Origin of the sequence: Acinetobacter sp. YH12231 (assembly GCF_013417755.1) — a bacterium.
Lineage (GTDB): Bacteria > Pseudomonadota > Gammaproteobacteria > Pseudomonadales > Moraxellaceae > Acinetobacter > Acinetobacter amyesii.
Map to the genome: position 1 here is coordinate 1 of NZ_VPDJ01000007.1, position 115,343 is coordinate 115,343.

General features: G+C 39.8%; 97 protein-coding genes, 2 rRNA genes and 1 pseudogene (1 of these 100 running past the window's edge). 62 read left to right on the top strand and 38 right to left on the bottom strand.

Annotated features, from left to right (window positions below):
- The 7 genes from FTV11_RS04660 to FTV11_RS04690 form a co-directional block, all read left to right on the top strand.
- Positions 1–116, top strand: a 23S ribosomal RNA gene (locus FTV11_RS04660); the annotation flags it as partial.
- 184 nt (positions 117–300) lie between these two features.
- Positions 301–415, top strand: a 5S ribosomal RNA gene (gene rrf / locus FTV11_RS04665).
- Positions 416–1,038: 623 nt separating this feature from the next.
- Positions 1,039–2,412, top strand: coding sequence for an MFS transporter (locus tag FTV11_RS04670; protein ID WP_180035039.1), 1,374 nt, complete (start codon positions 1,039–1,041; stop codon positions 2,410–2,412).
- A gap of 362 nt (positions 2,413–2,774) precedes the next feature.
- Positions 2,775–4,220, top strand: a complete 1,446-nt coding sequence (locus FTV11_RS04675) for an aldehyde dehydrogenase family protein (protein WP_180073480.1) — start codon at positions 2,775–2,777, stop codon at positions 4,218–4,220.
- A gap of 117 nt (positions 4,221–4,337) precedes the next feature.
- On the top strand, positions 4,338–4,868 hold the full coding sequence (locus FTV11_RS04680) for a DUF1287 domain-containing protein (RefSeq protein ID WP_373685409.1): 531 nt from the start codon (positions 4,338–4,340) through the stop codon (positions 4,866–4,868).
- A gap of 367 nt (positions 4,869–5,235) precedes the next feature.
- Entirely contained in the window at positions 5,236–6,720 is a 1,485-nt protein-coding gene (locus tag FTV11_RS04685; RefSeq protein WP_180073482.1) for a sodium-dependent transporter, read from the top strand.
- 1 nt (position 6,721) lies between these two features.
- Positions 6,722–6,829, top strand: coding sequence for a methionine/alanine import family NSS transporter small subunit (locus FTV11_RS04690; protein WP_078194501.1), 108 nt, complete (start codon positions 6,722–6,724; stop codon positions 6,827–6,829).
- A gap of 74 nt (positions 6,830–6,903) precedes the next feature.
- On the opposite strand, the gene rsmB is transcribed toward FTV11_RS04690, so the two are convergent.
- Positions 6,904–8,211 carry a 16S rRNA (cytosine(967)-C(5))-methyltransferase RsmB gene (gene rsmB / locus FTV11_RS04695; protein WP_180073483.1) on the bottom strand — a complete coding sequence of 436 codons (1,308 nt, stop codon included), beginning with the start codon at positions 8,209–8,211 and terminating at the stop codon, positions 6,904–6,906.
- A complete protein-coding gene (fmt, locus tag FTV11_RS04700; RefSeq protein ID WP_180073484.1) occupies positions 8,211–9,170 on the bottom strand; it encodes a methionyl-tRNA formyltransferase in 960 nt (319 codons plus the stop codon). The genes rsmB and fmt overlap by 1 nt, the downstream gene beginning before the upstream one ends.
- Positions 9,171–9,608: 438 nt before the next feature.
- Here fmt and ilvD (FTV11_RS04705) point away from each other — a divergent pair, with 438 nt between their 5' ends.
- From ilvD (FTV11_RS04705) to FTV11_RS04720, 4 genes are all read left to right on the top strand, one after another.
- A complete protein-coding gene (gene ilvD, locus FTV11_RS04705) occupies positions 9,609–11,438 on the top strand; it encodes a dihydroxy-acid dehydratase (protein ID WP_078191651.1) in 1,830 nt (609 codons plus the stop codon).
- A gap of 865 nt (positions 11,439–12,303) precedes the next feature.
- Positions 12,304–13,989, top strand: a complete 1,686-nt coding sequence (gene ilvD / locus FTV11_RS04710; protein ID WP_180073485.1) for a dihydroxy-acid dehydratase — start codon at positions 12,304–12,306, stop codon at positions 13,987–13,989.
- 151 nt (positions 13,990–14,140) lie between these two features.
- Positions 14,141–15,463 carry a hypothetical protein gene (locus FTV11_RS04715; protein ID WP_180073486.1) on the top strand — a complete coding sequence of 441 codons (1,323 nt, stop codon included), beginning with the start codon at positions 14,141–14,143 and terminating at the stop codon, positions 15,461–15,463.
- The gene (locus tag FTV11_RS04720) at positions 15,444–15,731 is read left to right on the top strand and encodes a chorismate mutase (RefSeq protein ID WP_078191648.1); all 288 of its coding nucleotides are present in this window, start codon (positions 15,444–15,446) and stop codon (positions 15,729–15,731) included. Before FTV11_RS04715 ends, FTV11_RS04720 begins: the two co-directional genes overlap by 20 nt.
- Before the next feature lie 69 nt (positions 15,732–15,800).
- Here the strand turns inward: FTV11_RS04720 and FTV11_RS04725 are convergent.
- A pseudogene (locus FTV11_RS04725) lies at positions 15,801–17,120 on the bottom strand (ISNCY family transposase).
- 623 nt (positions 17,121–17,743) lie between these two features.
- Here FTV11_RS04725 and FTV11_RS04730 point away from each other — a divergent pair.
- From FTV11_RS04730 to FTV11_RS04750, 5 genes are all read left to right on the top strand, one after another.
- Entirely contained in the window at positions 17,744–18,022 is a 279-nt protein-coding gene (locus tag FTV11_RS04730; RefSeq protein WP_004871185.1) for a metalloregulator ArsR/SmtB family transcription factor, read from the top strand.
- A 10-nt stretch (positions 18,023–18,032) separates the two neighbouring features.
- A complete protein-coding gene (locus FTV11_RS04735) occupies positions 18,033–19,052 on the top strand; it encodes a permease (protein ID WP_180073487.1) in 1,020 nt (339 codons plus the stop codon).
- Positions 19,053–19,076: 24 nt separating this feature from the next.
- Positions 19,077–19,316 carry a thioredoxin family protein gene (locus FTV11_RS04740; protein WP_004871187.1) on the top strand — a complete coding sequence of 80 codons (240 nt, stop codon included), beginning with the start codon at positions 19,077–19,079 and terminating at the stop codon, positions 19,314–19,316.
- A gap of 86 nt (positions 19,317–19,402) precedes the next feature.
- A complete protein-coding gene (locus tag FTV11_RS04745; RefSeq protein ID WP_020846547.1) occupies positions 19,403–20,464 on the top strand; it encodes an ArsO family NAD(P)H-dependent flavin-containing monooxygenase in 1,062 nt (353 codons plus the stop codon).
- A 619-nt stretch (positions 20,465–21,083) separates the two neighbouring features.
- Positions 21,084–21,821: a sulfite exporter TauE/SafE family protein gene (locus tag FTV11_RS04750; RefSeq protein WP_168379429.1), complete on the top strand. Its 738-nt coding sequence runs from the start codon at positions 21,084–21,086 to the stop codon at positions 21,819–21,821.
- 9 nt (positions 21,822–21,830) lie between these two features.
- Here the strand turns inward: FTV11_RS04750 and FTV11_RS04755 are convergent, their stop codons facing one another.
- From FTV11_RS04755 to FTV11_RS04770, 4 genes are all read right to left on the bottom strand, one after another.
- Positions 21,831–22,733, bottom strand: coding sequence for a LysR family transcriptional regulator (locus tag FTV11_RS04755; RefSeq protein ID WP_180073488.1), 903 nt, complete (start codon positions 22,731–22,733; stop codon positions 21,831–21,833).
- 116 nt (positions 22,734–22,849) lie between these two features.
- The gene (locus FTV11_RS04760; RefSeq protein WP_180073489.1) at positions 22,850–24,154 is read right to left on the bottom strand and encodes a solute carrier family 23 protein; all 1,305 of its coding nucleotides are present in this window, start codon (positions 24,152–24,154) and stop codon (positions 22,850–22,852) included.
- Between the two features lie 297 nt (positions 24,155–24,451).
- The gene (ppc, locus tag FTV11_RS04765; protein WP_180073490.1) at positions 24,452–27,136 is read right to left on the bottom strand and encodes a phosphoenolpyruvate carboxylase; all 2,685 of its coding nucleotides are present in this window, start codon (positions 27,134–27,136) and stop codon (positions 24,452–24,454) included.
- Between the two features lie 153 nt (positions 27,137–27,289).
- Positions 27,290–27,913, bottom strand: a complete 624-nt coding sequence (locus FTV11_RS04770; protein ID WP_143221706.1) for a TetR/AcrR family transcriptional regulator — start codon at positions 27,911–27,913, stop codon at positions 27,290–27,292.
- 151 nt (positions 27,914–28,064) lie between these two features.
- Between FTV11_RS04770 and FTV11_RS04775 the strand changes: the two genes are divergently transcribed.
- From FTV11_RS04775 to dnaJ, 4 genes are all read left to right on the top strand, one after another.
- Positions 28,065–29,171, top strand: coding sequence for an efflux RND transporter periplasmic adaptor subunit (locus FTV11_RS04775; RefSeq protein ID WP_180049569.1), 1,107 nt, complete (start codon positions 28,065–28,067; stop codon positions 29,169–29,171).
- On the top strand, positions 29,171–32,308 hold the full coding sequence (locus FTV11_RS04780; RefSeq protein ID WP_180049567.1) for an efflux RND transporter permease subunit: 3,138 nt from the start codon (positions 29,171–29,173) through the stop codon (positions 32,306–32,308). Before FTV11_RS04775 ends, FTV11_RS04780 begins: the two co-directional genes overlap by 1 nt.
- Before the next feature lie 133 nt (positions 32,309–32,441).
- Entirely contained in the window at positions 32,442–32,819 is a 378-nt protein-coding gene (locus FTV11_RS04785) for a hypothetical protein (protein WP_180011060.1), read from the top strand.
- 106 nt (positions 32,820–32,925) lie between these two features.
- A complete protein-coding gene (gene dnaJ / locus FTV11_RS04790) occupies positions 32,926–34,044 on the top strand; it encodes a molecular chaperone DnaJ (protein ID WP_111885156.1) in 1,119 nt (372 codons plus the stop codon).
- An 84-nt stretch (positions 34,045–34,128) separates the two neighbouring features.
- Here dnaJ and FTV11_RS04795 read toward each other — a convergent pair whose 3' ends face one another.
- Positions 34,129–35,772, bottom strand: a complete 1,644-nt coding sequence (locus FTV11_RS04795; RefSeq protein WP_180049565.1) for a PglL family O-oligosaccharyltransferase — start codon at positions 35,770–35,772, stop codon at positions 34,129–34,131.
- 198 nt (positions 35,773–35,970) lie between these two features.
- On the opposite strand from FTV11_RS04795, the gene dapB reads away from it, so the two are divergent.
- A complete protein-coding gene (dapB, locus tag FTV11_RS04800; RefSeq protein WP_078194102.1) occupies positions 35,971–36,792 on the top strand; it encodes a 4-hydroxy-tetrahydrodipicolinate reductase in 822 nt (273 codons plus the stop codon).
- Between the two features lie 58 nt (positions 36,793–36,850).
- Positions 36,851–37,495, top strand: a complete 645-nt coding sequence (locus tag FTV11_RS04805; RefSeq protein ID WP_180022907.1) for an START domain-containing protein — start codon at positions 36,851–36,853, stop codon at positions 37,493–37,495.
- 41 nt (positions 37,496–37,536) lie between these two features.
- On the opposite strand, the gene FTV11_RS04810 is transcribed toward FTV11_RS04805, so the two are convergent.
- A complete protein-coding gene (locus tag FTV11_RS04810; protein WP_257223180.1) occupies positions 37,537–37,956 on the bottom strand; it encodes a hypothetical protein in 420 nt (139 codons plus the stop codon).
- A gap of 107 nt (positions 37,957–38,063) precedes the next feature.
- On the opposite strand from FTV11_RS04810, the gene FTV11_RS04815 reads away from it, so the two are divergent.
- Positions 38,064–39,500 (top strand): PLP-dependent aminotransferase family protein, encoded by a 1,437-nt coding sequence (locus tag FTV11_RS04815; protein ID WP_180073491.1) that lies wholly within the window; start codon positions 38,064–38,066, stop codon positions 39,498–39,500.
- A 70-nt stretch (positions 39,501–39,570) separates the two neighbouring features.
- Here FTV11_RS04815 and FTV11_RS04820 read toward each other — a convergent pair whose 3' ends face one another.
- The 12 genes from FTV11_RS04820 to FTV11_RS04875 all read right to left on the bottom strand — a co-directional run bounded on the left by FTV11_RS04820 (position 39,571) and on the right by FTV11_RS04875 (position 50,021).
- A complete protein-coding gene (locus FTV11_RS04820; RefSeq protein WP_180073492.1) occupies positions 39,571–40,593 on the bottom strand; it encodes an NAD(P)-dependent alcohol dehydrogenase in 1,023 nt (340 codons plus the stop codon).
- A 24-nt stretch (positions 40,594–40,617) separates the two neighbouring features.
- Complete coding sequence (locus FTV11_RS04825; protein WP_180073493.1) at positions 40,618–41,187, bottom strand: DNA-3-methyladenine glycosylase I; 570 nt, start codon at positions 41,185–41,187, stop codon at positions 40,618–40,620.
- 19 nt (positions 41,188–41,206) lie between these two features.
- Positions 41,207–41,452: a hypothetical protein gene (locus tag FTV11_RS04830; protein ID WP_078191630.1), complete on the bottom strand. Its 246-nt coding sequence runs from the start codon at positions 41,450–41,452 to the stop codon at positions 41,207–41,209.
- Positions 41,453–41,467: 15 nt separating this feature from the next.
- Positions 41,468–41,995, bottom strand: coding sequence for a M23 family metallopeptidase (locus tag FTV11_RS04835; RefSeq protein WP_168379469.1), 528 nt, complete (start codon positions 41,993–41,995; stop codon positions 41,468–41,470).
- Between the two features lie 67 nt (positions 41,996–42,062).
- On the bottom strand, positions 42,063–43,109 hold the full coding sequence (gene mutY, locus FTV11_RS04840) for an A/G-specific adenine glycosylase (RefSeq protein ID WP_180073494.1): 1,047 nt from the start codon (positions 43,107–43,109) through the stop codon (positions 42,063–42,065).
- Positions 43,110–43,262: 153 nt separating this feature from the next.
- Entirely contained in the window at positions 43,263–43,622 is a 360-nt protein-coding gene (locus tag FTV11_RS04845) for an HIT family protein (RefSeq protein WP_078191628.1), read from the bottom strand.
- Between the two features lie 51 nt (positions 43,623–43,673).
- Positions 43,674–44,414: a dienelactone hydrolase family protein gene (locus FTV11_RS04850; protein WP_180073495.1), complete on the bottom strand. Its 741-nt coding sequence runs from the start codon at positions 44,412–44,414 to the stop codon at positions 43,674–43,676.
- A gap of 192 nt (positions 44,415–44,606) precedes the next feature.
- On the bottom strand, positions 44,607–45,299 hold the full coding sequence (locus FTV11_RS04855; RefSeq protein WP_180073496.1) for an FKBP-type peptidyl-prolyl cis-trans isomerase: 693 nt from the start codon (positions 45,297–45,299) through the stop codon (positions 44,607–44,609).
- Positions 45,300–45,353: 54 nt separating this feature from the next.
- A complete protein-coding gene (locus FTV11_RS04860; RefSeq protein WP_078191625.1) occupies positions 45,354–46,067 on the bottom strand; it encodes an FKBP-type peptidyl-prolyl cis-trans isomerase in 714 nt (237 codons plus the stop codon).
- A gap of 246 nt (positions 46,068–46,313) precedes the next feature.
- Positions 46,314–48,500: a polysaccharide biosynthesis tyrosine autokinase gene (locus tag FTV11_RS04865; protein ID WP_180073497.1), complete on the bottom strand. Its 2,187-nt coding sequence runs from the start codon at positions 48,498–48,500 to the stop codon at positions 46,314–46,316.
- Between the two features lie 16 nt (positions 48,501–48,516).
- The gene (locus FTV11_RS04870) at positions 48,517–48,945 is read right to left on the bottom strand and encodes a low molecular weight protein-tyrosine-phosphatase (RefSeq protein ID WP_180073498.1); all 429 of its coding nucleotides are present in this window, start codon (positions 48,943–48,945) and stop codon (positions 48,517–48,519) included.
- Complete coding sequence (locus FTV11_RS04875; protein WP_218950466.1) at positions 48,945–50,021, bottom strand: polysaccharide biosynthesis/export family protein; 1,077 nt, start codon at positions 50,019–50,021, stop codon at positions 48,945–48,947. Before FTV11_RS04875 ends, FTV11_RS04870 begins: the two co-directional genes overlap by 1 nt.
- 404 nt (positions 50,022–50,425) lie before the next feature.
- On the opposite strand from FTV11_RS04875, the gene tviB reads away from it, so the two are divergent.
- From tviB to galE, 25 genes are all read left to right on the top strand, one after another.
- Positions 50,426–51,703, top strand: coding sequence for a Vi polysaccharide biosynthesis UDP-N-acetylglucosamine C-6 dehydrogenase TviB (gene tviB, locus FTV11_RS04880; protein ID WP_180073499.1), 1,278 nt, complete (start codon positions 50,426–50,428; stop codon positions 51,701–51,703).
- Between the two features lie 15 nt (positions 51,704–51,718).
- On the top strand, positions 51,719–52,741 hold the full coding sequence (locus FTV11_RS04885; protein WP_180073500.1) for an NAD-dependent epimerase/dehydratase family protein: 1,023 nt from the start codon (positions 51,719–51,721) through the stop codon (positions 52,739–52,741).
- A 10-nt stretch (positions 52,742–52,751) separates the two neighbouring features.
- On the top strand, positions 52,752–53,924 hold the full coding sequence (locus FTV11_RS04890; RefSeq protein WP_180073501.1) for an oligosaccharide flippase family protein: 1,173 nt from the start codon (positions 52,752–52,754) through the stop codon (positions 53,922–53,924).
- Positions 53,924–54,517, top strand: coding sequence for a DapH/DapD/GlmU-related protein (locus FTV11_RS04895; protein WP_180073502.1), 594 nt, complete (start codon positions 53,924–53,926; stop codon positions 54,515–54,517). Before FTV11_RS04890 ends, FTV11_RS04895 begins: the two co-directional genes overlap by 1 nt.
- Positions 54,518–54,636: 119 nt before the next feature.
- Positions 54,637–55,185: a DapH/DapD/GlmU-related protein gene (locus FTV11_RS04900; protein ID WP_180073503.1), complete on the top strand. Its 549-nt coding sequence runs from the start codon at positions 54,637–54,639 to the stop codon at positions 55,183–55,185.
- A 31-nt stretch (positions 55,186–55,216) separates the two neighbouring features.
- Positions 55,217–56,335: a glycosyltransferase gene (locus FTV11_RS04905; protein WP_180073504.1), complete on the top strand. Its 1,119-nt coding sequence runs from the start codon at positions 55,217–55,219 to the stop codon at positions 56,333–56,335.
- Positions 56,332–57,426: a glycosyltransferase gene (locus FTV11_RS04910; protein ID WP_180073505.1), complete on the top strand. Its 1,095-nt coding sequence runs from the start codon at positions 56,332–56,334 to the stop codon at positions 57,424–57,426. The genes FTV11_RS04905 and FTV11_RS04910 overlap by 4 nt, the downstream gene beginning before the upstream one ends.
- Positions 57,423–58,562, top strand: coding sequence for a glycosyltransferase family 4 protein (locus tag FTV11_RS04915; protein WP_180073506.1), 1,140 nt, complete (start codon positions 57,423–57,425; stop codon positions 58,560–58,562). Before FTV11_RS04910 ends, FTV11_RS04915 begins: the two co-directional genes overlap by 4 nt.
- A gap of 31 nt (positions 58,563–58,593) precedes the next feature.
- On the top strand, positions 58,594–59,133 hold the full coding sequence (locus FTV11_RS04920; protein ID WP_168379453.1) for a serine O-acetyltransferase: 540 nt from the start codon (positions 58,594–58,596) through the stop codon (positions 59,131–59,133).
- A gap of 153 nt (positions 59,134–59,286) precedes the next feature.
- A complete protein-coding gene (locus tag FTV11_RS04925) occupies positions 59,287–59,889 on the top strand; it encodes a sugar transferase (RefSeq protein WP_180073507.1) in 603 nt (200 codons plus the stop codon).
- Positions 59,889–60,545: a NeuD/PglB/VioB family sugar acetyltransferase gene (locus tag FTV11_RS04930; RefSeq protein WP_180073508.1), complete on the top strand. Its 657-nt coding sequence runs from the start codon at positions 59,889–59,891 to the stop codon at positions 60,543–60,545. The genes FTV11_RS04925 and FTV11_RS04930 overlap by 1 nt, the downstream gene beginning before the upstream one ends.
- 35 nt (positions 60,546–60,580) lie before the next feature.
- Positions 60,581–61,750: a DegT/DnrJ/EryC1/StrS aminotransferase family protein gene (locus FTV11_RS04935; protein WP_180063329.1), complete on the top strand. Its 1,170-nt coding sequence runs from the start codon at positions 60,581–60,583 to the stop codon at positions 61,748–61,750.
- 60 nt (positions 61,751–61,810) lie between these two features.
- Positions 61,811–63,667: a nucleoside-diphosphate sugar epimerase/dehydratase gene (locus FTV11_RS04940; RefSeq protein WP_180073509.1), complete on the top strand. Its 1,857-nt coding sequence runs from the start codon at positions 61,811–61,813 to the stop codon at positions 63,665–63,667.
- Between the two features lie 103 nt (positions 63,668–63,770).
- The gene (wecB, locus tag FTV11_RS04945) at positions 63,771–64,895 is read left to right on the top strand and encodes a non-hydrolyzing UDP-N-acetylglucosamine 2-epimerase (RefSeq protein ID WP_180073510.1); all 1,125 of its coding nucleotides are present in this window, start codon (positions 63,771–63,773) and stop codon (positions 64,893–64,895) included.
- An 18-nt stretch (positions 64,896–64,913) separates the two neighbouring features.
- Positions 64,914–66,161, top strand: coding sequence for a UDP-N-acetyl-D-mannosamine dehydrogenase (gene wecC / locus FTV11_RS04950; protein ID WP_180073511.1), 1,248 nt, complete (start codon positions 64,914–64,916; stop codon positions 66,159–66,161).
- A 2-nt stretch (positions 66,162–66,163) separates the two neighbouring features.
- Positions 66,164–67,255: an O-antigen ligase family protein gene (locus FTV11_RS04955; protein ID WP_180073512.1), complete on the top strand. Its 1,092-nt coding sequence runs from the start codon at positions 66,164–66,166 to the stop codon at positions 67,253–67,255.
- Between the two features lie 3 nt (positions 67,256–67,258).
- Positions 67,259–68,428 (top strand): hypothetical protein, encoded by a 1,170-nt coding sequence (locus tag FTV11_RS04960; protein ID WP_180073513.1) that lies wholly within the window; start codon positions 67,259–67,261, stop codon positions 68,426–68,428.
- A gap of 18 nt (positions 68,429–68,446) precedes the next feature.
- Positions 68,447–68,932 (top strand): DapH/DapD/GlmU-related protein, encoded by a 486-nt coding sequence (locus tag FTV11_RS17300; RefSeq protein WP_373685408.1) that lies wholly within the window; start codon positions 68,447–68,449, stop codon positions 68,930–68,932.
- A gap of 10 nt (positions 68,933–68,942) precedes the next feature.
- Positions 68,943–69,992: a glycosyltransferase gene (locus FTV11_RS04970; protein WP_180073514.1), complete on the top strand. Its 1,050-nt coding sequence runs from the start codon at positions 68,943–68,945 to the stop codon at positions 69,990–69,992.
- Positions 69,986–70,993 carry a glycosyltransferase gene (locus FTV11_RS04975; RefSeq protein WP_180073515.1) on the top strand — a complete coding sequence of 336 codons (1,008 nt, stop codon included), beginning with the start codon at positions 69,986–69,988 and terminating at the stop codon, positions 70,991–70,993. Before FTV11_RS04970 ends, FTV11_RS04975 begins: the two co-directional genes overlap by 7 nt.
- On the top strand, positions 70,990–73,131 hold the full coding sequence (locus FTV11_RS04980) for a bi-domain-containing oxidoreductase (RefSeq protein ID WP_180073516.1): 2,142 nt from the start codon (positions 70,990–70,992) through the stop codon (positions 73,129–73,131). The genes FTV11_RS04975 and FTV11_RS04980 overlap by 4 nt, the downstream gene beginning before the upstream one ends.
- Positions 73,132–73,139: 8 nt before the next feature.
- Positions 73,140–74,780 (top strand): heparinase II/III family protein, encoded by a 1,641-nt coding sequence (locus FTV11_RS04985; RefSeq protein WP_180073517.1) that lies wholly within the window; start codon positions 73,140–73,142, stop codon positions 74,778–74,780.
- Positions 74,773–75,891, top strand: coding sequence for a glycosyltransferase (locus FTV11_RS04990; RefSeq protein WP_180073518.1), 1,119 nt, complete (start codon positions 74,773–74,775; stop codon positions 75,889–75,891). Before FTV11_RS04985 ends, FTV11_RS04990 begins: the two co-directional genes overlap by 8 nt.
- Before the next feature lie 141 nt (positions 75,892–76,032).
- A complete protein-coding gene (locus tag FTV11_RS04995) occupies positions 76,033–76,638 on the top strand; it encodes a sugar transferase (protein WP_180073519.1) in 606 nt (201 codons plus the stop codon).
- A 22-nt stretch (positions 76,639–76,660) separates the two neighbouring features.
- On the top strand, positions 76,661–77,680 hold the full coding sequence (galE, locus tag FTV11_RS05000; RefSeq protein WP_168379467.1) for a UDP-glucose 4-epimerase GalE: 1,020 nt from the start codon (positions 76,661–76,663) through the stop codon (positions 77,678–77,680).
- Positions 77,681–77,884: 204 nt separating this feature from the next.
- Here galE and FTV11_RS05005 read toward each other — a convergent pair whose 3' ends face one another.
- On the bottom strand, positions 77,885–78,367 hold the full coding sequence (locus FTV11_RS05005) for a hypothetical protein (protein ID WP_180073520.1): 483 nt from the start codon (positions 78,365–78,367) through the stop codon (positions 77,885–77,887).
- 89 nt (positions 78,368–78,456) lie between these two features.
- Between FTV11_RS05005 and FTV11_RS05010 the strand changes: the two genes are divergently transcribed.
- The 6 genes from FTV11_RS05010 (at position 78,457) to FTV11_RS05035 (ending at position 84,317) form a co-directional block, all read left to right on the top strand.
- Entirely contained in the window at positions 78,457–78,669 is a 213-nt protein-coding gene (locus FTV11_RS05010; RefSeq protein WP_180073521.1) for a helix-turn-helix domain-containing protein, read from the top strand.
- Between the two features lie 72 nt (positions 78,670–78,741).
- On the top strand, positions 78,742–79,404 hold the full coding sequence (locus tag FTV11_RS05015; protein WP_180073522.1) for a dUTP diphosphatase: 663 nt from the start codon (positions 78,742–78,744) through the stop codon (positions 79,402–79,404).
- A 15-nt stretch (positions 79,405–79,419) separates the two neighbouring features.
- Positions 79,420–80,340: a hypothetical protein gene (locus FTV11_RS05020; protein WP_180073523.1), complete on the top strand. Its 921-nt coding sequence runs from the start codon at positions 79,420–79,422 to the stop codon at positions 80,338–80,340.
- Positions 80,337–82,253 carry a hypothetical protein gene (locus FTV11_RS05025; RefSeq protein ID WP_180073524.1) on the top strand — a complete coding sequence of 639 codons (1,917 nt, stop codon included), beginning with the start codon at positions 80,337–80,339 and terminating at the stop codon, positions 82,251–82,253. The genes FTV11_RS05020 and FTV11_RS05025 overlap by 4 nt, the downstream gene beginning before the upstream one ends.
- The gene (locus tag FTV11_RS05030; RefSeq protein WP_180073525.1) at positions 82,246–83,241 is read left to right on the top strand and encodes a hypothetical protein; all 996 of its coding nucleotides are present in this window, start codon (positions 82,246–82,248) and stop codon (positions 83,239–83,241) included. Before FTV11_RS05025 ends, FTV11_RS05030 begins: the two co-directional genes overlap by 8 nt.
- Positions 83,241–84,317: an N-6 DNA methylase gene (locus FTV11_RS05035; RefSeq protein WP_180073526.1), complete on the top strand. Its 1,077-nt coding sequence runs from the start codon at positions 83,241–83,243 to the stop codon at positions 84,315–84,317. The genes FTV11_RS05030 and FTV11_RS05035 overlap by 1 nt, the downstream gene beginning before the upstream one ends.
- Here the strand turns inward: FTV11_RS05035 and FTV11_RS05040 are convergent.
- The 13 genes from FTV11_RS05040 to FTV11_RS05100 form a co-directional block, all read right to left on the bottom strand.
- On the bottom strand, positions 84,314–85,921 hold the full coding sequence (locus FTV11_RS05040) for a Tn7-like element transposition protein TnsE (RefSeq protein ID WP_180073527.1): 1,608 nt from the start codon (positions 85,919–85,921) through the stop codon (positions 84,314–84,316). The genes FTV11_RS05035 and FTV11_RS05040 overlap by 4 nt on opposite strands.
- Complete coding sequence (locus FTV11_RS05045; RefSeq protein ID WP_180073528.1) at positions 85,914–87,437, bottom strand: TnsD family Tn7-like transposition protein; 1,524 nt, start codon at positions 87,435–87,437, stop codon at positions 85,914–85,916. Before FTV11_RS05045 ends, FTV11_RS05040 begins: the two co-directional genes overlap by 8 nt.
- Positions 87,438–87,450: 13 nt before the next feature.
- The gene (locus FTV11_RS05050) at positions 87,451–89,097 is read right to left on the bottom strand and encodes an AAA family ATPase (RefSeq protein ID WP_180073529.1); all 1,647 of its coding nucleotides are present in this window, start codon (positions 89,095–89,097) and stop codon (positions 87,451–87,453) included.
- A complete protein-coding gene (locus tag FTV11_RS05055) occupies positions 89,098–91,185 on the bottom strand; it encodes a DDE-type integrase/transposase/recombinase (protein ID WP_180073530.1) in 2,088 nt (695 codons plus the stop codon). It lies immediately after the preceding gene.
- A complete protein-coding gene (locus FTV11_RS05060) occupies positions 91,169–92,002 on the bottom strand; it encodes a TnsA endonuclease N-terminal domain-containing protein (RefSeq protein WP_180073531.1) in 834 nt (277 codons plus the stop codon). Before FTV11_RS05060 ends, FTV11_RS05055 begins: the two co-directional genes overlap by 17 nt.
- Before the next feature lie 152 nt (positions 92,003–92,154).
- Positions 92,155–93,993 (bottom strand): glutamine--fructose-6-phosphate transaminase (isomerizing), encoded by a 1,839-nt coding sequence (gene glmS / locus FTV11_RS05065; protein ID WP_168378860.1) that lies wholly within the window; start codon positions 93,991–93,993, stop codon positions 92,155–92,157.
- Positions 93,994–94,005: 12 nt separating this feature from the next.
- Positions 94,006–95,370 (bottom strand): bifunctional UDP-N-acetylglucosamine diphosphorylase/glucosamine-1-phosphate N-acetyltransferase GlmU, encoded by a 1,365-nt coding sequence (gene glmU / locus FTV11_RS05070; protein ID WP_180073532.1) that lies wholly within the window; start codon positions 95,368–95,370, stop codon positions 94,006–94,008.
- Between the two features lie 21 nt (positions 95,371–95,391).
- Positions 95,392–95,868: a phosphatidylglycerophosphatase A gene (locus FTV11_RS05075; RefSeq protein ID WP_180003656.1), complete on the bottom strand. Its 477-nt coding sequence runs from the start codon at positions 95,866–95,868 to the stop codon at positions 95,392–95,394.
- A 22-nt stretch (positions 95,869–95,890) separates the two neighbouring features.
- On the bottom strand, positions 95,891–96,808 hold the full coding sequence (thiL, locus tag FTV11_RS05080) for a thiamine-phosphate kinase (RefSeq protein WP_180073533.1): 918 nt from the start codon (positions 96,806–96,808) through the stop codon (positions 95,891–95,893).
- A 20-nt stretch (positions 96,809–96,828) separates the two neighbouring features.
- Positions 96,829–97,278 (bottom strand): transcription antitermination factor NusB, encoded by a 450-nt coding sequence (gene nusB, locus FTV11_RS05085; protein ID WP_078191534.1) that lies wholly within the window; start codon positions 97,276–97,278, stop codon positions 96,829–96,831.
- A 4-nt stretch (positions 97,279–97,282) separates the two neighbouring features.
- Positions 97,283–97,753, bottom strand: coding sequence for a 6,7-dimethyl-8-ribityllumazine synthase (ribE, locus tag FTV11_RS05090; protein WP_180073534.1), 471 nt, complete (start codon positions 97,751–97,753; stop codon positions 97,283–97,285).
- Positions 97,754–97,764: 11 nt separating this feature from the next.
- Positions 97,765–98,886: a bifunctional 3,4-dihydroxy-2-butanone-4-phosphate synthase/GTP cyclohydrolase II gene (gene ribBA, locus FTV11_RS05095; RefSeq protein ID WP_078191533.1), complete on the bottom strand. Its 1,122-nt coding sequence runs from the start codon at positions 98,884–98,886 to the stop codon at positions 97,765–97,767.
- A 314-nt stretch (positions 98,887–99,200) separates the two neighbouring features.
- A complete protein-coding gene (locus FTV11_RS05100; protein ID WP_180073535.1) occupies positions 99,201–99,773 on the bottom strand; it encodes a TetR/AcrR family transcriptional regulator in 573 nt (190 codons plus the stop codon).
- A 131-nt stretch (positions 99,774–99,904) separates the two neighbouring features.
- Between FTV11_RS05100 and FTV11_RS05105 the strand changes: the two genes are divergently transcribed.
- Positions 99,905–100,654: an SDR family oxidoreductase gene (locus tag FTV11_RS05105; protein WP_180073536.1), complete on the top strand. Its 750-nt coding sequence runs from the start codon at positions 99,905–99,907 to the stop codon at positions 100,652–100,654.
- A 314-nt stretch (positions 100,655–100,968) separates the two neighbouring features.
- Positions 100,969–101,562, top strand: a complete 594-nt coding sequence (locus FTV11_RS05110; protein WP_180073537.1) for a 2-hydroxychromene-2-carboxylate isomerase — start codon at positions 100,969–100,971, stop codon at positions 101,560–101,562.
- 88 nt (positions 101,563–101,650) lie between these two features.
- On the opposite strand, the gene FTV11_RS05115 is transcribed toward FTV11_RS05110, so the two are convergent.
- Positions 101,651–103,162, bottom strand: coding sequence for an aldehyde dehydrogenase family protein (locus tag FTV11_RS05115; RefSeq protein ID WP_180073538.1), 1,512 nt, complete (start codon positions 103,160–103,162; stop codon positions 101,651–101,653).
- Positions 103,163–103,383: 221 nt separating this feature from the next.
- Here FTV11_RS05115 and FTV11_RS05120 point away from each other — a divergent pair, with 221 nt between their 5' ends.
- Entirely contained in the window at positions 103,384–104,565 is a 1,182-nt protein-coding gene (locus tag FTV11_RS05120; RefSeq protein WP_180073539.1) for a transcriptional regulator, read from the top strand.
- A 21-nt stretch (positions 104,566–104,586) separates the two neighbouring features.
- On the opposite strand, the gene FTV11_RS05125 is transcribed toward FTV11_RS05120, so the two are convergent.
- Entirely contained in the window at positions 104,587–105,549 is a 963-nt protein-coding gene (locus tag FTV11_RS05125; protein WP_180026161.1) for an alpha/beta hydrolase, read from the bottom strand.
- Between the two features lie 246 nt (positions 105,550–105,795).
- Entirely contained in the window at positions 105,796–107,007 is a 1,212-nt protein-coding gene (locus FTV11_RS05130; protein ID WP_168378850.1) for an iron-containing alcohol dehydrogenase, read from the bottom strand.
- Positions 107,008–107,407: 400 nt separating this feature from the next.
- On the opposite strand from FTV11_RS05130, the gene FTV11_RS05135 reads away from it, so the two are divergent.
- The 5 genes from FTV11_RS05135 to FTV11_RS05155 all read left to right on the top strand — a co-directional run.
- Positions 107,408–109,108 carry an NAD-dependent malic enzyme gene (locus FTV11_RS05135; protein ID WP_180003556.1) on the top strand — a complete coding sequence of 567 codons (1,701 nt, stop codon included), beginning with the start codon at positions 107,408–107,410 and terminating at the stop codon, positions 109,106–109,108.
- Between the two features lie 607 nt (positions 109,109–109,715).
- The gene (locus tag FTV11_RS05140; protein WP_004974297.1) at positions 109,716–110,939 is read left to right on the top strand and encodes an efflux RND transporter periplasmic adaptor subunit; all 1,224 of its coding nucleotides are present in this window, start codon (positions 109,716–109,718) and stop codon (positions 110,937–110,939) included.
- Between the two features lie 10 nt (positions 110,940–110,949).
- A complete protein-coding gene (locus FTV11_RS05145; RefSeq protein ID WP_004974298.1) occupies positions 110,950–114,033 on the top strand; it encodes an efflux RND transporter permease subunit in 3,084 nt (1,027 codons plus the stop codon).
- A complete protein-coding gene (locus tag FTV11_RS05150) occupies positions 114,026–114,349 on the top strand; it encodes a DUF3240 family protein (RefSeq protein ID WP_004974301.1) in 324 nt (107 codons plus the stop codon). Before FTV11_RS05145 ends, FTV11_RS05150 begins: the two co-directional genes overlap by 8 nt.
- On the top strand, positions 114,349–115,343 hold the 5' portion of the coding sequence (locus FTV11_RS05155) for a TolC family protein (RefSeq protein ID WP_004974304.1). Its footprint extends 313 nt past the window's final position; 995 of the gene's 1,308 nt are visible here — the first part of the coding sequence; it begins with the start codon at positions 114,349–114,351; its stop codon lies beyond the right edge, outside the window. The genes FTV11_RS05150 and FTV11_RS05155 overlap by 1 nt, the downstream gene beginning before the upstream one ends.

Genomic DNA, 115,343 nt, shown 5'->3' on the forward strand with positions numbered 1-115,343 from the left:
CTTGGACTTTATGTCCACTAAAGAGCCGTTGAAGACTACGACGTTGATAGGTTGGATGTGGAAGTGCGGTGACGCATGAAGCTGACCAATACTAATTGCTCGTGAGGCTTGACTATACAACACCCAAACAGTTGTATGTAAAGCATCAATTGATTCACATATAATCAATCAAACTTGATTTAGTTGAAAAGCTAGATAAAATGAACACCTTAAATTAACTCAAGTACTTCTGTTAATAACTCATTTGACCAAGCAACGGCACTGAAAAGATAAGACCAAATGCAAAGTCATAACAGTTGTGCTGGCGACAATAGCAAGAGTGAACCACCTGATCCCTTCCCGAACTCAGAAGTGAAACCTCTTAGCGCTGATGGTAGTGTGGGGTTACCCATGTGAGAGTAAGTCATCGCCAGCTCTTTATTCGAAACACCCCCTGATACGTCAGGGGGTGTTTTTTTATGTGTGGAGAAAAGGGGAAAAGAAGATAAGCAGAAGCATAAAACAGGGAGATGATAAAAATATTGATAGATTGTGGCTTGAATTATTTAAACATGGATGATTATTAGACAATAAACGCATTTAAAAATCATCAATTGAAGGAATTCTCAGCTTAAAAATGTCGGAAAACCTGAATGTAAGTCAGCTAAAACAACAGTTTAAATGCCTAATTATCGACTTAAGTGATGGCTGATGCCTTATGATTTAGAAATCTACGACCTAGATCGTAGAGTCTGGTTTTTTTCTATAAAATTTGAGTTTTATTCTGACAATTTTCATATCAAATAATCTATCGTCTGATTGTGATTTAGCTTCTAGTAACACATTGAAAATTAATCATTATAAAAACTAGACCCACAGTCCATCGACTTTTTTATGTATAAATATTTCAAAAATATCCGAGTTTTTATGACATTTTATTCCCAAACAACATGGATATATCTGAAAGGTATGGGTCTATACCTTTGTAATTTTGGACAATTTACAGTCAAAAACGGCATTGTAGCGAAAAATAAAACTCACAATTGGAGGTGAGGTTCAATGTCTACAAGCACAATGAATGTGAATAGCGTTGTCGATAACGCTAAGTTCACAAAATCGCATTTCAGCATCATGATGTGGTGTCTAATTCTTATTTTATTTGATGGTTACGACTTAGCGATCAATGGTGTTGCGCTGCCTTTATTGATGAAAGATTGGGGATTAACAGCTGTTCAGGCAGGTATGCTAGCGAGTACAGCACTTGCAGGGATGATGTTTGGTGCCATGATGTTTGGTACTTTGGCTGATAGGATTGGCCGTAAAAAAGTTATCATGATTTGTGTATTTTTATTCAGTACATTCACATTTTTAGGCGGTTTTGCATCAAATCCAACGGAATTTGGCGCGTTACGTTTTATTGCTGGACTTGGCATTGGTGGGGTATTACCGAACCTTGTGGCATTGACATCTGAATATGCACCTAAGCATCTACGCAGTACTTTAGTGACCACCATGTTCAGTGGTTATGCAATGGGTGGCATCATGGCGGCTCTCTTTGGTTCATGGTTTACTGCGGATTATGGTTGGCAAATCATGTTCTTCATTGCGGGTATTCCACTGTTACTGTTGCCATTTGCTTGGAAATTTTTACCTGAATCGCTCACATTTTTGGTGAAGGTGAATCGTCATGATGAAGCACGTCGTATGATTCAAACCATTGCACCTGAACAAACCGTGACTGCAAATACTCAACTGGAACTGACTGAAGTTGCGGTTCCGGGTGGAACGTCTGTTAAAGCGTTGTATAAGCAAGGTCGTGGCGTAAGTACGATGTTGTTTTGGCTGTGTTTCTTTATGTGTCTATTAACCCTTTATGCATTAGGCAGTTGGTTACCAAAACTAATGATGGCCGCAGGTTATTCATTAGGTAGCAGTTTGACGTTCCTATTGGCGATGAATATTGGTGCGGTGATTGGTACGATTGGCGGCGGTATTTTAGCTGACAAATTCCATTTAAAACCGGTGATCATTACATTATGTCTCGCAGGTGCTGTGGCACTATCGTTACTCGGCTTTAATTCACCACAGCCTGTGATCTATCTTTTGGTTGCAGTCGCAGGTGCATCGGCAATTGGTTCACAAATCTTGCTGTATAGCTATGTTGCACAGTACTATCCGTTGTCTGTACGTTCGACAGGTATTGGTTGGGCTTCTGCAGTTGGTCGTACAGGTGCGATTGTTGGCCCGATTCTGATCGGCTATTTATTATCACAAGAATTGCCACATCAAATTAACTTTATGGCCGTAGGAATTCCAGTAGTCATCGCAGCGATTGCAGTGTTCTTTATTCGCAAAGCGCAAACGGATGAAGAGGTTGCCGCTTTAGAAAATGTGAATAAGGCTTCAGTGAAAACACAGCGTTCGTATAGCTAAAACATAGATTTAAAAAGCCCGTCATTTGATGGGCTTTTTTTATGTTGTACTCATAATTCTTATCATTGAATTGGGGCTGAATGATTTATTAAAACATATTGATAAATAATGAGATTTAATATTTTAAATAGCTTTTCTAATTTAATTTCATCGTTATATAGAGACTCGATCATACGTTTTTCAGTACAAGCAGAGGTCTGAAAATAGGGGATGAAGTTCAGGGCGTATAAGTAATCAAGTTTGAGGCTTGAGGTTCATTTTGTTACTTAAATATAGTGAACTCTGTGCTCAGTCAGCGCATGATAGAGGCATAGATTTATTCACATTTATCAATAATGTCTCAAGATCATGGAAATATCGTCATGTCCAAAGCCGTACAAGATATAAAAGATTATCCGCTCTATGTTGCAGGTAAAGCAGCGACCACAGAGCAGTGGTTAGAAGTGAATCATAAATATACCCAAGACGTATATGCACGCGTTGCACTCGCAGATGCTGCAACCATTGAAAAAGCCATTGATTCAGCGGTTAAATCTAGCGCTGCAATGGCGGCATTGGAACCTTTTCAAAAACAAAAAATCTTACTGCACTGTGTTAAACGTTTTAATGAAATGCGTGCAGAATTGACTGAAATTTTAATTGCGGAAGGTGGAAAACCGCATAAAGCCGCAGCTGCTGAAGTTGAACGTTTAATTAATACCTTTCAAATTGCTGCCGATGCTGTCACACAGATGGATGATGGTCGCATGATCCCATTGGCGGTTACTGCAGCGGCATCTGGCTATCAAGGCATGGTCAAACATGTGCCGATAGGCCCTGTATCCTTGATCAGCCCGTTTAATTTTCCGATCAATCTGACTGCGCATAAAATTGCACCTGCCATTGCCGCAGGCTGTCCATTTGTTTTGAAGCCTGCAAGTTTGACGCCTATTTCAGCTTTAAAAATTGCGGAAGTTTTGGCAGAAACGGATTTACCTAAAGGTGCTTTTTCAGTTTTACCTTGTCCACGTGAACATGCAGATGTCTTGGTAACAGATGACCGATTTAAACTGCTCAGCTTTACCGGTTCCGATGTTGTCGGCTGGGATATGAAAGCGCGTGCGGGGCGTAAAAAAGTGACTTTGGAACTCGGTGGCAACGCTGCTGTATTGGTTGAGCCTGATACTGAAATTTCAGCGGCATTTATTGAACGCTTAGTCGGTGGGGCGTATAACCATGCAGGGCAGGTGTGTATTAGTGTTCAACGCATCTTGGTGCATGCCGATATCTATGCCGATGTGAAGAAAAAACTCGTGGCGAGAATGAAGCAGCTTAAAGCGGATGATCCACAGTTGGAAAGCACCATGGTCGGTCCAATGATTAAGGAAGCAGAAGCAACACGCGTGCATAAATGGGTCGATAAAGCAGTCAAAAAAGGAGCTAAAGCTTTGGTTCGTGGTGAACATCAGGGGGCTTTGCTCGATCCAATTTTATTAGAAAATGTCGATGAATCGCTAGAAGTGTATAAAGATGAAATCTTTGGCCCTGTAGCGATTTTAGAGAAATACAAAAACTTTGAAAAAGGTATTGCCAAAATTAATAGCAGCCGTTTTGGTTTACAAGCGGGTGTCTATACGCAAAATTTGAATAAAATGTTGTATGCGTGGAATCACTTAGAGGTTGGTGGAGTGATTATTAATGATATTCCATCTTTCCGTGTCGATAACATGCCATATGGTGGCGTAAAAGATTCTGGCTTAGGCCGTGAAGGAATTCAGTCCGCCATTCGAGATATGCAAGAAGAACGGGTATTGGCGATAAAACTGTAGCTGTTTAAACATGGGCTTGGTTCAGTATGGATCTGTTCGAAGCCCAGTTTTTGAATCATTTGAAAAATCTAAAGTGAATAAGAAAAAATGAAACGAATTTTATTATTGGTCAGTTTGATGACCGTGAATATGGTTGTCTTTGCTTTTAATGCCACTCAAATGGTGACGGATGCACGCAGTCAAATTGGGAAAACCTTATATTATGATCCTGCATATACTGCACTGCGTTATCCGATGGGAGATGTCCCTTTAATCAAGGGTGTTTGTACCGATGTGATAATTCGTGCATTACGACAGCAAGGGATTGATTTACAACAAGCCATTCATGAAGATATGAAAGCCAATTTTAAGCAGTATCCACAAAAATGGGGCTTAAAAAGTACTGATAAAAATATTGATCATCGACGTGTTCCCAATATTCAAACCTGGATGCAACGTCAGGGCTATGTAGTCAAAGATAAGCAGTATTTGGCAGGTGATATTGTCACTTGGGACTTAGGGCGTGGTTTAGTGCATATCGGTGTGGTTTCAGATCGTAAAATGAAAGGTAGCCGGGTTCCGCTGATTATCCATAATATAGGAGAGGGCACACAGGAAGAAGATCTTTTGCATGCCTATCAAATTACCGGACATTATCGAGTGAAATAACTTTAAAAATTTAATTGGAAATAAAATATTCCTAAAAGTTATATTATTGATAACTTAAATTGTATGAAAAATAAGCTGATTAAATGAACATTTAAGCCTAAACACATTATAAAAATGGAATATTTGCCGTAGAAATTACAGAAAAACTTAAAAAAAGTGAGTATTGTTAATTCATACAAAGGGAAAGTTATTTGTGGTGTTTTTAACCAAAATGCGCATGTGATTTTTCTGTTTGCAATTTGGTATAGACGCTCACAAGGTATCTCACCAGATCAAACACCCAGAATTTTATTTTTATGGTTCTTTTTTTGCTCGCGATATAACCATAACAAGCAGCAGTTAAAGATGCCTGAGGTTTAGGTGTTCTATGTCAGATAATCGTGAAAACTGGTCGGCACGATCAGGATTTATCATTGCCGCTATTGGTTCCGCTGTAGGTTTGGGAAATATTTGGCGTTTCCCTTACGTAGCATATGAAAATGGTGGCGGTGCATTTTTAATTCCCTATTTAATTGCAATTTTTGCAGCGGGTTTGCCTTTATTATTCTTAGATTATGCAGTGGGGCATAAATTCCGAAAAGCTCCGCCAACTGCATATAAAAAACTTATGAACAGTGAGGCATTAGGTTGGTGGCAAGTGATGGTGACACTCATCATCGGGATCTACTATGCCAGTGTATTGTCATGGGCCGGCAGTTATATTTTCTACTCAATCGGTCAAAAATGGGGTGAAGATACTCAAGGCTTTTTCTTTAATACTTACTTGCAAAATGCCGATGGAATTGCCTTTGGTTTTGTACCGACCTTATTTTTTGGATTGGTGATTGTTTGGGCGATTACCATGTTCATTTTATATGGTGGTGTGAAGAAGGGTGTAGAGCTTTCGAATAAAATCTTTATTCCATTGTTGGTGATTTTGTTCTCGATTTTGGTGATTCAAGCGGTACGTTTACCTGGTGCTACAGAAGGTTTAAATGCATTCTTTACGCCAAACTGGGATGCGATGACTGACTATAAAGTATGGTTAGCAGCCTTTGGTCATATCTTCTTCTCGTTATCGATTGGTTTCGGGATCATGTTGACCTATGCGTCTTACTTAAAAGCAAAAACCAACTTAACCGGTTCAGGCGTAGTGGTTGCATTAGCCAACTCATCATTTGAAATCTTAGCGGGTATTGGTATTTTTGCGGCATTGGGCTTTATGGCGCATAGTGCGGGCGTACCTGTAAATGAAGTGGTTTCAGGCGGTATTGGCTTGGCCTTCATTGCCTTCCCGAAAATCATTTCGAGCTTAGGTGCGGGCGGTGATTTATTTGGTTTCTTGTTCTTCTCATCACTTGCTGTTGCGGGTATCACGTCAATGGTGAGTATTTTGGAAGTGCCAATTGCGTCGTTCCAAGATAAATTCGGCTGGTCACGTAAAAAAGCTGTAACGATTGTTGCGGGTGGTTCTGCCATTTTATCGACTTTAATTTTCTCAACCCACAGTGCGATTACTTTCGTTGACATCATTGACTACTTTGCCAATAACATTGGTATCGTGGCGGGTGGTTTGTTCTCGATTATCTTGGTGTCGTGGTTCCGTCGTCCATTGCTTGCGCAATTACGCGATCATGTAAATCAATATTCAAGTATTAAATTAGGCTTTGGTTGGAACTTCTTATTAACGGTTGTTACTCCGCTTTCATTATTGGTGGCTTTAGGCTTAACCATTAAAGACGTTGCATCTAAAGGCTATGGCGGTTATCCAGTTGACGTGTTATTGCCTGTAGCCGGTTTAGTCATTGCGATCTTTGTGCTTGGTGCGATTGTATTTAGTTGCATGAAAGACCAAAAACCTGAGGAGAAATAACATGAATACATCTGCATTAATCATGATGATCATTTCAATGGTTTTACTTTGGGGCGGCTTGATCTTAGCGTCGATCCATTTAGCAAAACATCCAGATGAAGAAGATTAAGCTTCATCGTTGATAAAAAAGGAACCCGAGGGTTCCTTTTTTATGTGGTACTAAAAAGCAAATTCTATTGTAGATTAAGCTGTTTTTTGAATGAGGCAGTAGAAGAAGCCATCGCCATAACCCACTTTCGGGAACAATTGACGACCATGAATTTGTTCAACACCCCAATCCGCTTCAATTTTAATTTCTTGGGCATCGGCATGATTGGCAAAGAACTCAACCATTTGCTGTTCATTTTCAGCTTTTAAAATCGAGCATGTGATATAAAGCAGCTTGCCGCCGACTTTAAGCTGCTTCCACATGTTTTCCAAAATTTGTTTTTGTAACACTACAGTTTTTGCAATGTCGCCCGATTGACGTAGTAAACGAATATCAGGATGACGACGCATTACACCGACAGCAGTACATGGCGCATCGAGCACGATACAATCAGCAAGTTCAGGAGCAGTATAGGTGATGGCATCGGCAGTTTGAATTTCAACATGTTTACCATCGAGATCCAAACGATCAAGGTTTTCAACCACACGTTTCAGACGCTTTTCATCTTGATCCAGTGCAATGAGTTTCTTCGGTTGGAAGGTTTCTAAAATATGTGCGGTTTTACCACCCGGCGCAGCACAAGCATCAATCACAAATTTACCATCGAGATTTGGTAATAGTGTTGCACACAGTTGAGCATGTTCATCTTGTACCGAAAAACCACCTGCTTCAAAGCCCGGCAAACTTGGAATATGTAGACTTTCATCCATCACGATACCGACATTAGAGAGTTCACAGCGATGTGCATCGATGCCTTCATCTTCCAAAATATCAAGGTATTCGTCACGGCTGACTTGGCGTGTATTAACACGTAAAGTCAGTGGTGCAATTTGCTTAAGCTCATAACTAAGTTCATCAAATTGTTCGCCCCAGTCTTTTTTCAGACGTTTGGTTAACCAACTTGGTAAATTGGTGGCTTGTTCAAGTACGTCGTAGAACTGTTCTGTTTCACGTGTTGCACGGCGCAAAATTGCGTTGATTAAGCCACTTAGACTTCCCATACCCAATTGTTTTGCAGCTTCCACCGTTTCAGAAATTGCAGCATGAGCCGCGACACGGGTACACAATAATTGGTACAAACCAAGGTATAAACAGGTTTCAACCACTTGGTTATCTACCGGTTTAGACAGAAGCGGTAAAGTCAGTTGTTTCAATGCATACCATTGACGTAAACAACCGAGCACCAATTCATGGAATAACGCACGGTCTTTATCTGACACGATATTCATTTGCTGCGCGAGTACCGATTGCAGCGATTGACCATTTTGGACAGCCAATAACGTCTTCACTACCTGAGCACGTAAATTAAGGTCTCGGGTCGAGGCGTTGGGAGATTGCTTCATTATAAAATTTGTCCAATAGTCAATTTTTGGGTTTGTAAAATTTGTACAGGGTTGAGTGGTTTAGCACCCGGCCATTGCAAAGAAGTCAAAATAATCACGCTGCCATTGGCACAGGCAACGTGTATGCCTTTTTTATCGATGGCAATGATTTCACCTGCTTGAGCGTTCGGTGCAGACACAGCAGAAAGTTCAGAATGCCAAACACGTAAGTTGTTTTGTTCATCCAACTGAATAAATGCTACCGGCCATGGATTAAAGGCACGAATGTTACGATCAATTTGTACAGCATCGATGGACCAATCAATTTTTGCTTCGGCTTTTGAAAGCTTATGTGCATAAACCGTTAACGCTTCGTCTTGGACTTCACGGCTGTCTAAATATTGCTGCAATGTTTGTTCAGTGTCTAAAACGGCAGCAATTGCAGTTGCACCTTGCTCTGCAAGTTTGTCATGCAAAGTTGCAGAGGTATCCGTTACTTCAATCGGGCAGATGGTTTTATACATCATGTCGCCTGTATCGAGTCCGGCTGCCATTTTCATAATGGTGACACCTGTTTCAATATCACCTGTAGCGATGGCACGTTGAATCGGTGCGGCACCACGCCAACGTGGCAGCAATGAACCATGAATGTTCAGGCAGCCATATTTCGGGGTATCTAACACGACTTGCGGCAAGATCAAACCATAGGCTGCAACCACCATAACATCGGCATTTAAGGCCTTTAATTCCGCTTGTGCGGCTAAACCTTCTTCAGTCGATGATTTGAAATGAAGCGGTTGGTAAACCGGAATATGGTGCTCCAAAGCCAATTGCTTTACGGCAGAAGCTGTGAGTTTTTGTCCACGTCCAGCTTTGCGGTCAGGTTGAGTGTATACCGCAACAATTTCATGTTGTGTGTTGAGCAAAGCAGCTAGTGCTGTTGCGGCAAATTCTGGCGTACCGGCAAAGATGATTTTCAAAATGAATGAACCGAATCTGTGTTGAATATGTGGATTATAGCAAATGATTAATGCGTAATTTAGAACATTAGAAATTGATTTTTGCAACTTTGAAGCTGTCCAAGCTCAATGATTTCATAACCCAAAATCGCAAATTTGCAATTTTTTAAATAAATTATATTTATATAAAATTTAAAAATTATTCATGAAAGTTTTGTATTGTGCAGCCATTGATGGCGGTATAGTAGATTTCAGTTAAAAGATTTTTGTCGTCAAATCACTCGGTTTTATTTATAGACCCATCTGCCCAAATCTCAGCTTAAAAAGCCATCTTTAAAAACAATGGCTTGGTGTATGATAGGTTTAAAATTCGACTGATTTTACATCATTGTCAGTATGATTTAGCCAGAGTGAATCTGCAGGGTTCATTTCAAGCTCAAACTTTGTTGGAAATATAAAATGCCTGACTATCGTTCAAAAACATCGACACACGGAAGAAATATGGCGGGTGCGCGCGGCTTATGGCGTGCAACTGGTATGAAAGATGAAGACTTCGGTAAACCAATTATTGCTGTCGTGAACTCATTTACCCAATTTGTACCGGGTCACGTTCATCTTAAAGACCTTGGTCAACTTGTGGCGCGTCAAATTGAGCAAGCAGGCGGTGTTGCTAAAGAATTTAACACCATCGCAGTCGATGACGGTATTGCGATGGGCCATGACGGCATGCTGTATTCATTGCCTTCACGTGACTTGATTGCAGACTCAGTAGAATACATGGTGAGCGCGCACTGTGCTGACGCCATGGTATGTATTTCCAACTGTGACAAAATTACCCCAGGGATGTTGATGGCGGCAATGCGCTTGAACATTCCAGTGGTATTTGTTTCTGGCGGCCCAATGGAAGCGGGTAAAGTCAAAATCCGCGGCAATGACAAAGCGATCGACTTGATTGATGCCATGATTGTGGCTGCAGATGACAACTATACTGATGAAGAAGTTGCTGAATACGAACGCTCTGCATGCCCAACTTGTGGTTCATGCTCAGGTATGTTCACAGCAAACTCAATGAACTGCTTAACAGAAGCATTGGGTCTGTCCTTACCGGGTAATGGTTCTACGCTTGCAACCCATGCCAACCGTAAAAAATTATTTGAAAAAGCTGGTCAATTGATCGTAGAAATTACCAAACGTCACTACGAACAAGATGATTACAGTGTATTGCCACGTGAAATGGTAACCAAAGCATCGTATGAAAATGCCATGACTTTGGACATCGCAATGGGTGGGTCAACCAACACCGTTCTGCATTTATTAGCAGCTGCCAATGAAGCTGGTGTTGATTTCACGATGGACGACATTGACCGTTTGTCTCGCAAAGTGCCTGTACTCTGTAAAGTTGCACCTGCGAAAAACGACGTGCATATGGAAGATGTACACCGTGCAGGCGGCATCATGTCGATTTTGGGTGAATTAGACCGTGCAGGCTTGCTCGATACTTCGGTTGGTACCGTTCATGAAGCTTCACTAAAAGATGCTTTGGATAAATGGGACATCATCCGTACTGAAAATGAAGACGTATATCAATTCTTCCGTTCAGCACCGGGCGGTGTACCAACGCAAACTGCATTCTCTCAAGATCGTTATTACCAACGTCTTGATGGTGACCGTGAAGCGGGTGTAATCCGTAATGCAGAACATGCATTCTCTAAAGATGGTGGTTTGGCTGTGCTTTATGGCAACATCGCGCTCGATGGTTGTATTGTAAAAACAGCAGGTGTGGATGATTCCATCCTGAAATTCAACGGGACTGCACGTGTATTTGAAAGCCAAGATTCTGCTGTAGAGTCGATCTTGGGCAATGAAATCAAAGCAGGCGATGTGGTTGTCATTCGTTACGAAGGTCCACGAGGTGGTCCGGGCATGCAAGAAATGCTGTACCCAACCAGCTACCTAAAATCGAAAGGTTTAGGTAAAGAATGTGCTCTATTAACGGATGGTCGTTTCTCTGGCGGTTCATCAGGCCTTTCTATTGGTCACGTGTCTCCAGAAGCAGCAGAAGGCGGTGCAATTGGTTTGGTGGAAGATGGCGATTTAATTGAAATCGATATTCCAAACCGTACCATCAACTTAGCTGTTGATGAAGCAACCATGGCGGCTCGCCGTGCAGCGCAAGAAGCAAAAGGCTGGCATCCTGTGGAAGAGCGTCCGCGTAAAATTTCGAAAGCATTGAAAGCGTATGCAATGCATACTACAAGTGCGGCGAAAGGCGCAGTACGTGAAATCTAAGCTCTAGATTTTTAAATAAAAAAGCACTCCGAATGGGGTGCTTTTTTTATGCAAGTAATATTTTATAAATCCCCAACTTTTGCTATGGAGAGGTGCGACAGGAAGTTGCACGTTTGCCAGTATAGCAGGGATGCTATATCGGGTAGATAAAGGCTTTTGTTTACTTTTGGCCTGTCAAAAGTAAGGAGTGCCTACGAGATAGCATTAGAGTTTTATTGTTTAGTATGAGGCTGTATGGGAAAGAATATAAAACCTAAACTCATACTTTCTGCGGTGATTTTTTTATTTTGATTTTCACTAAATTGAATATTGTGGAAGCTTATTTTTATAGTCTCTAAATTTAAAAAAATGACACGACGGAGTCTTATGTTTTTAAAGCAAATTTTAGGAGCTCTTATGTTACTTTTGTTTTGGCAAAAGTAATCAAAACCATTTGTCATCTGCAAAACCTGTCCACTTAAGATTCTAAAATTTTTTTTTGCAAAAACAGTTCATTCAAATGCTTCGCAGGTTGCGGATGACATTCCCGCGTATCAGAGATTTGATAAAATTTAATTCATTATAAATCTTTACTTAAGTCGTTTTGTGTACTGTATTCAAAAATAAAGTGACGTTCCCTCTCCTTTTTAAAGGAGAGGGCTAGGGAGAGGATTTCGATGGAAAATTCCTCTCGTACAAACCTTCTCTTACGTCATGTAGAGCTCATGGAGAAGGGACTTTCAATATTAATTTGATTGGTAATGTAGGGATCACCTTTTGACTTTTGCAAGAGGTCTACTGTATTACGCCGTTTTAATTCTATACAATAATTTTAAAAGAATCCGCCAAGGCTGAAGCCAAAATCAGCCATCGCCAAGGAAGAACAATGAGTAAAAATAATATTCGCGAACATTCTGCGCCTGTTTATGAAGGTATCGAAAATGCGCCTGCACGTTCCATGATGCGTGCCACGGGCTTTCAAGATGCAGATTTTAAGCGCCCATTTATAGGCATTGCCTCAACTTGGGCCAACGTCACGCCGTGTAATATGCATATTGATGGCTTGGCGCGTGATGCTGAGAACGGGGTCAATGCTGCAGGCGGTAAAGGCATTATTTTTAATACCATCACCATTTCTGACGGCATTTCCAACGGTACAGAAGGTATGAAGTATTCCTTGCTGTCGCGGGAAATCATTGCCGATTCCATTGAAGCTGTGGTGGGCTGTCAGGCCTATGATGGCGTAATTGCCATAGGCGGCTGCGACAAGAATATGCCAGGCTGTATCATGGGTTTGGCGCGATTAAACCGTCCGAGCCTGTTTATTTATGGTGGCACCATCAAACCCGGAGCAGGGCATACCGATATGATTTCGGTATTTGAAGCAGTCGGTCAGCACGCCAAAGGCGAAATCAATGAAATTCAAGTGAAGCAGATTGAAGAAGTCGCGCTGCCGGGGCCGGGTTCGTGCGGCGGTATGTATACGGCCAATTCGATGGCTTCAGCGATTGAAGCCTTAGGCATGAGCTTGCCAGGTTCATCGGCGCAGGAAGCAGTTTCAGCAGATAAAATTGAAGATTGCCAACGCGCAGGTGAAGCCGTGATGAACCTGCTGCGTCTCGATATTAAGCCGCGCGACATTATGACCAAAGCCGCTTTTGAAAACTCGATTAAAGTGCTGATTGCTTTAGGCGGTTCAACCAATGGCGTACTGCATTTGATTGCCATGGCGCATACCGCAGGCGTGGAACTGTCTTTGGATGATTTTGTGCGTATTGGCAAAGATATTCCTGTGGTGGCCGATGTGCGCCCATCGGGTAAATATTTAATGTCGGAACTGATTGCCATTGGCGGCATTCAGCCGCTCATGAAACGCATGCTGGATGCCGGCATGCTCGACGGTTCTTGCCTCACCGTTACGGGCAAAACTTTGGCGGAAAACTTAGCCGATGTAGAGGATTATCCTGAAGGACAGCAAATTATTTTGCCGTTTGATACGCCAATTAAAAAGGATTCACATTTGGTGGTACTCAAAGGAAATTTGTCGCCGACGGGTGCAGTGGCTAAAATTACCGGTAAAGAAGGGCTGTATTTTGAGGGGCCTGCGCGGGTATTTGAGGGTGAGCAGGGTGCCATGCGCGGTATTTTAGATGGCGAAGTACAAGAAGGTGAAGTGGTGGTGATCCGCGGTGTTGGGCCAAAAGGCGGGCCGGGTATGCCGGAAATGTTAAAACCGACTTCAGCGATTATTGGTAAAGGTCTAGGCCAATCTGTTGCACTGTTGACTGATGGGCGTTTCTCGGGCGGCAGCCATGGTTTTGTGATTGGGCATGTGACACCAGAAGCCTATGAAGGAGGCCCAATTGGCTTGGTTAAAAACGGCGATAAAATTTCAATTAACGCTGAAACCAGTGAAATGACTTGGCATGTGGCTGAGGATGAAATTGCTGCACGTCGCGCGGCCTGGGTCAAACCGAAACCAAACTATACCCACGGCGCTTTGGCTAAATTTGCCAAGTTGACCTCTGGTGCGGAAAAAGGTGCGGTGACTGACCTAAATCTAGACGTCTAATCCATTGTTAAACATTGAACATTCAGCCCTGACTTGATATAAGTTTTGCACAAGGCTTATATCTCATTTAAAACAGCTTCATAATAGAAGTTGAATTTTAAGCATGTGCTGGCAGGTTCGGCACAATTCATCATTTTGAGGCAAAAAACGCATGTCACTGTTACGCCGTTGGTTCGATCCAATCCGATCGAGTTGGTTTTATCAGAAACCGACCCGACAAGCGGTGTTACCCACGGAACAAGGTCTGAGTGTTTATCTTCGACTGGATGATGTTTATAGCTATTTGGCTGCGCAGCAACTGCCTCAATTAGAAGAAATTCTCAGTGATGAAATTAAACCACTGAAAGTGATTATTTGTCGTCAGAGTGCTGAACCTCCTAATCAAATGTCATCGATAGAATGGCAACAATATTGTCTGAATGATGCCCAAATTTTAGCGCGGCAGCATCGTTTTAGTTTTCATGAAACACCTGAACAACCGACCGCCGAAGCTTTAGAACAAGCCGAAATTATTCTAAAAAATACGCCATTACGCGGCCAAGATTTTCTTTATTTACTTGAAGATGTGTTCCACATGCTGTGGCAAAAGCAGTATGGCAAGCTGAGAACACTGTATGCGATGGCCAGCCGTCATCATAAAGCTCAAGATTTTCCTGAACGTATCTTTACCGATACCCTGATTTTATCGGGCTATTTTGAGTTTGGTGAACGTAAGTACCATGCTGTAGATGATTTACTGCGTTTAACGCGCCGTTTAAAACAACAAAAACTCCTGACAGATAACCCGATCTTTATGATCAATCATATTGAATGGCGTGAGCACCTGATCAGTGATGCAGAAGAGTTGAATGAAATTCAGGGACTCGATCCTGAGCTTGATCTCTACATCGCGATGGAAGATCCGATTTCATGGTTACTGTTGGCTTATATTCGTGAGGAATTGGCGGACTATTATAATATTCAGTTGAATGTGTATCCATTGTCGTATCACGGTCGTGATTTGTTTGACTGGAGTTTGGCAACACGTCTGTCTAAACGGACCGAAGTTAAGTTCACGCCATTTTGCCGGCCTACAGAAGCAGCGACATTAGCTATGTCACAGCTTTACTACAGTGCGCCCGAAGAGCAGCGTATTGATGTGATGTATCGCATTTTGGAGGCCGTATGGATCAAAGGGCGTGATTTATCCTTCAAAGCACATTTTCAGGCTTTACAGTATGAGTTAGAGATTTCTGAACTGACTACTAACGATATTGCTGAAAAATTAAAAGAAAATGATATGCACTGTGAGATGAAGTCACAGCCCGATTTTCCTGTTTTAGAATTACGTATTGCAGGTCAAAGCTATGTATTTAATAGCTTATACCGCGTATGGATGATTGAAAGTATTTTCAGTAATGTGTTAGAAGAGAAGTATAAAAGTGAAAACACCGCTGAAAGTGAAGCCAGAGAAGATGAAGAAAGAAAAAGTTGAGTCATTAGAGCAAGCCCGCGCACAGATTGATGTGATTGATCAGGGAATTATTGAGCTCATTGCTGCACGTCAGTTTTATGTTGATCAAGCGGTGCGTTTTAAGCGTTCAGTACAGGATGTTCAATCACCAGAACGTGTCGAAGCGGTGATTAGTAAAATTCGTCTACAAGCCACAGAGCACGGTGTAAATGCAGATATTGTGGAACGTTTATACCGCGATATGATTCAGCATTTTATTCAACGTGAGTTGAAAGAGATTCGACCATAGTTAGGGCGGATTTGATGTTATTCCCCAATTAAAATGTCTATGCGATAAACCATTTAAAATGTCCTGTTTTTAACTACAAGAGTCAAGCACAGGATTCAGATTTCGTTGTTGAATCGCTGTTTTCTGTGCTTGTCTACGTGGCATCTTTTGAGAACGATTGCGTTTGTTTTGGTGTTCCAGTTGTTCATGCTGTTGTTGAATATGTGCCAGCACAGAACCCAAACGTTTATTCTCAACGATCTCTCTCTGGTTGAGCTGACTTAATTTATCAAAGATGCTGTAATTGATTTTTCTTCCCTGATATTCAATGGCTACAGTACCATCCGGATATTCCAGGAACTCAAGATACTTGCCGACCCATCTTTGATTTTCTTCGCTGTTTTCCAAGATATATACGCATTTATCATAAGTAATCGTCAAGCTGTTCGTGACCCTGCGGGGTTCACGCCAGGTAAAAACATCATCTAATTCTTCGGCTGTTTCAGCGATAGGCCGATGTAGATCCTTGGAATTAAAAGCCATCTTGGCGAATTTACGATTAAATTGCTCAATAAAGCACGGCAGCCACTTATTGGCATCTGCAATTGAACTTGATGCCTTCTAGACGCATCTCCTTAATCAGACGATCCTGAAGTGTTCTATTCGCTCGTTCTACACGACCTTTGGCTTGAGGGGAGTTAGCAAAAATGATATCGATATTGAGAGTGCTCAGAACACGTCCAAACTGGGTAATCTTGGTGTCTTTCTTGCTACTTTGATTCACCCTAAAAACTGAATGTTTGTCACTGTAAAATGCCAATGGCTTACCATGCTGTTCGATATATAAACGTGTCGAAATCATATAGTCAAAGGCTGACTCTGACGCACAGAAGCGTAAATGCTGCAATTTTCCTGTGGCATCATCGATAAATACCAGTAGGCAGCACTTGGCAGAACGGCCTTCAAACCAATCATGGTGTGAGCCATCAATTTGGATCAATTCACCATAACAATCTCGGTTATAACGAGGCTGATATGGTCGTTTCAGGCGCTTGCAGCGAGGGATCCATAAATCGGCTGCAATCATCCAAGAACGCAGGGTTTCTACTGAAAGATCGAGTCCATGTACGGTGGTGAGCTTTTCATGCGCTAAAGTGGGTCCGAAACCATAAAGTTGATCTGAAACAATATTGAGACACTTAAGTCTGAGTTCTTCAGGAAGTTTAGAATTGCTGATTTGGCCACGAGCGGCATGGGCTAATGCAGCGGACCTTGAGCTTTGTATTTCTGCAGTAAGCGTCTGATCTGACGTTCTGAGATATGAAGTAGCTGAGCAGCCTGAGGTTGAGTTATGCGTTGATCGCAGATTTCTTGCAAGACCGACAATCGTTTAAGTTCTTTATCCGACATAGACACCAACATATCAAACCGTCCGCTTCGATAATCGCAAAAGCGCATATTCTAAAAGCGGACATTTTTATTGGTGAGAATATAGACACTTTAAATGGGTTCTAACAAAAGCATTTCGTATAACCTCTATTATGTTAAATAGAATCCTCTTTAGTTGAATATTCATGCTTATAAGTGGTGTGTAAATCTTAAGTGAGAAAATCACTTTTATTTCAGCACACGTCAGATGCCGTGATCGCAGAAATTACCGAATTTTTGCATCATCATTTTGATCTCAATCATGTGACTGTACAGCTAGAATCAATCGATTATGCTGAACATTGTGAGATGAACCATAAATATCATGTTTCATAGACATCTGACATTTAGTAGTACGTGAAGAAACCCTATATTTTGTATCGTCCATCCTAAGTGGTTTTAGATATTCCTTTGGCACAGTTAGGTACTTTTTTTAAAGAAGATGGAAAATTCATTATTGGGGAAAATGGTAAGTATTTAAAATAAAAACATAATTTATTGTGAAGGCCCTGAAAAATGGTTTTTTTTATTTCCCATGTCACATTGACAATAATCAATATGATTTACATACTGGTTACATTAGAGCCATTTAAGGATAGTGTAGATTGAACAATCTTCAGGCCTGTAATTTATATAAAGCTTTAACCGATGAAACGCGGGTTAAAATTTTACAAACACTGCATTCAGGTGAATGTTGTGCCTGTGAACTATTGAAAAATTTATCAATTACGCAATCTACGCTCTCCCATCATATGAAGTGTCTGACTGAATTAGGTCTAGTCAAGGGAAGAAAAGATGGACGCTGGATGCGTTATTCACTAAATATCCCTTGTACCGAACAGCTCTATTCATTCACTAAAACACTTTTAGTCGGCCAAGGTTAGGGGGATTTAAATGGACAGTATTATTGCAATCTTTGCATGGTTAAATAGCGTCCTGTTGAAAATGACATGGCTATCAGATGGAGTTGCCTGGTTCGTTGAAAATATCTTAGGTTTATCGATTGCCACGCAAGTCGGTGGCAGCGTGCATTTTTTTATCTATGATGTCATTAAAATTTTTATACTTTTAAGTGTCCTGATCTATTCACTGTCGTATATCCAGAGCTATTTCCCTCCAGAACGAACCCGACAAATTCTGGGACGCATGAAAGGGATTAAAGCCAATATCATGGGTGCCTTACTGGGAACCATTACCCCATTTTGTTCATGTTCATCTATTCCTATCTTTATTGGTTTTACTCGGGCCGGTTTACCTGTCGGCGTAACATTCTCTTTTTTGATTTCCTCTCCTTTGGTCGATTTAGCTTCCATTATTTTACTCGCGAGTATCTTCAACTGGAAAATTGCCATGATCTACGTGGTACTTGGTCTGATTCTGGCAGTCCTAGGTGGTTCACTCATCAGCTTTTTCAAAATGGAAAGGTATGTCGCTGAATTTGTAACGCACAATAATGCGGTGCAAGATGATGAAAATTTTAAAATGTCCGCGAAAGAGCGTCGCGAATTTGCCTGGGAGCAGGTGGTCAAAATCTTCCGGAAAGTTTGGATCTATGTCTTGATCGGTGTCGGTATTGGTGCTGCGATTCATAACTGGATTCCAACGCAGTGGATTACTGCCTTATTAGGGCAAGACCATTGGTATTCAGTGCTTGTTGCGACTGTGGTCAGCATGCCGATGTACGCAGATATATTTGGATCTTTACCTATCGCAGAAGCATTGGTAGCTAAAGGTGTGGGCTTAGGTACAGTTTTGGCCTTTATGATGGCGGTGACAGCGCTTTCTCTGCCATCGTTAATTTTGTTAAAACAGGTCGTGAAGAAACAATTGCTCAGCCTTTTTGTCGCGATTGTTTTTGTTGGTGTTTTAATCATTGGATATAGTCTAAATTTAGTTGGTCAGTTCTTTATATAAAAAAGCAGTCTCAGGAGATTAGAAATGCAGATTAAAGTTATGGGTACAGGTTGTCATAAATGTAAGGCTTTACTAGCAGCGACAGAAGAAGCAGTGAAAAGCAGTGGGGTACAAGCTGAAATTGAGTATGTCACGGACATAATTAAGATTGCTGAAACAGGTTTGATGAGTACGCCTGGTCTAGTCATTAATGATAAAATTGTCTCAAGCGGTAAAGTATTAGAAGCTCCAGCAATAGCTGAGTTAATTGAAAAAAATAAGTAAATTGAGTTATTGAAATTTAATATAAAAAACCAGTTGCTCCGGCAACTGGTTTTTTATATTAAAGAAAAATGAAAGGGGAAAGGGCTTTGAATCATAAACAGAATGAAACGGATGTGATCATTATCGGTGGTGGGCAGGCTGCTTTATCTACGGCTTATTTTTTAAAGCGAAAAAAAATACCATTCATTATTTTAGATGATCAAAATCAAGCAGGTGGAGCCTGGTTACATGCCTGGAATTCTTTGCGTCTATTTTCACCGAATAGCTGGAGTTCCTTACCAGGTTGGGTTATGCCGAATACAGAACAAACGTATCCGACCAAGAAAGAAGTTATTGAATACTTGCAGCAATATGAGCAGCGTTACCACTTTCCGATTATTCGTCCTATATATGTTGATCACGTCAAAAGCGAAGGAGAGGCATTGAGTGTGCATGCAGGTGAACAGTTATGGAAAGCCAAGGCTGTAGTCAGTGCAACGGGCACCTGGAGTCATCCTTATATCCCATCTTACCCGGGCCAAGAAAATTTTAAAGGGCTGAAATTACACTCCGCCCATTATCAAAATGCAGAACCGTTTAAAGATAAGCACGTCATGATTATCGGTGGTGGAAATTCCGGAGCACAAATTTTGGCTGAAGTTTCCCAAGTGGCAGACACTCTTTGGATCACGCCAACACCTCCTCAATTTTTAGCAGATGATGTTGATGGCCGTATACTATTTTTACGTGCGACAGAGCGTTTAAAGGCAAAATTAGAAGGCGGCACAATAGATCAGCCTGTTGGCGGTCTAGGTGATATTGTCATGATTGATTCAGTCAAAGATGCACGTTCACGAGGAGTTTTACATAGTGAGCGCCCGTTTTCGGCTTTTACAGAAGATGGCGTGATTTGGGAAGATGGATCTTTTCAACAGGTTGATGCAGTGATTTGGTGTACTGGATTTAAAGCGACTTTAGACCATTTAAAGCCACTTGGAATAGTAGAGGAAAATAATACGATACTGGTTGAAGGAACAAGATCAGTAAAACAACCCAACCTATGGTTAGTAGGATATGGTGAATGGACTGGACCTGGTTCAGCAACGCTGGTGGGTGTTTCAAGGACCGCGAGAACAACTGCTGAGGAAATTTCCGAATTTCTGGATTAAAATTTTGACCTATTTGTCTTGAGCAAGAAATAGCACAACAAATGGCAAATAAAACTCGTTATTTGGGTGCTATTTTTGTGGGCAAAATAAAAAGTTAAAAAATCAGTAGAAACCCGGCTTGGAAACAAGTCGGTTTTTTGGGTTTTCGCTACCGATTTTTTATAACATAACCTTTTGAAATATAACACTATTTATTTTGATGCGAAGTATGATTTTAATTTCCTGTTGGAAAGCCATGAAACATCCATTGTATGCCCCATAAAATAATTAGAATTAAAATTACGAAAAAGATAATTTCTAATTTTTTCATTTTTAAAGTTCTACTAAAATTAACATAATACACGTTATACGAAATGATTGAAATTTTCCTATAAGTATCAATATTTTATTAAAAACCGTTCCAGTAAACAGCATATTGGAACGGCTTTTACATAACTATTCCACCAATACGCTTATAACTTATTCAAAATAAAAAGAGTTTGTTTAGCCCATCTACGCTATCTGTTTTAGACGCTATAACCTAGCCTCAACTTTTTATTGAGGCTCTATTCCAAAAACACTGATTTTTCAAAGCGCCTGAATTGCATAGCATAGAACCAATTCTTCAGCGAGTTTCGCCATGATTTGGTTCGTCATCACAGTTTTTGCAATTGCAGGTCTGATTAAAGGCACGATTGGGTTAGGCCTGCCTGCGGTATCGATGGGCTTACTCACCATGGTGATCAGTCCATTTCAGGCAGCGACGTTATTAATCATTCCATCTATGGTCACCAACTTTTGGCAATTATTTGCCGAAGGGCAGGTGCTGCGACTAATTCAACGCTTTTGGCCCTTGTTACTTGGGATTATCGTCGGTTCAATTTGGAGTATTTTTCCAACTTTAGGACATGGTGAATTTAAAAGTGAAGCTTTACTGGGGGGCATGTTGGCACTATACGGACTGTATGGGCTTTGTGCCAAAAGCTTGCCGAACTTTGCACCGCATGAAAAATGGCTATCTCCAATGATCGGTTATCTTGGTGGAGCGCTGACTGTTGCGACCGGTGTGGTGGTGATCCCTGTGGTGCCATATTTGCAAGGTTTGCAGCTCAAACGCGATGACCTCGTTCAGTCACTCGGTTTGGCCTTTACTACGTCAACCATTTGTTTGGCAGTGTTCTTACAGCAAAATCCTGTGGAAGATCTTCCGATTGATTATGCCATGTCAGCCATGGCACTGGTTCCTGCGCTCATTGGTATGTGGGCAGGGAAAAAAATCCGTTACCGCATTCCAGAACAAAAATTCCGTAAGGTGTTTTTTATCGGGTTGATTGCCCTCGGTGGCTATATGATGCTGCACCAGTTTGGCGTGATTTAAAGCCTAGATTTAGCCATCTAAAGTAGATTTTTGTGACAGTAGAAACTGACTAAAATGCTGATAATTTAAGGGTAAATCATCAAAATTACGTGCGGTGAGGAGCAATTTTCGATTGGCCCAGTCCCCGCTGAGCTCAACTTGGGCAAAGGCATACAAATTGAGTAATCGTTGGGCCGCACGTTTTGGCATGATGGCAATGCCCACACCATTCGCCACCACTTGCGCGATCGCGGCAAAGTTTGGCAAACGCAGCCGATACTGAATTTCACAGCCGAATAATTTGGCTTGAGCCTCGATCGATTGTTGCAAGGAATGATATTGCATCAAACCGACAAAGGGATAATTTAAAATCTCTGCGGGTTTGACGCTAGATAACGAGGCCAATTCATGAGTTATAGGACAAATCAGTACCAACGGATCATTTGCAAATTCAAGTGTTTGTAACTTTTCGGATTTAAAGAAACCCGAAATTAGACCTAGTTGTGCATTGCCTTGTTCAATCGCTGCAATGATGTCTTTAGACTCAGCTTCATGCAGCTCAATTTGTGTATTGGGATTTTCTAGCAAATAACGTGGTAGCAAGACCGGTAAATATTCACTTTGTGCAGATGAATTACACCATAAGGTCATATTGGAACTCAGCCCGTGAGCAAAGGGCAGCATAGCGTGTTCTAATTGTTGCCCCTCACCTAAGATGCGCTGTGCATGTTCAACCAAGGTTTGACCGGCAAGAGTCAGTTTGACCCCTTTGGCTTGGCGAGTGAACAGGGCTGTGCGGTAATGCTGTTCGAGTTTTTTAATCCGTTCACTGGCTGCTTGTAGCGAGATGGCAGAACGAGCAGCGCCTTTGGTCAGACTGCCGCTGTCTACAATGTGCAGCACCAATTGAAGGTCGAACAAATCCAGTCGCATACGGTGCATTCCTTGGCTAATGCCTTATCTTACCGAAAGAGTAGCTATAAAAAAAAGCGACCTTTCGGCCGCTTTTCAAATGAATATTGTATTCTTTTTTTTAATGCTTTGGAGGCTTATTCTGATTTATCGCCTAAGCTAAAGAACCAGTTCAAAATCAAGGCTGCAAAGGTTGCGGTACCAATACCACCTAGATTGAAGTTACCGAATTGTAATGCAAAGTCACCCGTACCTAAAATAATCGTGACTGCTGCCACCATCAGGTTTTTATTTTTTGAGAAATCGACTTTGTTTTCAATCCAAATTTTCGCACCTGCAATGGTAATTAGACCAAATACAACAATCGATGCACCTGTCAAAATGGCTTGCGGAATGGTATGAATAATCGCACCAAACTTTGGAGAAAGACCAAGGAAGATGGCGAATACCCCTGCAAATACAAACACGATGGTCGAGTAAACACGCGTTACTGCCATCACACCAATATTTTCGCCATAAGTGGTCATACCCGGACCGCCGACACCGCCTGAAAGTGTGGTTGCAACACCATCTGCAACGAAGGCTTTACCAATGTGCGGATCGAGATTTTCACCTGTCATCGCGCCCACAGCTTTGATATGACCAAGGTTTTCTGCAACTAAAATCAACGCAATCGGTGCAATGATAAGCATGGCATTGAAATCAAAAACAGGTGAATGGAAGTGCGGAACACCAAACCAAGCGGCTTCTTGTACGGGAACGAAATTGATTGGCGTGCCATGACCCATGACATTGGAAATGATGTAATACACCAAATATGCCAGTAATAGACCGACCAACAGTAATAAGCGTTGTAACAAGCCCTTCGTGAACACTGCAATTGAACCCATACACAGTACAGTGACTAATGCCATCCACATATTAAAGTTATTACCGGCAACCCCTTTAATGGTCACTGGGGCTAGGTTCAGACCAATAATCATCACCACTGCACCTGTAACGACAGGCGGCATGAGTTTTTCAATCCAACGTGTACCCGTTGCCATCACGATAAAACCAAAAATGGCATATAAGATACCGCAGGCCATGATCCCGCCAGCAGCCAATGCGATATTGGCATTTGGCGCGCCAGTACCTGACGCTGCATAACCGGTTGCCGCGATCACCACACCAATAAAGGCAAAACTAGAGCCTAAATAACTTGGTACACGACCACCTGTCATAAAGAAGAACAGGATGGTACAGATCCCCGACATTAAAATCGCAAGGTTGGCATCAAAGCCCATCAAAAATGGCGCAAGGACAGTTGCCCCAAACATTGCAAAGGCATGTTGTATCCCCAATACAACACTTTGCACCGGAGGTAGGTACTCATTTGTACCTACAGGACGTGCATCAATATTGCCTTCGTACGGGCGCCATTTGGGAAACCAATTGGACATAAAATGAGCACTCAATAGATAAATTGTGCACATCATACTCTTGTTTTTTAGAAGATTTAATCTCTTTTAAAAATATTTTGTTCAAACTAATTACATGACTTTACATATAAATTTACCAAATGGTAAAAGTTTTAAGGGTATAAAAAAGGCATTAAATCATGCAATTAATCAAATAGGCTTGGAGCCAATTCTTCATAAATTTTTCTTATTTTATATATTCCAAAATAAATTAAAACCAATATGACTGGTCAAAAAAAAAGCACACAGTTCTGTGTGCTTTTTGAAAACTTGGAAGATTTAGCCAGTGTTACGCAAACCTGCCGCAATACCCGCGATGCTAACCATCAACGCATGGTCGACTGGGGTATTTTCAGCTTGACGCTCGGCAAGGTATGCACGGCGGCGTTTCATCAGTTCGGCTTGTAGTAAATGTAGCGGCAATAAATAAGGCTTACGCACCTTCATGGATTGGTCGAGCACATCGTTACTGCTGAGTAATTTCGATTCACCTTTGAGTGCTAATAGCGTTTGTACCGCATCACGTAAACGCTGACGTAACTCTTCGCCCAACTGTTTGAGGTCTGCGTCATCAGTCAGATGAGACTCATAATACAGCGCCACATGACCATCGGCTTTGGACAAGACCATTTCCAACATATCAATCAGGGTTTGGAAATACGGCCATTGCTCTAACATTTCTTCGAGTGTCTGCTTTTGACCTTGATCAATCACTTGATTAATCGCAGCACCAGTACCGAGCCAAGCAGGAAGCATCAAACGGATTTGCGTCCATGCGAACACCCAAGGAATCGCACGTAATGACTCAATCCCACCGCTAACTTTACGTTTGGCTGGGCGTGAGCCGAGCGGTAACATTTGTAGTTCCAGTTCTGGCGTTACAGTCCGTAGGTATTTTACAAAATGCGGATTTTCACGCACGGTTTGACGATACACCTGTACCGACAGATCCGTCATGCTGTGCATGAGCTGACGCCATTCCTGTTTCGGTTCAGGCGGTGGCAATAAGGTCGCTTCTAAGGTCGCAGCGGTGTAAATTTCCAAGTTTTGTAAGGCAATGCCTTCTAATCCAAACTTGAAGCGAATCATTTCCCCTTGTTCTGTGACACGGATCGCCCCTGAAATCGAGCCTGGTGGCTGTGAAAACAGCGCTTGCTGTGTCGGCGCACCACCACGGCTGATTGAACCGCCACGGCCATGGAATAATGTCAGTTGTACATCATGTTTTTTCGCAACTGCGGTTAATTCTTCCTGTGCACGATACTGCGCCCAGTTTGCCGACATAAAGCCCGCATCTTTGGCTGAGTCTGAATAGCCAATCATCACCTCGTGTTTACCCTGAATATGCTGCTTATACCAATGCATATTAAATAGGGTATTCATGGTACGGGCTGCACCATCCAAATCTTTTAAGGTTTCAAACAGTGGCACGACACGTAGCGCTTGTTTGATGCCGGCTTCTTTTTGCAGTAACAATACAGCCAAGACATCACTTGGATGTTCGGCCATGGAAATAATATAAGCCCCTAAACTTTCAGGTGGCTGTTCTGCCAAAGTGCGCATGGTCGCAAAGACTTCTTGTACATCTGGATGTTCAATCAGGCTTTGTTTTGGCTCATTTAAAAACTTCGGTAACAGTGGGCGTTTGCTTTGCAGTTCCTGAATCAAGAAGTTTTGACGGGCTTGCTCCGTCCATGTTTCAAAATTACCTAAACCTAAATATTCCGTAATAGCAGAAATCGCTTGGCGATGACGTGTGGATTCCTGACGAATATCTAATTTGAGTAATTCGATACCGAAACAATTCACTCGATGAATAAAGTCGAGTAACTGACCATTGGCAATTTCAGGTAAACCGCTGTCAATCAGTGAACGGTAGCAAACCAATAGTGGATCAAGCAAATCATGGCGGCTTTTAATGACTTGGCTATCGTCAGCCTCTTCACCACGGAGTTTTAGTGCCAACCAGTGACGAGTGGCTTTAAGGCGTTCCCGCGCATCACGCAGGTATTCACGATACGGTTCAGGGTGGAAATGGCCCAAAGCATCACTAAGTTCTTTACTGCATTCTTGAATCGAAAGTTCCCAACGTAGGTCTTCGATATCGCGTAAATACAGGTCGGCAGCTTTCCAACGTGAAAGCCAAAGCACTTCTTGAGTAATATTATGGGTGACGTTTGGGTTACCATCACGGTCTCCGCCCATCCATGATGCAAAGCGCACAGGAGCAACATTTAAAGGCAACGTCTTGCCACAATGATCTTGGACCATGCCATCCAATTCACGCATGAATTTGGGTACAGCATTCCACAAGGTCTGTTCGATGGTCGTAAAGCCCCATTTTGCTTCGTCGACAGGCGTCGGGCGATGTTGACGAATTTCATCTGTTTGCCATGCCGAGCAAATCAGTTGTTTTAAATCATCCAGTACGGCTTTGCGTTCGCGTGGCGTAAGTTTTTGTTGATCCATTTTAAACAGGCAATCATTAATCCCATCATATTTCTGGATCAAGGTACGGCGGCTGACTTCGGTTGGATGTGCAGTCAGGACCAGTTCAATTTTTAATTCACAAATTTGTTGGAACAGTTGTTCCGCACTGATGTTATTGCTTTTAAATTTTTCAAATAAATGATCGAGTGGATTCGGTGAAGGTGCTTGCTCATCAAACTCACTTTGGCGACGGCTACGTACCACATTGTATTGTTCGGCAATATTGGCAAAGTTGAGAAAGTGCGTAAATGCACGGGTCAGTGGCAGAATTTCTTCATCTTTTAAATTTAAAAATAATTGTTCTAACTGTTTTTCGGCTTCAACTTGTCCATCGCGTGCGCCTTTAGACAAAGCACGAATTTGCTCTACCTGATTAAACAAATCTTGTCCTGCATGCTGCTTTAGGGTTTCACCTAATAAATTGCCCAGTAAGCGCACGTCTTCACGTAATGGAGCATCAATTTGTTGAATCATTTGTTATTTCTCCGCGTATTCCTGTCTCGACTATACCCCGAAAGTGCTGTGGCAAAAGGGGGGTACAGACAAAAGTCGGATGACTTTTCTAGGTAAATGAGCAATAGCTATGCCATTTGTTTCAGTTTAGCCTTGAAATATTTCAGAAAATGCTTAGCTCTGTGTGCCGAGTTGATATTTCAGCATAAAGATGTCGATGGCAGAGTGAATAATGGCCTGTCGCTCTGCTGTTTCAGGTACTGGGCGCATGCCCAATAAGACTTCTTGATGGCGTAGTCCCATCAGTAGCGACACAATCAGTTCAGTTTGTCGGGCAGGATTATCCTGCTGAATGAAATTTAAAGCTGCTGCGTCTTGAAAGAAATTCTCCCAGACTTGGCGCATTTTCAAATGTGAGGCACGGAAAAACTGTTCCACCAAGGGACTGTGTTCGGCAGCCAACTCCAAAAGTAATAAGTCCAGTTTAATGGCTTCTGGCAAATTCATGATGTTCAGCCCCAACTCACAAATTTCTACGAAAGCCTGCATAAAATGACTTTCGCTGTGCAGATGTCGCGGGCGAGTATTTAAAATATATTCACAGGTATCTTCAATTGCACTGGTAAATAAAGTGGCTTTGTCCTGAAAATGGTTATAGACCGTCAGTTTGGTGACCCCTGCATGTTGCGCAATCTGATTCATGCTGCAACCGTGATAGCCCATTTCTAAAAATAATTGTTTTGCAGACTCTAAAATCCGTTGTCGTTTTTCTAAGTCTTTCGGGCGGCCGACATTCATTTGCTGAAAAAATTCCAAAAAAGGCGAAAAGGTCATTGATTTCGGATAATTAATCTAATTAATGTACCGCATGGTTTATTAATTAAAAAATAACCAAATTAATTGAATAATATTCTGCCCTAAAAAAGACTTTTTATTAAGAGCGAACTTCATGAGTACGATTAAGACCACAGTTGTCAGCATGATTATCGTTTGCAGTGTGACCTTATGGGGATGCAGCAAGGATAAAGCCCAAACGGAACAGGAAGTGCCATTTGTGATGGTGACTCAGCCGGGCGCCACACATTTTGAACAAAAAAGTTATGCGGGTGATGTACAAGCCCGCCAGCAAACAGCTTTAGCTTTTCGGGTTGGCGGTCAAATCACTGAGCGCTATGTCGATGTTGGAGACCAAGTCCGAGTCGGGCAAGTTTTGGCAAAATTAGACGTCAAAGATGCACAGTTGCAACTGAATGCAGCACAAGCACAGCTTGAAAGTGCGCGTTCCGCTGCACAGATTGCTGAAGATGAACTAAAACGCTTTAAGCAATTATTGCCAGTCAATGCTGTGAGTCGCTCGCAGTACGATGCGGTGGAAAACCAATATAAAGCGGCACAGTCGAACTTAAAGCAAGCTCAATCAAATTATGATGTGAGTCGTAATCAGACCGGTTATAACCAATTAATTGCCAATAAAAATGGGGTCATTACTGAACGTAATATTGAGATTGGTCAAGTGATTGCAGCAGGACAACCAGCTTTTCAATTGGCGATTGCAGGTGAACGTGACGTGGTCATTGGTGTGCCTGAACAGGCTGTTGCTGAAATTAAAACAGGGCAGGATGCATGGGTTACCTTGTGGTCGAAACCACAGGAAAAATTTGCAGGCTATGTACGTGAAATTAGTCCTGCTGCCGATCAGTCTCGTACTTATAGTGTCAAAGTGGCATTACGTGAAGGCAATAGCGCCATTCAACTGGGGCAAAGTGCACGGGTATTTTTAACCAAAGCACAGCAGAATGTTTTGCATGTGCCGTTATCGAGTGTGTCTGCGAGTGGTCAGCAGGCGTATGTGATGGTGGTCAATGCAGACAATACGGTACGTAAAGTTCCAGTAACTTTAGGCGAATACGGACGTGATAGCGTGCCCGTACTCAGTGGTTTGCAAGCAGGGGATTTTGTGGTGGTTGGCGGCGTGCATTTACTCCGCGAAAAACAAAAAATACAACCCGTTGATCGTGAAAATCGTGCGGTACACATTCAGACAGGAGTTAAATAATGAATTTTAACTTGTCTGAGTGGGCACTGAAAAATAAAGGTTTAATCCTTTATTTTATGATTCTGCTGGGCATCGTTGGGATATTTTCCTATTCCAAATTGTCGCAGAGTGAAGACCCGCCATTTACCTTTAAAGTCATGGTGATTCAAACCTATTGGCCTGGTGCAACAGCCAAAGAAGTTTCGCTACAGGTCACCGATCGAATTGAAAAAGAACTGATGACTACGGGGCAGTATGAACGCATCATGGCGTATTCACGTCCGGGTGAATCCATGGTGACCTTTGTGGCCAAGGACAGTCTACGTTCGCAGCAAGTCCCCGATGTTTGGTACACCGTGCGTAAAAAGGTCAATGATGTTCGCCATCAATTACCATCTGGGGTGCAAGGTCCTTTCTTTAATGATGAGTTTGGTGACACCTTCGGTAATATCTATGTGCTCACCGGCAAAGACTTTGACTATGCCACCATGAAGGAATATGCCGACCGTTTACAGCTCCAGTTACAACGAGTCAAAGACGTTGCGAAAGTGGATTTGATTGGTCTACAAGATCAAAAAGTTTGGATTGAAATTTCCAACACCAAAGCCACGCAAATGGGCATACCCGTGACGGCGATTCAACAAGCCTTGCAGCAGCAAAACACGGTTGCCAGTGCTGGCTTTTTTGAAACCAATTCAGACCGGATTCAAGTGCGTGTCAGCGGCAATTTACAAAACATTGATGAACTGCGTCAGATGCCCTTATTGGTGAATGGTCGAACGATTCAATTGGGTGATGTGGCAGATGTACATCGGGGCTTTAGTGATCCACCGCAGCCTCGTATGCGTTTTATGGGTGAAAATGGTTTAGGCATTGCCGTGTCGATGCGTAAAGGAGGCGACATTCTGGCTTTGGGTAAAAACCTTGAAACAGAATTTGCCCGCCTGCAAAAAACCTTGCCCTTGGGTATGGAACTAAAAAAAGTTTCTGATCAGCCTGTAGCCGTGAAGCGCAGCGTCAATGAGTTTATGAAAGTCCTCGCTGAGGCCGTGATTATCGTCCTATTGGTGAGCTTCTTCTCCTTGGGTTTCCGTACAGGATTGGTTGTGGCATTTTCCATTCCCTTAGTCTTGGCCATGACTTTTGCAGGCATGCAGATGTTTGATGTCGGTTTGCACAAGATTTCTTTGGGGGCCTTGATTCTCGCACTCGGTTTATTGGTGGATGATGCGATTATTGCTGTCGAAATGATGGCGATCAAAATGGAGCAGGGCTATAGCCGGTTACAAGCCGCCGGACATGCATGGCGGACGACTGCATTTCCAATGCTAACAGGCACGCTAATTACGGCTGCAGGATTTTTGCCGATTGCCACAGCCGCATCGAGCACAGGGGAATACACTCGCTCGATTTTCCAAGTGGTCACTATTGCATTGGTGGTGTCATGGTTTGCAGCGGTGCTGTTTGTTCCCTATCTAGGGGATAAATTACTGCCAGATTTCAACAAAGATTTAGTACAAAAAGCCCCGTGGTATCAGCGCCTCTGGGCACGTTTGCGCAAACAACCTGAACCTCAGCCGATGGTGCATCATGCCGGCGAACATCACGATCCTTATCAGTCTCCGTTTTATCAACGTTTCCGTGGTTGGGTCGACACTTGTGTGACCTATCGTAAGACGGTGATTGCAGCGACGGTTGGCATCTTTGTGTTATCGATTTTAATGTTTAAAACTGTACCACAGCAGTTCTTCCCACCGTCAAACCGTGCTGAAATTTTAGTGGATTTAAAGCTCGAGGAAGGTGCATCTCTGAAAGCCACAGAAGCGGCCGTAAAAAAAGTCGAAGCGTTCTTGTCGAAAAAACAAGGCATTGATAATTTTGTGGCTTATGTGGGGACAGGTTCACCGCGGTTTTATTTACCTCTAGATCAGCAGTTACCCCAAGCCAGTTTTGCTCAGTTTGTGGTATTGGCTTCATCTTTAGATGATCGCAATGAAATTCGTCAGTCATTAGCAGAAGAAATTCGTAAGCTCTTACCTGAAGTACGTACACGGGTTTCACTTTTAGAAAATGGCCCACCCGTGGGTTATCCATTGCAGTTCCGCGTGTCGGGTGAAGATCTGAGCTTGGTGCGTGAGTGGGCACAACGGGTGTCTGCAAAAGTCAGTGAAAACCCGAACACCACCAATGTGCATTTGGATTGGGGTGAGCCAAGCAAAGTGATTAAACTGGACATCGACCAAGATCGCGCACGTCAAATGGGGGTTTCCAGTCTAGATCTGTCCAATTTCTTGAATAGTTCAATCAGTGGTGCAGTGATTAATCAGTATCGTGAGAAACGAGAGCTGATTGAAATTCGGATGCGTGGTGATCAAGCCGAGCGATTGGATGTCGGTTCTCTCAGCAGTTTGGCTGTACCGACCAGCAATGGTGGTTCAGTGCCATTGGCGCAGATTGCGAAAATTGAGTATAGCTTTGAAGAAGGTTTGATTTGGCATCGTAACCGTTTACCGACCATTACTGTGCGCGCGGATATTCGCAGTAAATTGCAACCTGCAACGGTGGTGGGTGAGTTAAAAGATTCATTTGATCAGTTACGTGCAGAGATGCCGAATGGATATCTCCTCGAAGTAGGCGGTACTGTGGAAGAGTCAGCACGTGGTCAAACTTCTGTAAATGCGGGCATGCCATTATTCCTCGCAGTTGTCATGACCTTATTGATGATTCAACTACGCAGCATGTCACGGGCGATGATCGTATTTTTAACTGCACCTTTGGGCATTATTGGCGTGGTGTTATTCCTGTTATTGTTCAATAAACCCTTTGGTTTTGTGGCAATGCTCGGCACGATTGCACTGTCTGGAATGATTATGCGCAATTCACTGATTTTGATTGATCAGATTGAACAAGATATTCAGTCCGGGGAGTCGGCTTGGGATGCGATTATCAATGCGACGGTACGTCGTTGCCGTCCCATTGTGTTGACTGCATTGGCCGCTGTATTGGCGATGATTCCACTTTCTCGCAGTATTTTCTTCGGTCCAATGGCCGTGGCGATTATGGGTGGATTGATCGTGGCGACCCTACTGACCTTGTTCTTTTTACCTGCGTTGTATGCACAGTGGTTTAAAGTGAAAAAAACTCAGCAGAATCCTTAAAAGTGTCATAATATTGGGTGCGAAATATTGAATTTTTCTCTATAGTAGCACCTGATCTACAAAGACATTTTTAAAAAGTAAAACAACCACAAGTGCAGCGCGGCATATTGTGGTGTACGGGGTTGAATCACAGATGACAGCAGAGAGTTTAGCTAAGTATCGCCGTTATATTGCGATTTCTTATGTCTTCATGTTTTTCGCTTTATTTACCCTGATTAGTGGTGTATTTGCCTACGGCTTTGCACGCAAAGTAACTCAAATCGATTCTGCAGAAGTTTGGCTCCAAGCCCAAGCGCTTTGGGTCATGCGCACCGTCGTGATTTATTCCATGATGGCCATTTTTGCCGCACTGTGGTTTATTCCTTTATTTTTCTATTATTGGGACACCTATCTTTGGGTGACTGCATGCACGGTAATTGGTGTGATCTTTTCTGCGATTGCCTTTTTGTATCTATTAAATGCATGGATCCAAGGTCTATCCAAATTCGTTAAAAATAAGGCTGTTTTCTAAGTCGATTTATTTTTTTCCTGCCTACCCCTTGAAAAAATGGTTTGATTCCCCAATTTCAGACCACAGTTAAGTATTAAATTAAATTCCGTGAGGAGCATCGCCAGACATGGCTAAACGTGATTATTATGAGGTTTTAGGTGTATCTAAAACCGCAAGTGATGATGAAATTAAAAAAGCCTACCGTAAGTTGGCGATGAAGTATCACCCTGACCGTAATCCAGATAACCCAGAAGCTGAAGAAAAATTCAAAGAAGCTGCAGAAGCATATGAAGTTTTATCGGACAGCGAAAAACGTAGTATGTATGACCGTATGGGACATCAAGCTTTTGAAGGCGGCATGGGCGGCGGCGGTGGCTTCGGTGGCGGTTTTAGCGCAGAAGATATCTTTAGTCAGTTTGGTGACATATTCGGTGGCGCATTTGGCGGTGGTGGCCGTGGTGGTCAGCAACGTGCACGCCGTGGTTCAGACTTACGCTATGTTATGGAGCTTACCCTTGAGGAAGCTGTGAAGGGCGTGAAAAAAACCATTACCTTTACTGCGCCAGCGCCATGTGATGCCTGTGATGGTAAAGGATCTAAAAATCCAAACGACGTTGAAACCTGTAAAACTTGTCATGGTGCAGGTCAAGTGCGTATGCAACAGGGCTTCTTCTCTGTGCAGCAAACCTGTAGCACCTGTCGTGGTCAAGGTAAAATTATTAAGAACCCATGTAATAAATGTCATGGTTCAGGGGTTTCTGACCGTCAGCAAACTTTAGAAGTGACCATTCCTGCAGGTGTGGATAATGGCGACCGCGTACGTTTAAGTGGCAAAGGCGAGGCGATCCGTGATGGCCAAGCAGGCGACTTATATGTAGAAGTGGTGGTACGTGAACACGAAATCTTCCAACGTGATGGCGCTGACCTGTATATGGATGTGCCTGTAAGCATTGCAGATGCTGCATTGGGTAAAGAAATTCAAATTCCGACTCTCGATGGCCGTGTGAGCTTGAAAGTGCCTGAAGGAACTCAAACTGGCAAATTGTTCCGCTTACGTGGTAAAGGTGTGAAACCTGTACGTACCAGCATGACTGGTGACTTACTCTGCCGTATCGTGGTGGAAACGCCAGTGAATTTAACGGCTCGTCAACGTGAATTGTTAAAAGAGTTACAAGACACGATGGATGGCGATGACAATAAATCATCTCCGAAGAAAAAATCATTCTTCGACCGTTTATTTGATTAATTGATATGATTTGCTTGAGTTCGCTGTGATTTGAACTTAGCTATAAAAAAGCCTGCAAAATTGCAGGCTTTTTTAATGAGCGTTTTAAGGTTTCGGCTGTGCTATAGGTAGTAATAAACTCTCATAGCTCATGTCGAGCCTATAGATATTTTTAAGACGCTGTAGCTGATGACGTGCTTCAGCCTCACGACCATTAAAGGCCAATAAACGTGCATATTTAATGATGTGGTATTTCGCTGGATAGCTGCGAACCAATTTTTCAGTATCCTGAATGGTTTGTTCAGAAACGATGGAGTACGGATTTAAACGAATAATCGCCACCCGATGTCTAAATTCCGTCAGCAAATAGATCGGCTCATGATTAGTGATTTTCTCCGGTGTTTTTTCATATTTTGATGCCTGGCCCAGCTGAATCGCTGCATTAGCATAATCACGATAAATCACCGTAATCAGCACTGCACCAATCACGAAAACAATGCGGATAAACCATGGTGACAGACTCAATGTAGCCGTCTGTGGCTTCGCTGCTTGAAGAATCCCGATAATAAAACCCGCAGGCAGTAAGAAATATGCGTAGTTTTGCGGAAACTCCAACATGGCATGAATAATGAAGACACCGACCATCAATAGGCCAATCACAGATAATGCAGACTTGGCTAACTTTTGTAATTGGATGCCCCAATAGGCGAAATAGGTCAAGAACGGTACACCAATAATGGCGCCATTCCACAATAAGAAATCCAAAATAAAATTGTGTGAGCTACGAATCCATACAGGCCCTTGCACCGTGTCAGAGATCGAGACAAAAGCGCTACTAGTCTGATGCCAACCATAGCCAAACCAAGGCTGTGCAGCTACGGCATGCGCCATTTGTTGCCAAATGGCTAAACGAGACATATCTCCACCAGCACGTTTGACTACGTCACGACTTTCTTGAATATTCATGTCGGATATTTGGCTCATGATTTGACTTAATTTTGGCATCAATACAATCAGTGCCACAAAGCCGATAAACCAGGCCAAGCTGTAAAACCAGCGAAGACGGATATAATCTTTGTACTGTGCATAAGCCAAATAGACTAGGACACAGATACTTGCCACCCAAGAGGTGCGAGATTGGCTGAGCGCGACCCCAATTAAAATAGGAATTGCACAAGTGACCAAATAGCGGGTTTTAACTTTTTGCTGTTCATAAACATATAAGCAGGCTAACAAGGACATGAGCAGAAACGTGGCCATGTTATTTGGCTGAGCAAAGTTTGCAAATGGGCGCGTAGTTCCACTAATTTTCATCACAAAAGGAAGAAACGAGTCGAAATCTAACCACTGACATATTGCGATGAGCCCTGTCATGACCCCAGATGCAACAAAGGTATAGCTCAGGTATAGGAAGGTTTTTTCGCGTTTTTCCGTACCTTGTGAGAGGCTAAAACCAAGATTGATACACAGCCAGAAGCTGAACACAAACAGCATACAGAGTAAGGCAATACTAAAATAATACACCTGCCCAAAAGCCAGTTGCACAAAGGGAATCAACGCTAAGAGCAACAGGGGCAAGGAAATTTTTGCCACCATGAGCTTTTCTTTAAAGAACGTTGCCGCTAAGGCAAACAGGGCAAAAAAGGTATAAAGCTCACCGGTATACGTGGCCCAAGGTCGGTAATGAATCGGAATCAGCCATGCCAGTGCAATACAGACTGCCGCACAAAGATACAATAGGGTTTTCATGAATATTCAAGATCAATAGAACGCGCCTATCATACCGTGAAAATGCCTAAACTTGGTGAGGGAATAGTCAGCGTCTGTCGAAGAGCTTGATTTGCAAAAGTCCTTCGGAAAATGCAGGATTTTTTTGTTTGTAACTTAGCCTGCGCATGGAGTTTTGATATAGTAAGACCAATTTCGAATCAACATTAGGAAAATGTTATGTCAGCAGCTCCACGTATTGGTATCTTGGGCGCAGGCGGTCGTATGGGACGCATCTTAATTCAGGCGGTTCAGCAAGCTGGTTATCAATTGGCTGCTGCGGTAGAACGTCCTGAAAGTAGCTTGGTCGGTGCAGATGCCGGTGAACTTGCAGGGATTGGCGCGGTTGGCGTAAAGGTTGTCGGTAACCTTGCTGAGGTTTTAAAAGATTGTGATGTCGTGATCGACTTTACTGCACCTGCAGCAACGGCACAGCATCTTAAACTTTGCCGTGAAGCCGGCGTTGCGATTGTCATTGGTACCACAGGTATGAATGATGAGCAAAAAGCTTATCTCGATGAAACAGCAACAGAAACCCCTGTGGTCTATGCAGCGAACTATTCTGTCGGTGTAAACGTTTCAATCAAACTTCTTGAATTGGCATCAAAAGTATTTGGCGATACTGTAGATATTGAAGTGATTGAAGCCCATCATCGTCATAAAGTTGATGCACCATCAGGTACAGCGCTAATGTGGGGCGAAGCCATTGCCGGTGCTTTAGGACGTGACTTAAAACAAGATGCTGTGTATTGCCGTGAAGGTCATACGGGTCCACGTGAACGTCAAACCATTGGCTTCCAAACGATTCGTGGTGGTGACATTGTCGGTGAACATACTGCGATGTTTATTGCGGATGGCGAACGAGTTGAAATTACACATAAAGCGACCAACCGTATGAACTTTGCCTCTGGTGCAGTACGTGCCGCTGCATGGGTAGTCGGTCGTGAAGCACGTAAGTACGATATGAAAGATGTACTGGGTTTTAACGATATTGACGTATAAAAGCGCGTTAAAATCCGTTATAACAACAGCATAAAATTAAAATAAGACGATCAATGGAATGAAAAAAGTCATCTTTATGGCCTGTGCTGTCGCATTCACTGCGGCAGTACAAGCGAAAACTATGGATAATGCCAAACTCACGATTAATAAAAATAATATTAAAGTTTGGACCTACCAAAATGCTCAAAATCCTGTCTTTCAATACAAAGCTGAAACCAGTTTTGATGTGCCCATTGAAAAAGCGGTTTCCCTGATTTTAGATGTGGAAAATGCAGTGAATTGGGTCCCTTATATGGGCAGTGTCAAAGTATTATCCCGTGATGACCAGAAAGGCGAATTCAGTTTATATATGGTGCTGGATTTTCCATTTCCCTTGAAAGACCGTGATTTGGTGGTACAAGGCAAAATGCGTAAAGATTCACAAGGCATCATTAGCATCCAAAATAAAGCGGTGAAAAAAGGTTATCCGATTAATCCCAATTATGTACGCCTCACTGATTATGAGGGCGATTGGACCTTCCAGCGTTTAGGCAATCAAAAAGTCAAAGTGTCGACCTATGGCTATGCCAATCCGGAAGGTTCCATTCCGCTCAGTTTCGTGAATATGTTCGTGCAGCAACAGCCTTATCAAATGCTACAAAAAATGAAAGTGCAGTTGGGCAAAAGTAAAACTGCAACGGCATTTCCCGAAATTTTAAAATAAGCAGCAGTAATGATTCAGTTCAATATGAACGATCAATGACTTTACTGATCAGGCAGACGAAAAGCAGTCAACTGCTGCATGTGCTGTGCTTCTGGAAGTTCGATACTGAGTAAGGTTTGTTCTGGAAATTGATGCGGATGTAACTTGATTTGAAATTGCCGCGCGGTCATTTGTTCACAGGCAAAGCGAAGTTTGGCTTGCTGCGGCATCATATTCATGCCGTTTTCAGACTTGGCTTTATAAATATATAGCGTCTGATGTAACCCGCCGCTGGTGATCGGTTGGATCTGCTCAAGTTCATATTGCGTCAGTTTTTGGGCACTCAAAAAACCTTGAATTAAAGATTTACAGATAAAATTTTGCTGGCTTTGAGCTTGAGTGTGCTGTTCGGGTTGGCACGCCATAAGCGTGAGTGTACTGATGATGATTAGACCCGCTCGAAGCTGCGTGAAGTCATTCATTTAATTTTCCCCCTATCGTTATTTTTGAGATATCAACCTGATGCCATCAGCTTAAATCTGTTAACTTAATGGGTACAGATACAAGAATGATTAAAAAAAGGGTACAGATGGCTTTTCAATATCAGCAGCTTGCGCAGCAGTTGGCACAGAAAATTTATAGTGGTGAATTGGCCGCAGGGCAGCGTCTGTATGCGCTACGTCAATTTTCACAGCAGCATCAGATCAGTTTAAATACCGCGAAACGCTGCTATGAATTACTTGAAGCCAAAGGCCTGATTTATGTTAAAGAAAAGTCTGGTTATTTTGTACAATCCTCACAGAAAGCCCAGCAAATTGCCGTGCCGAATCATCCTGATTTTGATTCCCGCCCTCGTGAAATTTCGAATTTAGAATTGCAAATTCAGATCCATGAAGCATCTGCAAATAGTCGCCTGATTCATTTGGGTTCAATTCAGTTGTCCCCCAATTTTGTTCCTGTTGAAGCAATCAGACGTTCAATCCAAAGGGCATTAAAGCATTGTAAACCAGAAGATTTTTTATATAACAATCGGCAAGGTCATCCACAATTGCGTGAAGCTTTGTCGGCACATTGGGCTGAAGATGGTTTTTACATGCCTAAGGATGATATTTACATCAGCAATGGTTGTATGCCTGCTTTGTCAGTGATGTTGCAAAATCTGAGTGCGGAAGGGGAGAGTGTCATTGTCCCGACGCCGAACTATAACGGGCAATTGCAATTATTGGCTTTATTGAAGCGGAAAATTGTTGAAATTCCTGCCAATACTGAAGGTTTTGATTTAGATCGTTTAGAGCAGGCAATGCGGGATTCAGGTGCGAAAGTATGCTTATTGACTGCAAATTTTCAAAATCCTTTGGGTTTTTGTTTAAGTAATGAAGATAAGGAACGAATTGCACAACTGGCTGAAAAATATCAATGTTATGTGATTGAAGATGATATTTATGCTGAGTGTAGTTTCAATGCAAAGCGACCATTGCCTATCAAATATTGGGATCGGGCGGGCTATGTGATCTATTGTGCGTCGATTTCAAAATCTTTATCGCCTTCTTATCGGGTGGGGTGGTTTTGTCTTCCACCACATTTGCAACATTTGCGTCCCAAATTACTTTTGCAAAATGATTCGGTGAATACGCCTTTGCAGTTAGGACTTGCAGATTTGATTTTTAGTCGTGCTTATCGCCAACATCTTGCTGAATTGCGTCCTAAATTAATGGTGCAAGTCGAGCAGTATCGTCAGTATATTTACGACGCTTTTCAAGGGGTTGATATCCGTCTAAATCGGCCTCAAGGCAGTTATGCACTGTGGTTGCAGATGCCTGAACAAATAGACAGTTTGGCGCTGTATTACCATGCGCAAAAACATGGCATCAATATTGTGCCAGGTTTAATTTTTGGTGAGGACAATCGTTATAACAATTGTATTCGCCTAAATGCAGGGCATGAGTTGTCGGCAGAAATTCAGCAGGCCATTTTATTGCTTGCAGATTGGGTGCGTAGGGAATGCATAAATACAAACACCGTCTAATTTTGATGAGTGTATAAAGGGCACAAGAAAGCCTGTATGCAGCAGGCTTTTGTTGTTTAAATTTTTACCGTTAAAAATCAGCTTTCAGCACAATTCGATAACGCACGTTTCCTGAATGCAAACGTTCAATCGCTTCATTCACCTGAGACATGGGATACATTTCAATTTGTGGTGCAATATTTTGACGTGCGGCGAATCGAAGTAATTCACGCAGTGCCGCAGGAGAACCTGTTGATGAGCCAGTGACGGATTTAGCACCACTGATCAGCATTCCTGCGGGGATTTGCATCGGCTCAAGCGCTAGGCCGAGCATGTGAACGCTTCCATTCGGTGCCAAAGTCGAAAGATAGGCTTGCCAATCCAACGTGACATTGACCGTGCTTAGAATCAAATTGAATTTACCACGCTGTGCTTTAATTGCGGCAAGATCACGACTATTCACCACATGGTCAGCCCCCATGGCTTTAAGTTCATCAGTTTTATCTAAGTTTGAACTGAACGCGGTAATTTCACAGCCCCAAGCTTTGAGCAGTTTAATTGCCATATGACCTAAACCACCAATGCCGATCACGGCAACATGGTGAATGGCCTGAATTTGGTGCTGTAAGATGGGATCAAATACCGTAATCCCGCCGCAGAGCAGAGGGCCAGCACTGGTTGGGTCGAGATCATCTGGAAGCGGAATAACCCATTGCCAGCCTGCACGGACTTTGTCGGCAAAGCCACCTGCATGACCGACGATCGTCGCTGTCTTGGTTCCAGTACATTGTACTTGGCGACCATCGATACATGGGTCACAGTGTTGACAACTTTCTGCTGTCCAGCCAATGCCTACACGTTGTCCGATTTTGAGTCCTTTGGCTTCGCTGCCGAGTTGGATAATGGTTCCAATCACTTCATGCCCAGGGACTACAGGATAAACCGAAGATTTCCAATCATTTTGGATAATAGAAATATCTGAGTGACAAAGACCGCAATACTCGACTTTGACTTCAACCTGATGGGCTTGTAATTCACCTGCATCAAATTGGTAGGGAACAAGGGCTTCACCACTGTTCATTGCTGCATAAGCGTGGATTGTATTGTCACTCATTATTCTATCCTTTATGTTTTGAGGTCATTCTGCGTGCGTGTATTTAAAGTCACAGTGATTTTCATGATCATTGACCATGCCGATAGCTTGCATCAGAGCATAGCAAGTCGTCGGGCCGACAAATTTAAAGCCATGCTTTTTTAATGCTTTGGACATGGCCTGACTTTGAGCGGTTTGTGCAGGGGCGCTGCGATATTCAACTACATCATTATTGGCAATTTGACCTTCGACAAAACTCCAAAGAAATTCCACCGGATGAATCCCTTGGGCTTTTAACTGTTGCCATGCTTTTGCATTATCTCGAATGGCAGTGAGTTTGCCGATATGACGAATCAAACCTGAATCTTGTAATTTTTCTTGTAATTGTAGGTCACTCAACGCTGCAATTTTGGCAATGGGATATTGAAAAAAATGCTGCTGATAGCAGGCCCGCTTTTTCAGCACAGTGATCCAAGACAGCCCCGCTTGTTGTCCTTCAAGACATAGCATTTCAAAGAGATGCTGCTCATCAAAACTAGGTTTAGACCACTCAGTGTCGTGGTAGGCAATATATAAAGGATCTTCGGAGCACCAAGCACAGCGTTGTATCGTCATGTTGAATGCTCCTTTTGACTTAAATTTTAAAGACAGTCCATTGATCGTTTTTATTGTCCCAATACAACAGTTCCGCTTGATCGAGATCGGCAAATTGAATCCATACATCTTTACCTGATTTGTCTGCGTAGCCGGTGCTGATGAGTAATGCTTCTTCAGTGATCTCCATGATCCAGCCCTGATAAGACTGTCCATTGAGGCTGATTTTTTGTTGATTACCAGATTCTGCAAATTCCACCAGACGATTGATCAACGCTTCTGACATGTATGTTTCCTAAAATTAACGTAAATACGGATAGGGGTTAACGGCATTGCGACCTTTACCACCCAAGTAAATGCCATAATGCAAATGTGGTGCAGTATGTCGGGCATTGCCAGTATTACCTACATAGCCAATGACATCACCTTTTTTGACATAGTCGCCGACGTTTAAGCCACGTTTATGACCATCAAGATGCGCATAATAATGCCAAGAACCTGCGGGCCCCATAATCCATATCACTTTACCACCCAAATTGTTATTACGTAAGTCAGCAACTAAACCTTCTGTAGCACTGAGGACTTTTGTTCCACGTGGAACAATAATATCAATACCTTCGTGGCTTCGTCCTTGGCTACGCGCTGCGCCCCAAGTATCCTTGAGCGCACTTCGTTTGACTTGATGAACAGGAACAGGCAATTGATTGGATAAACGCATGTTTTGTAATTTTTTCACTTCATGAGCAGGCAATGTACTGCCTGATGGTTTGGGTGGAGTCGACGTACAGGCGCTGAGTAAAAGCAAAATAAAACCAATACCGCCGAACAACCCTTTGCGAAGCTGAAAAAATCCTTGAGTCACATTTGTCCCTATACAATTGATGAGCAGTTCAAAACTATGGCATAGAATGGCTTTCGAGTTCTAGCGTAGAAATGAGTTTTTTCATGGCGGTTGGAATACCGAGTGAAGTGGCTTGTATCGGTGTAAACCACTGTGCGTTGCATTCAATGGCCAAATGTTCTTTTTGATCGGCAGCAACGGTAAATACAGTAGCTTCTAAAAGCCAAGTGAAGTGGGTAAAGCTATGTGATATCTGCACTTGAGTGGTGGTAGGTTTCAGTCCAAGTTGCTGAGTGTGGGATTGAAACTCATGGGGTTGATCAAAAATAGGTAAACACCACAGACCGCCCCATAGACCGCTATTCGGACGTTGTATCCACAGCCATTCTCCTGCAGATTGAATCAGCATGACTTGAGCCTCTCTCACTGGAACAGGCTTTTTAGGCTTTTTATAAGGTAATTCAGTCTCTAAACCTTGTGCATGTGCTTTGCAGTGCTGTTGCATGGGACAATATAAACAGAGCGGTTTTTTCGGCGTGCAAACGGTTGCACCCAGATCCATAATCGCTTGGGTATAATCGTGGTTGCGTTCAGTGGGGCAGAGCTCTGTCGCCAGTTGCCACATGGCCCGTTCATGTACAGGTTTCGATAAATCATCTTCAATAGCAAAGAAACGAGACAATACACGCTTGACGTTGCCGTCCATAATCACGCCATATTGTCTTAAACCTAAAGACATCAGCGCACCCGCGGTAGACGGGCCGATGCCCGGTAGTTCCATCCACTGCTCAAGATTGCTTGGAAAATGTCCCTGACGTGCAACAATACCCGCGGCTTTGTGTAAGTTCCGAGCCCGTGCATAGTAGCCTAAGCCAGCCCAATAGGGCGCCACATCATCCCAAGAGGCATGGCCTAAATCTTCAACAGTCGGAAACCGTTGAATAAATCGATCAAAATATTGTAAGACGGTTTTGACTTGAGTCTGTTGTAGCATAATTTCTGAAACCCATACTTTGTAAGGGTCATCCTTCACTTGCCACGGTAAGTCATGACGACCATGGACATCAAACCAGTCGAGAAGGGCATCAGAAAAGTTAAACATGCAATACAGTCAAAATTGAAAAAACCTGCCTAGTATACATCTTTCAATAGGCATTCTTTTTGTTCAAAACGAAAACTGTATATCAGGGGAAATGCAAAAATAGTGGCCATCAAAAAAGGAGCCGAGGCTCCTTAGTGAGTGTAAATTTAAAGTTTAGCTTTTAAAGCCCCAGCGGGTATCGAGCGCCAATGTTTGGTTTTCATAACGTGGAATAATGTGAATATGCACATGTTCAGTGGCTTCGCCAAAAACTTGTCCATCATTAAACCCAATATGAAAGCCAGTAGGTTGATAGCGTAAATTTAATTCATTACGTGCTTGTTCAAGTAAGGACATTAAACTTTTACGTTCTTTATCAGTAATTTCAAAAAATGAACCAACATGACGTAGCGGGACAATGACAGCATGCCCTTTAGACAGTGTATGTGGTTCAGGAAGTACAACACCAAAATCATTTTTTGCAATCACGTCATATTCGTCAAAATTGCAATATGGACAATTGAGTTCTGTCATTGTGCTCTCCTCATTTTTATAAATTAAATATTGGTAGTGGTTCTTATGGCTTTAAGAACCAAGCTGGCGTGCTAACAAGGCATACATGGCCGCTAAGCTTTGCTGTTCTGCAGCAGCGTTATAAGCTAAATCTACGCCGTTGGCTTTGGCACGTTCATCCGCCATCGGGTTGCTAAAGCCGTGTTTTGCGCCTTCAAAAATATTGATTTGATACTGCACTTGGGCAGCATCCATTTCATTTCTAAAGGTTGCAACATCATCTAAGCTCACCATCGAGTCGAGCTCACCATGTTGCACTAAAATCTCTGCTTGGACTTGTCCTGTTTGTGCAGGAGTCGCTGTAGCAAGTGTTGCATGGAAGGTCACCACAGCTTTTAATGCAGCACCTGAACGAGCTAAATCCAGCACGACTTTTCCGCCATAGCAAAAGCCTATAGCTGCGAGTTTATCTGCATTTACTTCTTTTTGCTGTGCCAAAGTGTTTAATGCAGCAGACGCACGGGTCACAATGGTGTCGGCATGATCAAAAGTTTGCATCATCCATTCATAAGCTTGCTTGGCATCAGTGGTGACTTTTTTGTCACCATACATATCCAAAGCGAAAGCAGCATAGCCTTGTTCAGCCAATTCGCGCGCACGTTGTTCGGTATATTCATTGCGTCCCCACCATTCAGGGGCAACTAACACACCTGCGACTGCAGGGTCTGACTCTGGTGCGGCAAAATAGCCAAAAAGTTGAGTTCCATCAGCTGCTGTATATTGAATTTCGCGAGTCTTAATTTTAACGGTCATGGTCAAATCCTTATGTGCGGCTACACAGTTGATGGAGATTTAAAATAAAGGGAAATTGGTTTTTGTGAAATAAATATAAGATATCAATGTGAATTTTAAGTCAAATCAATCAAAAAAATTGTAAAAGAAAATAATGGAAGAAGAAATATTGAGGAGCACCGAGATTTGTCGATGCTCCTAAAGAGAGTATTGTTATTTCGGGAGAACTTCAATGAGCTCTACATCAAAAATCAGCGTGCTATTTGGCTCAATGACGTCTGCTGAACCAATTTGACCATAGCCTAAATTTGCAGGAATGAAGAAGCGATATTTTGCACCTTCTTTCATCAACTGTAGACCTTCTGTCCAACCCTGAATGACTTGACTCACTTGGAACATCGCAGGTTGGTTACGTGCAATTGAACTATCAAAAACAGTGCCATCAATTAAGCGACCTTCATAGTGAACTTTCACTGTTGAATTGGCTTTGGGTGATTTACCTTTGCCGGCTTGAATGACTTGATACTGCAGGCCAGATTTCGTGACCAGAATGCTCGGTTTTTTGGCATTTTCAGCAAGGAAAGCGGCACCAATGGTGGCATTCGCATCCGCTTTTTGTTTCAGTTCAATCAGTTGTTTCGCTTCGGTTTGCTTTTTATATTGGGTTAAGGCACGGGTCATTTCTTCATCTGTTAGTGACGAAGCTTGACCTTTAGATGCTGCCTTTAAACCTGCAACAAATGCATCAATATCTAAATCCTTAATGGATTCAGCATTACTGCGTCCCATTAAATAACCAAAACTATAACCGACTTGTTCTGCAGCACTACTTTTATTACTGACATCTTTGGCAAATACAGTGCTTGAGCAGAGTGCCAAACACAACATACTGATCTGTAATTTCATGACCGAGTCTCAAAATAAAGCAGGAGAGCGAAAAGCTCTCCTGTACCGGTTTTATTATTTAACTTCAATGAGTTCTACATCAAAAATTAAAGTACTGTTCGGTGGAATCGTTCCTGGAACACCTTGAGCACCATAACCTAAGTTTGAAGGAATATATAAAGTGGCTTTACCGCCTTCTTTCATTAACTGTAGACCTTCAGTCCAACCTGGAATTACTTGGTTCAATGGGAATTCAATTGGCTCGCCGCGCTGTACTGAACTATCAAATACTGTGCCATCCACTAACTTACCTGTGTAGTGAACTTTAACAACTGATGTGGCTTGCGGTTGTTTACCTGTACCTTCTTTCGTTGTTAGGTACTGTAAACCAGAAGCAGTGGTTTTAACCCCAGCTTTACTTTTGTTTTCTGTTAAGAAATTATCGCTGCTACTTTGTGCTTGCTTATTGCTTTCGAGCTGCTTGTTTTGCATTTCTTGCTGGAACTCAGCATATGCTTTTTGTAATTCTTCTTCAGTATATGCAGGTTTTGCACGAGCATGGCCTGCACGAACGCCAGTGACAAAGCTATCAATATCTAATTCTGGAGGCGTTTGATGCGCAACTTCATAACCAAGGGCATAACTGATTTTAGCGACAGCAGAAGCATTTGCAGCTGGTTGAGTTGATGTTGCTGATTGCGTAGCAGGTGTTTTAGTTGCATAGTAAACAGGAACAAGTGCGGCACCGCCGAGTAATACAGCGACAGCGATAGGTAGGGCCTTACTCATATATTTTCCCACAATTATTTTATATGTAAAAAGTTGCTGAAATTCTAGCAGACTTTTCCTGTTCAGCGCTTACCTATCTCTATGATCAGGTAAGGTGCAGGAAAGATCATCATAGTCATGTTCTTATTTTTATACTATAACGGTATGAATATATAAAACATTTTTTATACAGAAAGATGCATGCAACATAAATTTCGAAAATAAAAAAAGCCACCGTATTCGGTGGCTTTTTTGAATAGGCTTGAATTAGTCTTGGTCTTTTGAAGCTTTATAACCATAAGAATAGTTATAGCCATAACCATAACCAGCTGAGCTACGTTGAATGTCGTTTAGAATAATACCATTGACCTTCACACCCACTTGTTCAAAGCGGTTCACGGTTAACTCTAGTTCTTTCAACTGCGTTTTCGCATAACGAGCAATCACCAAATTCACACCAGCATATTGCGAAATAATGATACCGTCTGTCACCGCAAGTACAGGAGGAGTATCAATGATCACATGATCAAACATCGGTGAAATCAAATCTAAGAATTCTTTGAATTTACCAGAACTTAAAAGCTCAGATGGATTAGAAGGGCTTTTACCACGAGTAATCACACTCAAATTTGGAATTTCAGTGGTTTTAATGATGCTGTCTAGATCACGCTGACCATTTAAATACTCAGAAAGGCCTGGTTGGTTATCATGATTGAAGTATTTGTTTAAATAACCACGACGTAAATCGGCATCAATAATTAAAACACGTTTATCACTTTGCGCAAGAATCGTAGCTAAGTTGGTAGAAATAAATGATTTACCGACTTCAGGCGCAGGCCCTGAAATCATAATCAGGTTATTTTTTGCAGATGTCAGTGCAAAGTGAATAGCAGTACGCATACTGCGCAGGCTTTCAATTGCAATATCATCGCTATTTTTAACTGCAAGAACTGGAATTGTTTTCTTCTTCTTCAAGAGTTTAATACGGCTTTCTTGAACAGGCGAACGTGGGACGGTGGCATAGACAGGAAGATCCAGAGTGTTTTCAATTTCTGAAGAATCTTTAATTCCCGAACGAAGCATGTTACGTAGTAGTGCAAGTAATGTACCGAGGAAACCACCGAGGAAAATTGAAAGTATCAAGATTTGTAGTTTTTTTGGTGCAATCGGTTGAATTGGCTCTACAGCAGTATCCACAATACGGACATTACCAATTTCACCAGCTTTGGCAATACGAAGCTGTTGGTAAGAGTTAAGTAGAGCAGTGTACAGTTGTTGCTTGACTTCAACTTCACGATAGAGCTGTAAATAACGACGTTGTAAGTCTGGTAATTTTTTTAAGGTGGTATTCAGTTCACCAATTTTGCTATTGATTGCACCTAATTGGGCATTCATTTGCTGCATCACTGGATGTTCACTGGTGTACTTTGCAGAAGCTTCAGCAACTTTTTGCTCTAATTCGGCTTTTTGAGTTTCAAGAGTGACGCTTTGAGTTAAATATAGTTCAGATTCTTTGGTTACATCGACGGTATTAAACTCTTGACGGAATTTGTTGAATTCACGTTCTGCGACATCAAGTTGTTGTTTTAGCTCAGGGAGTTGTTCGTCTAAGAATTTTAAAGTTTGTGCACTTTCAGCCGAACGTCTTTCAATATTTTGATGGCTGTAGGCTGCTAAAATGGCATTTAGAACCTGAGTAATATGTTCTTTATCTTGGCCTTGATAGTTAAGGCCAAGCACGCCCGTCATTTTACCTTTTTCAGCAACAGAATAATTTGCCAAAATACTGTCAACTGCGGCAGGTAGAGACTGCTTTTGAATTAAATAGTCGTCTTTGAGTTGATCTTTGCTATAAATTGAGATTTCCCAAAGGCCTTCTGCTGTACGTAAAGAATTTTTTTGGTTCAATGGTGCTGTTAAAATTGTTTGTTCAGCCTGAAGATCAATCAAAGAAAATTTATTTTCTTGAAGCTGTAGGCCAAGATCCTTGTCGCGATAGAGTGCGGGGATATTAAATTGGCGGATTTCAAAACTTTTTTCATTATCTTTGAAAACCACAGATTTATTTTTATATTCGGTGGCATATTTATGAGCTGAAATTAATCGGTCAGTAAAGGAATTTTCAGTACCTGAAATTTTTAGATCGAGATGTAAGTTTTGAATCACGGTACCGAGAACTAAGCGCGATTTAAGAATCTCAATTTCTGCTTGGGCTGGTTGTTTTTGATCAATCATATTAGAAAGATCACCCAATAGTGCAGCTGAAGCCCCTTTACTTTCTTCAACTTGTACTAAAGCATTGACTGCATAAGTATCTGGTGTTGCTCTTAAATAAAGTAAGGCACATACAAGACTTAAAATTACACATAGAGCAATTAACTTCCACTGTGCAATCAGAGAGAAAAATAATTCTTTTAAATCAATTGTATCTTCTGTATTGGTATTTTGGCTCATAATCGTACATCAAAAGTTAAATTTGTTTAGTCCAATCTGCAACGCAAGATTGGATCAGTTCTGAGGTCTGGTCAAAAAAGGCTTGATCGTGCTGGTATGGGTCAGGCACATTTTTACCTTGCCAATGTCCTAAACGAAAGGTCTTGCCCTTTGCAAATGGCCACGTTTGTTCAATATGCTTTTGTTGATTTGAACTCATGACTAAAATTAAATCTGATTTTTTGATCAGTTCAGCATTCAATTTTTGGGCAATATGTCCACTCATATCGATGCCAATTTTTTGCATACAGTATTGAGCTTTTTCATCTGCTGCATGTCCAATCATCCCTGCGATTCCCGCTGAATAAATATTCAGGTCGGGATGATTCTTTTTCAGAAGATATTCTGCCATAGGACTTCGGCAAATATTACCTACACAGACCACCAGAATATTTTTAAATAACATTATTGACCCATTCTGTCGATGTTATAGATCATATTTGAGAAAGGAATTACCTGATTGATCACACGCTGCCAGCGAGCTAAACCAGATGCATCAACATACACAATATCGTTGCTACGCATTTTGAACTGGTTTGCGAGCCCAAAGTCACCAATACTGGTTAAATCTAAATGGTAAATTTCAGTCATCGGACTATTCATATCACTACGTACTACGTAGATTTTACCTCGACTTGCGGAAAGCGAGTTTACCCCAAGACTTTCGCCCAAGACATCACTTAAGCTCATGCCTTGATCACGCATTGGAAGAGATTGATTTTTACCAGACTCACCCATCACATAAATTTTCTGATTTTCGCGTGAATTGACATATATTGTATCGTTCGGTTGGATGAGCAGATTATGTAATGAATAGCCTGCCTTTTCTAACTGGATACTATTTAAGTTGTAAGTTTGTCCTTGGCGGACCAAGGTGATAGACGTATTGTCACCAAATTGCGTATTCACGCCGCCAGCAAGACCAAGTGCAGTATATACACTAGTAGGTTGGTCGGTCAGATTAAATTGCCCACCTTTCATTACATTACCTTGAACCGAAAAACGTTGTCCTTGGTAGGAAAGTACGCGAACAATCACATCTGGGGTTTTTAAGTAACGAGCAAGTTGGCTGCGTAATTCCTGATTGACTTGTGTCAGCGATTTTCCTGCAGCTTTATATCGGCCAATAATTGGAAATTGGATATAGCCACTTTGATCAATTTGGTAGCCATTAGAAATAATGGCATCTTGATTGTTAATTGTATTTGTGGGTGGTGTAATTTCAGGGTATGCCCATAAATAAATAGATAAAATATCACCCGGATTTAAACGATAACTTTTTTGTTGTTGATTGAACAGATGGGCAAAATTTTGCTGATTTACTTGGGCGGGTTGAACAGCAACTAAATTTTCTTGAGTTAGTTTAATAACATTGACTGTCGAGCCTAAATCAGTCTGAAATGTGCCTTCTTTAGGAAGGTCATAGGTTTGTAAGCCTGAAGTAATGGCACAACCCGTCATACTTAGACTCAAAGCTAACATACAGCTATAACGATAGTAACTCACTCGAATACAAATCCTATTTATAAAATATTTGAATCATTGAATTGAAATACGGGTTTAAGTACCCAAATTACTCATTTTAGAATGTTAAGTTTATACTATTCACCTTGTAGAATATAGTTTTACATTTGTTTTAAATCGTAAGTTTAATCAACACTTGTATGGATGAATATCTTTTTAAAGATCTAGTTGTTATTTGAATTTTTTTAAATATCCAATGTTGGTTTTATAGGGTGAATTGTTTAATCCAATAAATTTTTTTGATTAAAATTACAGTCGTCATAGAACATCATTACACAATCGAAATTTGATTTTCTGATATAATTTAGCGCTATTTACAACATAACGATGATTGATGATTCATCGATGACATAGGCTTCAGTATGTTACAACTCTCCGAATTAAAAATTGCCATAATCGGATTAGGTTATGTCGGTTTACCGCTAGCTGTTGAGTTTGGAAAAAAAGTTCCCGTGGTGGGCTTTGATATTCATCAGAAGCGTATTGATGAATTACGTAGCGGACGTGATCATACCCTAGAAGTTTCTCCTGAAGAATTAGCACAATCAGCTCAATTACGTTACAGCGCAAATTTAGAAGATTTAAAAGACTGTAATTTCTTTATTGTTACAGTGCCAACCCCGATTGATGAATATAAGCAGCCAGATCTAACGCCATTAGTGAAAGCCTCAGAAAGCATTGCAAAAGTGTTGAAAAAAGGTGATGTGGTTGTTTATGAATCGACCGTTTATCCGGGTGCAACAGAAGAAGTCTGTATTCCTGTTTTAGAGAAAAATTCAGGCTTAATATTCAATCAGGATTTTTATGCAGGCTATAGCCCTGAACGAATTAATCCGGGCGATAAACTGCACCGTGTCACCAATATTTTAAAAATCACTTCGGGTTCAACACCAGAAGTGGCTGATTATGTTGATGAAGTCTATAACCTGATTATTGAAGCGGGTACTCATAAAGCAGCTAGCATTAAGGTTGCAGAAGCAGCGAAAGTGATTGAAAACACTCAGCGTGATGTGAATATTGCCTTAATTAATGAATTGGCATTGATTTTCAATAAAATGGGTATTGATACCGAAGCGGTATTGCAAGCGGCGGGCACTAAGTGGAATTTCTTACCGTTCCGCCCAGGATTGGTTGGCGGCCACTGTATTGGTGTTGACCCGTACTACTTGACTCATAAAGCACAAGCGATTGGCTACAATCCTGAAATTATTTTAGCGGGCCGCCGTTTAAATGATGGTATGGGCGCTTATGTGGTAACCCAGCTGGTGAAAGCTATGCTAAAAAAACGCATTCAAGTAGAAGATGCCAAAGTCTTAATTTTAGGTTTAAGCTTTAAAGAAAACTGTCCGGATATCCGCAATACCCGCATCATTGATATTGTGAATGAGCTGAAAGAATATCACACCAATATTGATGTCTATGACCCTTGGGTGGATGGAGTTGAGGCTGAACATGAGTACGGCATTAGCCCAGTACAGGCGCTGGAAAATGGCAAGTATGATGCTGTAATTTTGGCTGTTGCTCATCACCAGTTTAAAGATATGGGCGTAGATGCCATCCGTGCTTTGGGTAAAGCTGATCATGTGCTGTATGACTTGAAATACGTGTTATCTCAAGCTGAATCTGATCTTCGTTTGTAAGAGGGCCATACCAAAATGAATCAATATCAGCAGGTATGTGAACACCTTAAAACAGCGCCTAAAACATGGCTGGTCACAGGTGTTGCGGGCTTTATTGGCTCGAATCTTCTCGAAACATTGCTCAAGCTCAACCAGACCGTAGTGGGTTTAGATAACTTTGCCACAGGGCATCAGCATAATTTGGATGAAGTGCAAAGCTTAGTCACTGCTGAACAATGGGCAAAATTTAGTTTTATTGAAGGCGATATTCGCCAATTTGCCGACTGCCAAAAAGCCTGTGTTGGCGTGGATTATGTCTTGCATGAAGCTGCTTTAGGTTCTGTACCGCGTTCGATTGCCGATCCGATCACCACCAATGACACCAATATCAGTGGTTTCTTAAATATGCTCACTGCTGCGCGTGATGCGGGGGTTGCCAGCTTCACATACGCAGCCAGCAGTTCGACTTATGGTGATCATCCTGCATTGCCAAAAGTTGAAGAAAACATTGGTAATCCATTGTCGCCGTATGCCGTGACCAAGTACGTCAATGAGCTATATGCAGATGTTTTTGCACGTAGCTACGGTTTTAAAGCGATTGGTTTACGTTATTTCAACGTGTTTGGTCAGCGCCAAGATCCAAACGGCGCTTATGCGGCAGTGATTCCAAAATGGACGGCATCGATGATCGCGGGTGAAGATGTCTTCATCAATGGTGATGGTGAAACCAGTCGTGATTTCTGTTTTATCGATAATACAGTTCAAGCCAATATTTTGGCGGCAACTGCATCTGATGAAGCCAAAAACCAAGTCTATAACGTGGCTGTGGGTGACCGCACGACTTTGAATGAGCTATATCGCGCCATTCAGGTGGCACTTGCTGAAAATGCGGTGAACTTTGAGCGCGATCCTGTATACCGTGAATTCCGTGCAGGTGATGTACGTCATTCACAAGCCAGCATTGCCAAAATTGAGCAAGGTTTGGGTTATACACCACAGTTTAAAATTGCCGAAGGCATTCAATTGGCCATGCGTTGGTATGTCAATAACTTAAAATGATCTTGAACCGATGATTGCGAAACTCTTCGCAAAGTATCAGTCTATTGGACTGATTACACTCAGTTTATTGGTCGGTGCGATAATGACATTTATCGCACTTCCTGTTTTAACGCGTCTATATTCTGTTGCAGACTTTGGCGCGTATGGCATAGCTTTGGCGATTGTCAGTGTGCTTTCAACAGTAGCCAATTTGCGTTTGGATCAAGCGCTGTTAGTCGCTGAGGAACATGATAAAAAAAGTCTGATTTTTGAAGGGGCGGTGTTTTCAACAGGCATTGCGATTCTTAGTGGCATCGTCATCAGTGTTATTTTAAATGTTGAAATGGCAACCGCAGTTGCCACAGGCGTGCTTGCCAATACCCTCATTCAAAGCTTATACAATTACAAATTTTCAGCACACAAAGAATATTTTTGTGCAGGTTTAAATATTTTTAGAAGTGCGATCGTCGTTGCAGTGCAACTGAGTTTGCCACTGTTCATGCAGATCAGTCTGGTCAATAGCTACAATGTCAGTTCGATCCTGATGATTGTGGCGATGTTGCTCTACCTATTGAAGTATCAGCTCTATCAAGTCAGTTGGCATGCGTTTAAAAATTATCAAGATTTTATCTATGCCAATACCCCGCATGCTTTGCTGAACAGTTTTTCACATAACTTGCCGTATTATGTGGTGTCGCATTTTGTTGGTGTGCAGGCGATGGGTTTTTATGCCATCGTCGAACGGACTTTACGTGTACCGATCAATCTGATTTCACAAACCCTACGTCAGTTTTTTATCCGTAAGTTTAAAACTACAGATTCAAATAAAAATGCCTTGAAGGCCAGTATGCTTTTAAGTTTGATGTCACTGCCTCTTTTTGCAATTTTCTTTATCTTGCCTGAATCGCTATATCTCTGGATTTTCGGTTCTGAATGGGTTGGCATCTCAACTTATTTCCAAATTTTGGCGTTGGGCTATTGGGCGGTTTTTTGTAATCCTCCAAGTTCGGCTTATTTAATTGCCAAGCGTAATAGCCAAGTGTTATTTAAACTGCAAATCGTGGAACTGATGATTAAGTTTGCTTTATTTGCAGGCTTATATGTTTTATGTACCGATAAAATTTATATGCTCTTGGCGGTGCCTGTGGCACTGATTATTTATAACTTTGCCATTTTATATGTGGTGTGGGGAAACAAAAGCTGATGTTTTTTAAACTGTTAAAACTGATGAATTGGTTCACTGCACAATGCCGTCAGCAATTTTATAACGTGGCTTTTGGCACGAAATTTCGTTATTTCGGTAAAGCCTGTACGGTCGAAATTAGTGGACAAGTGAAGATTGGTCAGAATGTTTATATTGGCGATCATGTCAGTTTAATTGTCGAGCAAGGTGCAAGTTTAGAAATCGCAGATAACAGTTTTATTGGTGAAAGCTGTTACATCAAATGCTTTGGTGGCAAGGTGTCGATTGGTCAAGACGTCAGCATTAACTCTAAGTCGTTTATTAATGGCTGTGGCGGTGTCACGATTGGCGACAACACCCGTATTGGCACGCAAAGCATCATCATTGCCAGTAATCATAAATTTGGTGAACCTGATGTGTTGGTGAAAGATGCGATTACCAAACAAGGGGTCAGTTTAGGCGAAAATATTTGGCTTGGCGCGCGGGTGACGGTACTTGATGGCGTGAAAATTCCAAATGATTCGGTGATTGGCGCATGCAGCCTCGTGTCGAAATCTTTGGATGAATCGGGTGTCTATGTCGGCAGTCCTGCCAAAAAAATCAAATCGCTCTGATCTTATTTCTCATTCTGCATCGTGACCGCGGTTTCCATATCCTAAAGTAGATTTTCAGCGTAAAATAGCTGACTTATTTTCTTCCTTTTAAGTTGCCTCGCTCCATTTAGGTACTGTGTATGTCATTTATGGTTTCTGCGTTTCGACAGCTGTTTGATTTGGCTTATTTTATGGCAAAAGGCAGTGTGGCTTATGCACGTAAAAAAGGTGTGAAAGTCGGTGAAAATTGCCGAATTTATATTAAAAGCTGGGGCTCAGAACCATTTTTGGTTAGCCTTGGTGATCATGTGACCGTGACCTCAGGGGTGAAATTTATTACCCATGATGGCAGTACATGTTTGGTACATGATGAGCAAGGCAAGCGTTACCAACGCTTTGCACCAATTCAAGTCGGTTCGCATGTCTTTATTGGGGTCAATACAATCGTTATGCCCGGTGTGAGCATTGGCTCCAACGTGGTGATTGGCGCAGGCTCAGTGGTGACCAAAGACATTCCTGATCATAGCGTGGCGATTGGTGTACCTGCCAAAGTGGTGTCCAGTTTTGCAGACTATCAATCCAAAATTCAAAGCACCTGTGCCAGTGATACGGACTTAGCTGGTATTATGGATTATCGTGAGCGCGTGGAACGTGCCATGGCGATTCAAGCCTCAAAAACACCGCATTAATATTCTCCAATTTTAAAATTTAGGTCTACATATGTTGAATAAAGTCATGTTCTTTTTGCCAAGCTTGGGCGGTGGCGGTGCAGAACGTACAGTTATTCAACTGGCGAACAGTTTTGCAGAACAAGGTCTGAATATTCATTTGGGCGTGTGTGATGTCGCAGGTGATAAAGCCAAACTCTTGCCTGAAGTCAGTTCAAAAATTGAATTGGTGAATTTTAATTGCGGTCGGGTGATGAATAGCATCACTCCCTTAAAAATGAAACTGAAAGCTGAGCAATATGACTGCTTGGTGGCAACGCAAACCCATACCAATATTGTGGCAGGCATTGCGAAAAAACTGGCAGGCGTTCAAACCGCATTGATCTTCCGCGAAGTATCGACGCCATCTAAAAATTTGAAATTACAGGGTGTTGCTAAATTCATTTTAAAAACTTTGGTGAACTGGACTTATCCAATGGCACAGCAAGTGGTTTGTGTCTCCAAAGGCGTAGAAGCTGATTTTCGTGAATATTATGCTTATAAGAAAAATAACCTGAGTACCATTTATAACCCTGTACTAGATGATGCCTATTTTGAAAAACTGAAAGCATCTGTCACACATCGCTTTTTTAATAATGACAATAAAGTGATTTTGGCAGTAGGGCGTTTGACGGAAGCGAAAAACTTTGGCTTTCTGATTCGTTCTTTTAAAGCTTTACATGATCAGCATTCTGAAACCCGTCTGATTATTTTAGGTGAGGGTGAACTGCGTGCTGAATTTGAAGCTTTGGTATCGGACTTGGGCTTAAAAGATGTCGTAGATTTACCGGGCTTTGATTCAAACCCGTATGCCTATTTTAAATATGCGTCGCTATTTGTTTTAAGCTCAAATTGGGAAGGTCTACCGGGGGTGCTGATTCAGGCACTCGCTTCCAAAGTGAAGGTAGTCAGTACCGATTGCCCAAGTGGACCAATGGAAATTTTAGACCATGCCAAATTTGGCTTATTGGTCGAATGCAATGATCAAGTAGGTTTGATGCAAGCCATGCAACAGGCAATTTTTGCCGATTATGTACATTATTCAGAAGCTGACTTTGAAGCGCATATTCAGCAATTCCACAAAGCAACGGTATTGAGGCAGTACTTAAACATGATGGAGTCTGCAACATGAGCAAACCGTTGATGGTGCATGTGATCACCAACTTTGCAGGGGTAGGCGGTGCAGAAATGATGTTGGCGCGTCTGATTCAATATACTGAAAACCAATATCAGCACGTGATCATCAGTTTGATGAAAACCTCAGAGGTCTTTCAAAGCACGCTCGATCGTTGTCAGTCACATTATGCCTTAGGTTGGAATGGTATCAATACGCTGAGTACGATTCAAAAATTACGTAAATTGCTGAAACAGTTACAACCTCAAACCGTGCAATGTTGGATGTACCATGCCAATGCCTTAACCAGTTTGAGCGTCATTGGCTTAGCAAAAAAACCAAAAGTCGTGTGGGGCATTCATCACTCGCTTGCTTCCCCGAAAGATGAATCCATTAGCACTAAGATTGCTTTAAGTTTAAGTAAAATTTTATCAAAACAACCGAACAGCATTATTTATTGTGCGCATTCTTCATTAGAACAGCACCAAGCATTTGGTTTTCAAAACCCAAATTGTAAAGTGATCGCCAATGGGGTGTTTCTCGATAAATTTCAGCCGAACCCAGAATTGCATCAGCCAACCGTGATTGGCTTTGCAGGGCGTTATCATCCTGCAAAAGGTTACCCATATTTATTTGAAACCATGGGCTTACTGAAAGATGAGAACATCATCTTTAAAATTGCAGGTAGCGGGGCGAGTTTCGAGAATGTGGACGTCAAAGCTTTATTTAGGCAGTATCAATTAGATGCCGAAAAAGTCCATTTACTAGATCAAATCTCAGATATGCCTGCTTTTTATCAGTCGATAGATGCCTTTTTGATGACGTCAATTACCGAAGGTTTTCCGAATGTCTTGGTAGAAGCGATGGCATCAGGTTTGCCTTGTATTAGTACCGATGTGGGGGATGCACAATATATTGTGCAGAACTTAGGATCAATTGTGCCGCCACGCAATGCACAAGCCTTGGCAGATGCTATTTTGGCTTATGTACAAAAAACAGAAGCAGAAAAACAAGCTTTAAAACAAGCGGCTCGTGAACGGGTTGAACAGAATTTCAGTATCGAAACCGTCAGCGGTCAATATATGCAGGTGTGGAGCCAACAGGCATGAAGTTTTTAATGATTAGTAGTTTTTTACCATCGGTACTGAATTTCCGTGGCAAATTATTAGAAGCCATTGCAGCTAAAGGTTATGAAATTCATATCATGGGGCCTGAGTTTTTAGACTTTCCTGAGGAACAGCAAAAACTCCAAGCTTTGGGCTATCACCTGCATGAAATTCCGATGCAACGCACTGGTACGAATCCATTGGCAGATTTAAAACTACTGAAACATCTGTATCAAAACATCCGTCACATTCAACCTGACTATGTACTGTCCTATACGATTAAGCCAGTGATTTACGGCACATTAGCAGCGTGGTTAGCGAAAGTCCCACATCGTTTTGCACTCATTACAGGTTTGGGCTACGCCTTTCAAAATGTAGAATCAGGCAAGCGCAGTCTGTTCCAAAAAATGGTGCATGGTTTATATGCACAAGCCTTAAAACATAGTGACAAAGTCTTTTTCCAAAACCCAGATGATCTCAAGCTGTTCCAAGACATGCATTTGCTTGATGTCGAAAAGCCGACGGTGGTGGTGAATGGTTCAGGGGTGAATGTACAGGATTTTGATGTTATGCCTTTACCAAACGATGATGCAGGCGTAGTCAAAGCCTCATTCTTACTCATTGCACGGCTTTTGGGTGATAAAGGCGTACGTGAATATGCAGAATCAGCACGGCTCATCAAAGCACAATATCCTAATGCTGAGTTTCATTTGGTCGGTTGGATTGATGATAATCCATCAGCTATTTCTCAAGCCGAACTCGATGAATGGATTGCCGATGATCGCCTCAAATATTGGGGCAAACTCAGTGATGTCCGTCCTGCAATTGCGGAAAGCTCGGTCTACGTGTTGCCCTCCTACCGTGAAGGCACGCCACGTACGGTATTAGAGGCGATGGCTATGGGGCGGGCGATTATTACCACCGATGCACCAGGTTGTCGTGAAACGGTATCGCACGGTGTGAATGGTTATTTGGTCGGAGTGAAGTCTGTAGATGATTTGGTGCAATGCATGCAATACTTTATTGAAGATCCAAAACTGACTGAGTATATGGGAAAGCGTTCGCGGGAAATTGCGCTGAATAAATATGATGTGCATCAAGTGAATAAGCATATGCTGGCTGAAATGGGTATCCATTAAAGGCGATTCACCAATTTAAGAGGCGATCCAGATGACTCTAAAATATATAAAAAGTGATTTATACCGTTATACCGGTCATGTCAGTTTGAAAACCTTTTTGAAAACTTATTTATTCAATCGTGGTTTTAATTTTTCATTTTGGCTGCGTTTGGCCAGTGCAAAATCATTTTGGGCAAAGTTGGCTTATCCGATTTATTATTATAAAAAAAAGCAGTACGGCATAGATATTCATACCACAACTCAAATTGGATATGGTCTGTTTATTGGTCATGGCGGGCCGCTGGTTGTTAACCCTACGACTGTGCTTGGCAATAATGTGAATTTGTCGCAATTTACCACCATTGGCGCCAATGGTGGCCGTCAAGCAGCAGAAATTGGTGACAATGTTTATATTGGGCCGAATGTTTGCATTATTGAGCATGTAAAAATTGGCAATAATGCCACTATCGGTGCGGGCAGCGTTGTGACGAAAGACATTCCTGAAAATGCAACTGCGGTAGGAAACTACGCGAAGGTGATCAGCATGAATAACCCGGGTCATGCAGTCAATCGTCGTTGGACCGATCTCTAAACGACTATATTTTCGGGATCTTTTGGAATGGGCACTACTTGAGTCCCTTTGACGGTTGAAATATTTTACAAATCTGATGGTCTCGAACAGGGTATAATCATTGCTAGAAATGGATACCATTTCCCCATCTTCATCTAATCTTAAGAGTGAACCATGTTAAAGCGCTTATTGGATATTGTGATTGCATCATCTGCGCTGGTGCTGCTGTCTCCTATTTATGCTTTGGTGGCTTATAAGGTGAAAAAGAATTTAGGTTCTCCTATTTTATTCCGTCAAGTACGTCCGGGTCTGCATGGCAAGCCGTTTGAAATGGTGAAGTTTCGCACCATGAAAGATGCTGTTGATTTAGAAGGCAATCCATTACCAGACAGTGAGCGTCTGACCGCATTTGGTAAAATGCTTCGTGCCACCAGTTTGGATGAAATGCCTGAACTGTGGAATGTGATTAAAGGCGATATGAGTATTGTCGGACCACGACCATTATTGATGGAATATTTACCGCTCTATAATCGTGAGCAGGCCAAGCGTCATCGTGTGCGTCCGGGCATCACAGGACATGCTCAAGTGAATGGTCGTAATGCCATTTCATGGGAAAAAAAGTTTGAACTCGATACGTGGTATGTGGAAAATCAGTCTTTATGGCTCGATTTTAAAATCATGCTAAAAACCGTGAAAAAAGTGATTGCCAAGGATGATATTAGTGCTGAAGGCGAGGCAACCATGACAAAATTTACCGGCACACCGGAACAAAAATAATGACAACACTCTCTGCTATTTATGGGGCTTCAGGTTGTGGGCGTAGCCTGATGCCTGTCGCGCGTCAGCAATTGGCACGTCAAGGTGATGCGTCTGAAATTATCTTTATCGATGATGCTTTAACAGACATTGCTTCAGTCAATGGTCATCGTGCCATGAATTACCAAGCGTTTCTAAATGAATTTGCATCGACAAAATACGTGCAAATTGCGATTGCCAATAGTCGTGTGCGTGAAAAAATCGCTCAGCGTTTAGAAGCGGATGGCATTCAGCTTTGGTCGATCACTGCGGACAATGTGGTTTTAATGGATCAGATAGAACTCGCTGAAGGTTCTGCTTTGAGTCCCTTTGTCACCATTGGCTCAAATGTCAAAATCGGCAAGTGTTTTCATGCCAATTTATACAGTTATGTCGAGCATGATTGTGTGATTGGGGATTTCGTTACTTTCGCACCAGGCGTAAAATGTAACGGCAATATTCATATACATGCACATGCCTATATTGGTGCGGGTGCGATGATTAAGCAGGGCACACCTGATCAGCCTTTAGTGATTGGTGCAGGTGCGATTGTGGGTATGGGTGCTGTCGTGACCAAAAGTGTACCCGCAGGCGTCACCGTGGTGGGTAATCCCGCCCGAATTCTGACTTCAAAATAGATTTTTAAACTCGATTTTTAGACTGGGAAAACTCCATGTTAAACAGTGCATTTGAGCCTTGGCCAAGCTTTACCCAAGTAGAAGCCGATGCGGTGTCAAAAGTCCTATTATCCAATAAAGTAAATTATTGGACAGGTCAGGAATGCCGTGAATTCGAAAAGGAATTTGCACAGTTTGCAGGAACCAAACATGCAGTTGCCGTTGCCAATGGTACAGTGGCACTCGATTTAGCCCTCAAAGCTTTGGGTATTGGTGCAGGTGATGACGTGATTGTCACTTCACGGACTTTCTTGGCTTCAGCAAGTTCAATTGTCACCGCAGGTGCCAATCCTATTTTTGCTGATGTTGAACTGGATTCACAGAATATCTCACGCCGTACAATTGAAGCAGTCATCACTCCAAATACCAAAGCCATTATTTGTGTGCATTTGGCAGGGTGGATGTGTGATATGGATCCGATCATGCAATTGGCTGAGGAAAAAGGCATCTTCGTGATTGAAGATTGCGCCCAAGCACATGGCGCGATGTATAAAGGAAAATCAGCTGGTTCCATCGGTCATATTGGGGCGTGGTCATTCTGCCAAGACAAGATTATGACCACGGGTGGTGAAGGCGGTATGGTCACTACCAATGACGAGAGTCTGTGGAAAACAATGTGGTCGTATAAAGATCACGGTAAAAACTTTGATAGCGTGTATAACAAGCAACATCCACCGGGCTTCCGTTGGTTGCATGATTCATTTGGTACCAATTGGCGTATGATGGAAATGCAAGCTGTGATTGGTCGTCTGCAACTCAAACAAATGTCTGAATGGACGGCAAAACGTAATACTAATATGGCGCGTATCCAAGCCGTATTTGAAAGTAGCCCTTATTTTACCGTAGCGAAACCGTCAAACGATTATGTACATGCCGCTTATAAATGCTATGTGCAAGTCAATGTTGATGCTTTACCCGACGGCTGGTCACGTGACCGCATCATGGCGGAAATTTCATCTCAAGCTGTTCCATGCTTTAGCGGTTCATGCTCAGAAGTGTATTTAGAAAAAGCCTTTGATGGCACAGCGTGGCGTCCAAAACAATCATTGCCACAAGCAAAACAACTCGGTGAAAGCAGTTTGATGTTCCTTGTACATCCAACATTGTCGGATGCCAGCATGCAAAAAACAGTGGATGCTATTACGCAAGTCATCGCAAAAATCTAAACCTGAAAAGCGCGTATAATATTAGGCGCGAATATTCCTTTGACCTGACTCGAGCACGTTGTGAAAGACATTATCCGTTCTATAGCATCATTACCGCGTCGCCAAAAGCAAATTGTTTTGGTGCTGATGGATATCTGTGTTTTACCGTTGATGATGTGGTTGGCGTATGCCATTCGTTTGGCGCGTCCGAATGTACAGGTCATGCAAGGCTTAGATGCTTGGTATATCTATGTCGGTATTTGTGGCATTGCTATTTTTGCTTTGCTGGGGATTTACCGCGCAATTGTCCGTTCTTTTAATGAAGACTACTTACTGCGGATATTAATCGGGACATTTATTCAAATCGTGGCCTTGTACACGATTAAAAAATTGAATGTCGCTTTTATTCCCATGAGTATTCCGCTCATGTATGGCTTTATGCTGTTTTCATACATGTGGTGGAGCCGTGCCGTCATTCGCTACGCAACCCTCAAAACCTTCGCAAAAAAACAGAGCCGTAAACGTGTGGCGATTTATGGCGCAGGGCTGGCAGGACAACAAATTGCAGCAGCTTTAAACCGTTCAGATGATTATTTGCCTGTGTGTTTTATTGACGATAAGCGCTCCTTACAAGGTCAGTCACTGAGTGGTTTAAAAATTTATTCACCGACAAAAGCACAAACCAAATTGGGTAAATTTGGTATTGAAGAAGTATTACTTGCCATGCCTTCCGTTGGTCGTGCACGGAAAAAAGAGATTATTGAGTCTTTTGATACGGCAGATGTCAAAATTATGGAACTGCCAGGGGTAACGCAACTGGTGGATGGTCAAGTCCAAGTTTCAGATATTCGTGAAGTAGATATCATTGATTTGCTTGGGCGCGATCCTGTACCGCCTAAAGCTGAATTGTTAGAAAAGAATATTAAAAATAAAGTGGTCATGGTAACTGGGGCAGGGGGGTCGATCGGCTCGGAGTTATGCCGTCAGATCGTGAAGCATCAGCCGAAAATGCTCGTGTTGTTTGAAATGTCTGAATTTGCTTTGTATTCAATCGACCGTGAATTACAGGCATCTAATGTGTCTGTTGTACCTGTGCTTGGTTCTGTCACCAATCAGTCAAAACTGGAACGTATATTGCAACAGTATGCGGTACAGACCGTATATCATGCTGCGGCTTATAAACACGTACCACTTGTTGAAGCAAACCCATTTGAAGGTATTTATAATACGTCCATTGGTACACAGCGCAGTGTCGATGCCGCAGTGAATCAAAATGTTGAAACTTTTGTTTTAATTTCAACTGATAAAGCTGTGCGTCCAACCAATGTCATGGGTGCTTCTAAACGCATGGCAGAGCTGTATTGTCAGGGCTTGGCATCGACACATCCAAACACCCAAATCAGTATTGTCCGTTTTGGGAATGTATTAGGTTCTTCGGGATCTGTTGTTCCTTTGTTTAAAAAGCAGATTGCTCAAGGCGGGCCTGTTACAGTAACGCACCCAGAAGTCACGCGTTATTTTATGACGATTCCTGAAGCAGCTCAGCTCGTGATTCAGGCAGGTGCAATGGGGATAGGCGGTGATGTATTTCTGCTTGATATGGGCGAGCCAGTTAAAATAATAGACTTAGCTAAACAAATGATTCGTTTAAGTGGTTTTCGAGCAATCGATGAAAATGGTATAGGTGATATTGAGATACAATTTACAGGTCTACGTCCGGGTGAAAAATTGTATGAAGAGTTGTTGATTGATTCGGATAATGTAGAGAAAACTGGGCATGAGCGGATTTTAAAATCATTTGAAAATTATAGATCTTATGCGGTTATCTTAAATGCTTTTAATGAGTTGATTAGTATTTATAACAATGATATTGAAACAAAAAAACTATACATATTGTTATCTCAATATGTTAGTGGTTTTAAATCAGCCAAAAAATAATATAAATCAACATTTATAGCATTTTAATGGAATTTGAAAATTGATAGAATAGTTAAGTAAGTTAAAACATTTTTATATCGATAATTGAATTTAAGGGTAGTTTGTGAAAAGAATTTTACTGGTTTTTGGTACACGTCCTGAAGCCATAAAAATGGCACCTTTAGCTATAAAGTTGAAAGAAAATAATAATTTTTTTGAAACAAAGGTTTGTGTTACCGGTCAACACCGTCAAATGTTAGACCAAGTGTTAGAATTATTTAATTTAAAACCTGATTTTGATCTAAATTTGATGAAGCCTGGTCAAACTTTATCTGACGTGACTTCTGGCGTACTTAAAGGGCTTGAAGGCGTTTTTGCTGAATGGTTGCCAGATGTAGTGCTCGTTCATGGCGATACAGCAACAACATTTGCAGCATCTTTAGCGGCGTATTATCACAAAGTGAAGATTGGTCATGTGGAAGCTGGGTTACGTACAGGTGATATTTACTCACCATGGCCAGAAGAAGCAAACCGTAAGCTAACTGGCTCACTTGCTAATTATCATTTTGCACCTACACAATCTTCTTATAATAATTTAATTAAAGAAAATATTAATCCAAATAATATTACTATTACGGGTAATACCGTAATTGATGCATTGCTGAATGTTAAAGAAAAAGTAGAAACTGATCATAAAATTATTGCTGATTTTAAATCGCAATTCAGCTTTTTAGATCAAAGCAAAAAAATGATTTTAGTGACAGGCCACCGCCGTGAAAACTTTGGTCAAGGCTTTTTAAATATCTGCCAAGCATTGGCAAATATTGCGAAAAAATATTCAGATGTACAAATTGTATATCCTGTACATTTAAATCCGAATGTGCAAAAACCTGTAAATGAGCTGTTATCTGGTATTTCAAACATTCATTTAATTGCACCGCAGGATTATCTGCCTTTTGTTTATTTAATGAATCACAGCTATTTAATTTTGACCGATTCTGGCGGTATTCAAGAAGAAGCACCTTCTTTAGGTAAGCCTGTATTGGTAATGCGTGATACGACTGAACGTCCAGAAGCGGTAGATGCAGGAACAGTAAAATTGGTAGGTACAGATGCTGTGATCATTGAAAAATCTGTCTCTGAATTACTTGAAGATACCGCGTTATACAACCAAATGGCAGAAGCCCATAACCCATATGGTGATGGCACATCTTGTCAACAAATTATTGAATTTTTAAAGAATAACTGAGTTAGTGTAAGTCGTATTATGAATAATAAATTTGAACATATTTGTGTCATCGGTTTGGGTTATATCGGCTTGCCGACTGCTGCGACATTTGCGGCGCATGGGATTAAAGTTACAGGTGTTGATGTGAATCAGCACGCAGTAGACATGATTAACCAAGGTAAAGTACATATTGTAGAACCTGACCTAGACGCGTTGGTTAAAGACGTTGTAGAAAAAGGCATGTTGTCTGCGCAAACCACACCTGTAGAAGCTGATGCTTATATTGTTGCTGTGCCTACGCCATTTAAAGATGATCATGAACCTGATTTAAAATATATTGAAGCAGCAGCAAAAGCACTTGCACCTTATTTGGCCAAAGGCAATTTGGTCATTTTAGAGTCTACTTCACCTGTTGGCGCAACTGAGCAAATGTCTGCATGGTTGAGCGAAGCACGTGCAGATTTAAGCTTTCCACAGCAAGAAGGCGAAGCATCTGATATCCGTATTGCTCATTGTCCTGAGCGGGTTTTACCGGGTAAAGTGTTGTTAGAGCTTATTAGTAATGACCGCATTATTGGTGGTATGACAAAACTTTGTTCTACAGCAGCGAGTGACTTGTATAAAATATTTGTACAAGGTGGCTGTATTGAAACAAATGCGCGCACAGCCGAAATGTGTAAGCTGACAGAAAACTCTTTCCGTGATGTGAATATTGCCTTTGCCAATGAATTATCTGTAATTTGCGATAAGTTAGATATTAATGTTTGGGAATTGATTGCGTTAGCAAACCGTCATCCGCGTGTCAATATCTTACAACCTGGGCCAGGCGTAGGCGGTCACTGTATTGCAGTTGATCCATGGTTTATTGTGGCGAAGACACCTGAGCAAGCGCGTTTAATCCGCACTGCTCGTGAAGTGAATGATGCGAAGCCTGAATGGATCATTAATCAAGTTAAAATTAAAATTGCTGAGTTTTTGCAAGCGAACCCTGAAAAAACAATTAAGGATGTAACAGTCGCTTGCTATGGTTTGGCATTTAAGCCAGATATTGATGATTTACGTGAAAGCCCAGCTTTAGAGATTACTAAGAAACTAGCGGAGCAAGGGCTAAATATTTTAGCGATTGAGCCTAATATTAAAAAACTTCCTAAAAATTTACCATCAAGTATCAAATTGGTAGATATAGTTACAAGTAAAGCATCAGATATAAAAATACTTCTGGTTTCCCATTCTAGATTTAGAGAGAATTCAGAAATAATATATGACCTAATAGCAAGTAAAATATAAATATGATAGTAAAATATGAAGATCTATTAAAGACTTTAGTATTTACGCTATTTTTAGTCTTTGCATTATCATTTAGTATATTTCCTATTTTAGCAGAGTTTTTTACTTTGTTGAAATGGGTAATGTTGGCTTTTTTTATTTTATTAAGTTTTTTATTAAGTAAAAAAACTAAGTTACAGAAAAACTATTCAGTATTATTTTATTTTGGTTTTGTATGTATAATATTAATTTCTAGTATTTTTAAAAATGGATTTACTTCTAAAATACTAGAATACGCATTTCCATTTATATTTGCATTGGTATTTTATTTTCTACCTAGATTTTCTTTACATAAATCAAATTCACAATTTATAATAGATGAGTTTTTAATATTTTCAAAATTAACTTTCATAACATTTATTCCATTAATATTTTTTAATCAGTTTTATATAATGGGAAGGTTTAGTGGTTGGCTTCAAAACACAAATATTGTAGCAGGCTTAGCGACATTATCCATAATTTTGATATTTTATAATATACTAATTGAAAAAAAGAGAAATTATAAAGAAATTTTCTTTCTTTTTTTATTTTTAATAATTTTACTGTTGACACAATCGCGAGGGGGGTTAGTTTCATCAATAGTTGGTTGTATTTTAATATTTTTATCGAATTTAAAAAATATAAAATCATTGATTGAGTCTACTGCTATTTTAATAATAGTAGTTATAGGATTATTATTAATTATTAATAGTAGTTTTTCGGAAATGATAACCTTCCGATCCTTAGAACTAGGTATCAGAGGTGAAATGATAGATAGACAGCTAAATGCTTTTGCTTCTAATCCTATAATTGGAGTAGGGGTTGTGGAAAACGAAGACGATCCTACCGCTAGACTACATTCAGAAACATCTTACACTGATATTTTATCAATGGGAGGAATTGTAGGTTCATTATTTCTCATTACAGCTTTCATTATAAGAATTAAAAATTTAGATAAAAAATCTTTATTTGCTTTTTTTACAATATTAGTTATGTCATTTAGTGAAGGATATATTACAGGGATCGGTGGAATTATTTCTTTAGTATTTTATTTAATTTTTATATCTGGAAAATAAATTATGGGAAAATTATTTTTAATGAATAGTTTTTTTTCAAGTTTAAGTCAAGGGTTATATAGATTAATAATTCTATTTCTAATATTTAGCTATTCCTTGAATGATATAGAATTATTTGCTGTATATAGTTCACTTATTACTATGTTAATAGTTTTTCAGTCTATTGGCTCAATGGGTATATTATCTTCCTCAATTGCTATTCTGACAAAAAATAAGAATAGTGGAAATTTTTATAATTTATTAAAATCATTTTTATTAATTTCTATAATTTTATCTATAATATTTTCTGTTATTTCATATGTTTATATTGAAAAAATGGCTTTGATAAATAATCCATTTTATTTTTCCTTCCTTGTAGCAACTTTAATTCATATAGTATTTTTTAAAGGTTACTTAAATTTTAAAGAAAAATACTTACAACTATCATTAATTTCATTTTTAGTTTCTATTTTTATATTAATTCTTATTTTTTTATCTAATTTTAATCTTTTTGAAATATATAGTTATTCTATTATTTTTGAAAGTTTATTTTTTTTAATCTTCTTTTTATTTAATGCTGACATTCCAGAAATTCTAAAATCAGAAATTCTTATTGAGGATATAAAAGAAATTTTAAAATTTATGATACCTATAAGTTTTGCTGGATTTATGATAGTGCCAGCGAATGCATTAATTATTAATTTATTTAATTATTTTAAGGAAATTGAAGAATTATCTAAATTTAACTTGGGACTACAATTGAGAAATGTATTAACCTTTATTCCCTCAGTAATCGCAGTAATTTTTCTTAGGCAAATATTTAAAATTCAAGAAAAGAATAATTTGAATATAATGTTATCTTTTTTTTCTATAGTTATTATTGACATTGTTGTTTTTTCTTTAAAATACAATAATTTTAGTTATTTAAAATTAATAGATTATACTGAAATAATTTATATTTCATTAAGTTCATTATTATATGTATTATTTGTTGATAAAATCAATGAGTATATGAGAAATAGCAATACAAGAAATGTTGTTTTTATTCATTTGTTATGGTTTTTGGGGTTTATAATACCTTTTTTAACTTTATTTATTACAAAGGAGTATTTTTTTGATTTATATATTTCACCTTTTATAATAATATGTATTGCTTACTTATGCGCAATAATTTTTTCAAGGTATTTAAGGTGAATTATGAGGAATAATATTGTGTTTCGACTATTATTGTTGTTTTTTAAGGTGTTACCTTTAACAAGATTTTATAAAACAAAAGTTTTTATATTTAATTTATGTGGATTTAAGGTATCTGAAAATGTGAGAATCGTATCTAATATATATATAAGTGGAAAATGTAATATTGAAATTCATGAAAACACATTTATTGGGCATAAAGTGGCATTTTTAGGAAATGGTGATTTTCTGATTGAGAAAAATGTTGATATAGCTCCTTTTGTAAAACTTTTCACGGGTACCCATAAAGTTGATATGTTACCTCATAAAGCTGCAGGTACAGGATATAATGATAAAATTACTTTAAAAGAAGGTTGTTGGATTGGAGCTAATTCTACAATATTACCGGGTGTATCAATAGGTAAATGTTCCATTATAGCAGCTGGTAGTGTGGTTAATAAACCTGTACCAGATTATTGTTTATATGCGGGAAATCCTGCAATTTTCAAAAAAAAGTTGAGATAAAGGCAATTTTATGAAGATTACATTTTGGCAAAATATTGTAAGTATTCATCAAGTACCCCTATTAAATGCTCTATCAAATCATAAAGGCATTGCTATAGATTTAATTGTATCTGAATCAATACCTGAATATCGAAAAAGTCTTGGTTGGGTTCATTTAGAGAATAAAAAATTTAATTTAATATATCTTAACGACATAAAAAATCCAAAAGAGTACATTAGTTCTCGAGATTTTCATATCTTTAGTGGATTTTGTGCTTATAAAAGATTAAATAGTTTTTTTGTTGAATGTTTAAAATATAATAATGTGTATATATATTCAGAAGGTAAAGATGATAGGGGTTTAAAAGGGAAATTAAGATTGATTAAAGATAAATTTAATTATTTAAAATATGGTAAGAATGTTAGAGGTGTTTTTGCAATAGGAGATAAAGGTGTCTCTTGGTATAATAAAATTGGTTTTAAAAATAAAAAAATAAAAAAATTTGGATATTTTACGGATTCTATTATTTTAGAAAGTAATTTTAAAAATACAAGTAGGTATTTATTTGTGGGTAGATTAGTTGAGTCTAAAGGTATACTAAATATTTTAGAAGTTTTTAGTTATGATTCTAATAAAAATAGAATTATAGATATTTATGGTAATGGTCCTTTAGAGGCAGAAGTTAGAGAAGCCTCTGATAATAATATTAATATAAATTATAAAGGTGTTGTTAATAACTCGGAACTAAAAAGTGAATTATTAAATTATGATTATCTATTATTACCTAATACTGGGGATGAAGGTTGGGGAGCAGTTATTAATGAAGCACTTTTAAGTGGACTGAAAATTATATGTAGTAAAAATACAGGTGCTAATTGTTTGGTTAAAGCTTCTGGTTTTGGTATTGTATTAGATCAAGTAAATAATAATGCTCTAAATGATGCATTAATAAGTTTGGAAAATTTAAATATTAATAAGGATACTATTTTTCAATGGTCTGTTAATAATATTTCTCCTGAAATAGGGGCAAAATACTTTTATTCTGTCTTAAATAACAAGGAGGTGAAAATAAAATGGTAAGTAAAAATATTGTAATTAATGCTTCTGGTGCTAAAGAAGGAGGAGCTAAGACTATTATTGAGTCATTTTTATTAAATATTCAAGATAATAATAATTATTATATAGTTGTTGGTTTTGATTTGGATTTAGATGTATCTAATAATGTTAAAGTTATTAAGTTTTCTACCAGTGGTATTCTGTCTTTGTTTTTTTCTATTATTGGATTTTATTATTTTTGTTTTAAATTTAAGGCTGATGTTGTTATTTCTTTTATGAACTTGAATTTAATTTTTTTTAAAAATAAAAAAATAACTTATTTGCATCAAAATAAAATCTTTACTTGTAATTCTTTAAGGATGAAAATATATAGATTTATTACAAAGATTAATAGGGATGACAATTATGTTTGTCAAACGGAAGCAGTAAAAAGCAATATGATTAATGTGTTATCTATTAATCCAAATAATATTGAAGTGGTTTGGCCATCTATTTTAATGCCTAATAATGCTGATAATTATAATTCTTTACGGATTAAATTCGAAAATGACTTTATATATTGCATATGTCCTATAATAGATATAAATGCTCCTCATAAGAATTTTAAATTTTTAATTGAAAACCAAGATTACTTTATAAAAAATAATATCAAGGTTTTTGTAACATCAGAAATTGGTAATAATTTTCATGAAATTTCAGATTGTTTTATTTTTTTAGGAAAATTAAACACGAGCGATTTGCATTATTTATATAGGAAATGTGATTTTATGTTATTCCCGTCAAAAAATGAAACTGTCGGTTTGCCAATATTTGAAGCTCTTTATTACAATTGTAAACCTGTTTTATATGATGCACCCTATTTAATTAATATTTTTAATGATGGTTTGCCTAATAATGTTATATTAGTTAACGAAAGTAGATTTGCTTTTTTAGAGCAGGGTAATTTGTCGAGTTCAAAAGATTTTTCTTATGAACCTAAAAATGAATGGTATAAGTTATTTAAAATGATTGAGAATTTTAAATGAAACAAATTTTTCAAGATTTATCTAAAGGCGGCACTTCAATTGTTGAAGCCCCATCTCCTCAAATAAGTACAGGACACCTTATTATTTCTACCAGTATTTCTCTTATTTCTGCTGGTACAGAACGTATGTTGGTTGATTTTGGTAAAGCAAATGTTATTGATAAAGCACGCCAACAACCCGAAAAAGTGCGTATGGTACTTGATAAGGTTAAAACTGACGGTCTGCTTACCACTTATGAAGCTGTTCAATCTAAATTGAACCAACCATTACCTCTAGGATACTGTAATGTAGGTGTCATTCAAGAAATTGGTAAACAGGTTGAGGGTTTTAAAGTTGGTGATCGAGTTGTTTCCAATGGTCACCATGCTGACGTAGTTAAAGTACCTAAAAACTTATGTGCAAAAATTCCAGATAATGTGTCTAATGAAGCGGCAAGTTTTACCGTATTAGGCGCAATTGCTTTACAAGGTATCCGTTTGGCACAGCCGACTTTAGGGGAAAGTTTTGTTGTCATTGGGGCTGGTCTTATTGGCTTAATGGCTATTCAGTTATTAAGAGCCAACGGATGCCGTGTACTAGCAGTAGATTTTGATGCTAAAAAATTAGAGTTAGCAAAAACATACGGTGCAGAAATTTGTAATCCTGCTTTAGGTCAAGATCCAGTAACAGTGGCAGAAGTATTTGCACGTGGTTTGGGTGTGGATGGCGTAATTATTACCGCCTCGACTAAGTCAAATGATCCTGTACACCAAGCAGCATTAATGTGTCGTCAGCGTGGTCGTATTATTTTAGTGGGTGTTGTTGGTCTAGAACTCAATCGTGCAGACTTTTATGAAAAAGAACTAAGTTTCCAAGTATCTTGCTCATATGGCCCAGGTCGTTATGATGAATTTTATGAAGCGCAGGGCAATGATTATCCTGTAGGTTTTGTACGTTGGACAGAACAGCGTAACTTTGTTGCTGTATTGGATATGATGGCATCTGGTGCTTTAGATGTCTCATCGTTAGTAAGCCATCGTTTTAACTTTGAAGATGCCGTTGCTGCATACAATGTGCTGACCAATGTACGTGACAGTTTAGGTATTATTTTACAATATCCACATCAAATTGAAACTAGACACTATAAGCATTTAGAGCTTGGTAATTACCAGTTCAACCAAGCAGCTAAAGTTAGCCTTGGGTGCATTGGTGCGGGTAATTATGCTTCACGAGTACTTATTCCAGCATTTAAAAAAACCAATGTTAATTTACATACTATTGTCACAGCAAGTGGTGTAAACAGTGTTATTCATGGTGATAAGGCTGGCTTTAAATTAGCATCATCAGACTTAAATGATATTTGGCAAAATAGTGAAATTAATACTTGTATTATTGCAACACGCCATAATACACATGCCAAGTTCGCTTTAGATGCATTGTCTGCAAATAAAAATGTTTTTGTAGAAAAGCCCTTGGCGTTAAATCTAGAAGACGTACAAGCAATTGAAGATTTTTATAAAAATCATTCTTCACCAACTAAACCGCATTTGATGGTTGGTTTTAATCGTCGTTTTTCACCACAAATTCAGAAAATGAAACAACTGTTAGCCACAGTAAAACAACCTAAGGCATTTATCATGACAATGAATGCTGGTGCTATTCCTGCTGATCACTGGACTCAAGACTCTGAAATTGGTGGTGGTCGTATTATTGGTGAAGCTTGTCATTTTATTGATTTAATGCGCTTCTTAGCGGGTTCTAAAATTAGTAGCTATCAAGTACAGGGTATGGGGGCTCAATTTGATCAGGATTTAGTCGAAGATAAAGCCTGTATTACATTGGCATTTGAAGATGGCTCTTTTGGTACGATTTTTTATTTAGCAAATGGCTCTAATGCATTTCCTAAGGAAAGAATCGAAGTCTTTGCTGGCGGTAAAGTTTTACAGTTAGATAACTTCCGCAAAATGACAGGCTATGGTTGGTCTGGATTTAAAAAGATGAACTTGTGGCGACAAGATAAAGGTCAAGAGAATTGTGTACAAGCTTTTGTTGATGCAATTGAAAAAGGTGCTAATACACCAATTCCTTTAGATGAAATTATTGAAGTTGCTCGAGTGACAATTGAAGCTGCACAATTACTTCGAGAGAAGCAGGTTTAGTCTGTTTAATGAAAATATTAAAACTCATCCATACGGTTAAATATTTAAAATTTGTGCAGTTGTATTATCGACTGCACTATCTTTTCTTAAAGCCTCAGGTCAAAGCTTATCCATCTTTGGTCTCCCTTAGGTCTAAATCTAAGCTTTGGAATAATATTGTATTTAAGCCTGTTAGCATGCATAGCCCAAACAGCTTTAATTTTTTAAATCATAAGGGTGAATTAAATAAAGCTGAGGATTGGAATAATGCGCAGCAAGAAAAGTTGTGGCTATATAATTTACATTATTTTGATGATTTGAATGCCGAAAAAGCATTAGACCGTCAAACTTGGCATGTTGATTTGATCAATAGGTGGATTGCTGAAAATCCGTATCCAACAGGTAACGGTTGGGAGCCTTATCCAAACTCCCTTCGTATTGTGAATTGGATTAAATGGAGTTTACAGGGTAAACCTTTAGATCAAGCACAATTGAATAGTTTGGCTTTGCAGGCAGAGCATCTTTCTAAAACTGTTGAATGGCATATTTTAGCAAATCATTTATTTGCGAATGCGAAAGCGCTTATATTTGCAGGATTATACTTTGATACGCATGAATCTAAAAAATGGCTAGAGCTTGGTCTAAAAATTTACTCTAAGGAAATTGACGAACAGGTTTTAGATGATGGTGCAAATTTTGAATTAACACCGATGTATCACGCTATTTTTCTAGAAGATTTATTAGATATTTATCAGGTGGCTCAAATCTATAAAAAATTGGATTTAATCCACGCTCAACATCTTCAAAACAAAATTGTGAAAATGTTGAATTGGTTAAGTCTGATGTCTCATCCAGATGGTGAAATTTCTTTCTTTAATGATGCTACGTTTGGAATAGCCTCGTGTTATGAAAAATTGTCAAAATACGCAGAGAAATTGGGTATAGCAGTTTCAGATTCGAATTTAGACGATTGTTACTTAAAACCAAGCGGGTATCTCGTTGTTCAGCGCCCAGCTTATAAATTTATAATGGATGTTGCGGAAGTTGGTCCCTCATATCAGCCTGGACATGCACATGCAGATACGTTGAGCTTTGAGTTAAGTATTAATGACGCTCGATTTATTGTCAATTCAGGTATTTCTCAGTACGGTTTAGGTAAAGAGCGTTTATTGCAACGAGGGACTGCGACACATAATACTGTTGAAATAGATGGTCAGAACTCTAGTGAAATATGGTCTGGCTTTAGAGTGGCAAGAAGAGTTAGTCCTCAAGTTGAGTCTATAGATCAAAAGGGTAATCAGATCCATGAATTGGTGGCATCGTATAAATCCTTAAAAGGTGTCACACATCGGCGATCAGTGGCATTTAGTGAACATAAAATCAGCTTAATTGATCAAATTACAGGTCAATTTCATCAGGCTATTTCTTATCTTTATTTTCATCCAGATGTTCAAATTCAGCAAGTATCATCAAATGAATACCAATGTAAACTTGCTAATACCACAGTCTATCTTCATTTAGATGGACAGATAGATTCACAGCTTTTAAATACTTTATGGCACCCTGAATTTGGTAAATCCATAGATAATCTATGTTTGAAAATATTTTTAAAATCAGGTGAATGTAAAATAAGCATTACCATAATGGATGTGGACGCTGAAAATGTCTAAGATATGTATCATTAGTGCAAATAGTCTGGAAAGTGAAAATGCTTCTAGAAATCGCATCTTAAGTTTAGTTAATGCGTCGCTTGAGCAAGGCCATGAAGTAAAACTAATTTCAATGGATCATGATAACTACCATTTATTAGAAGATGCGAATTTTAATCACTACAAAATTCCTTTTATAGACACAAAAATTCCATCTTTTGTGAAACGTGCATTTTTAGAAATGAAAATTGCGTCTTTGGCATTAAAAAAAGCCAAGGAAATGAACTGTGATATTAACTTAATTACGATTCCATCCATGTTTTTACTACACATGAGTGCAATATTGCCTACTCATAAAGTAAACGTGCTGGATATTCGTGATTTAAGTTGGGAATATTTAGACACTAAATCATTGATTAATAGAGTGGCTAAAACTATTTTTACAAAAAGCGCACTTTTTAATTTAAAGCGCTTTAAGATTATTAGTGTTACAAATGATCATGAATTTGAATATATATCCAAATTCAAATCAGACAGTCAGAATGTGATTAAAGTGCCTAATGGAGTTTCTTTATCAATATTTGAACAGCTCAGTTCAGTTACAGTGAACTCTTCAAATATAAAAACAGTGACGTATATTGGCAATGTTGGCCTAGCGCAGGACCTTTCAACACTTGTTGAAGTGAGCAAGCAATTACCCAATGTGAAGTTTAATATTGTTGGTGGGGGGACTGATTTTGAACGTATTTATGCTCTAGCAGATCATACTGCGTCAAATCTAAATTTTCTGGGTAGAAAAAATTTTAATGAGCTGATCGAAATTTATAACAGCACCGATATTTTATATGCGCAGCTTACTCCAGATTTTGAAACAGCCATGCCTTCAAAGTTATATGAGTATCTTTCTACTGGAAAATATATCATTTATGGCGGCCAAGGTATTGCATCAGCAACTCTCAGCAAATTTGAAAAAGTGTCGCTGATTCAGCCATGTAATGTTGAAACACTTAAGCTAGAAGTAGAAAAAATTTTCGAGGATTTCAATCCTGTATTGTCTGTTTCGAATCGCGAGAAAATTCGAGCACAGTACATCAGGGATACTACGGTTCAGCAATTAATTTCTATACTTTAATTATAGTTTTATGTTTTTGAACATATTTTTATTTTCATTTTTATGTGAAAAATCTTATTTTGATATTTGTAATCAATTAACTAAGTGATTGATTGATTAATATATTATGTTGGATGTATTGAGGCTCAATAGGTTTAGTGAATGAAAAGGTTAGTTGATATATTAATTGCAGCTTTTGCATTAATAATTTTAAGCCCCATATTTATCTTGGTTGCCTACAAAGTTCGTAAAAATTTAGGTTCACCGATTTTCTTTTACCAAGAAAGACCTGGTAAAAATGCAAAAATATTTAAAATGATGAAGTTCCGATCTATGCTCCATGCAATGGATAAAAATGGAAATCCCTTACCTGATGATCAGCGTATTACACCTTTTGGTCATAAGTTAAGATCAACAAGCTTAGATGAAATGCCGCAATTGATTAATGTACTAAAAGGTGACATGAGTATTGTGGGGCCAAGACCTCAGATGAAAGATTTTTTAGAACATTATACTCCTGAACAAATGCGCCGTCATGACGTCAAACCAGGAATGACGGGGCTTGCCCAAGTCAGTGGTCGAAATAATTTGTCTTGGGAAGAAAAATTTGATCTTGATGTGCAATATGTAAATACACATTCAATTTGGTTAGACTTTAAAATTATGTTTAAAACAGTTGAGGTCATGTTAAAAAAGGAGGGTATTAATGCACCAGATCAAGAAGTTGGTGCGGAACGATTTTCTGGAACTACGAAAAAAATTAAGTAAATATTTTGCTTGGAGTTAATTAGTGTTTAAGGTTTTAGTTACTGGAGGGGCTGGATATATTGGCTCACATACTTGTCTGAAGTTGTTAGAAGAAGGGTATTCTGTTGTAGTCTTAGATAATTTAGCCAATGGTTCTGTAGAAGCGCTTAAACGTGTTCAAATTCTAGCAAATCAATCATTAATATTCATTCAAGGTGACATTCGAGATGGGGAGTGTCTAGATAGAATTTTTCAAATGCATCAAATCAATGCAGTGATACATTTTGCTGGTTTAAAAGCAGTGGGTGAAAGTCAGCAAATCCCTTTTGAATATTTTGACAATAATATTTCAGGAACTCTAAATCTTTTAAAGTCGATGCAGCGAGCTAATGTTTTTAATTTTGTATTTAGTTCATCAGCAACAGTATATGGTGAAACTCATCAATCTCCTTTAGATGAGAATATGCCTACTGGAAATACGACCAATAATTATGGTTATACGAAGTATATTGTCGAGCAGCTATTGGAAAAGTTATCTGCAAGTGATGAGCGTTGGTCGATTGCATTATTACGTTATTTTAACCCAGTTGGGGCACATGTTAGTGGACGGATTGGAGAAGATCCACATGGTGTTCCTAATAATTTAATACCTTATGTAACACAGGTTGCAATAGGACAAAGAGATAAATTAGCGATTTTTGGAAATGATTATCCAACTTTAGATGGAACTGGTATACGTGACTATGTTCATGTTATGGATTTAGCAGATGCACATATCTGTGCGTTAAAAAATCGTGTGAAAAGTCAGGGCTGCCGCGCTTGGAATATTGCTACGGGCAAAGGTGCATCAGTACTTCAAGTGATAAACACATTTGAGCAAGTAAATGGCGTTGAAATAAAATATGAATTTGTAGCACGTCGTAGCGGAGATGTTGCTGTTTGTTTTGCGGATAATCGTCGAGCAAAAATAGAATTAAATTGGACACCTCAATTTTCTTTAGAAGATATGCTGCGAGATAGTTGGAATTGGCAGATAAATAATCCTAATGGGTATGTTAAATAAAAAAAGGAGCCATGAGGCTGTATGAAAGTAATAAAGTTTCATACTGGTTCAACCTTAACTTCTTGATATTTATAAACTGTAAATAATTGAAGAAAAAATAAAGTTTCATACTAAAAATTATTTTTTCCTCAATCTCTAGTACCTGTTGAGTAATAAAGTTTCATACTAAAATGAAACTTTAAGCTCGTTGAATCTACTTTCATATTATATCAGTGATGTTAGAAAGTCAGTGTAAGCTTTTAATTTTTCAATATCTTGAAGTAATTGATTTTTTCTTCTCAAAATATCAGTTTTTAGTTCTGGAAAGTCTCTAAGGGCTTGTTCAGAAGCTTTTATTTGGTTTTCATAAATCTTTTGCTTTTCTTTTAAGTCCTTAGTTTTTAAACCAAGTTTTTCTGAGTCATTTCTAACGATTTTAAGGTCAAATTGCTTCCTCAAAGTACCCATACTTTTAGTTTCTGAAAATGTTGAAAGTCTTGGATTATTTGAATGAATATTCTTGATCAAGTGGCCTTGTCGCACCATTTTTCTCAGAAGTCTATAAAGTTGTTGCTGGCTGATTCGTTGCTTTTCATCTTTTGAAAGATTCAAGTTGTTCCAAATTTTATTTGACGTCCATCCATCAATTTGGTTTTGGGAGAGAAGTACTAGAAAAGATTGAAAGATAGGAGAATAAATTTGTTTCATGATAAAAGCTAGAAAAACCCAAAAAGAGGATTATAGTCCGTGGCTATATAGTCCTCAAATAGTAATAGTTCTTTTTTTTAAGCATTCGAATGTTTATGTCAGAACTTACTATTCAATTTGGGCAATTGATTCGCAAGTACAGAAAAGAAAAAAACATGTCACAAGAACAATTGGCATTGCTTTGTAACATGGATCGAAGTTATTTAGGACGGATTGAAAGAGGGGAAGTAAATCCTACTTTGGAAAAAATCTATGAGTTGGCAAATACTTTAGGAGTACTACCATCTCAATTATTACCCTAGAGGTGGCTGATTTATATTAAAATAATTTGTAAAGTACTGTTGTAATAATAATTTATTTTTTAAGGAAGTTTTATGAAAAATCAATATGCAATACTTATGAAAGAGATGTTGGAATTACAGGATTCTATTAATAGTTTAATAAATAATGAATGGCGAAATGCTCATAATCCTTGGTATAGAGCGATTTGGACTGAATGTGCAGAATTAATGGATCATATCGGTTGGAAATGGTGGAAGAAACAAGAAATCGATATTGAACAAGCTCAAATTGAATTAATAGATATTTGGCACTTTGGTCTTAGTGATATTCTTCAAAGAAAGATAACAATTGATGAAATATCAAAAGAATTAGATAAAGTTAGTTTAGATGGTTTGATAGACATTCATAATACAACTATAGATAAAGATGAAGTATTAAAAAAAGTTGAAGATTTCATGGCTTTTACAATTACGCATAAGAAGTTTGATATACAAAGTTTTATGAATCTATCGCTTATGTTATCTCTTGATATAGTTGAAATCTATAAACTATATGTTGCGAAAAATGTATTGAATAGCTTTAGACAGCATAATGGATATAAATCTGGGGAATATATAAAAATTTGGAATAATCGTGAAGATAATGAACATTTATATGAGATTTTGAACAAGTATTATGAGGATAAGGTTGATATTCAATTGTCTAGCTATTTATATACACAGTTAGAACAAAGATATAAGCAAATAGAAAAATAAGTTGAGTATTCATTAATGTTTCAAAGTGATGATCAGTGGAAATATTTTGTAGATACTGGGGTTTGGCCTAAAAGAAATCAATTTGCTCCCCAAGAGTGGATAACCAATTTTGACTCTGATGAGCAAAGATTTGCTAGAAGATTATTGGAAAAATTCACTTATTTTTCTGAAGATATGGTAAGACAGTTGTTTAAAAGTAGCTTTATATCTCTTTCAAAGCATGTTTTAAAAGATAAAAATGACACAAATTTGTCAGCAAGAGAATGGGGGGAATTTTTAGATAATTTATATATATTGAAAGTGACTGGAGAAAATCCAAGTGATGCAGATAGTGGGTTTATCTTTACAAGGATGTCTAGAGATATATTAGGAATACCAGAATCAAGGTTACTTAATGCTAGTAGTTTTATTGAAACGATACAATCGAACCCTAAAGCAAATTTTGTATTTGTTGATGACTTTGTTGGTTCAGGAAACCAATTCGTTACTCTATGGAATAACCAGAAAATTGCTGAAGATGTAACTTTTAATAGTTTATATCAGTCTTATTCTAATCATAGATTTTTTTATTGTACGGCAATATGTACGCAACGAGGCTATGATCATATTAATAGGTTTTGTCCAGTGGAAGTAATACCCGCACATTTATACACAGATTTACATAGTGCTTTAAACCCTGATTCTTATATTTGGAGAGATTTCTCTAAAGATGGGCCAAGTTTTATTCGAGATATGAGCATCAAAGCAGGTATACCTGAATTACCGCACGCTGGAGTACAAGTATTTGATGACGGAAATAAAATTGTGAGCTGGCAAGGATATTTAGGATTGGGTTTAGTATTAGGTTTTTCCCATGGTTGGCCAGATGCAACACTACCTTTATTTTATCATAATGAGGGAGGATTTAAGCCTCTTTTGAAAAAGGGGCAGTTATGAGTAATTATTTACTGAGATTAAAAAAATCTCAAGAATTATTAGGTTTATACAGAGCTGAGTGGTTAAGTTCAAAGCTTTTCGATCACTTCAATGAGCCAGGATATTTTTCGGAATTAAAAACAAATAGGCCTTGTGTTTTAATTGGTGGTCGAGGCACAGGTAAAACAACTGTGCTTAAAGGGCTTTCCTATACAGGACAATTCACTCTAAATACCAATAGCCAGATTCAGGATTGGAATTTTATAGGAATCTATTACAGAGTAAACACTAATCGGGTCACAACATTTAGTGGTAATGATGTTTCTTTAGATAGATGGATAAGTTATTTCAGTCATTATATTAACTTATGCTTTTGTCAGGAATTAGTTAGGTTTGCTTTGTGGTATGAAAAAAATACAGGTGAAAAAATTGAAATAACTCCAAGAAAATGGAGAAGAATTAAAGCAGTATTTCAACTAGATGAGGTAATAGATTCTTTAGAATATTTGGAAGAAGAGTTAGAAATTTTATTACTGGAATTTGAATCTTCTATTAATCAGGTAGTTGATAATCCACCAAGTAAAATTACGATGCAAGGAGCACCAATAGATATCTTAAGTGAGGCTTTGCTTTCAGGTACAGTATTAGAAGGTAAACAATTCTTTTTCTTAATTGATGAGTTTGAAAACTTTCAAGATTACCAACAACAAGTATTAAACACTCTAATTAAACATAACAATAGTTTTTATACATTTAAAATTGGTGTAAGAGAGCTAGGGTTTAGACAAAAGGCAACTTTAAATGAGAATGAACAGTTAACATCACCAGCAGATTATGTGCGAATTGATTTAACAGAAATATTCCAGAATAGTACAGGTAATAAAGAAGCTAATAAGTTTAAGGGATTTGCTGAAGCTGTCATTAATAGTCGGTTAAATGATCCTAGTTTTCTTGGACAGCAAGAGGAAATAAGAATAACGGATCTTTTACCATCTTTATCCCAGCTTGAAGAAGCTAACTTACTATTAAAAAATAGTCATTTGGGATGGTTGAAAGACTTAGAGCAACAAATTGATAAAAGTCTCTATGAAAAAGCTAAAGAGATACAACCAGGTTACCTTTTCTTTATAAAATATTGGAGTGAAAAGGAGAAAAGTAAGAGTTTTACTGACTTAGTTGAAGATTGGCTTTTAAATGGTAAAGATTCTTGGAATACGAGACTGAATAATCATTTCTATGCATCTTTATTTTCTATTCGAGCGGGCAAAGTGGGTATTAGAAAATACTACACAGGTTGGGATACTTATCTAAGTTTAGCTAATGGTAATATTCGTTACTTATTAGAATTGGTACATGCGGCATTACTGGAACATTTAAACTTATTGGAAGAATCAGATACAACGAATCTTATTCCAATCTCTTATGATGTACAAACTAATGCTACAATTCAAATTGGCCGAAAAAATCTAACAGAATTAGAAGGACTTAGCGTTGAAGGGGCAAAACTTACAAAGTTGTTATTAAGCCTAGGACGTGTTTTTGGTGTATTAGCTGCATCTCCATTAGGGCATACCCCTGAAGCGAATCAATTCCAATTAGTGAGCGATTCAGATCCAGCAAATGAACGTACCGTTAATAATATCCTTACTCAAGCTGTGATGCATTTAGCTTTAACAAGAACGCCAGGTAGTAAGTTAACTGATAAAACTGATATTAAGGATTATGATTACATGATCCATCCTATTTTTTCTCCATTTTTCGTATTTTCCTATAGGAAAAAACGTAAGATAACTTTGCAATCAAGTAGCCTTTTAAAATTAGTTATGCAACCTAAAGAAGGTATCAAAGAAGTACTTGAAAACTCAAATCGAAACGAAAGCTTAGATTTTCAATTACCTGATCAACTACAGTTGTTTGGGGATTATTATGAATAATTTAAAAAATGTACCAATTTATACTGATACTTTTCAGCAAGCAGGAGATTTTAAGCCACTTGATCATAGTATTTATGTATTTGGCTTCACAGATGAAGTTAGAAGCCGTCATATCGCTGATTGGAAAAGTTCTACAGTAAATGTAAATTTCATTGAAATTTCAGAGAAAACGAATAGTTCCTTCACTGTTAATGGTGATGACTCAAATGAGATATTTTTGAGAAGTGACCAAAATTTATCAACTTTATGGAAAGATGTACCAAAAGAATCAAATGTTTATATAGATATTACAGGATTGTCTCATTCTACATGGGCAGGAGTATTGAAGTCTGCAATAGACAATGGTTATAAAGTAATGGTTGTATATGTAGAACCAGGTTTATATAGCAGAAGTGATGCACGTCTTGAGGGTCAGATTTATGATTTAAGTGAAAAAATTACAGAAATTTCTCCTTTGCCGGGTTTTGCAGTACTTGCACCTAAAAAAGCAGAGACTATGTTTGTTCCTTTGCTTGGTTTTGAAGGTACGAGATTAAAGTACATTATTGAACAAATCCAACCAGCTAATGAACATATAATGCCTATCGTTGGTTTGCCTGGATTTAAACCATGGTATGTTTTTGAAACTTTGAAAGGCAATAAAGCTTCATTAGTTGAAACTCGCGCATGGGAATCAATTCGGTATGCTCCAGGGGACTGTCCATTTAGTTGTTATTATTTATTAAATGACGTATATACAACGTATAATGAGCAGCATATTAAAATTGCACCTATAGGAACTAAGCCTCATGCTTTAGCAGCTGTTATGTTTGCATTGAATCATCCTCAGATTGAGATAATCTACGATCATCCAGTTAGGAAATCAGGCAGAACTGATGGATCTTCAAAGCTGCACGTTTATCATGTTTCTAGTCTAGTTAAACCTAATCCAACTAGAACACAAGATTTTATAAGAAGTTTGAGAGCACGTAGGACAAGTTTAGTTTAATGATAGATCAACATTTTACTCCTCCTTTATTGGCTAGCCTTTTAGTGGACTCCTTGCCAAAAAAATTTCAACCGTCTTGTATTGCAGATTTTGCAGTTGGAGAGGGAAGCCTAATTTATGCTGCTTTAAAAAAGTGGCCTAGAGGAGTAAATGTTGTAGCAAATGATTTATCTATGGGTACTTTAAATTTATTAGAAAATAATGATTGGAAAAAATTCAATATTGATTTTTTAGATACAAATGCTATTGCTGATTCTCAACTCAATAAGTTCGAAAATAAAATTGATCTAATCTTATTAAATCCTCCATTTAGTCAAAGAGGTATTAAACCAATATTGTGGGAGGGTACAGAAACAAAAATTCAATCTGGTGTGGCCCTTAACTTTATTTATAATGCTCTTAAATTTTTGAAATTAGGTGGGTTTCTAGTAGCAGTTGTACCTAATGGTTGCTTGACAAGCCAAAGAGATGAAAAGGCACTAACTTACTTAAAAGCAAAATACACATTTAAAATTATTACACACAACAAAGAAGCTACTTTTGAGAAAGTCAGAGTAAAAACATCAATTATTATGATTGAGAATATCAAACCAACTGATTCTCAGAAGAAGATTCAATCAACTACTGATAGATTAGATCCAAGAGTTTTTAGAGGGAAATTTCAGATGCATACAGCATCGAGTAAAATCCTCGACAATGGTTATCCATTAGTTCATACGACTACATTAAAAAACAATACTATTGATTTTTTAAATTGCCTTCAGGTTACTAATGAAAACTCTATAGTACGAGGCCCAGCAATTTTATTTCCTAGAGTAGGTAATTTTAATCAGGAAAAAATTTGTATCTTATCTTCAGACCTTGAAATAGTAATTTCTGACTGCATTTTTGCCGTTAAGTGCAAAAATTTAGCAGAAGCTGAATGTTTGAAAGAAGCTATATATATGTATTGGGACGATTTTAAAAAGAATTACTCAGGAACAGGAGCTCTTTATAGCTCTTTAGATAAAATTGAGTATTTTATAAATAGTTTGTATTTCAGTAAATATGCTCAATTAAAAGAAATTGCTGCTTAAGTGGCATGAATCAAATCATTCAAACGGTTACTCCATTTTTTTAATTCAGACTCAGAGATGTTTTGATTTTTTGAATTCATTCTAGGATGGTTCAATGTACTATTTTTATAGCAAATATTTCTAAAAATTCCTTTTGGCCATCGTAAACATTGCGTGACTACAAGCTCAAGTACTTTGCCTCGATCAACTTGATTCCATTGATTCATGTCTTTAAGTGATAAAACACGAGTTGAAAGAGGTTTCTTATTGTCAGAAGTATCTACTTCTAAGATCACAATATTGTGACCATTAAATTGAAAGCTGACTTCTGCGACACATCTAGGATTACCATCAGTCTTTATATGTTTGGAGTGGCCTTGAATGTTAGGTAATTTGTGAAGTTGAAAGCTAAAATTTTTAACTGAGTTTTCTTTGCAAAATAAATCAATCATTTGTTGAAATGCTGAGAAACGATCAAGATACAGATGAAGATCTTCAGTTTCATCTTCAACACCATTAAATTCAGCAGAGGGGATAGTACCCTCAGAAATAGGCTCATTCGTACTGACTTGCGGTGTTGCATTGTTAGATGGTAAATCTTGATCTTTTGTACCATGGTTTCTATGCCTAGTTTTTTTAGAAGTTTTCCTTGTTTCAATGGCTTCTAGGAAGTCGAAGTGTGTCGGTACAACATCAATGATTTGAACATCATCGTTATTACCATCTTCCTCATCTTTAATGGTGGACTCTTTTCCATAATTTTTAGTCCCTGAAGAGTTTTCACCTTTCCCACCTGATTTAGACTCAATGAATTTATCACTATAGAACTCGACTTCTTTTGAGATACAACTCGAGATTCTTTCAAAACCTGAAATTTCATTGACAAAAAACTCTGAAGTTTCAGCTCTGTAATAGCCGTATGTATCAAAGATTACACCATTGAGTTGAGGTGGATTAAAACAAAAACTCCATATACGGTATTGGTCAACGTCATAGCCATATTTCGTACAAAACCGACTGATACTTTCAAAAGATTGTCGAATATCAGAATCAAGAAGAATCCAAGATAAGATGCGTCGTATACCTGAATCATTGAAATGAGAAATTGGGTATGAGCAGGCTGGTAAAATATTGATGAGATAATGATCTCGATTCGAAATAATATCGAAATCGATACTCAAACTATTCTCTAAAACTGCCGATCTTGCTAAATATGGAGTGTATAAAAACAGAGATCGAGCAAGCTCAAATTGAGGGAGCTTAATTTTGATGGTTTCGGACATCGGCTGACCGAATTGATCCACACGGACTGCATCAAACAAGAAATAATGTTCTACAAACTTCCCTTTCGGAAAGTTTGAATTATTGACAGAAGATAGCCAATCTTGAGTTGAACTAATTTTAAAGCGTAGGTTGTAGCCTTTAGGATATTCTTGGGTAGGATTGATGTGGCTATTTTTTCTTAATAATTTTGCATTAGAGAAATTAGTGTAAGTTGACTCAGTATTTTTACTTTCATTTTCCAAAACTAGGTTTATAGCCCAACTTCCTGAGTTATGTTTTTTAAACAAAGAGCCAATCTTTTTTATTTTCATATTTTTAGCAATATGATTTATCTTAACCATGATCGATCCTTTTAATTTGATTCAGGAATTTAAGTGTTTCATTAGTTAATCTTTCTTCACTTAATCCTGAAAGCCGTAATAATTGCCAACTCACTGGTTGCTGATTAATTTTTTTAAATTGAATAATCGTTCGAGTAATTCTTCGGATTTGATAACTGCTAATGTCTTCTGAAAAAGTGCTCAGAAATTTATGTGTTAAGGGTAGTTGATAAAGGTTTTTTTCTACGGTGGAGTGTTGCGGTAGTTGCTTGAGATACCAGTTTCTAGATTGCCGAGGTAAACTCAAATCGTCTAATGATTGATAGAATATTTTGAATAATCGCCTCACCATGTGCCAATCTCTTAGAGGCCAATCTACTTTCTTGGGAATGCTTGAGGGCAAAGCATGAAAGCTTTTATTCGTTGTTAGTAACCAAGCTTTATCATTGCGATAAAGCCATGCATATAATGCTGCATTTTTGACTCTAGACGGCTTTATTCCAAAATTTTGAATTAAAGATACCCATTCATTACGTTTTGCTCTGAGTATCAAGTAGTCTTTACACTTAGTTCTTTGAATTGGTGTATCAGTACTAGGGGGATTACATGGTATCTGATGAACTTCACTCAGAATGGTAGTCCATGTCCAGCTTTTAGGTAAAAACGTCTCTAAGACAATAATATGTTCAAGATAGCTAAATGACTTACGATGCTTCCTAAAGATAGCTTTAAGCCAACTTGTTTCAGACTTCAGTTCATCTAGGTGATGTTGCTGTAGCCATTTTAAATCCCATGTTTTTATAACTGCTGCATGAATTTTTGAATGATCAATGTGTTTAGAACCTTTGTCGAAACCTAATCGCTTTGCAATACGTTGATAAAATTGACTCCATTGATGAAATGTAGGTGATGTTGTTGGTGGAAGTTCTAACAACTCATCAACATGCCTACTCACGATTAGATCTAATTTATGAGCAGGGTCATTAGGTTGCTTACGATCTAGGATAGAACTTGCAGGAATAAATTGATGCCGCCCATTCAAATGGGATGCTAGTAAAAATTCTGACAATTTAAATTTATGTTTGCTACAACAATTTGCGCCTTGGATATACCAAACTCTTGCCCAAAAGAATTCCCCATATTCGCGATATTGGTCTTCTAAGCAATGTGGACAATATCGATGTGTTGATATCTGCTTAACTTTGGATGCCGCAACGCCTAATGCTAAATGGATTGAACCTTTTGATTGACTCCCCATCCATTGAAGGCATTTCAAACGTATTTTTTCTGGAGAAAATAAAGCGTGGATTGGGAAAAGTGTATGTTTATAAGCAAGGTTTTCGAGCGCATAGTGTGGTGGTAAATGATTTGAAAGACATATTAGATGGCTAGGTAAATCAATCGTGGCAATGACTTTACGATTAGCAAATACTTCTTCAAGTAATTGCTTAGGGCTTGTAATAGCATGATGAATTCCAGCTCTGGCTATCGTGCTGTAAATTAATTCATTAGGATATGGTGTAGGAAAGTTCAACATGCTCATTCCACTATTACATTGATTGCACCCAAGTTTGAGTATCAAAAATTAATTCGCTTGATTGAAGAACGTCATAAAAATTTTGGGATTTTTGCTTTTGAGAAAACTGAAACCTTAAATCATCTGACGGTAAGGTCATCCATTCGCTCTGCTTTATTTTTTTGGAATTCATTTTTTCAGGTTTGGTTTCTTTATCTGCCTCAACTTCAGTGAGCCAATTCGAAACGATAGGCATGAGTTCTTGCATATTAAGATGAGGGAAGTCGATAAAAGCTTTTTTGATTGCAGAGATTACTTTAGATTCTGGATATCCAGTGGCAATCAATAGGTTATGCAATCTTTGTGCATGTGTGTTTCCATTGTATTGTTCAACTTTTTCTTGTTCTTCTTCTATTTTTTTCTGAAGTAGAAGTAATGTTTTGTCCACATATGGAATAGTTAAGTCGGAATAAAGTGCGATGCGATTAGGATCTCCAGACTTGAGCGCTTCTATCATTGGGTGGACAAATTTGAGTTCATCCTCATAGACTTGTCTAAGCAAACTAGGAGTTATTCTTTCTAGTCCGGTCATGATCGCTCGGCATTGAGCCAAAACAAAAAGTTTGACGACTATATCTAGTACGCCTTGAGAGAGTTCATACCAACAGTCTCGAATTTCTTCACTCAGTTGTTCTTTATTAGTTAGCCATTGGTATTTCCAAAGGGCATTGGTGAAAGCCATCCATTCTGTTCTCGTCGTGGTATTTGATAATGAGGGAGTATTCTTCATAGGTTCCCATATAACAGCCCCGAAACCAGCCCCACGACGTGCTGAACGCAGATCACCATCGAATATAAATTTAGCTTTAGGTGTGCCGACCATAACCACTGGCAAACCTACAACATTGATTAAGGTGACAAAGAAGTTCAGCATTTTTTCAGCACCACCTGAATTTTTAACACTCAGATGTTGGATTTCGTCTATAACGAGAACACCAATAGCGTAGGTATTGGTAATTTGACGCATATAGTTGAGTAAAGCTTCGATTCCTAATCTTTTTAAGGCCACTTTTCTTTCAAAATCTGTTCCCAATGCAACATCAATCGCTTTAAAGAAATGCAAACATAAATTTTTTAATGAGCCGTCATGAGGGCAGTCTATTTTGAGATAAACGAGTTGAGTGAAGTTGTATTTTTCATGGTAAATCACTTGAGGATAAAGGTTCAGAATGCGCTGTAACGTTGTGCTTTTACCACTGCCTGAACAACCAATCAGTGAATAGCTTAAAGCTGTAGATGTTGGTGCATCAAATCTAAAGGCATTAATGTCTCCCGACATAATACGCTCATAACCATTTTGCAAGTGTTGGTGCAATTTTCCATCAGCAATATTACGCCCGACATAGCCTTGGCGAATTAATATTGCAATTTTTTGCTCTAATGAAATATGCCGAGTAATGGGTTGAAAAAACTGATGAAGAAGTTGAGATGAAAGATGAATTCTTTCGTTCTTAGATCTCAGAATATCTTCTGGGTTAAAGTCAACTTTACCAATCAGATTAGCTTTGATATCTGCAATTTCTTGCATGATTGGTGGTAGAGCTTCAATAAATGGATTGTGTTTATATTCACCAAAACTAGGAGTGTAGCGTGCTTGAATAAAATTTAATGGCAAAGTCATTTAGTCATCCTCACCAAATAATTCGTCTGTTAAGTCTGGATAATGAACTGCTTCAGCATCTTGAGGCTTAATTGAGGTTTTCAGTTTAGGCATTGGAATAATGTTTGTATGCACTATTTTTTGCTTTTTTACCTTAGCTTTGCGTTCACTATTTTTTTCTTTTGCTTTATTTTCAGTTATTTCAGCGATTCGTTGAGATGGTTTAATTGGGCTATTCACATTTTTGGTTTTAAGTTTCTTAGTGATAAAAGCTTCAAGCTCTCTTCGTTTTTTTGATGCTTCTAACTCATGCTGTATAAGGCTTTCTTTTTGCGCTTTTTGTTTTTCTTTGATTTCCCACAAAGTACAATCCAAGAATTCTCTCGACCGATCGGAGAGAGACCCTATCCAATATTCAAGACTATTATCTTTTGGAAAAATATAAATTTTGTTCATTGTGTAAGGATCATATGCAGCTTCAAGGTTTTGGGGACGAGAACTTCCTGTTTTACGATGCAACCAACCAAGATCAAGTACTTCTTTCGCTAGGTAGTAAAGACCAAATGCTTTGATGCCTAAGTCTGATATTGTTATTTTAGTGCGTGGTAATAATGCGATTCTGAGAGCTTCCTCTGGAACATTTCTCAATTTTCCAGTTCTATTTTGAATACCCCAATTCCATAAATGTAAAGGAATGGTTGGTAAATCATTGGGCATATCTGCTTCACGGTCATATGTTTTTAATACATGAAATTGATTGTGCGAGATGATGCAGGCAAGAATGATTTCAGTAAATTGGTGAATATTTAATGTGGCATCTTGACGGTAATCACGACCACCAGTCTTTTTTACAGTACTGCCGTCAACAACACCTTTTCCTTTACCTTCTTTTTTGAAATAAGCTTGATACGTATTGAAAGCTTGTTCCACGATGCCTTTAGCATCACCACGTCTCGCTGGTGCATTTTCGAGTCTTACAGCGAATGTTTTTTCTAAGGCTTCAATTTGATAGCCTAATAATTCTCCTCGATCCGCGAGTAAAGCATCAGGTAGACCGACTGCTGGCCAATCTTCTGGCTGAATTGAGATTCCATACTCAGCACAATACTTAACCTTATCGGTCATCGCTATATTCAATGCTTGTATTGCAGCTAAATATGAAGGTGATTCAAAACCTATATAAAATCCTGCGACTAAACGACTGAAGACGTCAATCACGAAGTAAATAGTGGGTCTACCAACAATACTTTCAGGATTTGAGTTTGAAACTAGATAAATATCGGCAATCGTGGCATCAATTTCATAACGTGCTCCAGGACCTAAGGCTTGAGAGTTAGACGTTGATTGCAAAGGGCGATAGTCCTTACGGTAGTTTGAGGTACCAATACGAGCTTTTATACTTTCAATTTTTTTGAATTCTTTTTCGTAGTAATACTTGAACTGCCATATTGTCGGAATATCTGATTCTGCTATATCTGGATAGAAATTTTTATAAGTGGTTTGAAATTTCCGATATACAAATGGAAGTGAATGTTTATTGTCTTTTAAAAAGAATAATTTAATGGTGCGATAAAAAAGTTTTTCAATGTCTTCATTAACATTAATTCCTTGTTCACTATTATAGATACGAGGCCGACCTAATTTTTTGTCTTTAGCCGTTCTTTTTTGACCTTTAGCTCCACTATTTCTGTAATCAGGAAGTAATGCATTAGGAGTTTGTCCTCTTTGCCAATATCTGCGAGCTAAGCGATAAATAGTTTGTTTGGTGACTTTATGTTGATTCATGATTTCACTAACTATTTTTCCTCTTTGAGCTGGGATATAAAAGAATTCATGAGAGATCAGGGGATAAATAAGAGCATAATTTTGGTCACGTTTTATTTCTTGTATAGATTCCTTCTCAGCCTGAATGAAAGCAAGTGACTCATGTGGGTCTATTGCTCTTTCAATATTGCCATCTTCCAAACCTTTTAATATTTCTGTTCTACTAAGTTCGATTGGAAAAGCATTTTCAAGGTCAAGACGAATCCAAATCACAGAGTAAGGTAGGATCGTTAAAATCCTAAATAAAGAGCTTTCAAAACTTAATACTTCATTGATTTTCAGCATGAAGTACCTCATTCCAAATATTAAGCTCGCCCAATCGAATATGATCTGTATTCAAATCCTTAAAAGAAATATTCAGATCAAATATGAAATACCTTTGAGCAAGCAAGTCTCTAATTTCTCTTAGCGATTGTCCTAACTCAAAATGATATTTTTGATCAATAATTCTCGCTAATTCATTAATCTTTTTAGATTTATTTTTAATGAAAATATCTGCATAAAAGTGAAGTTTATCTAGCGTATTTTGTTCACTCAGTTGCATAGTATTTATTGAACTGTATAACCATTGAATGTTTTGGCTGACAGTTTTAGGAACTTGGTGCTCGGTAAAAATATAAAAAGGTATGTTTAGCTGTTTCCAATATTGTCGTTCAATTTCTATTTTTTCTATGGTGCGTGGGTCATTAAGAGCACTTGAATATTTAACCTGAACTACAAATTTAGGTGTTATTGAATTATGTGTAACCACTAAAAAATCGCTTGTCATGATTTGATAGTGTTTCCCAAATCTAGGGTGAGAGATTCCAATTTTCTCCGCAATTTCTAGAGTTTGTTCTAGGTCTAATGGATATTGTTCTCGAATATCCATAGTAGAGGAATGCCATTCCAGTAATAGAAAAGCAGATAGTTCTAGATCAGAGAGAAGGTGATGAGTTCTTTGGCTTTTATGACCAAAAACTCGGTGAGATCGACCTTCTGAACTCACATCTCGAATTGTGAGCCAAGGCTTATAGTTATTTCCAAAACCCTGTCCTCGTCCTTCTTTAATCCATTTTTGAATTTTGAGTTCATGATTTTGTGTGTTCTTAAAGTTAGCCATAAAAAAATCCACACATCATGCTGTTTAGAGCATAGCTTGTGTGGATTTTTTGAGCAATTCAGTATTACACTTTATTACTCAGTATGAGACTTCATTACTCAGTATGAAACTTTATTACTCTCATACAGAGGCTCCTTTTTTACATTGGGGTATTATTCCACCGTCACAGACTTCGCCAAGTTACGTGGCTGATCGACATCTGTTCCACGCAGCACTGCAACATGGTATGAGAGCAGTTGTACTGGAATGCTATACACAATCGGCGCCAAGATTTCATTCACACTTGGTACATAAACCACGTGTTGACGATCTTTCGCTTTGATGCCGCTATTTTCATCTGCAAAAACAAACAACTCACCACCACGTGCTTGAACTTCTTCCATATTCGATTTGAGTTTATCTAACATGTCATCTTGTGGAGCAAGAATCACCACAGGCATATCATTATCTACCAGTGCCAATGGACCATGTTTTAATTCACCAGCCGCATAACCTTCTGCGTGGATATATGAAATCTCTTTAAGTTTCAAAGCACCTTCAAGAGCGATAGGGAACTCAGTTCCACGACCCAAGAATAGGCAGTGATTTTTTTCAACAAATAATTCTGATAGACGTAGAATCTCAGCATTATTTTGTAAAGTATCTAAAATCACTTTTGGTGTATGCCAAAGCGCGGCAATAATTTCAGAGACACGGTCAGTTGAAATGCTTTGCTTAATTTGACCAATTTTCAATACCAATAGCATCAGTGCCGCAAGCTGTGTGGTAAAGGCTTTGGTCGAAGCAACACCAATTTCAGGGCCTGCGAGTGTCAACAAACTGTAGTTGGTTTCACGTACCATCGACGAGGTTGCCACGTTGCAAATGGTCATGGTGGTGATATTCAAGCTTTTCGCTGCTGCACGTTTTTGCGTATCACGCAGTGCAGCTAAAGTATCGGCTGTTTCGCCCGATTGAGAAATACAAACATACAGTGTGTTATTCACAATCACAGGCGAGCGATAACGGAATTCACTGGCAATTTCGACTTGGCAAGGCACATCAATCAGTTGTTCAAACCAATATTTGGCAATCATGCCGGCATGGTAGCTGGTACCACATGCGATGATTTGCACTTGTTGAATCTGGCTGAAATCTTGAGCTGCATTGGCAAGGAAATCATCACGAAGCGCATTACCATTTAATGCTTGTGAAATCGTTTGCTTAATCGCTTCAGGCTGCTCATAAATTTCTTTGAGCATATAGTGTTTATATTCACCTTTTGAAGCATTGCTTACAGTCGCATCAAGCTCTTTGATTGGTCGATTCACTAATTTACCATCGACGAATACTTCAATGGTATGACGTGTCAAACGTGCAATATCACCTTCTTCAAGGTAGATAAAACGGTTGGTAATCGGTAAAAGTGCCAATTGATCTGAGCTAATAAAGTTCTCGCCAATACCGACACCAATCACAAGAGGTGAACCTTCACGCACCGTGATTAATTCATCAGGATGGTCGGTATGTACGATACCCAGTGCATAAGCACCTTTGAGCTGAGGCACGACACTTTTAACCGCTTCCAAAAGACTCGGAGTGCTTTTTAAAGCGTCATTGACTAAATGCGCAACAACTTCTGTATCGGTTTGTGAGGTAAAAACATAACCAAGCGCTTCTAGATCATCTTTAAGCTTTTGATAGTTTTCAATAATACCGTTATGAACAACAGCCACATTGCCTGAAATATGCGGATGGGCATTATTTTCAGTTGGTTTACCATGGGTTGCCCAGCGCGTATGTGCAATACCGACCGAACCTGCGATATCTGCTTCTTCAACGGCTTGTTCAAGATTTGCAACTTTACCTACGCGACGTTCACGTAGAACGTGGCCTTTATTAATCAGCGCTAAACCTGCAGAGTCATAGCCACGATATTCAAGACGCTTTAAGCCTTCAATTAAAATATTGGTAATACTACGTTCTGCAACGCCACCGACAATACCGCACATAATTTAATCCTCTTATTTCTTCAATTTTTGTGGACGTTGATAGTTTTCTTTGGCAAATTGCTTCGAGCGTTCTACCGCAAGGCTATTGTCTGCCACGTCACGTGTAATGGTTGAGCCAGCACCCACTGTTGCACCATGACCAATGGTGACAGGAGCGACTAATGAGCTATTTGAGCCGATGAAGGCTGAGTCACCGATAATGGTTTTAAATTTGTTTGCGCCATCATAGTTGCAGGTAATGGTGCCTGCGCCAATGTTTGAACCTGCACCGACTTCTGCATCACCTAAATAGGTAAAGTGGTTGGCTTTTGAGCCTAACCCGACAGTGGTATTTTTAACTTCAACAAAGTTACCAATATGCACTTCATTGGCCAATTTTGCGCCTGGGCGTAAACGTGCAAATGGACCGATTTGAGCGTCTTCACCAACAATGGCGCTGTCAAAAACGCTATATGGTTGAACTTTAGTACCTGCCGCAATCTTGGTGTTTTTAATGATACAACCTGCACCAATTTCAACGTTATCACCGAGTTCAACATCACCTTCAATAATCACGTTAATATCGATACGGACATCTTGACCAACAGTCAGTGTGCCACGTAAATCGAAACGTGCAGGATCAATCAGGTGAACGCCTTGTTGCATTAGTTGTTTAGCTTGGAATGCTTGAAATTCACGTTCAAGGGCAGCCAATTGTACGCGGTCATTGACACCTTCCACTTCGAACGCACGTTCTGGTTCAACAGATGCAACTTCGAGACCGTCAGCAATTGCCATGGCAACGATATCGGTCAGGTAATATTCACCTTGCGCATTGTTGTTGCTTAATTTTGGCAACCATTCGTGCAATTTTGCATTACTTACGGCATAAATACCGGTATTAAATTCTTTGATTTTACGTTGTTCTTCAGAGGCATCTTTGTGTTCAACAATGGCTTGAATTTTGCCATTTTCACGTACAATACGACCATAACCTGTCGCATCATTAACCGTTAGGGTTACTAAGCCAATACCTGTTTGAGCAGATGCATCTAATAGTTTTTGTAATGTTGCTTCAGTGATGCAAGGTACATCACCCGAGAGAATCAAAGAAATACCGGTTTTTGCTAGGACAGGCAGAGTCACTTTGACTGCATGGCCTGTACCCAATTGTTCTGCTTGTTCAACCCATTTGACATTTTCATGTGCAAACGCGTTTTGAACCAATTCACCGCCATGCCCATAAATGGTAATTATTTCTTCTGCATTTAGTTTTTTCGCCGTGTTGATGACATGGCCAAGTAGGGGTTGTCCTGCGAGTGGTTGTAATACTTTGGGTAAACGAGAACGCATACGTGTCCCTTTACCTGCAGCAAGAATAATAACGCTAGTAGACATGTTTAATCCTAGGTGTTTCTATTACATAGACAAAATATAAAAATAAATACAGATGCAAAGCGCGGCCCAAAGACCTGCAATAATGTCGTCAAACATGATGCCAAAGCCACCACCGACTTGACGGTCAATGACACGAATAGGCCACGGTTTCCAGACATCAAATAAACGGAATAAAGCAAAACCAATCAATGCCCAAGTCCAGCTCATTTGCCCAAGATATAAAATTGGGAGGAAGGTAATGGACTGACCGGCAAATTCATCCCATACGATGCGGCCATCGTCATGGACACCCATGACTTTGGCGGTTTGACCACAAATATAGATCCCAATAATCGACATGAGGATCATGACTATAATGGAGTTGAAAAAGCCGATTGCAAGCCAACCTGGAATAAACAACAAAGCAAAAGCAGAGCCAAAGGTGCCCGGTGCTTTGGGTGCAAGACCCGAACCAAATCCCACGCCACAAAAGGCGATGACTCGGTTAAACCAAGACATGGATTTAAAGTTAATGGCTGGCTTATGCAAAATGCTGGTATCCCTTAAATTTTATGACTTGGTCAACACCGTGGTTGTTATAACGGATTCCCAAATTAGGGGTGATTTGACCGATTTTACTAATGTTTACATCTAATTCTAGTTGCAGAAGTTTTTTATAATTCTGCGGACTTATTGTAAAGCATAACTCATAATCATCTCCACCCGCGAGGGCGTATTGCCACTGCTTTTCTTGTTGTAATTGTTTTACATCGTGATCGATAGGAAGTTGATCTAATTCAATTTCTGCACCGACGTGTGAAGCAGCGAGGATATGTCCTAAATCTTGTGCGAGCCCATCAGAGACATCAATCATACTGTTGGCTAAGCCTTTGAGCTGTTGGCCTAATAAGCAACGGGGTGTGGGATAATCTAAACGGCGTTGTAAGCGATGACCTAAATGGTTTAAGCCAAATGCAGCATCACCGACTTGTCCGCTGACGCAGATATAATCACCGATTTGGGCACCTGAACGCGGGACGGCTTGTCCCGATTCAACCCAGCCGAGGGCTGTGACTGAAATCGTCAGATGAGGACTTTGTGTGGTATCACCACCAATTAAACTCACACCAAATTGATCGCAACAATCATATAAACCCTGACTAAAGCCTTTGAGCCAGTCATGATCAATTTGGGGTAGGCTCAATGCCAATAAAATACTGTGTGGTTTGGCACCCATTGCGGCAATATCAGAGAGATTGACGGCAACAGATTTCCAGCCTATGGCATGTGGGTTTGTGTCGAGGGGGAAGTGACGCCCAGCAACCAGTGTATCGGCACAGATGACCAATTGTTGCTGTGGAGGAGGGGTGAGCAAGGCTGAGTCATCACCGACCCCTAAATCGACAGAATTGATATTCTGTCGATTAAAATAGGTATCAATGATCGAGAACTCAGCCATACAACGTACTACTTAAAAAATTAATTAGCTTGTTGTTTTTCTGCTGCACGCAATGTAGTCGCTAAACGATCCAATACACCATTGATGTATTTGTGGCTGTCTGCACCGCCAAAATGTTTAGCTAACTCGATCGCTTCATCTAACACGACGCGATATGGAATCTCAAGATGTTCTTTGAGTTCATATGCACCAAGACGAAGTGTTGCAAGTTCAACACCATCTAAAGCGTCTACTTCACGATCGAGTACAGGGATTAAAAGCGCATCCAATGCTTCATGATTGGCAACAACCTCGGTCAATAACTCGTGGTAATAGCCGAGGTCGACCTTGTGCATGGCATTATCCACACGTGTACGTGCTTCAATCTCATGGACAGGATTACGGCTCATTTGCCATTCATAAATTCCTTGTACAGCAAAGCGACGTGCTTTACGTTTTGCTGCATAAGTTGCTTGAAGTGTTTGCGACATAGCGTTAAATAGCCTTTAACAAGTTAACCATTTCAATAGCAGTCAAGGCAGCTTCACTACCTTTATTGCCTGCTTTTGTACCTGAGCGTTCAATCGCTTGTTCAATACTATCCGTAGTCAATACACCATTAATTACTGGTAAGCCAGTGTCTAGACCAACAACGCCTAAACCTTTGGCACATTCGCCAGCAACAAAATCGAAGTGAGGCGTGCTACCACGAATCACTGCGCCAAGCGCGATGATGGCATCGAAACGACCTGAAGCTGCAAGTTTCTTCGCAACCACAGGAAGTTCCCAAGCACCCGGTGCATGAACAACAGTGATATTATCCTCTGATACGCCATGACGTTTCAATGTATCAACGGCACCTTCTAGCAAATGTTCAACAACAAAGCTATTAAAACGACCAACTAAAATCGCATAACGGTCTTCGTTCGCGAGATGTAACATACCTTCAATACGGCGAACTGCCATAGCAACCTCGATTATTTCTCTGATGTTTGATTTGCGGTGATGTATTCCACCACTTCTAAGTTAAAACCTGATAGTGCATTAAAGCGTAGTGGCGAGCTGAGAAGCTTCATTTTTTCCACGCCTAAATCACGTAAAATTTGTGCGCCGACACCAATGGTTTGATACTGCTGAGACAGTGCCGCATTGGATTTAACATTTTTCGGTGCAGTTAAATTTTCTAAAGCAGGGCCTAAGTCCTGTAAATGACGCTGACCAATCCATACTAAAACACCACGATCGCTGGATGCGATTTCTTTGAGTGCTTTATCGAGATTCCACGCCGGAGCGCCATCTTGTTTATTGAGTTTTAATAAGTCACGAACCGGGCTGAAACCATGTACACGGACCGTGGTTACGCCTTGTTTCGGTTCGCCTTTAACCAGTGCCAAATGAATGTCTGGATTACCAATTTCACGGTAACGGAACAATTCAAAAGTACCATATTCAGTATCTAAAGTTTGTTGATCAATGCGCTCAACGGTTTGCTCATTGGTCATGCGGTAGTGAATTAAGTCCGCAATCGTCCCCATTTTTAAGCCATGTTTTTCAGCAAACACTTCAAGATCAGGGCGACGTGCCATAGTGCCGTCTTCATTGATGATTTCACAAATCACTGAAGCTGGTTCAAGACCTGCTAAACGCGATAAGTCACAGCCCGCTTCAGTATGGCCTGCACGGTGAAGAACGCCACCAGGCTGCGCCATGAGCGGGAAAATATGGCCTGGCTGTACGATATCCGCAGGTTTAGCATGTGCAGCCACCGCTGTTTGAATGGTGTGCGCACGTTCAGCAGGTGAGATGCCTGTTGAAATTCCATTTGCTGCTTCAATCGACAAGGTAAAGTTGGTGCCGTGCTGTGCACCATTGGCATCTACCATGAGTGGTAGATTTAACTGTTGGCAACGCTCTTTGCTGAGCGTTAAGCACACAAGACCACGCGCATGCGTAATCATGAAGTTGATATCTTCAGGGCGTACGTGGGTCGCAGCGATAACAAGGTCGCCTTCATTTTCACGATCTTCATCATCCATCAGGATGACCATTTTTCCTGCACGAATATCAGCTACGAGCTCTTCAACAGTATTGAGCGGCATCAATCTTCACCTTTTTGTTTGTCTCGAATGACATTTACTTGCATTGATTGTTGCATAGTCTAACGTTTTTTTGCGTTCTTTGCCTATGCTTATCATTTTCCTTTAATGGCTCATTGTTATACACAGTCGTCAGAACCTTGAAAAGAGGACTTTATTTGAATTATGCCATTTATGCCCAATCTTTAAGCGATTGAAAAGCATAAAAATTGGCAACCTTATACGGATATTGAATAATTAAGCCAAAGGAAGCTGACAGTTTGTCGGAAGCGTTTAATCGCATAACTACATGAAGGATCACATAAAATAATCGTCACTTATGCAGCTGAGTGCGCGGCCAAATAATCTTGAATGACCATTTTATTGGCCTGCAAAATGCTTTTTTGTAATTCGGGATCATGCATTGCCCGTGCAATTAAAACCGCACCGACCAGTTGGGACATCATGGCCCAAGCTTTTTCCTCACTCGCCAAATGTGCGCTAAATAAAGCATGACCGCGCAGTAATTCCTTTTCATAGGCCTGTTTAATCGTGTCATCTGCACGAGCTACTTCGGTCGCAAGTGTCGGCAAAACACAGCCTTGTTCAGGATGTTCAAGGTGGGAAGGGGTTAAGTAACGGTCTAATTCAAAATTAATCCAGTCGGCTGCATTATGATGCGGGTTGCTTTGCCACATGTTAAAGCTTTGCTGCAATTCATATTCAACCAATGCTTTGAGTAAATCCTGTTTTGACGAAAAATGTGAATAGAATGCGCCACTAGTTACACCTGCAGCTTTCATTAAGCCGTCAACACCTGTTGCAGCAAAGCCATTTTTTTTCGCAATTTGCCCCGTAATGTTGAGCAATTCTTGTCGTTTTTGTTGTTTGTATTCGGGTTTATAGCGCATATGCATGACCCCAAAAAATTATGATTGACGATAAATTAACTATAACATAGTATTCGTTATAGTAACGATCGTTATTCAATAAAATTGATCGCACATGGAATATAAAAACTATCCAGCACGAGGAGATCGTCATGGAAAATAATCATATATCTAAGCCTGTCAAAGGTGTGGCATTGATCATTGGTGCAGGAGATGCCACCGGCGGTGAAATTGCCAAACGCTTTGCTCGTGGTGGCTATACTGCGTGTATGACGCGGCGCAATGTCGATAAATTACAGCCTTTAATTGCTGAAATTCAAGCGCAGGGAGGGACTGCTTTTGGCTTTGGTTCGGATGCTCGAAAAGAAGAGCAAGTGATTGAACTCATCGAGCACATTGAATCAAACATTGGCCCGATTGAGGTCATGGTTTTTAATATCGGTGCCAATGTGCCATGTAGTATTTTGGAAGAAACCGCACGTAAATATTTCAAAATATGGGAAATGGCATGTTTCTCGGCATTTTTAACGGGTCGGGAAGTGGCAAAACGCATGGTGAGCCGTGAATCTGGCACGATCATTTTTACGGGTGCGACGGCAGGGGTTCGTGGTGCGGCTGGCTTTGCCGCTTTTGCTGGCGCAAAACATGCGCTTCGTGCCTTGGCACAAAGCATGGCACGTGAACTAGGGCCTAGAAATATTCATGTGGCGCATGTGGTGGTTGATGGGGCGATTGATACCGACTTTATTAAAGAGACTTTTCCCGATTTGTACGCAAAAAAAGCGCAAAATGGTATTTTAAATCCCATACATATTGCAGAAAATTATTGGCATCTCTCACAGCAACCACGAGATGCATGGACGCATGAATTAGATCTGCGACCGTGGATGGAACGCTGGTAAGCGTAATTTGATTCAAATAAAAGAACGATACGCGGTAAGGTCATCCGCAAGTGTTTGAGACAGGACTACATCTATTCAAAAATGTTTTTGCGATACTTTGAATAATTAGACGCTAGTGAACGAGTTTTGCGGATGACAATGGTTTTGGGTACTTTTGCCGAAACAAAAGTACCTCCAGCCGAAGGCTAATCCCTTTATTTAAACCCTGGATGTAAGACTCCGTCAAATCGGCTTAAAAATCATTTAAAAAATACGATGTTACTTTTACGTGCGTAACATCAGTTAGGAAAATAAGCAAAAAAAGGACGAAAAACATGAAAGTCATTGAATTTTATTTTGATGTCGGCAGCCCATATAGTTATATCGGTTTTCATCGCATTCAACAGATTGCACAGCAGTATCAAGCCGAGCTGATTTGGAAGCCGATGCTACTCGGTGGAGTGTTTAAAGCCACAGGCAATAGTAGCCCAATGGCGGTACCTGCGAAGGCACGTTATTCCATGATTGATCTTCAACGTTGGGCAAAGCTATGGCAGATACCAGTACAGATGAATCCGTATTTTCCGATCAATACTTTGCAGTTGATGCGTTTGATAACCGCAGTCCAATTATTTCAGCCTGAACTATTTCTCAATGTACTGACGGGTATTTTTAACGCAATGTTTGGTCAGCCACGCAATTTAAATGATCTCAATGAATTAATTCAATTGATGCAGGAGCTTGGATTGGAGGTAGCGCAGGTTAAATCATGGCTTGAAGATGAAAAAGTAAAGTCTGAGCTTAAAGTTATTACCGAAGAAGCCATTGCACGTGGTGTGTTTGGGGCGCCAAGTTGGTTTGTGAATGATGAGCTGTATTGGGGTGTAGATCATCTACATTTTGTAGAGGATGCTTTACAAGGACAGTAACGCTTGGTGATACATGTATGGAGCATTTAAAAAAATTGAAAAAAGCGAACCTCGATTCGCTTTTTTATGATCTAACTCAAATCAAGACTTAGAAGAAGCCCATCGGCTTGGTGTCATAGCTCACCAAGAGGTTTTTGGTTTGTTGATAATGATCAAGCATCATTTTGTGATTTTCACGGCCGATCCCTGATTTTTTGTAGCCACCGAATGCTGCGTGTGCAGGGTAGATATGATAACAGTTGGTCCATACACGACCTGCCTGAATAGCACGACCCGCACGATATGAAGTATGCGCTGAACGCGACCAAACCCCTGCACCTAGACCATAAATCGTGTCATTGGCAATTTTAATGGCATCATCAAAGTCTTTAAAGGTTGCTACTGAAAGCACAGGGCCGAAGATTTCCTCTTGGAAAATCTTCATGTCATTGGTGCCTTTAAAAATCGTTGGCTCAATATAGAAACCTGTACCGACTTCATTTCGTGGGTCACCACCAGTAATGAGCTGTGCACCTTCATTTTTACCTGTAGCGATACAGCCTAAAATTTTGTCTTGCTGCTCTTGCGATGCCTGTGCACCAATCATGGTATCTGTATCGAGTGGATGACCCGTCTTAATACGTTTCACACGTTCTACTGCCATTTCCAAGAATCGATCAGCAATGCTTTCTTGTACCAATGCACGTGAAGGACAGGTACAGATTTCACCTTGGTTCAGCGCAAACATGGCAAAACCTTCGAGCGTTTTATCTAAGAATTCATCGTCTTTGTCCATGATGTCTTCAAAGAAAATGTTCGGTGATTTACCACCGAGTTCCAATGTCACAGGAATGATATTTTCAGTGGCATATTGCATGATCATTTGACCCACAGCGGTTGAACCGGTGAAGGCGATTTTTGAGATGCGTGGATTGGTCGCCAATGGACGACCGACTTCAACACCATAACCATTCACAATATTCAGCACGCCCGGTGGGAGTAGGTCTTGAATGAGTTCAGCCAAGACCAAGATGCTGACAGGTGTTTGCTCCGCAGGTTTCAACACGATGCAGTTACCCGCAGCCAATGCTGGAGCTAGTTTCCAAGCTGCCATTAAGATTGGGAAATTCCACGGAATAATTTGTCCGACCACACCAAGTGGCTCATGGAAATGGTAAGCAATGGTATTTTCATCAATTTCAGAAATGCCGCCTTCTTGGGCACGGATACAGCCGGCAAAATAACGGAAGTGATCGATACAGAGTGGAATATCAGCGGCTAAGGTTTCACGAATCGGTTTACCGTTGTCCCATGTTTCTGCGACAGCAAGGAGCTCTAGGTTTTCTTCAAGTCGATCGGCAATTTTTAATAAAATATTTGAGCGTGTGGTTGGGGAAGAGGCATTCCATTGGGTTTTGGCTTTATGCGCTGCATCCAAAGCCAATTCGATATCTTCAGCAGAAGAACGTGGCACTTTGGTAAAAACTTTACCGTCTACAGGGGAGATATTTTCAAAGTATTCACCTTTCACTGGCGCGACCCATTGGCCACCAATCAGGTTTTCATACTGAGCTTTAAACTGAACTTTTGAACCGGGTTGATTAGGATCGACATAACGCATATGAATTTTCCTTTGCTTGTTTATTATGATCTTGTTGGGCTGCCCATCTGTGGCAATCTACAGCTTTGGTATAAGGTACTTTTGTACATTATTTGATTAGCATAGCCTGTATAAGGTTGGAAAAAGGTTGGAGACAAGAAGGTTTACAATATTTTTTTTCAGTCTTAAAAACAAAAGCCGGGAAACGGATTTTTAGTCATGAATTGTTGTGAGAATAATGAATGATGATACAGAAGGATTTATCTGAAAAACGACAGAATGTCGAACGGTTAAGGCAGGGCATGAGTCTGTCAAAGCAGCAAAGCTCGCAATTGAATGAGAGCATTGCGAGTTCTTGGCAGCGATCGGCGCAGGCAGAAATTCCGGAAAATCGGAGTGCTGCGCCTTTGGTAAATTTAAGCCCTCAAAGTCAACAACAGTCGGCATTGCATCATGCGTTGCAACATTGTGCCGAAGATTTAAAACACATTGCCGAACAGTCGTCGATGGTACTTGCCGTGGGCGATATAGGTAGCACGATTATTTGGAGTGCGTCGAGTCGGCAAATGCAAAGTGCTGCGGAAAGTGTGCATTTTATTGCAGGTGGGCAATGGCGCGAAGAATTGGTCGGAACCAATGCTTTAGCGTTGTCTCTAAAAACCCAACAGTCGAGTTGTGTGTTTTCAAATGAACATTATATGCCGTCTGTACATGAATGGGTCTGCTATGCAGCACCGATTATCGATCCACACACACAGCAAATTTTAGGTGTGGTTGATTTATCCACCGTGTGGAAAAACCACAATAGTTTAGGGCTACTTGCGGCTGAACGCTGCGCTTCGATTATTCAATCGGCTTTACTTGATTTTCAAAAACAGCATTTGTACATTCGGGCCTTTGCTGTGCCGCAAGTGTTATTTAATGGCAAAGTGATGGTGCTGACCCCACGGCAAATTGAAATTTTGACCATCTTGGCGCTATGTCCGCAAGGCATGACCTTAGATACTTTGCATCAAGCCTTATATGGTGAACGTAAGGTGAGCGTTGGGACTTTAAAAGCAGAAATGTCTCAGCTACGCGATATTTTGGGCGGCATGTTAGGCTCACGTCCTTACCGTCTATTGGCACAAGTCGAAGCCGATTTTTTGCAAGCCGAGCAAGCCTTAGATGCTGGTTATCTCGATTCGGCGTTGAAACTATGTTCAGGGGTTTTCTTGGCCAAAACCGAAAGTCCTTTTTTAGGGGCATGGCGCGATTGTCTTGAGTCACGATTAAGCCAAGCGATTTTTAATGCCAAGGAAACGGATGTTCTACTCAAACATGTCGCGCGTTTCCCTGAAGCTATCGATGCGGTTGAACGCCTGATTGAGCTGATGCCGAGATCGCATCCCGTACATCAGACCTTGTTGAAATTAAAACAGTAAGTTGCAATGTCATTCGGGCTGTTAAAAACCTTTATTGGCCAGCCATTGAAAGAGCTGGGTATAGACTTGTTCACGCGCGGTTTTTTCCGAAAGCACTAAATCATGCAAGCCATTGTGTATGCTTTGAATGGTGACATCGCCCTGAATTTTCTTGGCATATTTTTGGATGTCTTTTACACCTAAAATCACATCACTGGTCTGCGCTGCTTTACCCCATTTTTTGGGATTTTTAGTTTGATGCGAGTGCATGACCAAGACCGGTACATCTAGGCTGATACCTCGATGAATCTCTTTTTGAGCCTCATAAATTGTCCGCACGAAACTTAAATACACCATTGGATAGCGGGTCTTTTTCCAGTCTAAATTGAAGTCCCATTCACCCTTGAGTTCGCGGTGTAAGCTGGCGGTGTACCACTTATTCAGTTCACTTGGAAATTTTAAATTGGGAAAGGTTTTTGCCAATTTACTCAGCTGTGGAATACCCAGTGCGCGTTTCACTGGATTCATGTTGAAATCATAAAATGGGCTATTGACCCAAAGGGCTTGAATTAAAGGATGATTTTGATGATGCGCCGCATACAAGGTGGTGGTTAATCCACCCGTTGAATGACCACAAAGCAGTAAGGCATCGTGACCTTCATCTGCAATGATCGTTAGGGCTTGATCTATTTCGGCATCGTATTCAGATAGTTCATGCACATTATAGTATTTTTGATGCGGGCGGATGGAGCGGCCATATTTTCTTAAATCCAAGGCATAAAAGTCGAAACCGTGCTGATTAAAGCGTTCCGCCATTTCGGTTTGGAAAAAATAATCGATAAAGCCATGGATATAGAGCACCGCTTTGGAGGTGGGGGCCGCTGCTTTTTTGCGAACCAGTGTGGCAACCACAGGGCCTTCATAATCATCCGGGAAGGTCAGCGTGGCTTGTTCATAGCCTGCGCCCAAAATGTCAGGCTGATACTGAATATGTGAATGGCTCATTATTATACTCATCAATATTATTGGACATTATGCTTTATCCTTGATGAGCCATAAGCTTTTGTCAAATGAATAATCGATGCTGTTATGCGAACTAAAAAAGAGTGACCTCAGTATGAAAACGACCAATCTAGAGTCGCTTCCCTGAAATAAAAAGTGAAATGGATTCAGTTGAGCCTACATCACCAGACTCAAAGGGTAATGTAGGCACTTAGGTCACTTAAACATGAAGACCTTTGAGGGCTTAACTTAAACAGCCGCTTTGAAGTCGACCACAGAAGCATTGGCTTTAAGCGCTGCCTTGAAAATATCAACCACTTGAGCATGATTCGCTTTACGTGGATTGGTCAGCATGCAGGCATCTTTTTGCGCATTTTCAGACATGATGCTGAGGTCTTGTTCTTTCACACCGAGTTCAGAAAGGCTCGATGGAATGCCAATCGAAGCAGAGAGTTCACGGATTGCTGCAATCGCTGCATAAGCCGCTTCAGTCACCGTTAAACCGTCGGTTGGCACACCCATGAGCTGTGCGATACGTGCATAGCGGTCAGGGCAGGCGATCAGGTTAAATTCGCAAACGTGTGGTAGCAGCACGGCATTACATACGCCATGTGGCAAGTTGTAGAAGCCGCCAAGTTGGTGAGCCATCGCGTGGACATAACCTAAAGATGCATTGTTAAATGCCATCCCTGCTAAGTACTGCGCATAGCTCATCGCATCACGTGCTTCTAGGTTTTCGCCATTGGCGACGGCAGGGCTGAGCCATTCACTGATCATTGAAATGGCTTTTTCAGCACAAGCATCGGTAATAGGATTGGCTGCTGTAGAAACATAAGCTTCGACCGCATGTGTTAATGCATCCATACCGGTTGCTGCAGTGAGCGCCGCAGGTTTCGCAATCATCAGTTTCGGGTCGTCAATAGCGATAAGAGGGGTACAACGCCAATCGACAATCGCCATTTTAACGTGGGTGTCAGTATTGGTAATGATACAGAAACGGGTCATTTCTGATGCCGTACCTGCGGTGGTATTAATCGCAATGAGTGGAGTCATTGGAACTGTGCTTTTATCGATGCCTTCATAGTCACGAATATGACCACCACCTGCAGTGACTAAGCCAATGCCTTTGGCACAGTCATGAGAAGAGCCGCCGCCGAGAGAGACAATAAAGTCACAGCCATTGTCATTGTAGGCATCTACACCGCTATGCACGTTGGTGTCAGTTGGGTTGGGTTCTGCGCCCGGAAAGATGTGACTTTCTACGCCAGCTTCAGTTAAATATGCGGCAATCGTATCTGCTACACCAAATTTGTATAGACCGGCATCGGTCACGATAAGCGCTTTCTTTGCGCCAAGATTTTGTGCCTTTGCACCAATTTCTTTAGCACAGCCGGGGCCAAAAAGTGAAACACAAGGGATGTAAAAACCGTTTGTTTGATCTGCAATATTTTTAAAAGCCATGGTGCGATTCCTTCTACCATTCATTGTCATTTGTTATGGGTGATACTCACCTAAACTGAGTATTGCGAGGGATGTTTTAAATTCACACCTACCAAAGACCTACCAAAATTAAGGCTTTGTTTTGAATTTATTTAATTGATTGAAATTTAATCATTAATTATTTTTGCTATTTTCTAAAATTCGCTAAAAGTCGTATACATTTAAGCCAAAATAGGCGTTGCGATGATTGGATGCATGATCGAGTTATCAGATTATAAAATCTAACTAAAACTACTATCAATTTACTAAATGCCCCAAAGCGCTCGAATCAGGATAGGCTATAACAAATAACGAGATAGTCACTTTTGTGCATTTCGCTTTTTGCAGTGCGAAACAAAAGATTAATTAAACGAGTTAAATAATGCCCAGTGAAAATTTGAAAACGAAACGACCTTTATATATTCCTTATGCCGGAAATACACTTTTAGAACTCCCACTTTTAAATAAAGGTTCTGCGTTTAATGAAGATGAACGTAAGAGCTTTAATTTGCACGGTTTAATTCCACACGTCACAGAAAGCATTGAAGAACAAAGTCAGCGTTCTTATCAACAATATTGTGCATTTAATAGTGATATCAATAAGCATATCTACCTGCGCAATATTCAAGACACCAATGAAACATTGTTCTATCACTTAATTGAAAATCACCTCAGTGAGATGATGCCGATCATCTATACACCAACAGTGGGTGAGGCTTGTCAGCGCTTCTCGGACATTTACCGTCGTCATCGTGGGATTTTTATTTCATATCCTGACCGTGATCATATTGACCAAATTATTCATAACGTGAATAAAAAGAACGTGAAAGTGATTGTTATTACGGACGGTGAACGTATTCTTGGACTTGGTGACCAAGGCATTGGGGGGATGGGGATTCCGATTGGTAAGTTGTCACTGTACACCGCGTGTGGTGGGATCAGTCCAGCCTATACATTGCCGATTACTTTAGATGTCGGAACCAATAACCAACAGCTGTTGAATGACCCGATTTATATGGGTTGGAGTCAGCCTCGTATCAGCGGTGAAGAATATTATCAATTTGTCGATGACGTGATTAAAGCCATTCAACAACGTTGGCCAAAAGCGCTGATTCAATTTGAAGACTTTGCACAAAAAAATGCGATGCCTTTATTGGAAAAATATCGCGATAAAATTTGCTGTTTCAATGACGATATTCAAGGGACAGCAGCAGTGTCTGTCGGAAGTTTAATTGCGGCATCACGTGCAGCAGGCAAGCAGCTCAAAGATCAAATCGTCACCTTCTTAGGGGCGGGTTCAGCAGGTTGTGGGATTGCAGAACAGATCATCAAGCAAATGGTGGCGGAAGGTTTAACCGATGCTCAAGCACGTGCGCGGGTGTTTATGGTCGACCGCTTTGGTTTAATTACTGAAAATCAGCCGAATCTTTTAGATTTCCAACGCAAGCTTGCGCAAGCACCGGATAACGTCGCACATTGGGCAAATGCAGATTCGGTCATCTCACTCCTGGATGTGGTTACACATGCCAAACCGACTGTATTGATTGGGGTTTCGGGACAACCGGGGCTGTTTAGCCAAGAGGTTATTGAAACGATGGCTGCAAATTGTGAACAGCCTATTGTGTTGCCACTATCTAACCCGACATCACGTGTCGAAGCGGTGCCTGCAGATATTATCGAGTGGACCAAAGGTAAGGCCCTGATTGCGACAGGTAGTCCATTTGCACCAGTGAATTATCATGGCAAGATTCATCAGATTTCACAGTGCAATAACTCCTATATTTTCCCGGGGATTGGACTGGGTGTGATTGCATCTGGGGCGAAACGTGTGACGGAAAATATGCTGATGGCATCTAGTACGGCATTGGCGGACTGTTCACCAAAATTGGCAGATCCAAATGCTGATTTATTGCCAAGTTTGGATTATTTACAGGATATTTCGAAGAAAATTGCATTGAAAGTCGCGTTGGCTGCGATTGCTGATGGTGTTGCGCCAAATGTCAGCGTTGAAGTGCTCGAACATGCGATTGAAGCGAATTTCTGGAAACCTGAATATCGTGATTATGTCCGTGTGACCTATTAACGCAATTTTAATTTTTATTCATATTTGTGGAACCTGACTCAAACCATGTTCCACATACTGAATAAATATAGATTGATTTTGATTGGTGTAAGCGATAGATAAAAAAGCCCCCATCTTTCGATGAGGGCTTTTTGAATTTGGAGCGGGAAAGGAGACTCGAACTCCCGACCCCAACCTTGGCAAGGTCACCGAGATTTATTCCATTAAATGACCTTAATTATAAGTATATGATTTGATTACTGGTATATAGTTTTTGGTGGAGTAAAATTTTGATCAATTTAGATCATTTAATGTGGTTTTGGTCACTTCATTTTAGACATTTTAGTTTATAAAAGTCACCTATGTTTTGATGCTGATTTTCGTGAGAAATAATAACAATATATAGTTTAATATAATGATTATTAATAATTTATAAATCGACTACAACATGTAGTAGCGAAGATGCTCAAAATGCACTTACTACGTAACATCAGTTAAATAAAAGTCTCCCACAAACCCAATACGGTTCACTTGGGCCTATGCAGTCTGAAATAGGTTTATAAACTTAATCTGATCTTAAGAACTTAATCTTAGCTTTGTAGAGAAAATCTCTTGAAGGATGAAACGAGTGGATCAGCGAGTAGATGTACTAAATTTTAAAAAACTATTATATCTAATGAGCGTCTTGATCTTGATTAGCCTTGGGCTATGGTGGGGAAGTAAGCTGCTCTCGAATAAAAATATAGAGGCTAAAGTAGAGAGACAGGTTTCAGAGGCTGAGAGGAGTCCTGAAGTCTCAGAGCAACAAATCTTAATTTCTTCAAAACAAATTGAGCAAGTTGGGATCAAATTACACACATTAGGTGCTTCTTCTACTAACATACAAAAACAAATTATTTTACAAGGGCAAGTACAGTGGTCACCAGAAAGCAAAGTTGTACTGACTAGTCCTGTTTCAGGAATGGTGCAGCAAGTTTTGGTACAACCCTTGGCAGAAGTTACCCGGAATCATCATGTACTTGCTGTACATAGTCCAGATTTAATTCAGATTCAAAATGAAATATTGCAGCTTCGTGCTCAACAACAATTAGCCCAGCAAAATTTAACACGTGAACGTAGCTTATATGCTGAAGGCATTATTGCCGAGAAGCGTGTGCAAGAGGCACAGAATCAAGTACAGCGTCTTAATATTAACTTAGGTGCAAAACAGCGAATGCTGCAATTTATGGGAGGAGGGCAGGTAAATAGTCTAAATTCCATTGTCTATGTTAAAAGCCCAACAAGTGGTTATATAGAAAACTTACAGGTTTCTACAGGTCAGTATGTTGAGGCTGGTACAGTATTAGGTCAACTTGTAAACGCTGATTCACCGTTACAATTGTTATTACAAGCTAATTTAGCTGACAGTAAATATGTGCATATTGGGGATGTTGTTCAGGTTGAAGGTTGTGATATTACAGGGCATATACAAAATATCGCTCCAGCACTTGTAGGGAATACACAAACTCAAAATATCATCGTACAAATGGATACCAAACATAATTGTTTGCGGGTGCAACAATTTGTCAAAGTTCATGTTCAAAGTAAGCAGCCAACAGTAATTGCAGCATGGCCAGTACCAAGTACTGCCATAACCTCACAAGATGGTAAACACATTATTTTTGTTAAAAATCAGAAGGGGTTTGAAGCTGTAACGGTTGAAGTTCTATCAGCTGATCAGCAGCAAAGTTATATTACAGCTGAAAAATTAAAACCCAAAATGCAACTTGCTATCAGTGGTGTAGAGCGTCTCAAGGCGGTGTGGTCTGGCTTTGGTGCAGAGCAAGCACCTATTAGCACTACAGAACGTTGAGGTGAGACATATGTTAAAACGTCTTATCGCCTTTTCACTTAGTCAGCGCATTTTAATATTATTGCTCACATTGGCGATCAGTGTGGCAGGCTACATTGCTTTTACGAAACTACCAATTGATGCTTTTCCTGATGTGTCAAGTACGCAAGTACAAATTGTGATGAAATCGCCCGGCATGACGCCCGAAGAGGTGGAAAGCCGTATTGTTGTACCCATTGAACAAGAAATGTTGGGAATATCTCATCAGACAGTAATGCGTTCGCAATCTAAATACGCGATTGCGATTATCACATTAGACTTTGCTGAAGGCACTGACCCTTATTGGGCTAGACAACAGGTGAATGAACGTTTAAGTAATGTGATGTCTGCATTACCAAGTAGTACGTCAGGTGGAATTGCACCCATGACGACCCCATTAGGTGAATCTTTTATGTTTACCTTACATGGGCCACTCAGTGATATGGAAAAACGAACTCTACTTGATCGGGTGGTTCGTCCACAACTTCGTAAAATTGAAGGGGTCGCCGATGTTAACGCTTTGGGGGGACTTGTTCGTACATTTGAAGTGACCCCTAATTTAGAGGCCCTGGCGGCACGAGGCTTATCTTTAACACAGCTACAACAGGCAATCGAGCTAAATAATGCCAGTGATGGTGCTGGGCGGCTTAATGAAAATGGAGAGTCATTACTGATCCGAAGCGATAGCCGCGTCAGAAACCTTGAAGAGTTAGGCGATATTATTGTTTCTAGCCATCAAGGAACATTGGTGCGGGTTAAAGATGTTGCACAGGTACATACTGGAGCACTCACACGCTATGGTGCAGTGACTGAAAATGGCCAAGGTGAGGCTGTCCAAGGTATTGTATTAACTTTAAAAGGTGCGAATGCACGTCAAGTCGTTCAACATGTTCGTGAGCATTTGTCCGACATTGAAAAAACTCTGCCACAGGGTACAACGATTGAACCATTTTATGATCGTGGTGAGTTGGTAAACCGAGCCATTCATACCGTAAGTAAAACGTTATTAGAAGCTATTGTCTTAGTCTTGATTTTACTTTTATTGTTCTTAGGAAACCTAAGGTCTGCTTTAGTGGTTGCGGCAGTTTTACCATTATCTGCACTAAGTACTTTTTTGATGATGCACCATTTTGGTTTAAGTGCCAATTTAATGTCTTTAGGTGGTTTGACGATTGCGATTGGTTTATTAGTGGATGCTGCAGTTGTAGTGGTTGAAAATATTGAAATGCAACTTGCTGAAGCAAAAGAGTCACCGCAACGTTCTTTTTTACCGCCATTAAATATGATTTACCGCGCAGTGTCTGAGGTTGCAGTACCAGTCACAGCAGGCATGATCATTATTATGTTAGTGTTTATTCCATTGGTCACGCTTGAAGGATTGGAAGGGAAGCTCTTTTCACCTGTGGCTTTAACAATTGTATTTGCTTTATCAAGTTCACTAATTTTTTCTTTGACAGTGATTCCTGTACTGTGTTCATTCTTTCTAAAACCGAAAGCACATCACACACCCTTTTTAGTAGCTAAATTAGAAACTGGTTACCGAAAACTTTTGAATCTGAGTTTAGCCCATCCTAAACAGATTTATGTCTTAGCAGGTGGTACCTTACTTCTGGCTGCATTGATTTTCCCATTCATTGGAAAGTCATTTATGCCAACCATGGATGAGGGAGATACTATTTTACAGTTAGAAAAAATCCCTTCGATTAGCTTACAAAACTCAATTGCATTAGATCTGGATATTCAAAAACGTATTTTGGAACAAGTGCCTGAAGTTGAAAGAATTGTGGCACGTACAGGTTCTGATGAATTGGGATTAGACCCTATGGGGTTAAATGAAACAGATAGTTTCATTGTGCTAAAACCACAAACGCAATGGCAAGTCAAAAATAAAGAGCAAATTTTAGAAAAAATTCGTCTTGTACTTCAAGATGTTCCTGGCGTGAACTTAACATTTAGTCAACCCATAGAGATGCGCACTTCAGAAATGTTGTCTGGAGTACGAGGAGATTTGGCTGTCAAAATTTTTGGAAGTGATTTAGACCAGCTTAATGATTTATCAAAGCAAATTGCAATAGTTCTACAAGGCATTGAAGGCAATGAAGATGTCATGACACTCGAAAATTCGGGAGTACAGTATCAAGAGCTGCGAATCCATCGTGATATGGCTATACGAAATCAATTGGACAGTCAAAATGTTCAAGCCCAACTCAAGATGCTCGTGGAAGGCAAAGAAATAGGTTCCATTATTGAACAGGGGCGCCCTGTTCCATTAATGATGAAAGGGGATCCACGTTTGGGAGAGTCGAGTTTTGAATTTTCCAATATTGCCTTGCCAATTGAGAATGCAGCTGCAGTGCCATTGTTATCTTTAGCAGAAGTGGTTAAGACTGAGGGTGTCGTAAAAATTGATCGTGAAAATGCATCACGAATGTCAGTGGTACGTGCCAACGTACGTGATCGTGATTTAGTTAGTTTTGTAGATGAAGCAAAACAATTGGTTGCAGAGAAAGTCAAGTTACCAACCGGCTACTCACTCAAATGGGGGGGGCAATTTGAAAACCAACAACGTGCGGCTGCTCGCTTAATGCTTGTTGTACCTGCTGCATTAACAATGATCTTCTTTTTACTATTTACGACTTTGGGTTCGGTGCGTCAAGCCGTATTGGTTTTCGTCAATATTCCCTTTGCGTTAGTCGGTGGAGTATTTGCATTAGCATTAACAGGTGAGTATTTATCTGTTCCTGCATCAGTTGGTTTTATTGCCTTGATGGGGATTGCTGTACTGAATGGTTTAGTGATGATTAGTTATTTTAATCAACTGATTTCTCGTGGTGTTGCAATTGAGGAAGTTGTTCGTGAAGGTGCTATGCGCCGTTTACGTCCAGTCATGATGACCGCGAGTATTGCAGCTTTAGGTTTGATCCCATTGTTATTTACTACTGGCCCTGGTGCCGAGATTCAACGTCCATTGGCGATAGTTGTGATTGGAGGGCTTATTTCTTGTACTTTGCTGACTCTGATTTTACTTCCTAACTTGTTTAAAAAATTTGGTTTAGCGCGAGATCATCATGTCTGAAATATGCCAACTCTCTATTAACGTGTCCTCTGATATTGCTGAAGAACTTATGGAGCATTTGTGGTTAATTCCTGAGTTGATTTCAGGGTGTACTTGTGTCAACGCACAAGGGTTTGGTAATCGCCAACATTATCGTAATGTTCAGGAAAAAATTCGCGGAGCAACTGAACGGAATCTTATATTGCTGATTGTACAACACGAATCTGTATCATTGGTTTTGGCGCATATTCAGCAAAAATTTAAATCAAGTGATTGTTTTTATTGGGTCATACCTACATTAATTTCTGGTTATATGAGCCAAGGAGCACTTGACTAATGACATTAAATATCAAATTTAAATCAACACTTCTAGGCCAAATTTGGTATCTGTTTGGGTTGGGCTATTGTTTTACAGTGGCTTCGACAGCAATTGCAAAACCTCAACTTGAAGCTGCTTTGCCACCACTTGAAGCAGTACAACAGAGTCTAGTAGAACATCCGAATGTGCGTGCTGCAATATCAGAGCAAGATTATGCAGACTTTGCCCGACAAGGATTAAAAGTAGGGCAAAATCCGTGGACTGTTACAGCCGGTATGCAAGTACGTAAGACGGATACACAACTAGAGCGAAAACAAGCCAATAGTTATGAACCTAGTTTGGGGATAGAAAAACAAATACGTTTGCCTAATAAATACCGGCTAGATCAAGATCTAGCACAACGTATTTCAAGTATTGCAGAACTGAAGTATGAGAATGCTCAACATCAAGCATCTAAAATGTTGTTAAATAGTTGGTTTGCTTATATGCGAAGCACATTGCATTTGAAGCGACTGCAAGAACAGCTGGATCAAATTCAGCAATTTATCCAAGTGACTGAACAACGTATTCGAGCAGGAGATGCACCACGACTTGAGCTAATGCTCTTGAAGAATGAGTACCAACAACTTGAGGAACAATATATGCAAGCTAAAGCTGCATATATTCAAGCTCAGCAATTGTTGGCCCGCGATTATAGAGGAAAGATCCCTGAACAGTGGAGCAGCGATGTTATACAGCCTAGCCCTATACAGTATAGTCAAGCAGAGTGGGTACAGAAAATTTTGTCAGTTAATCATGAGTTAGCACTCGTAAGGATGCAAGCTACACAGCAATACGCAGTATTAAAAAGAGAGCAGCTTAATAGACTGCCAGATCCTACGATTGGTTTTGGTTACAGTAGGGAGCAATCGGGAGAGGAGAATTTATTAGGGGTTAGTGTTTCAATTCCTTTGACTGCGCGACAAGTCGGTATTGCTTCAGGAATGGCAGCGGCAGAAGCAAAAAAAGCGGA

What these genes read in the sequence shown, in the direction of transcription:
- FTV11_RS04975 (WP_180073515.1), top strand. Translation starts at nt 69,986, where the DNA reads ATGGTAAGTAAAAATATTGTAATTAATGCTTCTGGTGCTAAAGAAGGA.
- ribE (WP_180073534.1), bottom strand. Translation starts at nt 97,753, where the DNA reads ATGGCAGTTCGCCGTATTGAAGGTATGTTACATCTCGCGAACGAAGAC.
- tviB (WP_180073499.1), top strand. Translation starts at nt 50,426, where the DNA reads ATGTTACAACTCTCCGAATTAAAAATTGCCATAATCGGATTAGGTTAT.
- FTV11_RS04850 (WP_180073495.1), bottom strand. Translation starts at nt 44,414, where the DNA reads ATGACCGTTAAAATTAAGACTCGCGAAATTCAATATACAGCAGCTGAT.
- FTV11_RS04900 (WP_180073503.1), top strand. Translation starts at nt 54,637, where the DNA reads ATGTCATTTATGGTTTCTGCGTTTCGACAGCTGTTTGATTTGGCTTAT.
- FTV11_RS04680 (WP_373685409.1), top strand. Translation starts at nt 4,338, where the DNA reads ATGACCGTGAATATGGTTGTCTTTGCTTTTAATGCCACTCAAATGGTG.
- FTV11_RS04755 (WP_180073488.1), bottom strand. Translation starts at nt 22,733, where the DNA reads ATGCGACTGGATTTGTTCGACCTTCAATTGGTGCTGCACATTGTAGAC.
- ribBA (WP_078191533.1), bottom strand. Translation starts at nt 98,886, where the DNA reads ATGCCGCTCAATACTGTTGAAGAGCTCGTAGCTGATATTCGTGCAGGA.
- ppc (WP_180073490.1), bottom strand. Translation starts at nt 27,136, where the DNA reads ATGATTCAACAAATTGATGCTCCATTACGTGAAGACGTGCGCTTACTG.
- FTV11_RS04740 (WP_004871187.1), top strand. Translation starts at nt 19,077, where the DNA reads ATGCAGATTAAAGTTATGGGTACAGGTTGTCATAAATGTAAGGCTTTA.
- FTV11_RS04675 (WP_180073480.1), top strand. Translation starts at nt 2,775, where the DNA reads ATGTCCAAAGCCGTACAAGATATAAAAGATTATCCGCTCTATGTTGCA.
- FTV11_RS04935 (WP_180063329.1), top strand. Translation starts at nt 60,581, where the DNA reads ATGTTAAACAGTGCATTTGAGCCTTGGCCAAGCTTTACCCAAGTAGAA.
- FTV11_RS05015 (WP_180073522.1), top strand. Translation starts at nt 78,742, where the DNA reads ATGAAAAATCAATATGCAATACTTATGAAAGAGATGTTGGAATTACAG.
- FTV11_RS05115 (WP_180073538.1), bottom strand. Translation starts at nt 103,162, where the DNA reads ATGCGTTATGTCGATCCTAATCAACCCGGTTCAAAAGTTCAGTTTAAA.
- FTV11_RS05145 (WP_004974298.1), top strand. Translation starts at nt 110,950, where the DNA reads ATGTTAAAACGTCTTATCGCCTTTTCACTTAGTCAGCGCATTTTAATA.
- FTV11_RS05060 (WP_180073531.1), bottom strand. Translation starts at nt 92,002, where the DNA reads ATGGCTAACTTTAAGAACACACAAAATCATGAACTCAAAATTCAAAAA.
- FTV11_RS04820 (WP_180073492.1), bottom strand. Translation starts at nt 40,593, where the DNA reads ATGAGTGACAATACAATCCACGCTTATGCAGCAATGAACAGTGGTGAA.
- FTV11_RS05040 (WP_180073527.1), bottom strand. Translation starts at nt 85,921, where the DNA reads ATGGTTAAGATAAATCATATTGCTAAAAATATGAAAATAAAAAAGATT.
- FTV11_RS04780 (WP_180049567.1), top strand. Translation starts at nt 29,171, where the DNA reads ATGAATTTTAACTTGTCTGAGTGGGCACTGAAAAATAAAGGTTTAATC.
- FTV11_RS05050 (WP_180073529.1), bottom strand. Translation starts at nt 89,097, where the DNA reads ATGACTTTGCCATTAAATTTTATTCAAGCACGCTACACTCCTAGTTTT.
- FTV11_RS04815 (WP_180073491.1), top strand. Translation starts at nt 38,064, where the DNA reads ATGGCTTTTCAATATCAGCAGCTTGCGCAGCAGTTGGCACAGAAAATT.
- FTV11_RS04750 (WP_168379429.1), top strand. Translation starts at nt 21,084, where the DNA reads ATGATTTGGTTCGTCATCACAGTTTTTGCAATTGCAGGTCTGATTAAA.
- FTV11_RS05110 (WP_180073537.1), top strand. Translation starts at nt 100,969, where the DNA reads ATGAAAGTCATTGAATTTTATTTTGATGTCGGCAGCCCATATAGTTAT.
- FTV11_RS04985 (WP_180073517.1), top strand. Translation starts at nt 73,140, where the DNA reads ATGAAAATATTAAAACTCATCCATACGGTTAAATATTTAAAATTTGTG.
- FTV11_RS04990 (WP_180073518.1), top strand. Translation starts at nt 74,773, where the DNA reads ATGTCTAAGATATGTATCATTAGTGCAAATAGTCTGGAAAGTGAAAAT.
- thiL (WP_180073533.1), bottom strand. Translation starts at nt 96,808, where the DNA reads ATGGCTGAGTTCTCGATCATTGATACCTATTTTAATCGACAGAATATC.
- FTV11_RS04930 (WP_180073508.1), top strand. Translation starts at nt 59,889, where the DNA reads ATGACAACACTCTCTGCTATTTATGGGGCTTCAGGTTGTGGGCGTAGC.
- FTV11_RS05120 (WP_180073539.1), top strand. Translation starts at nt 103,384, where the DNA reads ATGATGATACAGAAGGATTTATCTGAAAAACGACAGAATGTCGAACGG.
- FTV11_RS05100 (WP_180073535.1), bottom strand. Translation starts at nt 99,773, where the DNA reads ATGCGCTATAAACCCGAATACAAACAACAAAAACGACAAGAATTGCTC.
- FTV11_RS04810 (WP_257223180.1), bottom strand. Translation starts at nt 37,956, where the DNA reads ATGAATGACTTCACGCAGCTTCGAGCGGGTCTAATCATCATCAGTACA.
- nusB (WP_078191534.1), bottom strand. Translation starts at nt 97,278, where the DNA reads ATGTCGCAAACACTTCAAGCAACTTATGCAGCAAAACGTAAAGCACGT.
- FTV11_RS04870 (WP_180073498.1), bottom strand. Translation starts at nt 48,945, where the DNA reads ATGTTATTTAAAAATATTCTGGTGGTCTGTGTAGGTAATATTTGCCGA.
- FTV11_RS05130 (WP_168378850.1), bottom strand. Translation starts at nt 107,007, where the DNA reads ATGGCTTTTAAAAATATTGCAGATCAAACAAACGGTTTTTACATCCCT.
- wecC (WP_180073511.1), top strand. Translation starts at nt 64,914, where the DNA reads ATGAATAATAAATTTGAACATATTTGTGTCATCGGTTTGGGTTATATC.
- FTV11_RS04960 (WP_180073513.1), top strand. Translation starts at nt 67,259, where the DNA reads ATGGGAAAATTATTTTTAATGAATAGTTTTTTTTCAAGTTTAAGTCAA.
- rsmB (WP_180073483.1), bottom strand. Translation starts at nt 8,211, where the DNA reads ATGAAGCAATCTCCCAACGCCTCGACCCGAGACCTTAATTTACGTGCT.
- FTV11_RS04915 (WP_180073506.1), top strand. Translation starts at nt 57,423, where the DNA reads ATGAAGTTTTTAATGATTAGTAGTTTTTTACCATCGGTACTGAATTTC.
- FTV11_RS04925 (WP_180073507.1), top strand. Translation starts at nt 59,287, where the DNA reads ATGTTAAAGCGCTTATTGGATATTGTGATTGCATCATCTGCGCTGGTG.
- FTV11_RS04825 (WP_180073493.1), bottom strand. Translation starts at nt 41,187, where the DNA reads ATGACGATACAACGCTGTGCTTGGTGCTCCGAAGATCCTTTATATATT.
- FTV11_RS05045 (WP_180073528.1), bottom strand. Translation starts at nt 87,437, where the DNA reads ATGTTGAACTTTCCTACACCATATCCTAATGAATTAATTTACAGCACG.
- FTV11_RS04980 (WP_180073516.1), top strand. Translation starts at nt 70,990, where the DNA reads ATGAAACAAATTTTTCAAGATTTATCTAAAGGCGGCACTTCAATTGTT.
- FTV11_RS05020 (WP_180073523.1), top strand. Translation starts at nt 79,420, where the DNA reads ATGTTTCAAAGTGATGATCAGTGGAAATATTTTGTAGATACTGGGGTT.
- dnaJ (WP_111885156.1), top strand. Translation starts at nt 32,926, where the DNA reads ATGGCTAAACGTGATTATTATGAGGTTTTAGGTGTATCTAAAACCGCA.
- FTV11_RS04690 (WP_078194501.1), top strand. Translation starts at nt 6,722, where the DNA reads ATGAATACATCTGCATTAATCATGATGATCATTTCAATGGTTTTACTT.
- FTV11_RS05125 (WP_180026161.1), bottom strand. Translation starts at nt 105,549, where the DNA reads ATGAGCCATTCACATATTCAGTATCAGCCTGACATTTTGGGCGCAGGC.
- FTV11_RS04885 (WP_180073500.1), top strand. Translation starts at nt 51,719, where the DNA reads ATGAATCAATATCAGCAGGTATGTGAACACCTTAAAACAGCGCCTAAA.
- glmU (WP_180073532.1), bottom strand. Translation starts at nt 95,370, where the DNA reads ATGTCTACTAGCGTTATTATTCTTGCTGCAGGTAAAGGGACACGTATG.
- FTV11_RS04720 (WP_078191648.1), top strand. Translation starts at nt 15,444, where the DNA reads ATGAAGAAAGAAAAAGTTGAGTCATTAGAGCAAGCCCGCGCACAGATT.
- FTV11_RS05030 (WP_180073525.1), top strand. Translation starts at nt 82,246, where the DNA reads ATGAATAATTTAAAAAATGTACCAATTTATACTGATACTTTTCAGCAA.
- FTV11_RS04865 (WP_180073497.1), bottom strand. Translation starts at nt 48,500, where the DNA reads ATGAGCCAAAATACCAATACAGAAGATACAATTGATTTAAAAGAATTA.
- FTV11_RS05010 (WP_180073521.1), top strand. Translation starts at nt 78,457, where the DNA reads ATGTTTATGTCAGAACTTACTATTCAATTTGGGCAATTGATTCGCAAG.
- FTV11_RS05025 (WP_180073524.1), top strand. Translation starts at nt 80,337, where the DNA reads ATGAGTAATTATTTACTGAGATTAAAAAAATCTCAAGAATTATTAGGT.
- FTV11_RS04910 (WP_180073505.1), top strand. Translation starts at nt 56,332, where the DNA reads ATGAGCAAACCGTTGATGGTGCATGTGATCACCAACTTTGCAGGGGTA.
- FTV11_RS04795 (WP_180049565.1), bottom strand. Translation starts at nt 35,772, where the DNA reads ATGAAAACCCTATTGTATCTTTGTGCGGCAGTCTGTATTGCACTGGCA.
- FTV11_RS04770 (WP_143221706.1), bottom strand. Translation starts at nt 27,913, where the DNA reads ATGAATGTCGGCCGCCCGAAAGACTTAGAAAAACGACAACGGATTTTA.
- FTV11_RS04855 (WP_180073496.1), bottom strand. Translation starts at nt 45,299, where the DNA reads ATGAAATTACAGATCAGTATGTTGTGTTTGGCACTCTGCTCAAGCACT.
- FTV11_RS04920 (WP_168379453.1), top strand. Translation starts at nt 58,594, where the DNA reads ATGACTCTAAAATATATAAAAAGTGATTTATACCGTTATACCGGTCAT.
- FTV11_RS04685 (WP_180073482.1), top strand. Translation starts at nt 5,236, where the DNA reads ATGTCAGATAATCGTGAAAACTGGTCGGCACGATCAGGATTTATCATT.
- FTV11_RS05055 (WP_180073530.1), bottom strand. Translation starts at nt 91,185, where the DNA reads ATGCTGAAAATCAATGAAGTATTAAGTTTTGAAAGCTCTTTATTTAGG.
- FTV11_RS04830 (WP_078191630.1), bottom strand. Translation starts at nt 41,452, where the DNA reads ATGTCAGAAGCGTTGATCAATCGTCTGGTGGAATTTGCAGAATCTGGT.
- FTV11_RS04845 (WP_078191628.1), bottom strand. Translation starts at nt 43,622, where the DNA reads ATGACAGAACTCAATTGTCCATATTGCAATTTTGACGAATATGACGTG.
- ilvD (WP_180073485.1), top strand. Translation starts at nt 12,304, where the DNA reads ATGAGTAAAAATAATATTCGCGAACATTCTGCGCCTGTTTATGAAGGT.
- ilvD (WP_078191651.1), top strand. Translation starts at nt 9,609, where the DNA reads ATGCCTGACTATCGTTCAAAAACATCGACACACGGAAGAAATATGGCG.
- FTV11_RS04735 (WP_180073487.1), top strand. Translation starts at nt 18,033, where the DNA reads ATGGACAGTATTATTGCAATCTTTGCATGGTTAAATAGCGTCCTGTTG.
- FTV11_RS04670 (WP_180035039.1), top strand. Translation starts at nt 1,039, where the DNA reads ATGTCTACAAGCACAATGAATGTGAATAGCGTTGTCGATAACGCTAAG.
- FTV11_RS05005 (WP_180073520.1), bottom strand. Translation starts at nt 78,367, where the DNA reads ATGAAACAAATTTATTCTCCTATCTTTCAATCTTTTCTAGTACTTCTC.
- FTV11_RS04890 (WP_180073501.1), top strand. Translation starts at nt 52,752, where the DNA reads ATGATTGCGAAACTCTTCGCAAAGTATCAGTCTATTGGACTGATTACA.
- FTV11_RS04995 (WP_180073519.1), top strand. Translation starts at nt 76,033, where the DNA reads ATGAAAAGGTTAGTTGATATATTAATTGCAGCTTTTGCATTAATAATT.
- FTV11_RS04715 (WP_180073486.1), top strand. Translation starts at nt 14,141, where the DNA reads ATGTCACTGTTACGCCGTTGGTTCGATCCAATCCGATCGAGTTGGTTT.
- FTV11_RS04905 (WP_180073504.1), top strand. Translation starts at nt 55,217, where the DNA reads ATGTTGAATAAAGTCATGTTCTTTTTGCCAAGCTTGGGCGGTGGCGGT.
- FTV11_RS04970 (WP_180073514.1), top strand. Translation starts at nt 68,943, where the DNA reads ATGAAGATTACATTTTGGCAAAATATTGTAAGTATTCATCAAGTACCC.
- FTV11_RS05105 (WP_180073536.1), top strand. Translation starts at nt 99,905, where the DNA reads ATGGAAAATAATCATATATCTAAGCCTGTCAAAGGTGTGGCATTGATC.
- FTV11_RS04860 (WP_078191625.1), bottom strand. Translation starts at nt 46,067, where the DNA reads ATGAGTAAGGCCCTACCTATCGCTGTCGCTGTATTACTCGGCGGTGCC.
- FTV11_RS04785 (WP_180011060.1), top strand. Translation starts at nt 32,442, where the DNA reads ATGACAGCAGAGAGTTTAGCTAAGTATCGCCGTTATATTGCGATTTCT.
- FTV11_RS04875 (WP_218950466.1), bottom strand. Translation starts at nt 50,021, where the DNA reads ATGTTAGCTTTGAGTCTAAGTATGACGGGTTGTGCCATTACTTCAGGC.
- FTV11_RS05135 (WP_180003556.1), top strand. Translation starts at nt 107,408, where the DNA reads ATGCCCAGTGAAAATTTGAAAACGAAACGACCTTTATATATTCCTTAT.
- dapB (WP_078194102.1), top strand. Translation starts at nt 35,971, where the DNA reads ATGTCAGCAGCTCCACGTATTGGTATCTTGGGCGCAGGCGGTCGTATG.
- glmS (WP_168378860.1), bottom strand. Translation starts at nt 93,993, where the DNA reads ATGTGCGGTATTGTCGGTGGCGTTGCAGAACGTAGTATTACCAATATT.
- FTV11_RS04760 (WP_180073489.1), bottom strand. Translation starts at nt 24,154, where the DNA reads ATGTCCAATTGGTTTCCCAAATGGCGCCCGTACGAAGGCAATATTGAT.
- FTV11_RS05035 (WP_180073526.1), top strand. Translation starts at nt 83,241, where the DNA reads ATGATAGATCAACATTTTACTCCTCCTTTATTGGCTAGCCTTTTAGTG.
- FTV11_RS04775 (WP_180049569.1), top strand. Translation starts at nt 28,065, where the DNA reads ATGAGTACGATTAAGACCACAGTTGTCAGCATGATTATCGTTTGCAGT.
- FTV11_RS04895 (WP_180073502.1), top strand. Translation starts at nt 53,924, where the DNA reads ATGTTTTTTAAACTGTTAAAACTGATGAATTGGTTCACTGCACAATGC.
- FTV11_RS04955 (WP_180073512.1), top strand. Translation starts at nt 66,164, where the DNA reads ATGATAGTAAAATATGAAGATCTATTAAAGACTTTAGTATTTACGCTA.
- FTV11_RS04805 (WP_180022907.1), top strand. Translation starts at nt 36,851, where the DNA reads ATGAAAAAAGTCATCTTTATGGCCTGTGCTGTCGCATTCACTGCGGCA.
- mutY (WP_180073494.1), bottom strand. Translation starts at nt 43,109, where the DNA reads ATGTTTAACTTTTCTGATGCCCTTCTCGACTGGTTTGATGTCCATGGT.
- FTV11_RS05150 (WP_004974301.1), top strand. Translation starts at nt 114,026, where the DNA reads ATGTCTGAAATATGCCAACTCTCTATTAACGTGTCCTCTGATATTGCT.
- FTV11_RS05075 (WP_180003656.1), bottom strand. Translation starts at nt 95,868, where the DNA reads ATGTCTTGGTTTAACCGAGTCATCGCCTTTTGTGGCGTGGGATTTGGT.